79 protein-coding genes and 2 pseudogenes are annotated in these 80,928 nt (G+C 35.4%); 26 read left to right on the top strand and 55 right to left on the bottom strand.

The features are described from left to right. The first annotated feature begins 317 nt into the window (after positions 1-317). The gene (locus ACLBXA_RS24105) at positions 318-674 is read left to right on the top strand and encodes a YgzB family protein (RefSeq protein ID WP_000025067.1); all 357 of its coding nucleotides are present in this window, start codon (positions 318-320) and stop codon (positions 672-674) included. A 106-nt stretch (positions 675-780) separates the two neighbouring features. Here the strand turns inward: ACLBXA_RS24105 and ACLBXA_RS24100 are convergent, their stop codons facing one another. The 7 genes from ACLBXA_RS24100 to ACLBXA_RS24070 form a co-directional block, all read right to left on the bottom strand. Continuing rightward, positions 781-1,200, bottom strand: coding sequence for a GNAT family N-acetyltransferase (locus ACLBXA_RS24100; RefSeq protein WP_000759743.1), 420 nt, complete (start codon positions 1,198-1,200; stop codon positions 781-783). Between the two features lie 170 nt (positions 1,201-1,370). Next, entirely contained in the window at positions 1,371-1,799 is a 429-nt protein-coding gene (perR, locus tag ACLBXA_RS24095; RefSeq protein WP_000237831.1) for a peroxide-responsive transcriptional repressor PerR, read from the bottom strand. Positions 1,800-2,098: 299 nt separating this feature from the next. Next, the gene (bcp, locus tag ACLBXA_RS24090) at positions 2,099-2,554 is read right to left on the bottom strand and encodes a thioredoxin-dependent thiol peroxidase (RefSeq protein WP_000633711.1); all 456 of its coding nucleotides are present in this window, start codon (positions 2,552-2,554) and stop codon (positions 2,099-2,101) included. Between the two features lie 44 nt (positions 2,555-2,598). After that, positions 2,599-3,003: a potassium channel family protein gene (locus ACLBXA_RS24085; protein WP_000964360.1), complete on the bottom strand. Its 405-nt coding sequence runs from the start codon at positions 3,001-3,003 to the stop codon at positions 2,599-2,601. Positions 3,004-3,075: 72 nt separating this feature from the next. Next, entirely contained in the window at positions 3,076-3,861 is a 786-nt protein-coding gene (locus ACLBXA_RS24080; protein ID WP_000639350.1) for an ABC transporter permease, read from the bottom strand. A gap of 4 nt (positions 3,862-3,865) precedes the next feature. Continuing rightward, positions 3,866-4,657: an ABC transporter permease gene (locus ACLBXA_RS24075; RefSeq protein ID WP_000521515.1), complete on the bottom strand. Its 792-nt coding sequence runs from the start codon at positions 4,655-4,657 to the stop codon at positions 3,866-3,868. Next, entirely contained in the window at positions 4,650-5,663 is a 1,014-nt protein-coding gene (locus ACLBXA_RS24070) for an ABC transporter ATP-binding protein (RefSeq protein ID WP_000843649.1), read from the bottom strand. Before ACLBXA_RS24070 ends, ACLBXA_RS24075 begins: the two co-directional genes overlap by 8 nt. A 121-nt stretch (positions 5,664-5,784) precedes the next feature. Here ACLBXA_RS24070 and hemL point away from each other — a divergent pair, with 121 nt between their 5' ends. The 3 genes from hemL to ACLBXA_RS24055 all read left to right on the top strand — a co-directional run bounded on the left by hemL (position 5,785) and on the right by ACLBXA_RS24055 (position 13,169). Further along, a complete protein-coding gene (hemL, locus tag ACLBXA_RS24065; protein WP_086402977.1) occupies positions 5,785-7,089 on the top strand; it encodes a glutamate-1-semialdehyde-2,1-aminomutase in 1,305 nt (434 codons plus the stop codon). A gap of 198 nt (positions 7,090-7,287) precedes the next feature. Beyond that, entirely contained in the window at positions 7,288-11,724 is a 4,437-nt protein-coding gene (locus ACLBXA_RS24060; protein ID WP_447617561.1) for a glutamate synthase-related protein, read from the top strand. Between the two features lie 356 nt (positions 11,725-12,080). After that, complete coding sequence (locus ACLBXA_RS24055) at positions 12,081-13,169, top strand: aromatic acid exporter family protein (RefSeq protein WP_447617560.1); 1,089 nt, start codon at positions 12,081-12,083, stop codon at positions 13,167-13,169. 14 nt (positions 13,170-13,183) lie between these two features. Here ACLBXA_RS24055 and ACLBXA_RS24050 read toward each other — a convergent pair whose 3' ends face one another. From ACLBXA_RS24050 to ACLBXA_RS24035, 4 genes are all read right to left on the bottom strand, one after another. After that, positions 13,184-14,944 (bottom strand): ABC transporter ATP-binding protein, encoded by a 1,761-nt coding sequence (locus ACLBXA_RS24050; RefSeq protein WP_086389644.1) that lies wholly within the window; start codon positions 14,942-14,944, stop codon positions 13,184-13,186. Positions 14,945-14,998: 54 nt separating this feature from the next. Continuing rightward, positions 14,999-15,529 (bottom strand): nucleoside tri-diphosphate phosphatase, encoded by a 531-nt coding sequence (ntdP, locus tag ACLBXA_RS24045; protein ID WP_000506625.1) that lies wholly within the window; start codon positions 15,527-15,529, stop codon positions 14,999-15,001. 385 nt (positions 15,530-15,914) lie between these two features. Beyond that, positions 15,915-16,175, bottom strand: a complete 261-nt coding sequence (locus tag ACLBXA_RS24040; RefSeq protein ID WP_000997574.1) for a YgaB family protein — start codon at positions 16,173-16,175, stop codon at positions 15,915-15,917. Positions 16,176-16,362: 187 nt separating this feature from the next. Beyond that, positions 16,363-16,644 (bottom strand): gamma-type small acid-soluble spore protein, encoded by a 282-nt coding sequence (locus ACLBXA_RS24035; protein ID WP_000039034.1) that lies wholly within the window; start codon positions 16,642-16,644, stop codon positions 16,363-16,365. Positions 16,645-16,769: 125 nt separating this feature from the next. On the opposite strand from ACLBXA_RS24035, the gene ACLBXA_RS24030 reads away from it, so the two are divergent. Beyond that, positions 16,770-16,994 carry a hypothetical protein gene (locus ACLBXA_RS24030; protein WP_000275441.1) on the top strand — a complete coding sequence of 75 codons (225 nt, stop codon included), beginning with the start codon at positions 16,770-16,772 and terminating at the stop codon, positions 16,992-16,994. Between the two features lie 34 nt (positions 16,995-17,028). On the opposite strand, the gene mutY is transcribed toward ACLBXA_RS24030, so the two are convergent. Continuing rightward, positions 17,029-18,126: an A/G-specific adenine glycosylase gene (mutY, locus tag ACLBXA_RS24025; RefSeq protein ID WP_000171380.1), complete on the bottom strand. Its 1,098-nt coding sequence runs from the start codon at positions 18,124-18,126 to the stop codon at positions 17,029-17,031. A gap of 149 nt (positions 18,127-18,275) precedes the next feature. Between mutY and ACLBXA_RS24020 the strand changes: the two genes are divergently transcribed. Further along, positions 18,276-19,256 carry a metal-dependent hydrolase gene (locus tag ACLBXA_RS24020; protein WP_447617559.1) on the top strand — a complete coding sequence of 327 codons (981 nt, stop codon included), beginning with the start codon at positions 18,276-18,278 and terminating at the stop codon, positions 19,254-19,256. Positions 19,257-19,280: 24 nt separating this feature from the next. Here the strand turns inward: ACLBXA_RS24020 and ACLBXA_RS24015 are convergent, their stop codons facing one another. Continuing rightward, entirely contained in the window at positions 19,281-19,547 is a 267-nt protein-coding gene (locus ACLBXA_RS24015) for a YfhJ family protein (protein ID WP_000998159.1), read from the bottom strand. Between the two features lie 122 nt (positions 19,548-19,669). Here ACLBXA_RS24015 and ACLBXA_RS24010 point away from each other — a divergent pair, with 122 nt between their 5' ends. Both ACLBXA_RS24010 and ACLBXA_RS24005 read left to right on the top strand, forming a co-directional pair. After that, positions 19,670-19,828: a small, acid-soluble spore protein K gene (locus ACLBXA_RS24010; protein ID WP_000517891.1), complete on the top strand. Its 159-nt coding sequence runs from the start codon at positions 19,670-19,672 to the stop codon at positions 19,826-19,828. 46 nt (positions 19,829-19,874) lie between these two features. Next, positions 19,875-20,027, top strand: coding sequence for a YpzG family protein (locus tag ACLBXA_RS24005; protein WP_000122093.1), 153 nt, complete (start codon positions 19,875-19,877; stop codon positions 20,025-20,027). A gap of 64 nt (positions 20,028-20,091) precedes the next feature. Here ACLBXA_RS24005 and ACLBXA_RS24000 read toward each other — a convergent pair whose 3' ends face one another. Both ACLBXA_RS24000 and recX read right to left on the bottom strand, forming a co-directional pair. Then, complete coding sequence (locus tag ACLBXA_RS24000; protein ID WP_001057028.1) at positions 20,092-20,409, bottom strand: YfhH family protein; 318 nt, start codon at positions 20,407-20,409, stop codon at positions 20,092-20,094. A 13-nt stretch (positions 20,410-20,422) separates the two neighbouring features. Beyond that, entirely contained in the window at positions 20,423-21,235 is an 813-nt protein-coding gene (gene recX, locus ACLBXA_RS23995; protein ID WP_447617558.1) for a recombination regulator RecX, read from the bottom strand. An 81-nt stretch (positions 21,236-21,316) separates the two neighbouring features. Here recX and ACLBXA_RS23990 point away from each other — a divergent pair, with 81 nt between their 5' ends. The 4 genes from ACLBXA_RS23990 to ACLBXA_RS23975 all read left to right on the top strand — a co-directional run bounded on the left by ACLBXA_RS23990 (position 21,317) and on the right by ACLBXA_RS23975 (position 24,520). Next, a complete protein-coding gene (locus ACLBXA_RS23990; RefSeq protein ID WP_000684387.1) occupies positions 21,317-22,222 on the top strand; it encodes a TIGR01777 family oxidoreductase in 906 nt (301 codons plus the stop codon). Between the two features lie 139 nt (positions 22,223-22,361). Continuing rightward, positions 22,362-23,492 (top strand): amidohydrolase, encoded by a 1,131-nt coding sequence (locus ACLBXA_RS23985; RefSeq protein WP_000698293.1) that lies wholly within the window; start codon positions 22,362-22,364, stop codon positions 23,490-23,492. Positions 23,493-23,733: 241 nt separating this feature from the next. Beyond that, positions 23,734-24,291: a GNAT family N-acetyltransferase gene (locus ACLBXA_RS23980; protein ID WP_000914737.1), complete on the top strand. Its 558-nt coding sequence runs from the start codon at positions 23,734-23,736 to the stop codon at positions 24,289-24,291. A gap of 109 nt (positions 24,292-24,400) precedes the next feature. Continuing rightward, positions 24,401-24,520: a YfhE family protein gene (locus ACLBXA_RS23975; RefSeq protein ID WP_000358482.1), complete on the top strand. Its 120-nt coding sequence runs from the start codon at positions 24,401-24,403 to the stop codon at positions 24,518-24,520. A gap of 368 nt (positions 24,521-24,888) precedes the next feature. Here the strand turns inward: ACLBXA_RS23975 and ACLBXA_RS23970 are convergent, their stop codons facing one another. The 12 genes and pseudogenes from ACLBXA_RS23970 to nagE form a co-directional block, all read right to left on the bottom strand. Further along, positions 24,889-26,055 carry a diglucosyl diacylglycerol synthase gene (locus ACLBXA_RS23970; protein WP_000594686.1) on the bottom strand — a complete coding sequence of 389 codons (1,167 nt, stop codon included), beginning with the start codon at positions 26,053-26,055 and terminating at the stop codon, positions 24,889-24,891. A 413-nt stretch (positions 26,056-26,468) separates the two neighbouring features. Further along, a complete protein-coding gene (gene pflA / locus ACLBXA_RS23965) occupies positions 26,469-27,200 on the bottom strand; it encodes a pyruvate formate-lyase-activating protein (RefSeq protein WP_000238468.1) in 732 nt (243 codons plus the stop codon). 69 nt (positions 27,201-27,269) lie between these two features. After that, complete coding sequence (gene pflB, locus ACLBXA_RS23960) at positions 27,270-29,519, bottom strand: formate C-acetyltransferase (protein WP_000195467.1); 2,250 nt, start codon at positions 29,517-29,519, stop codon at positions 27,270-27,272. A gap of 152 nt (positions 29,520-29,671) precedes the next feature. Beyond that, a pseudogene (locus ACLBXA_RS23955) lies at positions 29,672-29,892 on the bottom strand (hypothetical protein). Then, on the bottom strand, positions 29,861-31,405 hold the full coding sequence (locus ACLBXA_RS23950) for a glycosyltransferase family 2 protein (protein WP_012614731.1): 1,545 nt from the start codon (positions 31,403-31,405) through the stop codon (positions 29,861-29,863). The pseudogene ACLBXA_RS23955 and the gene ACLBXA_RS23950 overlap by 32 nt, the downstream one beginning before the upstream one ends. Next, positions 31,398-32,363 carry an NAD-dependent epimerase/dehydratase family protein gene (locus ACLBXA_RS23945; protein ID WP_000037051.1) on the bottom strand — a complete coding sequence of 322 codons (966 nt, stop codon included), beginning with the start codon at positions 32,361-32,363 and terminating at the stop codon, positions 31,398-31,400. Before ACLBXA_RS23945 ends, ACLBXA_RS23950 begins: the two co-directional genes overlap by 8 nt. Next, complete coding sequence (locus ACLBXA_RS23940) at positions 32,360-33,604, bottom strand: nucleotide sugar dehydrogenase (protein WP_000994265.1); 1,245 nt, start codon at positions 33,602-33,604, stop codon at positions 32,360-32,362. The genes ACLBXA_RS23945 and ACLBXA_RS23940 overlap by 4 nt, the downstream gene beginning before the upstream one ends. Then, positions 33,594-35,141, bottom strand: coding sequence for a glycosyltransferase family 2 protein (locus tag ACLBXA_RS23935; protein WP_003309053.1), 1,548 nt, complete (start codon positions 35,139-35,141; stop codon positions 33,594-33,596). The genes ACLBXA_RS23940 and ACLBXA_RS23935 overlap by 11 nt, the downstream gene beginning before the upstream one ends. 13 nt (positions 35,142-35,154) lie before the next feature. After that, complete coding sequence (locus ACLBXA_RS23930; RefSeq protein ID WP_000899475.1) at positions 35,155-35,349, bottom strand: hypothetical protein; 195 nt, start codon at positions 35,347-35,349, stop codon at positions 35,155-35,157. A 16-nt stretch (positions 35,350-35,365) separates the two neighbouring features. Beyond that, positions 35,366-35,767, bottom strand: coding sequence for a hypothetical protein (locus ACLBXA_RS23925; RefSeq protein ID WP_000335512.1), 402 nt, complete (start codon positions 35,765-35,767; stop codon positions 35,366-35,368). 155 nt (positions 35,768-35,922) lie between these two features. Beyond that, positions 35,923-37,167, bottom strand: a complete 1,245-nt coding sequence (locus tag ACLBXA_RS23920; RefSeq protein WP_000371815.1) for a serine hydrolase domain-containing protein — start codon at positions 37,165-37,167, stop codon at positions 35,923-35,925. A 251-nt stretch (positions 37,168-37,418) separates the two neighbouring features. Continuing rightward, entirely contained in the window at positions 37,419-38,912 is a 1,494-nt protein-coding gene (nagE, locus tag ACLBXA_RS23915; RefSeq protein WP_000938888.1) for an N-acetylglucosamine-specific PTS transporter subunit IIBC, read from the bottom strand. A gap of 325 nt (positions 38,913-39,237) precedes the next feature. Here nagE and glsA point away from each other — a divergent pair, with 325 nt between their 5' ends. After that, positions 39,238-40,167, top strand: coding sequence for a glutaminase A (glsA, locus tag ACLBXA_RS23910; protein ID WP_001149847.1), 930 nt, complete (start codon positions 39,238-39,240; stop codon positions 40,165-40,167). Between the two features lie 158 nt (positions 40,168-40,325). Next, a complete protein-coding gene (locus tag ACLBXA_RS23905) occupies positions 40,326-40,667 on the top strand; it encodes a DUF3969 family protein (RefSeq protein WP_000766603.1) in 342 nt (113 codons plus the stop codon). Between the two features lie 23 nt (positions 40,668-40,690). Here ACLBXA_RS23905 and ACLBXA_RS23900 read toward each other — a convergent pair whose 3' ends face one another. Next, complete coding sequence (locus ACLBXA_RS23900) at positions 40,691-40,849, bottom strand: hypothetical protein (protein ID WP_000532409.1); 159 nt, start codon at positions 40,847-40,849, stop codon at positions 40,691-40,693. Between the two features lie 114 nt (positions 40,850-40,963). Next, positions 40,964-41,575 (bottom strand): sporulation membrane protein YtaF, encoded by a 612-nt coding sequence (ytaF, locus tag ACLBXA_RS23895; RefSeq protein ID WP_000100730.1) that lies wholly within the window; start codon positions 41,573-41,575, stop codon positions 40,964-40,966. Positions 41,576-41,705: 130 nt separating this feature from the next. Between ytaF and ACLBXA_RS23890 the strand changes: the two genes are divergently transcribed. Next, positions 41,706-42,359, top strand: a complete 654-nt coding sequence (locus ACLBXA_RS23890) for a DUF1232 domain-containing protein (protein ID WP_001262777.1) — start codon at positions 41,706-41,708, stop codon at positions 42,357-42,359. Positions 42,360-42,458: 99 nt separating this feature from the next. On the opposite strand, the gene ACLBXA_RS23885 is transcribed toward ACLBXA_RS23890, so the two are convergent. From ACLBXA_RS23885 to ACLBXA_RS23875, 3 genes are all read right to left on the bottom strand, one after another. Further along, the gene (locus ACLBXA_RS23885; protein ID WP_447617557.1) at positions 42,459-43,733 is read right to left on the bottom strand and encodes an acetylornithine deacetylase; all 1,275 of its coding nucleotides are present in this window, start codon (positions 43,731-43,733) and stop codon (positions 42,459-42,461) included. Positions 43,734-43,828: 95 nt separating this feature from the next. Next, positions 43,829-45,250, bottom strand: a complete 1,422-nt coding sequence (locus ACLBXA_RS23880) for an amino acid permease (RefSeq protein WP_000969252.1) — start codon at positions 45,248-45,250, stop codon at positions 43,829-43,831. Positions 45,251-45,355: 105 nt separating this feature from the next. Beyond that, positions 45,356-45,610: a biotin/lipoyl-containing protein gene (locus ACLBXA_RS23875; RefSeq protein WP_000859489.1), complete on the bottom strand. Its 255-nt coding sequence runs from the start codon at positions 45,608-45,610 to the stop codon at positions 45,356-45,358. Positions 45,611-45,902: 292 nt separating this feature from the next. Between ACLBXA_RS23875 and ACLBXA_RS23870 the strand changes: the two genes are divergently transcribed. After that, a complete protein-coding gene (locus ACLBXA_RS23870) occupies positions 45,903-47,306 on the top strand; it encodes a sigma-54 interaction domain-containing protein (RefSeq protein WP_001258425.1) in 1,404 nt (467 codons plus the stop codon). Between the two features lie 84 nt (positions 47,307-47,390). Beyond that, entirely contained in the window at positions 47,391-47,594 is a 204-nt protein-coding gene (locus ACLBXA_RS23865) for a hypothetical protein (protein ID WP_000063865.1), read from the top strand. A gap of 44 nt (positions 47,595-47,638) precedes the next feature. On the opposite strand, the gene truA is transcribed toward ACLBXA_RS23865, so the two are convergent. The 7 genes from truA to ACLBXA_RS23830 form a co-directional block, all read right to left on the bottom strand. Continuing rightward, positions 47,639-48,376 carry a tRNA pseudouridine(38-40) synthase TruA gene (truA, locus tag ACLBXA_RS23860; protein ID WP_001067298.1) on the bottom strand — a complete coding sequence of 246 codons (738 nt, stop codon included), beginning with the start codon at positions 48,374-48,376 and terminating at the stop codon, positions 47,639-47,641. Positions 48,377-48,490: 114 nt separating this feature from the next. Next, complete coding sequence (locus tag ACLBXA_RS23855; RefSeq protein ID WP_000758929.1) at positions 48,491-49,384, bottom strand: hypothetical protein; 894 nt, start codon at positions 49,382-49,384, stop codon at positions 48,491-48,493. Positions 49,385-49,632: 248 nt separating this feature from the next. After that, positions 49,633-51,012, bottom strand: a complete 1,380-nt coding sequence (gene rlmD, locus ACLBXA_RS23850) for a 23S rRNA (uracil(1939)-C(5))-methyltransferase RlmD (RefSeq protein ID WP_000615210.1) — start codon at positions 51,010-51,012, stop codon at positions 49,633-49,635. 10 nt (positions 51,013-51,022) lie between these two features. Continuing rightward, the gene (locus ACLBXA_RS23845; protein WP_000269427.1) at positions 51,023-51,886 is read right to left on the bottom strand and encodes a DNA-3-methyladenine glycosylase family protein; all 864 of its coding nucleotides are present in this window, start codon (positions 51,884-51,886) and stop codon (positions 51,023-51,025) included. 59 nt (positions 51,887-51,945) lie between these two features. Beyond that, complete coding sequence (pdaA, locus tag ACLBXA_RS23840) at positions 51,946-52,728, bottom strand: delta-lactam-biosynthetic de-N-acetylase (protein WP_000875970.1); 783 nt, start codon at positions 52,726-52,728, stop codon at positions 51,946-51,948. Positions 52,729-52,853: 125 nt separating this feature from the next. Further along, complete coding sequence (fumA, locus tag ACLBXA_RS23835; RefSeq protein WP_000413529.1) at positions 52,854-54,374, bottom strand: class I fumarate hydratase; 1,521 nt, start codon at positions 54,372-54,374, stop codon at positions 52,854-52,856. A 206-nt stretch (positions 54,375-54,580) separates the two neighbouring features. Beyond that, on the bottom strand, positions 54,581-54,763 hold the full coding sequence (locus tag ACLBXA_RS23830) for an SE1561 family protein (protein ID WP_000513558.1): 183 nt from the start codon (positions 54,761-54,763) through the stop codon (positions 54,581-54,583). A gap of 213 nt (positions 54,764-54,976) precedes the next feature. Between ACLBXA_RS23830 and yfkAB the strand changes: the two genes are divergently transcribed. Next, entirely contained in the window at positions 54,977-56,104 is a 1,128-nt protein-coding gene (yfkAB, locus tag ACLBXA_RS23825; protein WP_242297809.1) for a radical SAM/CxCxxxxC motif protein YfkAB, read from the top strand. A 35-nt stretch (positions 56,105-56,139) separates the two neighbouring features. Here the strand turns inward: yfkAB and ACLBXA_RS23820 are convergent, their stop codons facing one another. Both ACLBXA_RS23820 and cax read right to left on the bottom strand, forming a co-directional pair. Then, positions 56,140-56,937, bottom strand: coding sequence for a YfkD famly protein (locus ACLBXA_RS23820; RefSeq protein ID WP_002083605.1), 798 nt, complete (start codon positions 56,935-56,937; stop codon positions 56,140-56,142). An 81-nt stretch (positions 56,938-57,018) separates the two neighbouring features. Next, the gene (gene cax / locus ACLBXA_RS23815) at positions 57,019-58,074 is read right to left on the bottom strand and encodes a calcium/proton exchanger (protein WP_000482131.1); all 1,056 of its coding nucleotides are present in this window, start codon (positions 58,072-58,074) and stop codon (positions 57,019-57,021) included. Between the two features lie 178 nt (positions 58,075-58,252). On the opposite strand from cax, the gene ACLBXA_RS23810 reads away from it, so the two are divergent. From ACLBXA_RS23810 to ACLBXA_RS23800, 3 genes are all read left to right on the top strand, one after another. Next, entirely contained in the window at positions 58,253-58,669 is a 417-nt protein-coding gene (locus ACLBXA_RS23810; protein ID WP_000550220.1) for a pyridoxamine 5'-phosphate oxidase family protein, read from the top strand. Between the two features lie 154 nt (positions 58,670-58,823). Continuing rightward, positions 58,824-58,970 (top strand): BH0509 family protein, encoded by a 147-nt coding sequence (locus tag ACLBXA_RS23805; protein WP_000817786.1) that lies wholly within the window; start codon positions 58,824-58,826, stop codon positions 58,968-58,970. A 209-nt stretch (positions 58,971-59,179) separates the two neighbouring features. Beyond that, a complete protein-coding gene (locus tag ACLBXA_RS23800) occupies positions 59,180-59,608 on the top strand; it encodes an EamA family transporter (protein WP_000100295.1) in 429 nt (142 codons plus the stop codon). Between the two features lie 11 nt (positions 59,609-59,619). Here the strand turns inward: ACLBXA_RS23800 and ACLBXA_RS23795 are convergent, their stop codons facing one another. Next, positions 59,620-60,213, bottom strand: coding sequence for a DedA family protein (locus ACLBXA_RS23795; RefSeq protein ID WP_000434870.1), 594 nt, complete (start codon positions 60,211-60,213; stop codon positions 59,620-59,622). Between the two features lie 487 nt (positions 60,214-60,700). Between ACLBXA_RS23795 and ACLBXA_RS23790 the strand changes: the two genes are divergently transcribed. Continuing rightward, a complete protein-coding gene (locus ACLBXA_RS23790; RefSeq protein WP_000151407.1) occupies positions 60,701-63,463 on the top strand; it encodes a tetratricopeptide repeat protein in 2,763 nt (920 codons plus the stop codon). Between the two features lie 37 nt (positions 63,464-63,500). Here the strand turns inward: ACLBXA_RS23790 and lepB are convergent, their stop codons facing one another. From lepB to ACLBXA_RS23775, 3 genes are all read right to left on the bottom strand, one after another. Further along, positions 63,501-64,037 (bottom strand): signal peptidase I, encoded by a 537-nt coding sequence (gene lepB / locus ACLBXA_RS23785; RefSeq protein WP_000983696.1) that lies wholly within the window; start codon positions 64,035-64,037, stop codon positions 63,501-63,503. Positions 64,038-64,215: 178 nt separating this feature from the next. Then, a complete protein-coding gene (locus ACLBXA_RS23780; RefSeq protein ID WP_097825775.1) occupies positions 64,216-64,896 on the bottom strand; it encodes a lysoplasmalogenase in 681 nt (226 codons plus the stop codon). Between the two features lie 117 nt (positions 64,897-65,013). Beyond that, positions 65,014-65,964, bottom strand: a complete 951-nt coding sequence (locus ACLBXA_RS23775) for a DMT family transporter (protein WP_000845710.1) — start codon at positions 65,962-65,964, stop codon at positions 65,014-65,016. 270 nt (positions 65,965-66,234) lie between these two features. Here ACLBXA_RS23775 and ACLBXA_RS23770 point away from each other — a divergent pair, with 270 nt between their 5' ends. Then, the gene (locus ACLBXA_RS23770) at positions 66,235-68,160 is read left to right on the top strand and encodes a heavy metal translocating P-type ATPase (RefSeq protein ID WP_136804581.1); all 1,926 of its coding nucleotides are present in this window, start codon (positions 66,235-66,237) and stop codon (positions 68,158-68,160) included. 188 nt (positions 68,161-68,348) lie between these two features. Here ACLBXA_RS23770 and ACLBXA_RS23765 read toward each other — a convergent pair whose 3' ends face one another. Genes ACLBXA_RS23765 through ACLBXA_RS23755 form a run of 3 tightly spaced genes read right to left on the bottom strand, consistent with a single transcriptional unit; the run spans position 68,349 to position 70,255 of the window. Beyond that, entirely contained in the window at positions 68,349-69,215 is an 867-nt protein-coding gene (locus ACLBXA_RS23765) for a YihY/virulence factor BrkB family protein (protein ID WP_001226536.1), read from the bottom strand. Between the two features lie 6 nt (positions 69,216-69,221). Then, the gene (locus ACLBXA_RS23760; protein WP_001085387.1) at positions 69,222-69,737 is read right to left on the bottom strand and encodes a DUF4075 domain-containing protein; all 516 of its coding nucleotides are present in this window, start codon (positions 69,735-69,737) and stop codon (positions 69,222-69,224) included. A gap of 53 nt (positions 69,738-69,790) precedes the next feature. Continuing rightward, the gene (locus tag ACLBXA_RS23755) at positions 69,791-70,255 is read right to left on the bottom strand and encodes a low molecular weight protein-tyrosine-phosphatase (RefSeq protein WP_000250910.1); all 465 of its coding nucleotides are present in this window, start codon (positions 70,253-70,255) and stop codon (positions 69,791-69,793) included. A gap of 174 nt (positions 70,256-70,429) precedes the next feature. Between ACLBXA_RS23755 and ACLBXA_RS23750 the strand changes: the two genes are divergently transcribed. Together ACLBXA_RS23750 and ACLBXA_RS23745 are read left to right on the top strand one after the other, a co-directional pair. Then, positions 70,430-70,654, top strand: coding sequence for a DUF1128 domain-containing protein (locus tag ACLBXA_RS23750; RefSeq protein ID WP_000366196.1), 225 nt, complete (start codon positions 70,430-70,432; stop codon positions 70,652-70,654). A 192-nt stretch (positions 70,655-70,846) separates the two neighbouring features. Next, positions 70,847-73,513 (top strand): cation-translocating P-type ATPase, encoded by a 2,667-nt coding sequence (locus tag ACLBXA_RS23745; protein ID WP_000073682.1) that lies wholly within the window; start codon positions 70,847-70,849, stop codon positions 73,511-73,513. Between the two features lie 35 nt (positions 73,514-73,548). Here the strand turns inward: ACLBXA_RS23745 and ACLBXA_RS23740 are convergent, their stop codons facing one another. The 7 genes from ACLBXA_RS23740 to ACLBXA_RS23710 all read right to left on the bottom strand — a co-directional run bounded on the left by ACLBXA_RS23740 (position 73,549) and on the right by ACLBXA_RS23710 (position 80,130). Beyond that, positions 73,549-74,631, bottom strand: a complete 1,083-nt coding sequence (locus ACLBXA_RS23740) for a toxic anion resistance protein (protein WP_001064413.1) — start codon at positions 74,629-74,631, stop codon at positions 73,549-73,551. Between the two features lie 18 nt (positions 74,632-74,649). Continuing rightward, on the bottom strand, positions 74,650-76,281 hold the full coding sequence (locus ACLBXA_RS23735; RefSeq protein ID WP_000492853.1) for a YceG family protein: 1,632 nt from the start codon (positions 76,279-76,281) through the stop codon (positions 74,650-74,652). Positions 76,282-76,390: 109 nt separating this feature from the next. Then, on the bottom strand, positions 76,391-77,182 hold the full coding sequence (locus ACLBXA_RS23730) for a TerC family protein (protein WP_000025702.1): 792 nt from the start codon (positions 77,180-77,182) through the stop codon (positions 76,391-76,393). Between the two features lie 72 nt (positions 77,183-77,254). After that, complete coding sequence (locus tag ACLBXA_RS23725) at positions 77,255-77,833, bottom strand: TerD family protein (RefSeq protein WP_000236653.1); 579 nt, start codon at positions 77,831-77,833, stop codon at positions 77,255-77,257. An 85-nt stretch (positions 77,834-77,918) separates the two neighbouring features. Then, positions 77,919-78,503, bottom strand: a complete 585-nt coding sequence (locus ACLBXA_RS23720; protein ID WP_000146729.1) for a TerD family protein — start codon at positions 78,501-78,503, stop codon at positions 77,919-77,921. A gap of 23 nt (positions 78,504-78,526) precedes the next feature. Next, positions 78,527-79,123: a TerD family protein gene (locus ACLBXA_RS23715; RefSeq protein WP_001121586.1), complete on the bottom strand. Its 597-nt coding sequence runs from the start codon at positions 79,121-79,123 to the stop codon at positions 78,527-78,529. A 128-nt stretch (positions 79,124-79,251) separates the two neighbouring features. After that, positions 79,252-80,130, bottom strand: a complete 879-nt coding sequence (locus tag ACLBXA_RS23710) for an ROK family protein (protein WP_017762758.1) — start codon at positions 80,128-80,130, stop codon at positions 79,252-79,254. A gap of 201 nt (positions 80,131-80,331) precedes the next feature. On the opposite strand from ACLBXA_RS23710, the pseudogene ACLBXA_RS23705 reads away from it, so the two are divergent. After that, positions 80,332-80,928 (top strand): annotated as a pseudogene (locus tag ACLBXA_RS23705) (cell wall anchor protein); the annotation flags it as partial.

Genomic DNA, 80,928 nt, shown 5'->3' with positions numbered 1-80,928 from the left:
TTTGCGACTTCCTTATGTTAACATCTTCATTTTTCAATGTCAACTAAGTTTTTCAATTTCTTTTTTGTCGTTTTCTGCGTTTCCGCATCAGCGACGGTTATTAATATATCATGCAGTATATACAGGGTCAATACTTTTTACAAAAAAATTTCACATCCCGTTAAAAACTTAAAAATCGCTGTAAAAATCATTATAGCACCCATTCATTCTTCATGGCTCCCCTCCTATCCATTTCATATCTTATCCCTTTATCAATTTACACGAGAGTGAAAATTCTAAATTTTATGTTATATTATTATTATAGGAGTGTGGTGAGAATGAGCATTAAGTATTCAAACAAAATCAATAAAATCCGGACCTTTGCATTAAGTTTAGTATTTATCGGCCTCTTCATTGCATACTTAGGTGTCTTTTTCCGCGAAAACATTATTGTTATGACAACGTTTATGATGGTTGGCTTTTTAGCTGTTATCGCTAGCACTGTCGTTTACTTTTGGATTGGTATGTTATCTACTAAGACTATCCAAATTATTTGTCCAAGCTGTGATAAGCCAACAAAAATGCTCGGCCGTGTCGATGCATGTATGCACTGCAATCAACCTTTAACACTAGATCGAGATCTAGAAGGAAAAGAATTTGATGAAAAGTATAATAAGAAGAGTTATAAATCATAAGTATCAAGGGAAATACGAGTTTGCAACACTACAAACGTTTCAACTCATTAAAAAGTTGATTTCTTAAGAAATCAACTTTTTAATTGTTTTATTAAATTTATTACACCTATTTTTTCGAAATAACAGTAAACATCCCTGTCATGTTAGGCGAATAATCTTTAAAATCATATTTTTCGTAGAATGACGTTTTACCTTGCGACGCAAACAAACCAATGAATGCTTTATCTGGAGCATTCTGATTTAAGTATTCTACTAAAGTATTCATTATTTTCTTTCCAATACCATTCTTTTGATACTCTGGATGAACCACTATATCTTGAATATAGAAATAGATAGCCCCATCACCAACAATTCTCCCCATGCCGATGATTTGATTATTATCCTTGACTGTTATACAGTAAATCGAATTTTGAAGTGATATTTCCGCCACCTCAAAGTTCATATAATTAGTCCATCCCACAGAATCACATAAATATTTATATTCTTCCAATGTTGGAATGTCACTTTTAATCTCATATTTCTTCAAAATGTCCCCTCCAAGAATTCATTTCCACCAATACAAAGTAAATTCGACAAACTTTTATCTAACCCTTCTTACTAACTTAGCACTGTAAATCCCGATTAACCTCACGCTAATCCTTATATAATAAAGAAAGAGGCTGACGTATAGCCGTCAGCCTCTTTCTTTATTATATATTACGCCTTATGACACTCTGGACAAACGCCATAAATTTCTAAGCGATGACTATTAATAACGAAGCCTGTCGTTTTTGCAGCTTCCTCTTCAAGTTGTTCCAAACCTCCATAAGGAAAATCAACAATCTTACCACATTTTTCACAAATCACATGATAATGTTGACTTGTAACATAATCAAATCTACTTGAAGCGTCTCCATAAGTTAATTCCTTTACAAGTCCAACCTCTTTAAATACACGTAAGTTATTATAGACAGTTGCAACACTCATATTTGGAAACTTACCTTCTAATGCTTTATAAATGTCATCCGCTGTTGGGTGCGTCATTGATTCCACAAGGTACTCTAAAATAGCATGACGCTGTGGAGTAATGCGTACACCCGTATTTTTCAGCATTTCTAGCGCTTCTTTTAATTCTTCTTTGACCACCGTCATGCACCCCGATTCTATACGGATTATTATTTTATAATTCTTATAAAGAGTGTACTCCTTTTCTTATAAATCGTCAATATTTCTACTATAAGTATGTGGTTTATTTTTATATTCAGAGCTTGTTTTTATGTATCTTTCCCTTTTTCTTCATATATTACATAGAAAAAAGTGCGACATAATCGCACTTGGAATACTATCATCTGAGGAGGTATGCCCTACACTTCCACTTTATGTAAGGCAGTAAAATATGTATAGACACTTGCCTTGTTTCTGCATATTTTATCTCCACTATAGATTTATTTTATATAAGAAAGAACATCCTCAATATGTCCTTTCACTTTCACTTTACGCCACTCTTTTACAAGTTCACCGTCTTTATTAATAAGGAATGTAGAACGCTCGATTCCCATATACTCTTTCCCAAAGTTCTTTTTCAGCTTCCAAACATCATATAACTCTGCTACTTTATGATCTTCATCTACTAAAAGTGTAAATGGCAATTCATGTTTCTCAATGAATTTCAAATGTCTATTCGCTGAATCAGGACTTACTCCAAGAATAACCGTATCCTTCTCTTGAAATACTCCATACGCATCACGAAAATCACATGCTTCAGTTGTACATCCTGGCGTCATATCTTTCGGGTAAAAATAGAGAACTACATTTTTACCGCGGAAATCAGCTAGGCTAACTTCTTCTCCGTTACTTCCCTCTAATGTGAATTCTGGTGCCATTTCTCCTACTGTAATCATAGTTATCACTCCTACTCTTTTCCTTTACTATAACAAATGCTTCCTTATTTTTCATTGTCTATTACAGACCTCATCACAAAAGCAAAAGGGAGTGTATATCCAATTAGCGCTTCTGCAATTGCAATCCATCGCCCAATTCCAATCGGAGATATGTCACCATATCCAACAGACAATAAAGTAACTGCGCTAAAATATAAACAAACTTCAACGAGTTGAAAAGAATGAGCGTTCAAACTTTCTCCGTCCTCTTTCAAAACTGCGAAACCCATTTCCTCTAATACAACGTAACTTAATCCAAACGCGATCAGTACTGTTGTATAGATTAAAAATAATGTGGCCAAATTATACAGCGAAAAAAAACGCGTTGAATCTGAATAGGAACTCCATAATAATTGGACACTTTTCAAAATAGCGATTGCTGCAAGTAATAGAATAAATCCCCATAACATGTCCTCCACCTCATTTTATATGTATGAGACGACCATTGGATTTATCCCTTAGAAACAAACAAGCTTCTATAATTAATTCCCAGCACCACGGTACCTTTTTACCCCTTGATTCCAAAGAGTGATTGCAATCGTAAAACAGATAACACCAACAATTGGCGTCGCGAATGCATAACTATTCCATTCTGTTTTTCTTAAAAAGTATGCTGCTGGATATACTCCAACAAACGCAAACGGTAAAACAAACGTTAAAATGAAACGAATTACACGATTATAAATATTAACAGGATAGCGCCCGTAATTACCTATGTTATACATAAGGGGCATAATTGAACTTTTCGCATCTGACCAAAAACCAAGGCTCGCAAGCGTAACAAATATCCCTCCATATACAAGTGCGCCTCCTCCTACCATCAATATAAATAAGAAGAAATCATACCAGTAAAAAGATAATTGTAACTCTACAGCTGCATATCCCATTACAATCATTCCTGTAATGGCCCCAATTAAAGACTCAAGTTCCATTCTTTCTAATATAATTTGAAACAAGCTATGAATCGGTCTCGTTAATATACGATCCATCTCCCCTTTAATAATGTAACGATCATTAAAGTCCCATATGTTAAAGAAAGCTGAGAAAATGGCAAACGGCACTAAAAAGAAACCATAAATAAAGATTACTTCTTCTCTACTCCAGCCTTTTAATGCTTGTGTATGCCCAAACACAACGAGAATAAAGATTAAATTAACAGCCTGTAGTGATAAATCAGAAAGTAATCCAACGATAAAATCGCCCCGATACTCCAATTTTGTTTTTATATATTGGCTTGCATATTGCAAAAATAGTTTTATATATATCATCTCATCATCCCCCTTGTACAATTAGACGTTTTCTCGCCGTTCTCCACATAAGTACAATTGGAATAATAAGGACAATCGCCCAAATTACTTGGAATAATAATGCCTCATACAATTTATTTCCTTGTATACCTTCTGAAAAAATCATACTCGGAATATAACTAATGGCTTGAAACGGTAAAAACATCATTGCCTTTTGGGCCCATAACGGATAAAAACTAATCGGTAATAATAGACCAGAAAATAAATCAATAACAACGCGTTTTGCATACATAATTCCACTATTATTAAATAGGAAGAACGTGAGCATTCCCGTCATTAAATTAATTTGTGTATTAATAATAAAACTAAATATTAGAGACAAGAAGAAATATAACCACGTTTGAAAATTCGTTGTAATTTGCAATGAAAATAATAACGTAACGATAACCATACCTGGAATTGAAAAAAATGCAAAACGAAATATCCCTTCCCCAAGACCTTGCATCACTTTCATCCCTAAATAATTATATGGACGAATTAGTTCTACCGCTACACGTCCTTCTTGAATCTCCATCGCAATTTCCCTATCTATATTATTAAAATAAAAGGCACGTGCCATCCACGCAATTGCGATATACGTAGTCATTTGCGAAATAGATAAACTTTCAATGTTCTCTTTTCCGCTATAAATTGCTTGCCATAAAAAATAATACGCACCGATATTAATCGTATAAATTAAAATCCCGCTATAATAATTTGTGCGATACGCAAGCATCATTAAAAAGCGAATTCGAATCATTTCAATATACTTACCCATGTTTAATACCTTCTTCATAAATGTTACGAATAATTTCCTCTGTAGACACTTCATTAATTTTTAAATCTTTAATTTGAAAGGCTTGTACTACTTTAGAAATAAGCATTGAAATAATAACTTCTTCATTCGGTATTTTTGCAACCCACGCGTTTTCCTCTTTCGCTTTCGACCAAACGACATGACTATCTGGCATAACCATTGATAAAGCCTGATAGGAAACTGGTGCAATAAACTGAAAATGTATTTCCTTCTCTGCTCCCCACTGCGTACGAAGATTATTTAAAGAACCGTCATACATAATATTTCCTTCATCCAGCATGATAACACGCTCACATAATGCTTCAATATCAGTAATATCATGGGTTGTTAATAAAATTGTTGTTTTATAACGTTCATTCATTTCTTTTAAAAATTCACGTATTTTCAATTTCACAAGTACATCTAGCCCAATTGTTGGTTCATCTAAAAATAATAACGGTGGGTTATGAATTAATGCTGCCGCTAATTCACAACGCATTCTTTGACCTAGAGATAACTTTCGAACTGGCTTATCTAATAAAGGACCAATATCTAACGTTTCAATCACGTGTTCCATATGCTCTTTATACTGAGCGTCTGATACACCGTACACTTTTTTTAATAAACGAAAAGATTCTTGTACAGCAATATCCCACCAAAGTTGTGAACGTTGACCGAAAACAACACCAATGGTTCTTACAAATTCTTCTCTCTGCTTATGTGGGTTCATCCCATTTACTAAAATCTCTCCTGATGTCGGAGTCAAAATCCCCGTAAGCATTTTAATTGTTGTTGATTTACCAGCACCGTTCTCACCGATATAACCAACCATCTCACCTTGTTTTACAGTAAAAGATACATCATTTACTGCTGGTACTATTTTATAATTACGATTTAATAAATCGCGAAATGCACCCTTTAAACCCGGACGACTTGAATAGGCTGTAAATTCTTTACGTAACCCTTGTACCTCAATTACCGATTTCATAATCGGACCCCCCTCCTAAATGTCACAACGAATAGTTTACCCAACTGCCTTCTCTATCACAAACAATACGTCTTTTCGAAAAACATGTTAGAATAATACATAGATTTTTGTAAGGAGATGAATGGTAGTGAAATTCACAAAATCAGAAGCATTACATAAAGAAGCTTTAGAACATATCGTTGGCGGCGTTAATAGTCCTTCTCGTTCTTTTAAAGCAGTTGGCGGTGGCGCTCCTGTTGCTATGGAACGTGGAAAAGGTGCTTATTTCTGGGATGTAGACGGAAATAAATATATCGATTATTTAGCAGCATACGGTCCTATTATTACTGGACATGCTCACCCGCACATCACAAAAGCAATTACAACAGCTGCTGAAAATGGTGTACTTTACGGAACACCAACAGCGCTAGAAGTAAAATTTGCAAAAATGTTAAAAGAGGCAATGCCTGCTTTAGATAAAGTACGCTTTGTAAACTCTGGTACTGAAGCAGTAATGACGACAATTCGTGTTGCTCGTGCTTACACAGGCCGCACAAAAATCATGAAATTTGCTGGTTGTTACCACGGTCATTCTGATTTAGTACTTGTAGCAGCTGGATCTGGTCCTTCTACACTAGGAACACCTGACTCAGCCGGCGTACCACAAAGTATCGCTCAAGAAGTTATTACTGTTCCATTTAATAATGTAGAAACTTTAAAAGAAGCGTTAGATAAATGGGGACATGAAGTAGCGGCTATTCTTGTAGAACCGATTGTTGGAAACTTCGGTATTGTAGAGCCAAAACCTGGATTCCTTGAGAAAGTGAATGAACTTGTTCATGAAGCTGGCGCACTAGTAATTTATGATGAAGTTATTACCGCTTTCCGCTTCATGTACGGTGGTGCTCAAGATTTACTTGGCGTAACACCAGACTTAACAGCTCTTGGTAAAGTTATTGGCGGCGGACTTCCAATCGGTGCTTACGGTGGTAAGAAAGAAATTATGGAACAAGTTGCTCCGCTTGGCCCTGCATATCAAGCAGGTACAATGGCAGGAAATCCTGCTTCTATGGCATCCGGTATTGCTTGTCTAGAAGTTCTTCAACAACAAGGACTTTATGAGAAATTAGATGAACTTGGTGCCATGCTTGAAAAAGGAATTTTAGAGCAAGCTGCAAAACATAATATCGATATTACATTAAACCGCCTAAAAGGCGCTTTAACTGTATACTTCACAACAAATACAATTGAAGATTACGATGCAGCACAAGATACAGACGGTGAAATGTTCGGTAAATTCTTCAAGCTAATGCTTCAAGAAGGAGTTAACTTAGCACCTTCAAAATACGAGGCATGGTTCTTAACGACAGAACATACAAAAGAAGATATTGAATATACAATTGAAGCTGTAGGCAGAGCATTTGCTGCTTTAGCAGATAGCAAATAATCTCGTCATTAAAAGGAAAAAAGAAAGCACATCTTTCTTTTTTCCTTTTTTCTATTTCATAAATCCCACATTAATAGTATAATTATTCATAATTATCTGTTTTATATTCTTTTACATCATTACTATCTCTGTGTACAAGGTGATTCACACCTTAAATAGTAAGATTATTCTAACTTTTACAAGAGGGGGGATTGACGGATGCTCAATAAAACAAATACATGGACACCGTCTTTATTTCGAGATTATAGAAATGCAGAACATGATGCGTGTGGAATCGTTTCCGTTATGGAGAAACGAAAAATTCCTACAAAAGAAAACATTGACCTTTGCATACAATCACTCGTCAAAATGAATCATAGAGCTGGTTTCATTAATGGCGAGGGCGATGGCATCGGCATTCACATTGATGTACCAAAAACGCTTTGGAATGAAAAACTAAAAAGTAGTGGATATAATCCAACGATTGTGGATCATCCCCACTTTATCGTTGGACATTTTTTTCTAAATAAAAAAGAAAACATCACTGCCTTAAAAGATTATATTCGTACGCAATTAAACAACAAAAACTTTACTATCATTTTCGAAAGTGATGATGCAACAAACTCAGATGCGCTCGGTCCACTCGGTAAACAAGAAGAACCTTTATTTTGGCAAGTTGCCCTTATCGCAGAAAATGAAATTACAAATATTGAGCAAACATTATTTTCTGTCACAATAAAAATAGAGGAAAACGAAGCAATTCATGTTGCTTCATTAAGTCGTGATCATGTTGTATATAAAGTTCTAGGTGCTGGTGATACACTTGTTGCCTACTATAATGATTTACAACATCCACTTATCGCTTCAACTATGACATTAGGACATAACCGCTACTCTACTAATACATTATCTAATTTTTTTCGTGTACAACCATTTAGTATTCTCGGACATAATGGTGAAATTAACACAATCGCAAAATTACGCGATCAAGCTGAAATGATTGATGTACCACTTACTGCTGGAGGCAGTGACTCTCAAGATTTAAACCGCACCTTAGAAACCCTACTTGTTCAATACGACTACAGTTTATTTGAAGCAATGGAAATACTATTTCCACCAATTATTAATGAAATTAAACTTTATGAAACACCTTTACAAGATTTATATACGTATATACGTGAAGCATGGGGACATTTTGCACAAGGACCAGCTGGCATCATTTCCCGTTTTAAAGATGAAGCTGTTTTCAGCGTTGATTCCCTTGGATTACGCCCAGTATGGAAAGTAGAGACAGAAAGCTCTTATATTTTCTCTTCTGAACCTGGAGTTGTATCACCAACTAAATATGTAGCAGAACCAAAGCCACTCGCCCCTGGAGAAAAGGTCGGATTAAAATGGAATGAACAAGATGAACTTGTTCTTTATGAATATGACAAATATCAAATCCAAGTATATAACCGTTTTAAAAAGCGAATTGATACTACCAATTATCATTTAAATTTATCTATCCCTGAAACGCAAAAAATCCACGGGCTATGTGATTTTGTTCAAGTTGAAACGAAACAATACGTCGCTTTCGGATGGGACCGAGAACATATTCAGCTTCTTGAACAGATGGCAACAAAAGGTGTTGAACCAATACGCTCACTTGGGCATGACTCACCACTTGCCGCACTTGATACTGATAGACGAAATATCGCTGACTTTATTAAAGAAAGTGTAGCTGTTGTTACAAACCCAGCAATTGACCGTGACCGTGAAATTGAACACTTCTCTACACGTACTGTACTTGGAGAGCGTCCAAGTTTATTAAGCGGCGCAAAACGGCCATTTGTAGTTGAAATGCTTTCACCAATTATTTTAGAAGGCAGCGTGGCACAACCTATTGCAGAGGAATTACACACAATTACGTACGAACAACTCACAGCGTTATTTAGGACTCATAACTCTATTGCCACAATCTCTGCTACATTCAGCTCGTCAGAAACCCTGCAATGTGCATTAAGCCGCATTAGTTCTGAAGCGATAGCTGCTGTTAACAATGGTGCTTCCCTACTAGTATTAGATGACGCAAAAGCCCATCTAAATGAACGCTTGTGGATTGATCCACATTTAGTTACCGCGAAAGTACATCAAGAATTAAGTGAAAATAAATTACGCCGCAATTGTTCTCTCGTTATACGTTCTGGTGCCCTTCGCTCCTTACATGACATTGTCACGCTATATGGATTAGGAGCAGATAGTATTAATCCATATTTATTATTCGCGACTGTAAGTGATGGAACAAAAACACCAATTACGAATCTGTATAATGCACTTAATAAAGGATTAGAAAAAGTCATTTCAACAATTGGAATTCATGAGTTACGTGGTTACGGACGTCTCTATTCATCTATTGGGTTACATGAGGAAATTGCAAATATATTACAAATCACAAATTTCTTCGGTTCAAATGATTTAGCTTTTTCACTTGAATCACTTGCTGAAGATGCAAAAATACGAGCAGAGGATTATAACAATCCTAAAATTAGAATGCGAAAATCATTTCATATATTCCCGCGAATTTGGAAAGCAATCGGCGATGTTGCAAAAGGAAATCCTTATGATGACTACCGTGACAAGTTAAGTGAACTAGAAGAGAATAATCCAATCGCAATCAGACACCTTGTTCAAACGAAACAAACAAAACATGTCGTTCCAACTGAAGAAGTATCTATCGGCATTCAAAATCATAATTTACCATTTATTATTAGTTCTATGTCATTTGGTTCTCAAAACGAAATTGCCTTTCGCGCATATGCAGAAGCGGCCGATCAGCTAAATATGATTAGCTTGAACGGTGAAGGCGGCGAAATTAAAGATATGATCGGGAAATACCCACATACACGCGGACAACAAGTGGCATCTGGGCGATTTGGAGTAAATGCCGAACTACTAAACTCATCGAATTTAATTGAAATCAAAATCGGTCAAGGCGCAAAGCCTGGTGAAGGTGGGCATTTACCTGGTTCAAAAGTGACAGCCAAAATCGCTGAAGCACGTAATGCGACAATCGGCTCAGATTTAATTTCACCTTCTAACAACCATGATATTTATTCAATTGAAGATTTAGCTCAAATGATTACGGAAATTAAAACAGCTAATCAACTTGCCAAAGTAGCCGTGAAAGTCCCTGTTGTTCCTAATATCGGAACAATTGCTGTCGGTATCGCCAAAGCTGGTGCTGATTTTATTAACATTAGCGGATTCGATGGTGGAACAGGTGCTGCACGTATTCACGCCTTGCAACATGTAGGTCTTCCTGTAGAAATTGGTGTTAAAGCCGCTCACAACGCTTTATTAGAAGCGAGCATGAGACATAAAGTAGAGATTTGGGCAGATGGTGGTATTCGAAGTGTAAATGATGCCTTGAAAATCATGCTCCTCGGAGCAAACCGTATTGGATTTGGCACACTGTCAATGATTGCAATCGGCTGTACTACTTGCCGTGGGTGCCATCTAGATACTTGCCATGTTGGAATTGCGACACAAATTGAGTCTGAAGCACAGGCAAAAGAACATGGATTACGCCGCTTCGTCCCACGCGAATTAGAAAGCGCAGTTGCTGGCCTGCTAAATTTATTCACCTCTTTCGGTGTAGAACTAAAACGATTAACAGGACAGCTTGGGTATACAAATTTACAAGCAATTGTCGGGCGTTCTGATTTATTAGAGCAAGTTCGGGGCGAAAATTTATTAAACTTATGTAATTTACTACAAATAATAGAACATCCATCTGTTACAACAACAAAAGACGTACCAGAAAAACAATTTAAAACAGTTCATTCCGCTGACTCAAAAGAATTAGTAGGCGTTGGTGTAGAGCAACGCGTTATGGGCGGTCTAGAATCATGTTATCGCGTTCGCAGTAAACTATATGAAGCTACTCAACTTGAACCACTTACATTAAAGTATACGAATGGTTCTATCCCTGGAAATGGGTTAGGTGCTTACAATAGTGAAAATTTATTTATACACGTAAATGGCGGCGCACAAGATGGCATTGGTAAAACTTCCTTTGGTGGTGGTATTTATATAACGAAATCAAAAGGAAAAGACGGAGTATATTATAACGGTTCTGTCGGAAAAGGATTTGGATATGGGGCACAAAAAGGGGCACTATACGTGCAAGGGAACGCTGATGCTCGTGCTGGTATTCGCCTTTCTGGGGCAGACATGATCATTGGAGGTAGAATAACAAAACCACTCCGTGAAAAAGAGCAAGGAAATATAGGTGCATACTCCAATATTAAAGGTTTTGCTTTTGAATATATGACAAATGGGCGAGCGCTTGTTTTAGGTGACCCTGGTCCATGGATTTGCGCTGGCATGACTGGCGGTGTTGTTTATTTGCGTCATGATTCAAACTTAGGCTTAACAGAACAGGCCTTAAAAAGAAGAATTGCAAAAGGGGCAAATGTTACATTACAATCAATTAGTAAAAATGGTTTGAAAGATGTAACTGAATTATTGCTAGACTATATTCGTGTACTAAACGAGCATGAGCAATATGAGGAAGTTGCTTTGTTAACCCCATTATTAGATGATATACAGAACCAGTTTTTTGAAATTATCCCCAAAAAAGAACAGGCAGATCCATCTATCTCAACAGAGTAACATGAGTAATTTTCATTATTAAGAAAAAATTGACGAAGTACACTTCTCATAGTAATCTATAGTAACAATTTGAGACCTGCTGAAATTCAGCAGGTCTTTTTACTAAAAACTGATGTTTAAAAGAAATTAGGAAAAATTATAAAGTGAAACTTTAATTAGCCTACAGCAATTGAGCGTTTACCGGCATCCAGCTACTGAATTTAGAGGCGGGAATCTTACTGTTCACAATTAGCTGGATAAAATGAATACTAATTTCTTTTAACGTCACTAAAATATCACTTGCTAACATATTGTAATGAATGTATAGTATCATGTTGTACATTCATTATGACAAGAGAAAGGATCTTATTAAGGGTATGAAACTTGGTGCTCGCATTTTAAAAACGGGTATTGCCATCACGTTAGCTTTATTTGCTTGTATTTTACTTCAATTACCGAGTCCGGTATTTGCGGGAATTTCAGCTATCTTTGCTGTTCAACCGTCTGTATACCGTTCTTATTTAACCGCACTTGAACAGATTCAAGCAAATGTAATCGGTGCGATATTTGCTATCGCATTTGCTACTGCTTTTGGACATAATCCTTTTATTATTGGATTAACATGTATATTAGTAATTGCTCTTACACTGCAATTACGATTAGAAAACACAATATCAATTGCTTTAGTAACAGTTATCGCCATTATGGAGTATCAAGGCGAAGACTTCTTTAGTTTTGCCTTACTTCGATTTGCGACAATTATGATTGGTATTATTGCGGCTTCACTTGTAAATTTAGTATTTATGCCGCCGAAATATGAAACAAAACTTTATCATCGTATCGTTGATAATACAGAAGAAATTGTAAAATGGATTCGAATGAATAGCAGGCAGGCTTCTGATTTTACAACGCTAAAAACTGATATTGATCGTATGAAAGAAAAAATAATCAAACTAAATCATTACTATTTGCTGTATAAAGAAGAAAGAAGCTACACGAAAAAAGTAAAGTTCGCAAAAATTCGTAAGCTCGTTTTATTCAGACAAATGTTAGCGACAACAAGCCGTGCTTTAAGTACGTTAAAATCATTACACCGTACTGAAAATGAACTACGCTACATGCCGGAAGAATTTCAGGAATCTATCCAAAACGAACTTGATTCATTAACGCATTATCATGAACAAGTTTTATTAAAATTTATTGGTAAAGCAAAAAAACAACAATCAGTTGAAATGCTTGATGAAGTTGAAACAGGTAAACAAGAATTAATTGATATCTTTATGGAATATCAAAACAAGGACGATGAAGAAGCATATAAAACATGGTTACATCTCTTCCCTCTTATTTCTTCCATCATTAACTATAGTGAAGAAGTAGAGCATTTAGATTTACTTGTAGATAGCTTCTACACATACCATAAACCAGAAAAAGAACTCCAAATCGATGATAAAAAAGAAGACGAATAAAAAAGCAGCTCCTTTTATGCTAAAGGAGCTGTTTCTGTTATATGTTGAAGTTGATATAAATTATAATAAAATCCTCTTTTTCGCATTAACTCTTCATGAGAACCGGTTTCTTTAATCTGACCGTCTTCAATGTAAATGATCGTATCAACATGCGTAATTGTCGCTAATCGATGTGCAATTATAATCGTTGTCCGGTCAGCAGCTAACGTCTGAAGCGCCTCTTGAATATACCTTTCATTTTCTAAATCTAAAGCCGAAGTTGCTTCATCCAATATAAGTACCGACGGATTCTTTAGAAATACGCGTGCAATTGCCACGCGTTGCCTTTGCCCACCCGATAGCTTCACACCACGTTCTCCAACGACAGTATTATAACCATCTGGTAAATCTATAATAAAATCATGAATTTGCGCAGCTTTGGCAGCTGCAATCACTTCTTTCTCTGTAGCTTTCGGATTTCCATATAAAATATTAGCTTCAATTGTATCGCTAAACAATAAATTATCTTGCAGTACAATTCCAATATTACTACGTAAATTTCTCATATTATACTTCCTTACATCTATGCCATCTACATAAACCGTGCCTTCAGAAACATCATAGAAACGCGGGATCAAACTAGCAAGAGATGACTTCCCTCCTCCACTCGCTCCTACAAGCGCTACTTTCTCTCCAGACTGCATAGTTAATGACAAGTTGTGTAATATCTCTTTTTCATCTGCATTATAACGAAAAGAAACATTATCAAATACAATTTCTCCATTTAATTTTTTCGTTTGTATCGCATTTGGCACATTAACAATATCGTATTTTTCATCTAACAGTTCAAACACACGATCCATCGATGCAAAAGATTGTGTCAATGTTGTAGATGAATTAACAAGGCGGCGAAGCGGACTATATAAACTATCCATATATCCAACAAAGGCTACCATCGTCCCTAGCGTTAACTGCCCCTGAATTACTTCATATGCTGCAAAACCAATCACAAGTAACGGACCTAAATCGGTTAACGTATTTACTGCCGAAAATGTTCTCGCCGTCCAACTTGTATGGTTTAATGCTTTCGTTAAAAATTCATTATTTCTTTTTTCAAACTGCTTCCCCTCATACTCTTCTAACGCAAAGCTACGTGTCACTTGCATTCCTTGAATACGTTCATGCAAATACCCTTGCATCGTCGCTAACGCTTGTGAACGCTCTTTCGTCAATTTCCGAAGACGTCCGAAAAAATATTTCACTGCTATTACATAAATAGGTAAAATCAATAACGCAACAAATGTTAATTTTATATTCATAGAAAACATAACAATGATAGCGATAGCAATTGTTGCAGTATCTAACCAGACGTTCATCAAACCTGTAATTACAAAATCTTTCGTTTGTTCTACATCATGGATGACCCGTGAAATAATCTCCCCTGTTTTCGTATTCGAATAATAACGTAAGCTTAACTTTTGTAAGTGACCGAAAATATGCTTCCGCAAATCATACAGTATTGTATTTGCGATACGTTGCGCGAAATATTGACGATAATATTCAATCGGTGGTCTTAATACCGCAAAAATAAAAAAAGCAATTCCAATCGCTGTTATTAATTGAGATGTTTTATCTTGAAGTGAACCCGCCCCTTGAATTACATCATCGATAATATACTTTAATAACCACGGCATAATAAGTGGAATACCGAACTTAACTAGTCCAATAATAATTGTAATAGCAATAAGCCATCGATATGGTTTAACAAATTGTAAATATCTTTTTATGCCCTGCACATAATCCCCCCTCTAATAGGACAAACCTGCCGGGAAATTCCCTGCAGGTTTGTTTTAATTTCTGTACATTAAATATCGTTCATACCACATATCTACGAAATCTGGTGCGAATGGACCTTTTCTTTGATGAATCCACTGTGTTAAATGTGCTACATTTCGTTTTAAAATTGTATCTATAACAGGTGGATACTGCATAATTTGACTATGTTTTTCATACTCATCTTCATCTAGAAGCGTATATGTCATATCTGGATACACTTTAATATCTAAATCATAATCAATATACTTTAATGCTTCAGAATCATACGCAAAAGGTGAGCTTAAATTGCAATAATAATATACGCCATCCTCCCTAAGCATCCCAATCACATTAAACCAATAGTTAGCATGAAAATAACAAATTGCTGGTTCGCGCGTAATCCATGTTCGACCATCTGATTCTGTAACTACTGTACGATCATTCGCTCCGATCACAAGACTCTGTGTCCCTTTTAAAATTGTTGTTTCTTCCCACATTCTATGAATGGAGCCATTATGTTTATAACTATGTATTTGTACTTTTTCTCCTTCTTTGGGAAATCCCATATATGCTCCCTTCTTTCAACTGCAAATGCCCTTTGAACGGCATTCACTTTTTTTCTATTATAACTTTTTTGTCAAAATTTTAAAACTAAAGGGATAAGACTCTATTTTCCACACTGAATATGCAGGAGGTTTATAGTTGAATACAATAATCCCCAATCTTCTCAGGAAACAAGGTTTGTATTGTATTATTTATAAAGTGAAACTTTAATCAGCCCTCACCAATCGGGCTTTTACGGGCAGCCCGCCCCCCACCTAACTTCTTTGCTTTCGCTGAATTTTGAGGTGGGGGTCTTACTGCCCGGCAAATAGCGGGATAAACGAGGACATGTAATAAAAAAAGCCCTTCTCTATTTGAAGGACTTTTCACCTGAGACAATGATATATCTTATCCTAAATTTGAAATCATTTTTTCAGTTGCAAAAGATTGGATTACACTATTTGTTTGTTCTTCAAATTTCTCATGTAACATCTTCAACGCTACTTCTGTTCTATATATTTCCTGACGGATAAAATGCAGTTCCTTTTTATCGCACATATCTTTTTCATTCATTTCAATTTGTTGATACTTCTCTAGATGTGCTTGTAACTTTAACAACTCATCCATCGTTTCTAATTGCTCCCCTACCAACTTATCAAAATCGTTCATTACTTACCCCCTTTGGACTTATTCATCAGTTATTATTCCTAATTACATATTTCTAATTGTTAACTTCCTTTTCCTTTGACTACATTTGTTGACTTATTAGAAGTTATGTCGTTCATTTTCTTTTCATTACAAAGATCCACACACAAAGAAAACACTTCTCTCGAATTGGAGAAGTGTTTTTCTTTCATTACTCGTTTGAACTAGAAGATTGTGATTGTTTTGCAGCTGACTTAGCATTTTGTTTTTTCACAGCATGCACGTCTGTTTCAGTTGCAAATTCTGTACCATAGCTAGCGTTTGCACTTTGTGCACCAGAAGCTTGTGCTTTCTTTGCTTCTGATTGTGCGTTTGCTTGTTTTACTGCTTGTACATTTGTTTCAGTCGCAAACTCTGTACCATAACTAGCATTTGTACTTTGAATGCTAGCACCAGAAGTTGCCTTGTTATAACCTTGTTGTTTTTTACTCATCTTTCTCACCTCCACAACCAATAATGTAACCAATTCACTTAGAGGCTATCCGTAATTTTATTTTGAATAATTTCCGCATATATCTTTTGTTACTTATTCAAACTATAAGAAATGGAGGTGGAAATATGTATATAGGACGCGATATGACTGAACTAACAATGGTTTCAAAACATGAATGGAAAGAAGATGAATTAGCTTATTTTCATCACTCACTACAACAGATTCTGCCTTATTTAAATGCAGAAGGTCAAAGTATTTACAAAGAAATTGTAGTAGAAATTGAATCAAGAGGCGGCTTACAAGAAGGTGAAGCTAGTTGGACTCATGGGACAAAAATTTCTTACGACTAAAAAAGTGTTCCCTAGATTGGGAACACTTTTTTATTTATTGTATTGTAATTTTCTCCACGCAATTTTCGTAAATAGTACGATGCGATTTCGAAAAAGGTAATTGCTCAAATGCTTCTTTCGATACAAATTTCAATGTATCTGTATCAACAATATTGCCAGTTACCTTTCCATAAAATACAAATATATCCCAAGTACGATGTGTAAACGTATGTTGTACATTCATTGCATATTCATCAATAGAAACCGCGAGTTCAAATTTTTCTTTCATATAATCTATAAGCTGTTCCTTCTGATTTCGAATACCTTCTCCAAGTTCAGCATTAGGAAACTCCCACATATTAGCTAACAAACCTGTACTTGGACGTTTATTAATAACGTAACGACCGTCTTCAGTTTGAAGTACTCCTGCAACAATAGGTACCATTTTAGGAGCTTTCGCTTTACTTTTTACTGGTAATTCTTTTTGAACACCTTCAGCATATCCTCTGCAATGCTCACGTACAGGACAAAGTAAGCACGATGGATTTTTAGGAATACAAATCAGTGCACCTAATTCCATCAATCCCTGATTAAAATAAGATGGGTTTTCTACTGAAATAATTTCACGCACAATCTCTTCAAAAACTTTTCGAGTCTTCGGTTTTGCAATATCATCCCATACTGATAAAATGCGAGATAATACACGCATAACATTTCCATCAACTGCCGGCTCTGGTATACCATATGCAATACTTAAAATAGCACCTTTTGTATATGGTCCGACTCCTTTTAACTTTTCAATTTTCTTTACATCACTTGGTACAACCCCGCCGTATACTTCTTTTACCTCTTTTACTGCCGCATGTAAATTACGTGCTCTAGAATAATATCCTAAACCTTCCCATGCTTTTAATACTTCTTCATCATCTGCGTTCGCTAACGCTTCAAGTGTAGGAAACTTCCCCATAAAATTTGCGTAATATGGTTTTACGGCTTCTACTCTTGTTTGCTGTAACATAATCTCAGAAACCCAAACGCGGTATGGATCTTTATTTTTTCTCCATGGTAAGTCGCGCTGCTCCTCTTCAAACCAACCAATTAAATCATTTTGAAACTGCTCTATATTAAATTTTTTTAGTATTTCAAGTGTCAAACTTGATCCCCCTCATTTTTTTGCATATAAGTACTATTATAAAGATTTTAGGAAAAAATTTAAGTAAGATGACATAGGAAATTGAAGGCAAAGGACTTGAGGTATCGAATAAAAAGAGTTACATTAATAAAAAACGGAGGTGGATTTTTATGGACACAGCCACTCACCTTGTTATGGGTATCACTTTAGGTAGCTTAGCAACATTAGATCCAGCCATAGCACAAAGTGATATTGGCCCACAAGCTGTTATGCTTGCTACAATTGCTGGTTCCAACATTCCTGACATTGACACAGTTTTAAAATTGCGTAATAACGCTAAATATATAAGAAATCATCGCGGAGTTACTCATTCCATTCCCGCGGTAATTCTTTGGTCATTTCTTATAAGTGGCATCTCTTTCGCCTTCTTTTCAGACGCTCCATATCTTCATCTACTACTTTGGTCATTTATTGCAGTCTTCCTTCACGTCTTTGTCGATATTTTTAACGCCTATGGTACACAAGCATTACGGCCTTTCACAAAAAAATGGGTCGCACTCGGCGTGATTAATACATTTGATACCGTAATTTTCTTTATCCATATACTTGCAATTGCTTGCATGCTCGTCGGTTCTCATAAAGGATACACAGCCTTAGCAGCATATATATTAATGATTATTTACTATATCGGACGGGTTATGATGCACCGAAATATAAGAAGCGTTGTACACAAACGTTTCAAAAATGTCGAAAAGATTATCATTTCTCCTTCTTACCGATTTTATCATTATCATTTAGCAGTCGTTACAGCTGATTATTACTACGTTGCGAGATGGCACCGTGGTAACATCATGATATATGACAAATTCGATCGGGTACCGTTCCCAGAAAATGATATTATGCGAGCAGCTAAACAAGATGAAAACATCTCGGCCTTCCTATCTTTCTCTCCTGTATATCGCTGGGATATTTTTGATCATGATTATTATTATGAAGTACGATTCATTGATTTACGGTATCGCAGTAAAGATTATTATCCATTTGTCGCGATTGTTCAGCTCGACCATAATTTAAATATTATTAGTTCCTATACAGGATGGATTTTTAGTGAAGAAAAACTTCGAAAAAAGCTGGAATTACTTCCACATTAAAAAAAGCGACTTAAGTCGCTTTTTTTAATGTTTCAAATGATCTTCTTGATTAATTAAATGGCTATACTTCGGATTATTTGTACGCATTTCATGAAGGCGTACACCATGATTATTAATCCATGATCGTACCACTTGCTCAGTCATTTCCTCACCTTGATAACGCCCTGATTTTGCATAAGTTGTTTGAAAATCTTCCCAAAGTAATTCAACCCACGCACGTGCTTGTCCGTAAGAAAGCTTGTCATTCTTATCTAATAATTCTTTCGTTAATGCTTCATAAATATCATTCATGTTCTAATCTCCTTTTCCCTATTTATCCCTTCATTTCTAAAGGATAGTTTCTTCTGTTTTGCACATTCTATAAGTGATACTTCTTAAAGAGGTATCAACTGATGATGAGGAGGGCGTTCGCAATGGGTAAACAAGCCGAATTTTGGTCTGAGTCAAAAAACAACAGCAAAATCGACGGTCAGCCGAAAGCGAAATCACGCTTCGCTTCGAAGCGACCTAACGGCACAATTAACACGCACCCACAAGAACGTATGCGTGCTGCAAATCAGCAGGAAGAGTAATACAGTTACAACCTAAAAAATTAACTTCCTACACGAGGTGATAAAGATGAGCTACCGTGATCGTTTAGATAGTCGTTCTGAATTATTTAACCATACGTGGACTCGTCCGAAACATGCGAAAGCGCAAGTTAACGGACAGACGCAGCAAACCCAGTCTCTCATTATATTGGCCAACGAATGTAAAAAACGCCAATTTTAGAATCTCCTATCTCCTTTAACGCCTACCAAAGATGAAAACCAGAGAGATATTTGCTCTCTGGTTTTTATTTTTCTTGCAATAAGGAAATTGGTATTCCAATCTCTTCATTATCATTTTGTTTATAACCCCAAGCGAATACCCCATTGAAGTAAGTAATTTTAAATAATATACCAGGTTCTTCTATTAATTCATATGTTTCACCAATATGGAATTTGTTTATATCAGTCATATAAGCGCGAGCCATTGCCATCTTTCTCATTAATACATCGAACTCATTTACAATTCCAAGCTGTTCAGCCTTTATTGCTTGCTCCTTCAAATCCCCAATTTCTTCTCTAAGCTCATGTGGTGTCATTTCACTGTAGCGTTTTGGCATATTCATCTCATTATTCCCCTCATCCCTCTTCACGTTTCATTTGTAAAAATATCTCTATCTCATCAATAGAGAATCCTTTTCGATATAACGCTTGTTTCATCTTGTTTTCAAATGTCCATCCATCATACTTCTTATATTTCTCATAATACTTATTCCCATGATAGTGTAACGCTTCTTGTTGCTTTTCGTCATCTCTTTCGTCTTTCAATTCTTCCAAACAAATTTGAATTACTTCTCTAGAATACCCTTTTCGAACAAGCATCTCATCCAACTTTAGCTTCATTTGTAAAAAAGAATGCTTTTGATAAGATTTTTTTTTCTTTTCTATGAGAAACAAGGCATTCTCAATTTGCTTTTCCTTCGGATATTCTTGTAAACTATGCATAATAATTAAATCCTGAACACCTTTATTTAACAACTCTCTTTTAATAACAGTTGGACCTTTTCGATTCACATTACTTTGCGTTCGCGTATATAAAACCGCGTACTCTTTATCATTAATATATCGGTCATGTAATAATTTAGAAACGACTTCAGAGATGATGGCCTGTCCCACTTCTTTTTTTCGTAAAAAATCTTCTATTTCTTGTTTTGTTCTCATTTGATAGGATAAATAGGAGATTGCTTGTAAATATGCTTTTTGTACCTCTTCATTGTACAAAATATTTCCTAACTCTATTTCATCAATTTCTAAGCCTTTTTGTAATCCATGTTTCATTAAGATTACTTGATCCACACTAAACCCGTACTCTTCACCTTGGCCTTTATCAATATAAATATTAAATCGTTCTTTCGATCGCTTTTGTACTTCTATTTTTGTAATGATAGCCATACTCTCACCTCCCTATTATTTTAACATAGTCGAGGAACATTTTTTCTTTTCAAGAATATATATAATGAGGAGGAAATGATTATGAAAATCGCAATTTCTGGTGGCACTGGTTTTATTGGTAAATACCTCTCTACTTTTTTTATTCAAAAAGGATATATGGTCTACATTCTTACTCGAAAGAAAACTACTAGAACCTCAAACCATAACCTTCAATACGTACACTGGACACCAGATTTATCTACCTTTCCACTCTCCTCTATCGATGTAGTCATTAATCTAGCTGGAGAATCTATCAATAGTAGATGGACAAAAAAACAAAAAGAAACAATATTAAACAGTAGAATTCAAACAACAAAAGGACTTATTCAACAACTACAAGTAATGGAAACAAAACCACATACATTTATTAATGCAAGTGCTATTGGATACTACGGAACATCTGAAATAGAGTCTTTTACTGAGCAACAAGAAACTCCCGGAAATGATTTTTTAGCAGAAACAGTATTTTTATGGGAGCAAGAAGCAGCTAAAGCATGTTCTCTCGGAATAAGAACAATTTACACAAGATTTGGCGTTGTATTAGGTGCAGATGGCGGAGCCTTGCCAAAGATGTTACTTCCCTATCAATTCTATATCGGCGGCACCATTGGTTCTGGGAAGCAATGGTTATCATGGATTCATATAGACGATGTCGTTCGTATGATGGATTTCATCATACACAAAAAAGAAATTGATGGCCCTCTTAATATGACAGCACCAACACCTATAAGAATGAAGGAATTTGGAAAAACCATCGCTGTCGCAACGAGAAAACCACATTGGCTGCCTGTCCCTTCATTTATGCTTCACGCCTTATTAGGTGAGATGAGCATACTTGTACTAGAAGGGCAACATGTATTACCTATTAAAGCAATTAAACATGGATACCAATACACATTTCCGGCAATAGACCATGCATTACAAAATATACTTTCGCATACAATGTAGTACTTCTAAAACAAAATTTTACATGGGCCCTTTTAAAACTTTCATTTTCTAGGATCCGAAGCATTACCATACAAATAACCTTTCAGTTACTTTCCCTTAACTTCCATTAGCATTATAAAGTAACAGAAATGAGGTACCTATGAAAATATTGCTCAAACAAGCCATTGTATACCCTATTACATCTCCAAAGTTTCAAGGCGATGTACTCGTTACAGAAGAGCGAATTACCGAGGTCAAACCTTTTATTCAACCTACTCAAGATATGACCGTTATAGATGCACGGGCACTCCATCTCTTACCTGGCTTTATTGATGTCCATACTCACCTTGGTCTCTATGATGAAGGTACTGGTTGGGCTGGAAATGATGCCAATGAAACATCTGAAGTTTCAACACCACATATTCGTTCTTTAGATGGTATCCACCCTTTCGATATTGCCTTTCAAGACGCTGTGCAAAATGGAATTACAACCGTTCACGTTATGCCTGGTAGTCAAAATATTATCGGGGGTACTACTTGTGTAATAAAAACAGCTGGAACTTGTATTGATCATATGATTATTCAAGAACCTGCTGGTTTAAAGATTGCCTTTGGAGAAAATCCTAAAAAGGTCCATAGTAATGGAACGAAAGAATCCATAACACGTATGGGGATTATGGGGTTACTACGGGAATCATTCTATGAAGCACAACACTACGGGCACGAAGCTGATTTTCGAATGCTTCCTATTTTAAAAGCATTACGTCGTGAAATACCCGTACGTATCCACGCTCACCGAGCAGATGATATTAGTTCTGCGCTACGCTTTGCAACGGAATTCAACCTCGATCTACGTATTGAACATTGTACAGAAGGACACTTTCTTGTTGAAGAGCTTTCGAAACACAATTTGAAGGTTTCAGTTGGTCCCACTCTGACACGCCGTTCTAAAATCGAACTAAAAAACAAGACATGGGATACTTACCATATATTATCCAAAAATGGTGTGGAAGTTTCTATAACGACAGACCATCCTTATACACCCATTCAATATTTAAATATTTGTGCTGCTGTTGCAGTAAGAGAAGGGTTAGATGAGAAAACAGCACTAGAAGGAATCACCATATTCCCAGCGCGAAATTTGCGTTTAGAGGATAGAATTGGAAGTATCGAGGTTGGAAAAGACGCCGATCTCGTGTTATGGACTCATCATCCTTTTCATTATTTAGCCAAGCCTGTACTAACTATGATTGATGGAAAAATAATTTACAAAAAAAATAAAAAAAACTAGTTTATTTTTTTGACTAGATAAAGTATTATACGATTATAAACTGAATGAAACCATAATCAATTTGTGTCGTGATTATCATTTTCAAATTGATGAATGGGGAAGGCAAATGGTGCGCCACCAGCGTTAGAAACTGGTTCTAGTGGGTTCGATTCCCACCCCGAAATTTTTTAAAGATTGATATAAAAATTTCGAGGGTGGGGTGTTTTTTCGTCATGCTACCCTCGTGTGAGGAGGAGTTAGTATGTTGAAAAAACGCGACTTACACGACAGCCACGTTCTATACGAGTTAATGGTGGATCCAGCTGTCTTCCCTTTTGTGCGTCAAAAGGCTTATTCTTATGAAGAATATTTATTCTTAACGAAACAAACAATTGAAGCTGAAGAGCGTGGTGAATTAATTTCACGCACAATTTTAGATGAATGGGGTAACCCCATCGGAACAATTACTTTATTTGATGTGCAAGAAAAAGCTGGGTTTCTCGGGACATGGCTCGGCAAACCATATCATGGAAAAGGCTATAATAAATTAGCAAAAGATTCATTTTTTAGTGAACTTTTCTATGAATTAGATATTGAAACAATCTTCATGCGTATTCGTAAAATAAATATTCGTTCTATTAAAGCTGCAGAAAAACTGCAATATGTAAATCTAGCAAACGAAACAAGAAAAGCCGTATATGATGAAATTAACGCAAACGAAGAAGTATATAACTTATATGAAATTCCAAAAGATCAATACACACTTGCTACAATGCGAGATACAACCTTCCAAGATGCTCATCAATTAAAAGAAGCATAATCTAAATTTTCTGAAATGATAATCAATCATTAACATTTTCCATATGCGTATATCCCCTCATGTCTTTGGAAACGATAAATAGTAACTTTAAGACACGAGGTGATTTGTAATGGATAAAAAGAAACGTGATAAAGCAAAAAATACATTATCTAGTACACAAGAAGTTCTCTATCAACGAGAATTTCAAAAAGCAGATCGTGCAGCAGGATATCGCTCGAAAAGCATTTAAAGTGAAAATGAATAATTAGAAGTTTCCCCCCTAATTATTCATTTTCATTACATAATTTTCTCGACTGATAGAAGTAAGCAAAAAGGACCCTTATACATAAGGGTCCTTTTTGCTGTGGACAACTTTATCCACAAAACCAACGAAATTGTTAGTAATTTTCAAAAACATTTAATATTTTTCTATATTAAAGTATATATCAGCTGTTTTAATTGTGGATATTTTTCTAAAAATTGTGGACAATGTGGATATAGTTGTTAATATTCCGACTTTACTGTTTAATGAAAGCGCAATCCTTTTGTGGATAACTAGCTGAATTTTCTTTGAAAATAATAAAGAACCCTCTTTACATATACAAAGAGGGTTTCATATTAAGTAAAAGATTGTGCAAGAGCAGGTGATTTAATAGGTATATGCCGCGGTTCTGCATGATTTTCTGCCAAAATTGCATCTACAATATGACCAGCTGGCTCTGGAAGATAGATGCTTTTCATTGCTTCTTTCATTTGAAGAAGCTTCACATCATCTTGTAATAATGCCTCTGTTTTTGCAAAAACCTCACTATCATCGCGAATGACAACTGCTGCTCCTTTTTTTTCAAAGTACATCGCATTTTCATTTTCTTGTCCTGGAACAGGTTTATATAAAATGACAGGTACTTGCAACGCTGCTGCTTCACTTAATGTTATTCCGCCTGGCTTCGTAATCATACACGAAGTAACTCGGAATAATTCATCAATATTTTCAACATACCCAAACACTTTTAATGCATCGGAATTTTGATTCTGTAAACTTAATAAATCCTGTTTTAAAGCTTCATTTTTCCCACAAACGACAACTACTTGTAAATTAGGCACTGACATAAATGATTGGCATAGTTCTTTTACATTTCCTAATACCCCATGAGCACCTGCTACAATTAGTAAAATCTTTTTATTCTTACATAACTGATATTTATTATATATGATGTCTGGATTTACCTTTAACTCAAAACTACTCCGAATTGGAATTCCTGTTTCAACAATTTGTTCCGCAGGTACACCGATATCAACCATCAATTCTTTCACGTGATCCGTTGCAACAAAATAACGATCTACTTCTCGATGAATCCATATTTTGTGCACGCAAAAATCAGTTAATACGTTATAGACAGGAATTGAAATCCCTGTTTGTTTCTTCAATTCTGGTACAGCGATAATTGGAAATGTATTAATTACAATATCTGGTTTCTCCACCTGTAACAGTGTTTTCAAACGTTTTCTTCCAAAGTTCGCATACCAAGATGCTATTTTCTTATCATAAATTTTTTCTACCCCGTAATAAAACAAACGATATAATTCTTTTCCTATTGTATAACTTTTTAAATATAAATATTTTGTAATGTCAGTTATAAATGGATGTGATTCTCCAAACAAGTCGCATACAATAACATCTTCAATTCCTTTTTGGCGAAATGTTTGTTCTAATGTTTTTGCTACTTGCACATGACCATTACCGTAATGTGCAGTTAATATTAAAACCTTGGGGTTTTTTATCAAACAAATCCACTCCTAGCTTTTTGTTTCTCCATATTGCATATACGACAATAGGAAAAACATTTTCCTTAAAAATTACATAAACAGATTCTAATAATTCCCTTTTCAGCTATGTACCTGTCGTGGATATGCAAAGCATATAAGATTGACCCCTTAATCCTATCTGTGCTCATATCTTTACATTATACTTTCCTATAAGAGCTTTCGCAATAACTTACAAATGTTCTCTATTCCATGATACTCACTCTTTTACTTCTTAATTCTTTTTACTATTTTGATTTCCCTTTACAATTATGTAAATTTCTCCACTTATTCCGTACAAAATTATGGATATTCTACTTTCAGTATACTCTTTTATCAATATATACTCTAGATTTTATTGTAAAGAAAGCAAAAAGCCTAATCCAATATTTGGATTAGACCGCTTGTAAAATATGTTTAGCATGTTCTACATTTTTCTCAGTAGGTGGTTCTACATTTGCGAGTGGATACTTATGTCCAAGCGCCTCCCATTTATATACACCAAGCTTGTGATATGGTAACACTTCAACTTTTTGAACATTAGACAGACTTTGAATAAAGCTAGATAGTTTTTGTAGATCCTCTTCATTATCCGTAACACCAGGAACTAATACGTGTCGTACCCAAATCGGTTTATCCTTATTCGATAAATAACGAGCGAATTGTAAAATATGTTCATTTGGTTTCCCTGTTAATTTACGATGCTTTTTGGAATCGATATGTTTCAAATCCAATAAAACTAAATCTGTATAATCCATTAAAATATCTAGCTTACTTTGGAATTCTGGTTCCTCAGAATAACAACCACCAGAAGAGTCGATTGTTGTATGGATACCAGCCTCTTTACACTTTTTAAACAACTCAATTAAAAAGTCTAGCTGTAATAATGGCTCTCCACCGCTAACTGTTATACCGCCTCCGGAGGCTTCAATAAATGGAAGGTAACATGTCACATCCTGCATCACTTCTTCAACTGTTATTTCTTTACCTTTACCGATTTCCCAAGTATCAGCATTATGACAATATTGACAACGTAATAAACACCCTTGTGTAAATATGACATAACGAATCCCTGGGCCATCAACAGTACCACAAGACTCTACAGAATGTATTCTTCCTTTTACCATGTTACTTCCTCCTTTATTGAAACAGCCTCCCTTCGCTATATATTAAGAGCGAAGGGACACTTTTTTCATTTACATGCTTTCATGCATTGTACGGTTAATTACATCAATTTGTTGTTCACGAGTTAATTTAATAAAGTTTACAGCGTAACCAGATACGCGAATTGTTAATTGTGGATATTTCTCAGGATGTTCCATTGCATCCATTAATGTTTCACGATTAAATACGTTAATATTTAAGTGATGGCCTTCTTTTACTGCATAGCCATCAAGCATAGATACTAAGTTACGTACTTGTACATCATCTTCTTTACCAAGTGCTTTTGGAATAATAGAGAATGTATTAGAAATACCATCTTGTGCATCTTCATATGGTAATTTAGCTACAGATAATAATGAAGCTAATGCACCTTTTGTATCACGTCCGTGCATTGGATTTGCACCTGGTGCAAATGGTTCTCCAGTACGGCGTCCATCTGGAGTGTTACCAGTTTTCTTACCGTATACAACGTTAGATGTAATAGTTAAAATTGACATTGTATGAACGGAATTACGATATGTTTTATGTTTACGAAGTTTATTCATAAATGTTTTCACGAGATTTACAGCGATTTCATCTACACGATCATCATTGTTACCGTATTTAGGGAAGTCTCCTTCAATTTCGAAGTCCACTGCAATACCGTTTTCATCACGGATTGGTTTTACTTGTGCGTATTTAATTGCACTTAATGAGTCTGCTACTACAGATAGACCCGCGATACCTGTTGCCATTGTACGAAGAACATTCGTATCATGAAGTGCCATTTCAATACGTTCATAGCTATATTTATCATGCATGTAATGGATAACATTTAGTGTGTTTAAATATAGACCCGCTAACCATTCCATTGTCATATCAAACTTATGCATAACTTCTTCGTAATTTAATACTTCAGAAGTAATTGGTGCGTACTCAGGACCAACTTGTGCTTTTGATTTTTCATCTTTACCACCGTTAATCGCATATAATAATGCTTTCGCTAAGTTTGCACGAGCTCCGAAGAACTGCATTTGCTTACCGATTCTCATTGCAGATACACAACAAGCAATTCCGTAATCATCGCCGTAATCAGCACGCATAATGTCATCATTTTCATATTGAATTGCTGATGTTTTGATGGACATTTTCGCACAGTAGTTTTTAAAGTTCTCTGGTAATTGTTTAGACCAAAGAACTGTTAAATTCGGTTCTGGAGCTGGTCCTAAATTATCTAATGTATGCAAGAAACGGAATGAGTTCTTTGTTACTAATGGACGACCATCTAATGCAATACCACCGATAGATTCAGTTACCCAAGTTGGGTCACCAGAGAATAATTCATTATAATCAGGTGTTCTTGCGAATTTCACAAGACGTAATTTCATAATGAAGTGATCTACAATTTCTTGTACTTCTTCTTCTGTTAAAGTACCATTTGCTAAATCTCTTTCAATGTAAATATCTAAGAATGTAGAAGTACGTCCAAGACTCATTGCAGCTCCGTTTTGCTCTTTAATCGCCGCAAGATATGCGAAGTATAACCATTGGAACGCTTCTTGTGCATTTGTTGCTGGTTTAGAAATATCGAAACCATGAGAAGCAGCCATTTGTTTTAGTTCTTGAAGTGCACGCATTTGCTCAGATAATTCTTCGCGTAAACGCATTGTATCTTCGCTCATTACACCGCCAGTTAAATTTAAATCAGCTTTTTTCGCTTCAATTAAATGATCAATACCATATAATGCTACGCGTCGATAGTCACCGATAATGCGTCCACGACCGTATGCATCTGGAAGACCAGTAATAACGCCTGATTTACGTGCATTTCTCATTTCTGGTGTATAGGCATCAAATACACCTTGGTTATGAGTTTTTCTCCAATCTCTAAAAATACGACTAAGTTCTTTGTCCATTTCGTATCCATAAGATTCACAAGCTTGCTCCGCCATACGAATACCACCATATGGTTGTAAAGAACGTTTAAATGGTTTATCAGTTTGGAAACCGACTACCTTTTCAATATCTTTATTTAAGTATCCTGGGTCATGTGATGTAATAGAAGAAACAATTTTTGTATCCATATCAAGAACGCCACCGTTTTCACGTTCTTTTGTTGTTAAATCCATTACTTGATCCCAAAGTTGTTTCGTTGCTTCAGTTGCTTCTGCTAAGAAAGATTCGTCTCCTTCGAAAACGTTTACATTATTTAAAATGAAATCGCGAACATCAATCTCTGCTTTCCATTTTTCACCTTTAAAGTTTTCCCATGCGTTTTTAACATTTTCTAATACTTGAGTCATCCTAATCTCCTCCATTTTTGATTAGTACAGGACTAAGATTTTTTATATAACAGCTTACACACTTAGAATACTACTTTTTTAAGAAAGTGAACGAAATAGTTGTGACATGTTTGTGAAAAGTTGAGCAAACCACTATATATATAGTGGTAACTTCATTTAAAAGTCTTTAAAATTAACCCTTTCCTTAATTGTATTTTTTTGGTATTCTTATATACGAGTCCTATTTTGTAATATAAGAACAATACCCATTGTAGAGCTGTAATACTCTTATCTCCTAATCTGTTATAGTTTTTATAACAGAACAAAAAAGTGTACACATGTTGTACACTTTTTTGTTACTTCTATAAAACATCTCTTTTTCTATTGCCATCATAGAATCCGCCACGATTGTCTGTTAATGCAATTATTTGCTCTAGTCCCTCTATATGATCACCTATAATTCGAAGTACAGCTGGAGGATGACCTATTTTTGCAAAATGTTCACTGGGACGAATACGGTTCATCTTATCAACCTCAACACGATATACACACGCAATTTCAAATCCAGAAAGAAGAGCCTTCACTTGTGCTACACAAGGTGACAATAAAGATTTATACCCAATTGCTTTCAAACACTTGTGGCTAAATGCATTAGGTACCGCAATAAGTGATCCTACCCCTAAATCCTTTCTATCACAAGCTAAATTTAGTGCATACTTAAACGCAGTTACAAGATGAAGTGGTACTCTTAGATCTAAATAATGATTTAAATCATTTAATGCGACGTCCTTTCCATCTGCAATAGCTTTTGCAAAAGGATATAGCTCCCTAGCTGGAATAACAAAATCACCATCTATAAATAACACAATTTCTCCTTTTGCAAAATAAGTTCCAAGTGAACGCCCTACATCGTTTCCAAGGGCTTCTTTATATACAATTGTCGTTGCGCCCTTGTCTTTTGCAATCGTTGCTGTTTTATCTGACGAACCATTTACGACGACGATGATTTCAAAAGGTTCAATTTTACGAAGCTCTTCTATAACGTTTCCAATTGTTTTCTCTTCATCTTGTACAGGAATAACAACCGATAGTTGCTTTCCTTTATACAAATTGGATGTAACGCCCCATCCTTGATAAAAATCTTCGAAATTTAAAGTATGATAGACGCTATTCCTTTTCCTATTTCCATCATAATATCCCCCGCGTGTATCACTGCTTACTATCCGTTCCGCAACAGCTTCTATATGATCACCTATCATTCTTCTTTCAGATTGAGAAAGGCTCGTGCCATATGCAGCATGTTCAACCGGTCGAAATTTATTCGGCGTAATAACATCAATAGCACAATGACGGCTAATTCTCCATTTACTTTGTGCTATACGTAAATGAGCTACAATAGGATTAACTAAACATTCGTATCCAATACTCTGGACGACTTCTTTCGTCAACGCATGAGGTACAGATAATAAAGAATCTATTTTTAATTCTTCACGCTCTAACATTGCATTTAATATTTGACGCCACACTGTAACAGAATGGGGTTTTTGTTTCTTTAAAAACAATGCGTCCAAATTATTTAAAACGATGTCAGTCTGATCATGTAAAATCGGATTAAGAAACAATTGTAATTTTGAAGTTGGAATAGCAAAGTCCCCATCTATAAATAGTAATACATCACCTATCGCATATTTTGCGCCAACTGCACGTCCAACATCGTTTCCTAATAGTTCTGTATGCCTGATTACTTTACATCCTAACCGATTAGCAACCTCTTCTGTACCATCATTACAACCATTTGCTATTACAATAATCTCTACTGGATTTAACGGTTTTACCGATTGAATAACGTCTGAAATTGTATCCACTTCATTACTTGCAGGAATAATAACTGATAGCGACTTAGCCATTGTTTTCTTCATGAAACCACTTAATAGTTTCTTTCAATCCTTGTTCCCACGTTACTGTCGCTTGAAATTGAACAAGCTCTCTTAACTTCGTTACGTTCGGCCTTCTATTTGGAATTTCTTCAAAGCCATGTGGATATACTTCCTCAAAAGGAACTTGTATAATTTTTGAAGAAGATTTCGTTAGTTTTTTAATTGTTTCTGCTACTTCTTTTATACTCTTTTCGTTCTCGGAACCTATATTAATAATCTCACCATTTACCTTCTCATCCATTGCTCGAATCGTTGCCTCTACCGCATCACTTACATACGTAAAGCAACGTGTCTGCTTTCCATCTCCATATACGAGAATATCTTCTCCTTGCAGGGCCGCACTGATAAATCGCGGGATTACCCCTGCATACGGACCATCTTTCGCTCTTGGACCATAAATATTAAAATAACGAACAATTGTTACCGGTAAACCTTCTAATGCGTAGCCTAAACATAATGTTTCTTCTAATGTTTTACACACTGCATAACTCCAACGTATTTTAGAAGTTGCCCCGTACAATCGGTCCCCTTCTTCTGAGAAAGGCGGTTTGCCCTTGCCATATACTTCGGAAGTAGATGCAAAAACTACTTTCTTCTTTCCTTTTAATGCTGCTTGTAAAATGTTTCTCGTTCCATCAAAATTCGTTTCAATGAGCTCTATACTTTTTTCCATTGTCGTTTTAACACCTAAAATTGCTGCTAAATGAAACACTACATCATGTTGATTTACTAACTCATAAATAGAATTTTTGTCTAAAACACTTATTAGAATAACCCGCATCTCTCTCATTAGCTCATTATGATACTTATTTTTCCCTTTATAGAAGTTATCCACAATCGTGACTTCATAACCCCTTCTCACCAACTCTTCAGCTAAATGAGATCCAATAAATCCGGCCCCACCTGTAATTAAACATTTCTTACTCATACACTCACCTTCTTTATAATTCCCCTTGTATCTATTACTCGGTTCATTCCTTTAAAAAGCTTCCAATCGATATTAGAATGATCAGTTAAAATTAAAATACAACCTGCCTCTTTAACTGTTTGTTCATCCAAGGCAACGGATTGATACACCTTATCTCCAATTTCTGCAGAAGAAATATATGAATCATGGTATTTTATCTTGTATCCTTCTTTTATTAGTAATTGAATAATTGGCAAAGCCGGTGATTCCCTCAAATCATTTACATCTTTCTTATACGCGATTCCTACAATTAAAACTAGTCCGGGTGATTGCACCATGCCCTTTACTTTCCGGACAATTTTCTCTGGCATTTCTTCATTAATTACATGTGCCGCCTCAATTAATTGACTAATTGCCCCATTCTTTTTTATTCTCCATTGAAAATATAAAGGATCTACGGGAATACAGTGCCCCCCTATCCCTGGTCCTGGCCAATACGGAGTAAATCCAAACGGTTTTGTAGATGCCGCTTCAATAACCTCATAAAAATCAATCCCTAAACTTTCACATAGTGTGTTTAACTCATTTACTAAAGAAATGTTAACTAAGCGCTGAATATTTTCAAATAGCTTACACATCTCTGCTACTTTCGGAGAGCTAACAGGTACAACTAAGTCAAAAATGCTACTATATAAATCCTGTACTTTTTGTTTGCACTTTTCTGTTTGTCCACTAATAACTTTTGGAATAGCTTGAACTGAATATTGACTATTTGCTGGATCAATTCTCTCAGGAGAATATCCAATATAGAAATCTTCTCCTACCTTTTTGCCGGCTTGAGAAATAATAGGAATAATAACTTCCTCAAGTGTGCCTGGGTATGTGGAACTTTCAAAAATGAAGGTTTGTCCTTTTTGGAGATTTTGTTGTATATAATGCGAAGCTGAAATGAGGGCACTTAAATCTGGTTCTCTTCGTTCATTAATTGGAGTTGGAACAGTAACAATAACATAATCACTATTTTGGAAATCAGTAATACCTTTATCTGGTGTATTTACTATTAATTTATTTTTAGTCAATAAACTTTGTAACACTTTAGAAGAAACATCTGGAATATAACTTTCTCCTTTTATAATCGATTCTATTTTTCTAGTATCTTTATCTAATCCTAGTACGGTATATCCTCTTTCTGCAAAATGGACTGCTAAAGGAAGACCAACATACCCTAATCCAATAATAGCTACTTTACTACTAGCATTCATCTGTATTCTTTTCTTCCTTTCTCAATTGTTGAATAATGTCTCTATCGCGATCTCCATCCGTAAAACTCCCACGTTCGTCTGTATATTGTAATAGATAAGCAATCGCCTCAAGTTGATCACCGAAAATACGGTCAAATGCCGGAATACGTCCATTTACAAACCCATGTTGCTCCGGGCGTACCCGATTGGTTTTTATAACATCTACAAATTCTACTGCTGTAATAGAAAAAACCTCCAAAATAGCTTTCATTTGGGCTAATGGCGGAATAACAAGCGAGTCATATCCTATTTTCTCTATTACCCTTTTATGCATAGCATGTGGTACTGCCGTTAATGAGTTATTCCATAAATCCGGTCTTTTCGCTACTAAATTCACAAAATATTTCCCCATACTAATTGGATCTGCAGGATGAAACATATCTAATAAGCATTGTAAATCATTTAAAACCACGTCACTTCCATCTTCAACAGCTTGCAAAAATGGAGTGAGTTTTTTTGCTGGAATAACAAAATCACCATCAACGAATAAACAAATATCTGCCGTAGCATGCATGGCACCTATCGCTCGTGCTACATTATGTCCAAGCGCCTTCGTAAATTCAACAACAATAACATTTTCTAGCTTTGCGTGTTTAACAGTCTCAAAATCTGCGCCATTCGCGACAACAATAATTTCATCTACCCCTGCTTTTTTCACTTCTTGTATAACAGATCTTATCGTCATTTTTTCTTCTGACACTGGTATAATCGCACTATATTTCGCTTTTTCCTTCTTTAATACAACGGGTTTATAGTTCCCTATAAACTCTCTATCCCTGTTTCCCTCCGAAAAACCGCCGCGTTTACCATATGTTTCGATTACGTATTGTAAAGCACGTAAATGATCACCCATAATACGGCTAGTCGCTTTCGGATAAGGAGAACCAGGTGATGTTCCCGTATGCACAGGACGAACCTTATTTGTGTGAATTACATCGACCGAAGCCGTATCAACAATATCTACTCCTCTAGACATCGCCATCGCTTGAAATAGTGCTGGATCTGCTAAATTCCACCACCCAAGTTTCTCGATAACTTTCCTGTTCATCGCATGTGGAATTGCGATTAAAGATCCAACAACAAGCTCCTTTTTATTCAAATAACGATTCAACATGAACTTTCCAACTGTCGTATAATGTGGTCTCATCTTTAAATAAACCGACCATGTTAAATTATTCACAACAATTTGATGCCCTTGTTGAATCCCTTTCACGAAACGTTGTAACTCTTTACTATCAATAACAATATCACCATCTAAAAACAAGACAATTTCACCTTTTGCTTCTCTAGCTCCAATAGCCCGTCCAACATCATTGCCAAGAGAATGTTTATAATAAATCATGTGACAATGATGTTGTAACGCTATTTCTTTCGTCCCATCTGTTGACCCATTATCTACCACGATAATTTCGTAAGGCTCGAGCTTCTCCACTTCTACTAAAACTTGCGATAAAGTACTCGCTTCATTGTGCGCTGGAATAACAACTGATACTCTCATACTTGTATCACGCTTACCCTTCCAATCGAACATAAGCAATAATAGGAGTACGCACAATTACATCTTCCGGTGGTCCATAAGAAGGAGAAGTACGCACAATTATCGCCCCATCTGTCACAGATAAAAGAATGCCTGTAACAATTTCTACAGCTGTCACAACTTGCACTAGCTCACCAACATGGTTACGTAATTCATCAGTAAATAACATATATAACTCTCCTTTCTTACACTTCTTTAATTGATATAATGCTTGTAAATGGTAATAAAACTTCAGTTCCTATTCCTTCTTGCAATGTTAAGAAATCATCACCAACTGCTACAATAACGCCTGTTAATTGTCCAACCGTCACCGTAATTTCTACGTTTTTACCTAAATACTGCTTTGCAATTTCTTTAAAAGGTGATGTATTGCATTCTTTTAAAATATTACAAATAATAGATTGAAATTGACTTGATTTTATAAATTCTTCCGTAGCTTGCTTAGAGTTTCTTTGAATAAACCTTGCAAAGTTTTGCGAAAATAAAAGTCGTTCCACAGCAGGCAATAATTTGTCATCTAAAAAATAGCCTAATTGTCTATTAAATAATCTTGATAACTTATGCCAATATTTTCCGAACAGACACATACACTTCTCCTCCTATTATTTTTAGATTACAAAATTTTACATCCATACATCTTAATGTATACAAAACAGATATTTTTGTGATAGGTAAGACATACATTTTCTAAAAGAAATATTTGTTTAAGGGCATAAAAAAAACTATCCAAAAGGATAGTTTCTTACACTTCAATATTCCGCAACATTGTATAAATGTCGTTATTCACTTTACCAAACGATTTAATGTTGTTTTGGATGTTAGATAATAAAACGACATACACACTTCCGCTTTTACTAAATCCATTTAAGCAATTCCATCCTGGCATTACACCGTGATTCGAATAACTTCCTGGGTCTACGTACCATCCAAATCCGTAATCTTTTTTTCCGCCTGTAAACATTTGATCATAGCTCTCTTTTGAAATTAACTTTCCAGAGAAGAGTGCTTCGTTAAATAAATATAAATCATGTGCACTCGTATATATATCACCACAACCATATAGTTGTGACATGCTCGGAATATTAGGTGTTGTCATATTGTTATTTACTATTTTATAACCCGTTGATGGGAATCTTGTTTGTTCTAATTCTGTGCCAAAACCAGAATGTTTCATACCCACAGTAGCAAAAATATGTTGTTTAATATATTCTTCGAGCGGCTGTCCACTTACCTTCTCGGCAATGTATGCAAGTATAGAGTAGTTCGAATCGGAATACTTCCACTTCTCTCCTGGACCACCAATACGCTTTTGATTTCCTATTCGCTTTATCAGTTCTTCATGAGAAATATCTTCTTTTCCCTGCTCATATTCTGGAATCCCTGATGTATGTGTTAATAGATGTTTTAGCTGAATACTATTACCTTGTGGAAAATCTGGAATATACTTCGCAACAGTATCTTCTACTTGTAATTTTTTTTGATCTTTCAACTGCATAATAGCGGTTGCTACAAACGCCTTTGAAATAGAACCAATATAAAAAGTCGTCTCTGAATTATTGGGTACTTGCTGCTCTTTATTTGCCATACCGTACCCTTTATTCAGAAGAACTTTTCCGTTCTTCACAATAACAGCTGTCCCGCTAAATCCTGCGTTTTGTAAATACTGGTCCAATTGAGCGTTTTCATTAATTTCTTGAGGTGGTCCTTCAGTAGGCTGTTCCGCAGCTTGCGCTTGCTTCACTTGTTCTTCCTGCTCTTTTTGTTTTTGTTCTTCTTGCTTCTTTTTTTCTTCTTCTTTCTTTTTTAGCTCTTCTTGTTTCTTCATTTCTGCTGCCGCTTTTAAAGTTTCTTCTTTCTTATTATGCTCAACAATTTTTGTATACATGAAATATACAAGTGATAATAGTAAGACGAGAATGATTGTCCTTTTTATGTATACAATCGGCCGATGTGCTTTCCCATTCGCATTATTTTTTTCCTGATCCATAATTGCTTTTTTCCCCTTACTCACCAATAATTTAATTCCTCTACTAAAGATTTATTTTAGTAGATTATGGATAATCCATTCTATATCATCCCTACTTTATCACGCACTGCAGATATTACCAACCCATATGTACAAAAAAGAAAAAGAAAATTTACAAAAGTAAGATTCCCTTTAAATTATAAAAAAAAAAGAGGATATCCTGTAAAAAATTGATGTTATCAATCTTTTTGGACATCCTCTTATCTCATTATTTATACGTGTTTTTTCATATCATCGGCAACAGATTCAACATTTGTACCTACGATAACTTGTACACTTGTGTCACTTAATTTCATAACGCCTTTTGCACCGGCACGTTTTAATGCTGCTTCGTTTACTTGACTAGCATCTTTTACTTGTAAGCGTAGACGTGTTGCACAGTTATCAATAACTGTTAAGTTTTCTTTTCCACCTAGAGCTGCTACGTAAGTTTCACCAATTGAACCTGCAACTGGTGCATCCACATCTTCAACTAACTCATCGTCATCTTCACGACCTGGAGTTTTTAAGTTGAACTTCTTAATTAAGAAGTAGAATACCGCAAAGTAAATTGCTGCATAAATTAAACCGATACCTGCTAATAATACAGGTTTTGTTGCAATACCAAAGTTAATAACATAATCAATAGCACCTGCGCTAAATGTGAAACCATCACGAATGCCAAGTGATGTTGTTATGAATAAAGAAAGACCTGTTAATACTGCATGCACACCATATAATACTGGTGATAAGAACATGAATGAGAATTCGATTGGCTCTGTAATACCAGTTAAGAATGAAGTTAATGCTAAACCAGCTAACATACCAGTAACTGCTTTGCGTTTTTCTGGTTTAGCAGCCGCAATCATTGCGAAACACGCTGCTGGTAAACCAAACATCATAACTGGGAAGAAACCAGTCATAAACATACCTGCTGATGGATCTTTTGCAAAGAAACGAGCAATATCACCATGAACAAGATCACCAGCTGCATTTGTAAAGTCACCAAGTACAAACCAGAAATAAGTGTTCATTACGTGATGTAAACCGATTGGAATTAATAAACGGTTTAATAATCCGAATAACCCTGCACCGATTGAACCTAGGTTTACAATACCGTGTGACACTGCATCAATACCAGTTTGGATTGTTGGCCAAATTTGACCAAATAATAATCCTAAAAGAAGCATTACAATAGACGTAATGATCGGTACGAAACGTTTTCCAGCGAAGAATCCTAACCATTCTGGTAGTTTAATCTTATGGAATTTGTTGTATAGTAATCCAGCGATAACCCCGGCAATAATACCACCGAGTATAGCCATATTTATTTTTGGTGTCAAAGCTGCTGCTTTAGAAACTTTATTCATCGTATCTGCTAATTTAGTTGGATCTACTGAACCGACTAAATCTTGAACACTTTTTAATTTATCATTTAATTCTGCTGTTGAGTAAGTAACACTTAAAGCATTAGTTGTATTCTTCATAACTAAATAACCAATTGCACCTGCAAGACCAGCTGCACCACTACCGTCAACAGATAAGCCGATTGCAACACCAATTGCAAAAATAAGTGCTAAATTATCAAAAATTGCTGCACCGGCCTGTGCCATAACAGGAATGTTTAATACGTCTTCTTGTCCTAGACGAAGCAATAATCCTGCTGCTGGTAGTACTGCGATCGGAAGCATTAAAGCTTTACCAATACGTTGTAAAAACTGCAACATTTTAATTCCCCCTAATTCAATTTATGAAATCGTTATCATTATAAGTACGCCTTAGAAAACGCTTTCTATTTACATAACCATAATAACATATAGTTGTATAGATGTGTAGTTTTTATTTTTGGATTTTTTATGGATAAATCTCCTATTTCCAAACTGTTATATAAAAGGGAAATTCTCCTTTTTTAATACAGAGGATGCGAAACGAACGACCTGCTATAGAACATGTAACTTTCGTTTTATCATTCCACTTTTTCATGTTATTATTTATTTCCGAGCATATCGGGAAAAGTAAACTTAGTTAATTCGAAATAGGAGCGTTGGTACTATGCAGTGCATTGAAACAAACAACTTACAACAGTTGTTAGAACAAGTAAAACCATATACAAAAAAAGGAAAACTTGCTACTTATATCCCCGAACTAGGAAATGCAAATCCAGACGATTTAGGGATTGCCATTTTCCATAAAGAATCAGAATATATCCATGCAGGCAACTCACAAACACTATTTACTCTTCAAAGTATTTCCAAAGTAATTACACTTGCCCTTGCCCTTTTAGACCGTGGCGAAGAATATGTATTTTCTAAAGTTGGAATGGAACCAACGGGTGACCCATTTAATTCTATTATTAAGTTAGAAACGACAAGTCCGTCCAAACCCCTTAATCCAATGATTAATGCAGGAGCATTAGCTATTACAAGCATGTTAGCAGGAAAAGATAACGAGGAAAAAACGGAGCGTATCCTTCATTTTGTACGTGAAATAACAGATAATCCTACTATTAATTATTCTTCTAAAGTTGCCAATTCAGAATTAGAGACAGCTTACTTAAATCGTTCACTTTGTTACTATATGAAACAAAACGGAATTATCGATTGTGACATCGAAGAACTTATGGATTTATACACTCGTCAATGTGCAGTTGAAGTAAACTGTATTGATTTAGCACGTATTGGCTTAATTTTTGCAATGGATGGATATGATCCATATAAAAAGAAACAGATTATCCCTAAACATATTACAAAAATTTGCAAAACATTTATGGTCACATGTGGTATGTATAACGAATCTGGTGAATTTGCAATCCGTGTTGGTATCCCTGCAAAAAGTGGTGTAGCCGGTGGCATTTTCGGCTGCGTAAAAGGTGAAATGGGAATCGGTATTTTCGGGCCAGCTTTAGATGCAAACGGAAATAGTATCGCTGGTTTTAAAATTCTTGAACTTCTTTCTGCTCAAGAAGGCTGGAGTATTTTTTAATGGAAAGTTATCCTGCTAGTATAGCGGGATTTTTTTATTTGATCTGTTATCAATATCCATACAAAAACGGTATTGAAAGTTTCTCTTTATTATGCATATTTGCTCCCCCCTCCCGAATAATATAGTACAACCTAGCGCTATATGTGGAGGTGTGAAAGATGAAACTAATATTTCAAATGGGAAAACAACCTGTTCTTGAAAAAACAATTCTTCTTTTTATATTGAGTATTGTAGAAAGCTTAAAGCTAAAAGTTGTTTCACTCGACGAAGCTCACCGATACATATTCAATTTAGAAGTACTTGAACTATTAATGGACCGGAACATCGATGATCAAGTACTTGAACTTATTCATTTCGGAATGGGACTTGAAGACATTCACCATGTGCTTCCTGAAGAACTTGAGCATACGATCGAAGAATTAAAGTGGCTTTGCATTCAAGTATTAAGTGAGTACAGTATGCATGAAGAATCCGAACAATTAATTGAAGATATACGGTAAAAAAAGCACCTATGTAGGTGCTTTTAATGTTTTTTTAAACTATTTTTATACGCCTCAATATTTACTGGTAGCTCTTCCTCTTCCAAAGTATGTTCATTTACATCTTTATGAATGAACGCACCTTTAGGTGGTTGATGATCATGCCCTTTTTTCTTATGATCAAATGCTTTCCCGCGTCCCATACAAATCCCCCTTTCTTAAAAGAAATCCGTATTAGTATGGAGAAAAGTACGTCGATATATGCAATCCCTTGCTGTATTTCCAAGGAAATACTCGAACCTTGTTTTCTACTCTCCTTACAACAACTGATCAATCCCAATAAGAATTAATAACACTCCTGCAATAACCGTCGCCCATTTCCCTAAGTATTCTGCTAAATATCGTTTTCCTACATACCCAAAACCACTTATGCAAATAAAACTAAACACCCCAGAAATAGTCGCTGTAAGCCAAAGGTTTAAATTTGTTACTCCAGCATCGAACCCACCTGCGATATTATTAATAGACAATGCAACCCCTAAAACAAGTGCTTCAGAAAAACTAATTGTTTTAGATCCATCGAAATCTGCTTTTTCTGGATCACGTAAAATTCCCATAAGTACATTATCATCTTTAGAACCTGCTGTATTTTTTTGACTCAAGAAAGGCTGGCATAAAATAAACACCCCGATTATCCCTAAAACGATTGCTCCAATCAAGTTTGCTGTAAACTCTGAAATAAATAACGCAATCCAGTTCCCAAAAAATCCCGCTAATAAAGTAAATAAAAATCCAAAGAATGCGATGATAAAATTGTTAAACCACGAAATACGAATTTTACGAATGCCATACGCAATTCCAACACCTGCATTATCTAAATTAGAAGCGATCCCGATTAAAAAAATTGAAAATAAGCCTGCCGTACTCATAAATAGTCACCCCTTTTTCTCACTTTTCAATGCATATTATGAAAATGTTGAGCAACTGTGCCTGTCTGTTTCATATACTTGTAATAAATGCTCAACATTTTTTCAACACTAAAAAAGGAGTGCCTACACTATGGCTAATGAAAACCCGAATGATCGGCTTGGTAAATTAATAAAAAAACTTTTAAAAGAACGCGCCCTATCTATGCGCCAACTAGGAATACTTACAAATATTGATCCTGCAACGGTCTCAAGAATTATTAATGGCAAACAACCGCCGAAACAAAAACATCTACAAAAATTTGCAGAATGTCTTCAAGTTCCACCCCAATTGTTATTTGATGAAATGTACCCTGATTCTCCTCACATAAATAAAGAAAAAACGGATATGTACACATCTCTTGATACCATTCAGCAAACTTTACAATCCTCTAACTTATTCGATTTCGATTACACTACAACTCGCGTAAAACAAGAACTCGAAAATTACGAACGCTATGCCCAGACAACAGAAGGCGAAAATCGTATTCGTGACAGTTTCGCAAGCAAATTAGAGCAAATTGATAGTGCTGGTCCTTTTATTGAACAATTAACAGATATGTATCAACAATTTTGCAATGAAACCATTTCAAAAGAAGAACGTGCAGTTCTTGGGAGCGCATTACTTTATTTCATTTTATCGACAGATATTATTCCCGACTATCTCTTTCCAATTGGCTATTTAGATGATGCGATTGCCGTTGAATTAGCAAAAGAGAAATTACTTGAAATGAAACGAAAGACATAGCAAAATAAAGAACTATTTCAGTTGTTTCTATTTAACTCTGAAATAGTTCACTAAAAAATAGTACAAGTATACATACCTGTACTATTTCAACATACTAATCTATTTTTTCATATGACACCATTCATATATAAATGCTGTTATTACTTTTGTAAATTCAATTAACTGCTCTACTTCTACTTTCTCATTTATTGAATGAGCTTCCTCTAATGTGCCTGGTCCGTAAATAACAGCCGGAATATGAAATTCACTAAACCAACCACCATCCGTTACCGTTGCAGACATATCTAAAATTGCGTTTTTAGAAAGAATTGATTCATGTACTGAGCTAAGCGTTTTTACAGCTGTATGTTCACTATCTATTTCTAAAGAAGGAAAAATTTCACCACGATCTACAATCATTGATTCTCCGCCCCACTTAAATTGTGGCGGATTTTCACTTAACCATGGATCGGCAGCTGCCACCTTTCCAATATACTCTTCAATTTCGTTTATTATTTGTTCATGTGTTTCATTCGGATAGAAGTGCACTGTTATCCACAATCGGCACTCATCCGCAATGAACGCCGCATGCCTTCCTCCCTCAATAACAGCTGGATTAATTGTTGTTGTTCCAGATGGATAGCCTTCATATGTTTTCATGACTGCCCAGTGGCGCTCTAATTCTTGTAAGCTTTGCACAATTTTCATCATTTTTTCAATCGCACTCGCTCCAAATAAACGTCCTCCAGCATGGATCATTTGTCTACGCGTTGCATCATGAAACGTTTGCGGACTTTTCACTGTAATCCATCCAGTAATGACACCGCCTTGCCCTTGCATATGTAAATCACTCGTATCCACTACGACTGCAAAATCAGCATCGTAACCCCTTTTGCAGCATTGAAGTGTACCTGCTTCTCCAACTTCTTCTCCAATTACTGATTGAAAAGTTAAATCTCCAGGTAATTCAATACCAGCTTCTTGTAAAAGTTGAATGGCAAATAGCGCTCCAGCCAACCCACCTTTCATATCTGCTGCGCCACGTCCAACTAACCAGCCATCTTTTATAAATGGATTAAATGGATTTGTTTCCCACGCCTCATCTGCTGAAACTTCAGCTACATCCATATGCCCATTAATAATAAGACTTTTATATGATTCACTTTTTATTCCTTTTTTTACTCCAACAACGTTCGGATCATTCCGATATACATCCCATTTATCAATACTAAAATTTCGTTTTCTTAAAAACTCTGCAATAAATTCTTGCGCTTCATTTGTATTTCTCGCTGGTGGTGCTGGTGTTTCAAAACGAATTAAAGTTTTTGTAAGTTCTAGTAATTCCTCTTTCCTTGAATCTATTTGTTTTAACAACTGCGAAACTTCTGGATTCATCGCTAATTCCCCTTTGCATACATAGTATGTTTCCAGCTTTATTTTCACAAAAAAAGAGACTGTTTACAATTTTACAGTCTCCTAATTAATCACTATTATAAATTCTCTACTTCCGTTGTATTTGTCTTTTCAATATGCTCCACATTACTTCCCTTATTTCTTGTAGCACGATAAAACAGTAAACAAACAATCATAAATGGAATACCACAATACAATGCCATTCTTTGTTCTGGAATAAAGGCCATGCCAACGATTACTGTTAAATTTAATACTAACGCAAGAAGTGGTACAAATGGATACAATGGTGTTTTAAATTTCAAGTCCTTAACATCCCCGCCCCGCTTCATGTATGACCTTCTAGCTAATAAATTTGATAAAGCAATAGATGCCCAAACTAGTATCGCTCCGAACCCAGCGATAGAAAGCAGCCATAAATAAACTGTATCTTCCGCATAAATACCTGATAGTAGTGAGAGACACCCTACAATTGTGCTTACGATTAATGCATAAATAGGAACACCGTTTTTAGATAACTTGCCAAAAATTGGACTAATCATTCCTTGATTAGACATAGACCATAGCATACGCGAAGTTGCATATAATCCTGAATTCGCAACGGATAGTACTGCTGTAATAATAACGAAATTTATAATATCTGCTGCATAAGGAATACCAATTTTATCAAATACAACTACGAATGGACTTTCTATTACTCCTGCTTGCTGCCAAGGGAATAGTCCAGCAAGAATAAAAATAGATAGTACAAAGAAAACAAGTATACGCCAAACTGTATTGTTAATTGCCTTCGGGATCGTTTTCTCTGGATTTTCACTCTCACCTGCTGCAATACCAACTAATTCTGTTCCTTGGAAAGAAAAATTAACTGCAATCATTGTAATTAAAATGGCTGATAATCCATTTGGAAACAATCCACCATAATCAGTAAAGCTAGAGAACATTGGCGCTGGTTCATTTCCTTTCATATCTAGAAAACCAAACATTGCTGCCCCGCCCAAAATAATAAATGCAATAATTGTAATTACTTTAATACTTGCAAACCAAAATTCCACTTCCGCAAAACTTCTTGAAGATAACGCATTAATAGCAAAGAGCAGTACTGCGAACACTACACACCAAATCCATGACGGTACATCGGGAAACCAGCGTTTCATCAAAATACTAACTGCAATTAATTCAATGCCTATCGTAGCAGACCAGTTTAACCACGACATCCATCCCACTACATAACCCGCTGCAGGGGAAATGTGCTTTGTCGCATACGTTTGATAAGACCCTGCGTCAGGCATCGCAACAGCTAATTCTCCTAAACAGAGCATCGTTAAATACATTACAAATCCACCGACAAGATACGCTACAATTGCTCCTCCAGGTCCAGCTTCATGAATCGTATAACCTGACCCTAAAAAAAGTCCTGTACCAATAACTCCACCGAGTGCAATCATAAATATGTGCCTGCTTTTCAATTCTCTTTTTAATCCTTGGTTTTGATCCATCATATAAATCCCCCTTTTCACTTTGCCAACCCATTTAATGTAAGCGTTTTTAAAATTATTCACCGTAAAAATAATGAGTTAAAAGAGCAAAATTACACGTCACTTACATTAATCACTGCCTGTTACTAAAAGGTCATCCCTTACTGTTATTAATAACTTTTGATCAGCAATAGCTTGTCCTTCTACTACTTCTAATGATTCAATATAACCACTGATCCCTATCTTAATTTCTACTTTCTGTTTATCTATTGTTTCAATTAACGCTAATTTCTCCCACTCGTATACGTAAGAACTTTCCGTAACAAATAACTTCTCTACTTTTCCATAACAAGGACTATACACACCTTCTATAACTGTCTTCACTTTATAAATTCCCCCTCTTATTAATTGACACCGCAACGTTGTATATCCTATAAAAATTCATATTCTCCCCTCTAGAGATTTCGAATATTATTTATGCAAAATACGTACCAAGTCTCTGATTCATATATTAAATGAGAGTTTCACACAAAAAAGCGTGCACAACCGCAAAATTTTTCTATCATTTGAGAAGTTTTAAAAGGAAAATAGCAAAAAAATTTTGCGGTTTTATAAGAATTTTAATAAAATTATAAAAAGTCAGTCTTCATAGGGTGAAATGAGGAGAAGATAATCTATGCGTACAGAAGACATTAATTTTAAACAGATCATTGAAATGAATATGCTATATGAAACTTTACTCAATGAACTCGATATCGGGATTCATATTATTAATGAGGAAAGTAAAACGATTGTCTATAACCGCAAAATGATGGAAATTGAATCAATGGATCGCTTAGATGTGCTATATAAAAGTCCTTTAGAGGTATTTGCATTTGAAGAAAATAAAAATAGTACTCTTATAGAGGCATTAAAATTTGGAAAAACAAAGAAAAATATAAAACAAACGTATTTTAACAATAAAGGACAAGAAATTACAACGATTAACGATACTTTCCCTATAATAGAAAATGGAAAAATTAAAGGTGCCATTGAAATATCAAAAGAGATCAGTCACTTAAAGCAAACAATAAGAATAGGCCCTTCTCGAAAACAAAGCACTAAATTTACCTTTGATCACATAATTGGTGATTCTGAAGCAATTCAATCCATCATTACAGAAGGAAAAAGAGTAATTCGTACATCTTCCTCCATACTTCTCGTAGGAGAAACAGGTACTGGTAAGGAACTATTTGCACAAAGCATCCATAATGAAAGTCAGCGTTCAACAAAACCTTTTATTTCACAAAACTGTGCCGCTATACCTGATACCTTAATGGAAAGCCTATTATTTGGTACAAATCGAGGTGCCTTTACAGGAGCAATAGATAAACCAGGTTTATTCGAAGAATCAAACGGAGGAACTTTGTTATTAGATGAAATCAATTCATTAAGCCCAATTCTTCAAGCTAAGTTGCTACGGGCTATACAAGAAAAAACAATAAGAAGAATCGGAGGTACACACGAAAAAGAAATTGATGTTCGTATTATAGCAACTATTAATGAAGATCCCTTCGAAGCCATCGCACATGATCGATTAAGAGAAGACTTATATTACCGATTAAGCGTCGTTACTTTATGTCTTCCGCCTTTACGGGAAAGAAAAGAAGATATTCCAGCTCTTGTTCAGCACTTTATTAAAAAATATAATACTCAATTCGTGCTCAACGTAACCGATGTAGATGTAAATGTAAGTGAATTTTTCTATGCATACGATTGGCCTGGAAACGTACGGGAATTGGAACATATAATTGAAGGTTCCATGAACTTGATAGAAGATGAAACCATCATTACAGCTTTTCATCTTCCTACTCGCTTTCGCGAACAAATAAAAAAAGAATTCAACATGCAGCATACACTAACTAATCACAATACTGATGCACCTAAAACTTTAAAACACACAATAGAAAAAATGGAAAAAAACTACATCAATCAAATTCTTAAAGAGAATCACGGTAACATCTCACAAGCTGCAAAATTTTTAGGATTAAGTAGACAAAATTTACAATATCGAATTAAAAAACTGCATTTACACATATGAAATGAACATTTCTCCAAATGCAAAAAATAATTTGGTAAAACATGTTACAATGAACATATAACATGCTAGAAAGGGGTTATATATATGAGTAATGATAAAAAATTAAAGTTATTACAATACTTATACTTTTTCCCTGCCATGCTCTGTATGATGTTATTCATTAATTCCGATGTAAGCAGCTCTCCTTATGCAAAGCTATTAGGAACAATTTCGGGCTCCTTTGCAGCTATTATGCTTGCTGCTTTTTGGAATTTGAAGCTACATATAAAAAACGAGAAATCTTCGTAATACTAAAAAAATCGAGCTACTTAGCCCGATTTTTTTATTTGCCATTAAAACTCAACATTCTCTAAATACAACCCACTTGCCTCAGCAAGACAATTAATTTGATTGCGCTGCTTTTCTTCTAAAATGTTTGGAATTGCTTCAGCATCTAATTGTCCTAATCCAACTTCAATTAATGCCCCAACAATTTTTCTTACCATGTTATGAAGGAATCCGTTCCCACTTACTCTAATTTGTACAAATCCTGCCTCTTCCATCACATCAAGTGTATATACTTCTCGAACCATAGATTTTTTCTTTGATTTCGCATTTGAAAAAGCAGTAAAGTCATGTGAACCAACTAAATGTTTTGCAGCTGCTTTCATGCTTTTCACATTTAATTTTTTATTCACATGCATGCTGTATTTACGCATAAATGGATTTGTATGCTCTTCATTCCAAATTTTATACAGATATGTTTTTGCTTTAGAATTGTAACGAGCATGGAAACGATCATGTACTTCTTCCACATTCGTAATGCTAATATCATTAGGTAAATATTGATTTAAATATTTTTTCACTTTATGTTCCACTAACTTCTCATCACTTTGAAAGTTAGCAACTTGATTCAAAGCATGTACACCAGCGTCTGTTCTACTACAACCGATAATTTCAATTTCTTTTCCGATCATTTCAGATATGACACTTTCGATTTTTCCTTGAATCGTATTATCGTTATTACCAAGACGTTGCCATCCTTTAAAACGTGCACCATCGTACTGAATCGTTAATTTATAATTATTCATCGTATTCTCCTTGTCTTAATGGGCTAAAAATATAATCCCTCATACAGCTTTTCCATATGAGGGAACTATAACATATTGTTACTTCATTCTAAAAGGAATAAAGTAATCTATTTACTAATTACGATTCGTTCGAATCCAGGAATCTCCTAAGTATGTTCTAATTTTTAACCAACCAAATGATGTTGTAGATTCTTCAACTACAAATACAGTTTGTGGTGCAAAAGTACCGATTGCTCTACCGAAAGGTTGATCAAATGCCGTAAATACATTTGGGACATGGTAATAAGATCCTTGTGGTGCAATCCATTTTTCTCCAACCTCAACCTTAATTTTCTTCCAACCATTTTCTCCTTGTTGAAGTACTCTTACAGATTGGGCTGAGAATTTCACACCGTGATGCATGTACTTAGGTTCATTGTATGCATAAAAATCACGATTAATATGTTCCACGTGTGGATAACGAACAATCCACTTTGGCCCTAAATACGTGTTAATTAAAGACCAACCGTTTTCTTTTGTCTGCAAAATATTAACCGTTTGTGGAGCGAACCAAGCATCTGGATTTTTAGCTTCAGGGCTACTGTATGCTGCAAAATTCTGCTTCATTATTTGTGGCATTCCATTTACACTTGTCCACTTCTGCCCCAAATATGTATCAATCAAAATTTCACCTCTTAGTGTACCATCACGTGCAATAACAGTTTGAGGACCAAATACGTACTTCGCACTGTCCATATTAATCCAATCAAAAGCTTCAAAAGTTCGATTAATTTCTACTTTAGCGCCCTCTGGTGCGATAAATCCACCACTTATCTTCCACCATCCACTAGGATGTTGATTTGTAACATAAACCCTTTCTCCTGGCTGCAGTTCTTTTTTCACAGGCGAATTAAAACTACGACTTTCATATACTTTTAATGTTTTTGTTGTTTCATATGATTCCGCATGTGCAGAAGTTGCAAATAAAGAAACCATCCCAAAAACAAACAATGCCAACCATTTTTTCATAAATCTTCTCCCTTTCAGCTTATTTTCTATAGCAAAATTGCTATGTTACATCCATATTGTAATTTATTAATACAAAGTGGTCTATACAATCTGAATACTGTATATTTTTACAAATTCTTTTCAAATGCAGAAAATAATTTCATATACTTCATACAGAAAGTATGTATATTGATTACGTAACGTGATTTAGCTGCCAGCATAACAAAAAATGTTGATGTAGTTAACTACATCAACATTTTTAATCCTTCTTATTTCAACTTTAATCTAACTACATTTTCTACATGCGCAGTATGCGGGAACATATCAACTGGTTGCACATAATCCACTTCATAACTCTTCATTAATGCTTGTACATCACGTGCTAATGAAGAAGGATTACAAGACACGTACACAACTTGTTTCGGTTTCACCTTTAAAATCGTTTCCAGTAATTTATCATCGCAACCTGTACGTGGTGGATCGACAACAATTACATCTGGACGCCATCCTTCTTTTACCCATTTCGGTAACCATTGTTCAGCTTTACCTGCTTCATATTTCGTATTTGTAAATCCGTGACGCTTCGCATTTTTTCTTGCATCTGCAATCGCTTCTGGAATTACATCCATACCACGTACTTCCGCTGCATCGTTCGCAAGCCAAAGTCCGATTGTACCAACACCACAATACGCATCTACAATTTTCTCATCGCCTGTTAACGCAGCTGCTTTTTTCGCTTCATCATATAAAACAATTGTTTGTTCTGGATTTAACTGGAAGAATGCACGTGCTGATAATTCAAATGATAAATCGCCAAGTGTTTCTTGAATTACTTCTTTTCCAGCTAATTTAAATGTTTTATCTCCAAAAATAACAGATGTTTTACGCCAGTTTACATTTTGCATAATTGATTTAACCGCTGGCATCTGTTTTTGTACTTCTGCAACAAATTGTTCTTTATTTGGTAATTCTTCTTTTGTTGTAATAAGTGTAACTTGTACTTCCCCTGTTTGAACTGCAGTACGTGTTACAATTGTGCGTACTAAACCTTTTTGTTTTTTCTCATTGTAAATAGAAACATTTAATTTTTCTAAAATACGTCTTACAACTTTTGTCGCTTCATTCGTTGCTTTATGTTGAATCATACAGTGAGCAATATCAATTAACTGATGTGAGTTTTGTTTATATAGCCCTGTAATAACCTTTTCGTCTTTACGCCCCACTTGTAATTGACTCTTATTACGGTAATGCCATGGATTTTCCATGCCAAGCGTTGGACGAATTTTCTCTTCCATACTGTTTTTCATGTACTTCTCAAATGCTTGTACAACGATATCACGCTTTTGATTCAATTGTTCTTTATAATCTAAATGTTGCAGCTGACAACCGCCACACTCCTCATATACTGGACACGGTGCTTTCACACGATGCGGTGAAGCTTTACGAACTTTTTTCACTTTCGCTTCAGCGAAGCCACGCTGAATTTTCGTTGTTTCTGCAACAACTTCTTCTCCTGGTAATGCCCCTGGAATGAAAACAACTTGTCTCTTAAAATAACCAACGCCTTCTCCGTTAATCCCAAGACGTTTAATTGTCACAGGAAACGTTTGACCAACTTCCAACTTACTCTCATGTTGCTTTTGTATCATTATTACACCTCTACTCTATACTTTTCCATAAATATAACGCTGCATAACTGCAGTATGGTTCACACTCTTGTTTCACTTTTTCTAAAAATGCATCATCAGGTTTATCATCTAATTGAAATATACCTTGCACTGCACGCTGAATCCCAATGTCCGCTTTCGGAAACATATTTTTCCGTCCAATCCCAAACATTAAAAAGTTTTGCACTGTCCATGCACCAATTCCCCTAATTGGCAACAATTGTGCTGAAACTTCTTCTTCCGTCCCAGTTTCTATACTCGCTAAATTTAATGTACCACTGACAATACTTCGACCTAATCCTACTATATATTCAGCCTTTCGCTGACTAAACTTCTGCTCTCTCAATTCTTCTATTGAAATATTTGCTACTATTTCCGGAGTGGGGAAAAAGAATACACCGTTCTTCTCTGTTCCATACCGTTTCACAAATTGTTCTGTTAACACAGTAGCAAATTTCAAATTTATTTGTTGGTGAATGATACAGCGAAGAAGACAAGCAAAATAATCAAATTCTAAAATAATTGGAGTATAAGCATATGTTTCAAATAGTGGACGTAATGATGTGTTTAAAAAATGATTTTGTATATCTTGAAACGGTTCATTCCAATGAAAAATGGCCCTCATTCGTTTCATGACTTTCTCCGGATCTCCTGTCTGACTAGAAATCCAAAACTGTGGATTTTGAACAGTACCAATCCCTTGTAAGCGAACAACAACCTGTTCCTCTTCTATGCAAAGCGGGATATAAATGACTTTCTCATCTAATTGAATGACGTTAAGAGGATCAAAAGATAAACGTTTTAATACTTCTTCAAAATGATACGGATACTCTAACGTAACATGTTCGCTCCACATACGTTTCCCCATCCTTTTTACACATCATTATAGCATGAGAAAACCGTAAGCATACATGCTTACGGTTGATTGCTTTTTACTAAGTCATCTAGACTTTTAAAATGATACCCTTTCTCGCGCAAATCATCAATGATTTTCGCAAGTGCTTCTGCATTATCTTTTGATATTGCATGAAGTAATAAAATAGATCCTGGGTGAATCATCGTCATAACATTATTATGCGCATATTGCCATCCTCTTTGCTGATCCACTTTCCAATCCAAAAATGCAAGTGACCAAAATACATTATAGTAGCCCATTTCTTTCGTAAGAGCTAACGTTCTTTCACTAAATACGCCGCGCGGAGGACGTACATATTTCACTTCTTTTTGCCCAGTTACTTTTTTAATTTCTTCCGTTACACTCGTTAATTCTTCACGAAGCTTCTCATCATTTACCGCTGTAAAATCAGGATGACTCCAAGAATGATTTCCAATAATGTGTCCTTCATCCTTCATTCTTAACAATAAATCTTTTTGTGTTTTAATGTAATGCCCCGTTACAAAGAAAGTTGCTGGTACTTTTTTCTCTTTTAATACATCTAAGATTTTCCCTGTGTATCCATTCTCATATCCATTATCAAATGTTAAATAAATATCTTTTTTCTTCGTATCTCCTAAATAAAACCCGCCATTTTTTTGCAGTAAATCCGTATATAACTTTCCTGCATCTGGTACTGTTTCATTTTTAGGACGCGGGATTCCCCAGTTATGTGGAGTATTTGTATAAGCCAATGTCGAAACTGGAACAAGTGCCATCATAATTGAAAAAATGAGACCGATATATAACCATTTATATTTCATAAATAGTCTCCTTTCCATATATAATCGTACCTGTAGTTTCTGTTTCCTTACTTACTTTCATGCTGTGCATGTTTTTCTATATATACCAAAAAATGCATCTCGAAAGATTCGAGATGCATTTTTGTTTATTTAAATACCGGCTCTTTAAAGCTCGCTAATTTTTCAAGTGATGTTTTATCAACATCTGCATGTAAACTATTACCATGAGAGTCCATCGTTACAACTGCTTTAAAACCTTCAATGCGTAAATGCCACATTGCTTCTGGAATACCAAATTGTAAGAAATCAACATCTTCCACTTCTTTAATACATTCAGCATAATATTGCGCGGCACCGCCGATTGCGTTTAAGTACACGCCACCGTGTTCTTCTAAAGCCGCTAATGTTTTCGCACCCATACCGCCTTTTCCAATAACAGCGCGAATACCAAATTTCTTCATAATATCGCCTTGGTACGGTTCTTCACGAATACTTGTCGTTGGACCTGCTGCTTTAATTTGCCAATTGTCATTGTCATCTTTCACAACAACTGGACCACAGTGGTAAATAATTTGTCCATTTAAATCTACTGGACAATCATTATCCATTAAATGCTTATGGATTGCGTCACGACCTGTATACATCATGCCATTAATTGTTACAACATCACCAACGCGAAGTCCACGAATTTGCTCTTCTGTAATTGGTGCTTGTAATACAATCTCACGTTGCTCTGTTTTTTCTTGTGCTTCATGCTGAAGTGTATCTTCACCTTCTTGATATAACCAATCCATAATTTCACCTGTTTCAGGATGGATTGTTACACCTAGGCGGCGATATGCCCAGCAATTATACGCCACAGATACGTAGAAGCTAGCTGGCAGGCGGTTATACACGCCAATTTTACAGCCCAGTAAAGTTGTTTCTCCACCAAATCCCATCGTACCAATGCCAAGCTTATTCGCATTTTCTAATACGTACTCTTCAAGTTGTTGTAACTCTGGTACTGGATTGACATCATCTAATGTACGGAATAATTGATTTTTTGCTAATTCATAACCTGATGTGCGGTCTCCCCCGATACCAACACCAATTACACCAGCACTACATCCTTGACCTTGTGCTTGGTATACTGCATGAAGAAGGCATTTACGAATTCCTTCTAAATCACGGCCAGCTCGTCCAAGTCCTTCTAGTTCACACGGTAAGCTATATTGAATATTTTTATTCTCACAGCCACCACCTTTTAGGATTAAACGTGCATCAATATAATCTTTTTCCCATTGTTCAAACTTAATAACCGGTGTACCTGGTCCTAAATTATTTCCACTATTGTCTCCAAAAAGAGAGTCAACAGAATTTGGACGAAGTTTACCATCTTTTGTCGCCCGCTCAAGCGCATTATAGATAGCTTCCTTCAACTTTAATTGATTCACACCAACTGGTGTATAAATTTTAAACGTTGGCATCCCTGTATCTTGGCAAATCGGTGAGATGTTATCATCAGCCATTTTAATATTATTTGTAATTGTGCCAAGTGCCATCGCCGAACGAGTCCCTGCATTTTCTCGCTCTTTCGCTTGTTGAATCGCACGACGAACATCTTTCGGTAAGTTCGTTGACGTTTCAACAATTAGTTGATACATGCTTTCTTGAAGCTTTTCCATTGTTACTTCCCCCTCAATTGTGAACGCTACCAAAACGTTATGAGCTGAAAATTCCATTGTTATGCTCTTTAGCTTTTTATTTGTTTCACGCTATTAAAGCATAAATGAAATTTTTCACAACTTGATTATACCTCTTTTTCTATCGTCCTTCTATTATCCGCACAGAAAAAGGCTACCAAATTGGAATTGGCAGCCTTTTTAATATATTATTCGTCTTTTTTAAATTGCTCACATTTTAATTCTAATTCATCTAACATTGCAAGAAGACGATCTACATCTTCTAATTCTACTTCTTCAGGTTCAATTGTATCAATTACTTCAATGAACATATTTAAACGCTCTTTTAAATATACTAATTGTGTATCTTTATCTTGAATTGCTTTTCCCATGAAGGCACTCTCCTTTTAATTCGAGTTGCTTTTATTATACCGCAAAAATGATTGCTATGGGCATGAAATTTCACCAATTTTGTCACAGTCATCCACTATAATGTAAGCCCTCTCTCTTTTCATGCTAAAAAGTTTCACTTTATAAAAAGCACATATTCTTCTATTATAGAGAATGGACAAATTGTTATTTCAATAGTCAAAGGAGTATTTCATATGACGATATCACAAAAAATGAAGCCGATTACTCCTTCTTACGATCCATGGGAAGCGTATATGGACCTTGAAGAGTACGGCAAACTACTATTAACAAATGTTGAATTTACAACGACGACGTTATGCAATATGCGCTGTGAGCATTGCGCTGTTGGTTACACGTTACAGCCGAAAGACCCAAATCCGCTTCCGATGGATCTTTTATTAAAACGATTAGATGAGATTCCTCATTTACGTTCTTTAAGTATTACTGGCGGAGAACCTATGCTTTCAAAAAAATCCGTCGACAACTATGTAACACCACTCTTAAAATACGCCCATGAACGAGGCGTTCGCACTCAAATCAACTCTAACTTAACTATAGATTTAGCACGTTACGAACAAATTATTCCTTATTTAGACGTGTTGCATATCTCTCATAACTGGGGAACAATTGATGACTTCGTTGAAGGCGGATTTGCAATGATGGAGCGTAAACCTACTTACGAACAACGTGCAAAATTATTCGAAAGAATGATTACAAATAGTAAGGCTCTATCAGATGCAGGTGTACTTGTATCTGCCGAAACAATGTTAAACAAAAGAACTCTACCACATATTGAACATATTCACCGCCAAATCGTCGAAGAGATGGGCTGTAAACGTCATGAAGTTCACCCAATGTATCCAAGTGACTTCGCGAGTAATCTAGAGATTTTAACAAAAGCTGAAATTCGTGATGCGATTGAGCATTTACTAGAAATTCGCGATGAAAATGTATGGATGTTATTTGGAACTTTACCTTTCTATGCTTGTAGCGATGACGAGCGAGACATTGCCACATTAAAAAAATTACAAGAGAGCAAAAATGTAACCGTTCGTAACGATCCAGATGGCCGTTCTCGTTTAAATGTAAATATTTTCGATGGAAATATTATTGTGACGGACTTTGGTGATGTTCCACTTCTAGGAAACATACAAACAAACACATTACAAGAAGCATATGACAAATGGAGTGCTTCAAAAACAGCAAAATCATTAAGCTGTCACTGTCCTGCAGTAAAATGTCTTGGACCAAATGTTCTTGTAAAAAACAGCTACTATCCGACAGAAGATTTCTTATCAAAAACAGCAAACATTACATTATAAAAAAACGTCAGCTTATAAGCTGACGTTTTTTTATGTTATTGCGAGTGGGAAGAAGAAATGAATTTAAAAAATAAATGATCATGAATTGGAATCGCCGCTCCAATTCCTTGAGAAGTAATATTTTTCACAACAAGTCTTTTTTGATTTCCCTTTAATACAAGATACACTTCTCCAAATGTTACTTTTCCCTTTTCATTTACTGCTGGTGTATAAGCGTATAAATATCCGAGTTGACTCGGACTAATATTATACACACGCTCATGTCCAGTACCATAACCAATAGTTGTTTTAAACGAAAGGGGCAATTGTACTTTTTCAAGCGCTTTGAGAAGCATCATTTTTTTCACATCTGCAGCATCTTTCATATCTGCTGTTAAATCGCCTTCAACCGTCTTTTGTGTTTCTTGCTTATAGCGAAGTGGATATAAACGGTCTCCTCCGCGATTATCATACACATTTCGATTCACTTGTTTATATTCCCAATTAATCGATGTGTCTACTGATTCATAATGTAAAGCCCATTGACCTAAATAAATTTTTGCCCGGTACCCTACTGCAAGCGGCGCATTTGAAATTGTCGTTTCATTAAACATCCGAATTAAGTCTGGATTTTCAATTTTAATATTAGCTGTTTTCAATAGTTCTTGAGCAAACTTACTTGGCTGTAAACGTGGCAAATCTTGCGCATCATTTGGAAATGTATTGTCTTTTGAAATATTTAAAACAGATGAAGGCATTTTTGTTCCTACTGTTGTCTTTGCAAAACTCATGTTAGGAAATAATAAAATAAACGAGACCATAGTTGAAAGACATATGCTGTATACTCGTTTCACCTGTCTGGCTCCTTCCTATGTAAAGGTATATATACTACTTTGTTTATTGTTTTCTCTGAGCACAATTGTTATGCCTATTTTTCATAATAAATAAAAACCAATTCCCATAATGACATACGCCGCTAGTAAAGTGCCGCCTTCAAACCAGTTTGTATCTCCATCATTTGAAATCGCAATCGTTAAGAAAACGGCTGTAATCATAGATACAAGTTCTGGTATGGTAAATACTAAAGGCATCCTCTGCGCGAAGAACATAGATAGCAATACTAGTACAGGAGCAACAAACATGGCGATTTGTAATGTAGAACCTATTGCAATTTCGACTGCAATATTTACTTTATTTTTATAAGCCATAATAATTGCAGATGCATGTTCCGCTGCATTTCCAACAATTGCAACGATAATAACCCCTATAAATAATTCTGACCAACCAAATGATTTTGCAACAGTTTCAAAAGTATGCACGAGCGCCTCTGATACATAAGCTACCGCCAGTGTTGCTATCGCTAAAATAAGGAGTGCCTTCCCTTTCGACCACTCTGGCTCTTCTTCATGCGCTACTTCGTCACTTTTATGTTGATATACACCACGGTGCGTAACTAACTTAAATAGTAATGCAGCAATGTACATGATAATCATAATAATAGAAACACCTATACTTAATTGATACGTCTTGCCAGCGTCCATCTTCATTGAAAAGATCTCTGGAATAACAAAGGCCACGACAACAGCAAATATTAATAAAGCTGAATTATGCCTTGCATCGTAAACGTTAAAGCTTTGCCTTTTATATTTAAGTCCACCTACAAAGAAGGATAGTCCTCCTACTAATAATAAATTTCCAAGTACAGAACCCGTTAAAGAAGCTAACACCACTTCAATTAACCCTGCTTGAAGTGCAAAAATTGAAATGATAAGTTCAACAGCATTACCGAAAGTAGCATTTAATAATCCGCCTATTCTAGGACCAGATACAATTGCTAAACTCTCTGTTGCTCTCCCCATAAAACCAGCTAACGCGATAATCGTAATACAATACACAGCGAACATAATTGTTTCTGGCCAATGAAGTGTTTTTCCAAGTACAGATAGTGGTACACCTATAAGTGCTACTATAAGAAATATTTTATTAAACATGCTTTTCACCCTTCCATCGTATGTATTTCTCCTCAATATTATTATTATTCTTCTCCTAACTTGTCCGATTTCATCACAATTACGTTTAAAAAATCGACTTGAAGAAAACAGTATGAAAGATATTTAAATTATATTGTTTAAACAGAGAAAATATAAATTAGGAAAAGAGGTAAAGAATATGCACTTAAAAGAGAAAATTGCAACTATTATCCAAGGACAACGTACCGGTGTATTATCCACAGTACGTAACGAGAAACCGCATAGTGCCTTTATGATGTTTTTCCATGAAGATTTTGTACTATATGTTGCAACAGATCGACAATCAAAAAAGATAACAGATATTGAACAAAATCCTAATGTCCATGTACTACTCGGACGAGAAGGAAAAAAATTAGATGAAGATTATATTGAAGTTGAAGGGTTAGCTTCAATCGAGGAAGACTCAACATTAAAAAACAAGTTTTGGAATAATAGCTTAAAACGTTGGTTACTCGGTCCTGAAGACCCTAATTACGTATTGATAAAAATCAATCCCGACACAATTTATTACATCGATGGTGCCGGTACGACGGAGCCTGAGTTTTTACGACTATAAAATAAAACAAGCCCCCTTTAGGTGGGCTTGTTTTGTCGAAAAGTTCTTTTGAAAAAAACAATAAAATAGGTGGAACTTTCTAAAGATTCTGTTATATAATAGCAGTAACTTAAATAAACTGTATTAAAACAGATTGAGAGGAGAAATAAAATTGATGAAGAGAGAAGAACGCAAAAATATGATTGAGTTTATTGAAAAGAAGAAAGGGATTGAGCGTGACGAATTACTGTTTATGACAGACGATGAAGTAGAGCATATTTATAATGTAACGTACTTTTTATATGAGGAAATTGCAGAGTAGCATAATAATCCCCACCTTATTAAAAATATAAGGTGGGGATTATTTCGTTATTTAGCCCACTATTTGCGGGCAGTAAAACTCCCACCTTAAAATTCAAGTGGAGCAAGAAGTTAAGTTGGAGTCATGCTTCCTATAAACCTTAATTACTTCAACTTTATACATGAGAATCATTTTCATGTATAATACTGTAAGATTGGAGGGATTTTACTATGAGTTCGTGGCTCTTATTTGCACTATTATCAGCAATTGCTGCTGCCCTTGTATCGATTTTTGGAAAGTTTGGTTTAGACGGAATCGATGCAAACGTTGCAACAACAATTCGATCTATTATTATGGCATTATTTATGATAGGCGTTATTATCATACAAGGTAAATTTCAAAATATCGGCGACGTACTGCTAAATAAAAAAGCACTGCTATTTATCACATTAAGTGGGATTGCAGGTGCTTCTTCATGGCTATTTTATTTTCTTGCCCTCAAAACAGGAAAGGTTTCACAAGTAGCTCCTGTCGATAAATTAAGCGTCGTATTTTCTATCATTCTCGCTATGATTATCCTCGGTGAAAAGTTAAACTTTATGACCGGTGTTGGTGTAGTCTTTATTACAGCTGGTGTATTATTTATTGCTTTCAGCTAAAAAAACCGCTATTAGCGGTTTTTCTTTTTCTTTATGTAAAACCATACAACACATGTAACAACTGCTGAAATTAATAAAATCCATATTCCATAATGATGTAAACTATACTCAACGAAGCGCCACTTCTCGCCTAACTTCCAGCCAAGCCCAATAAAAACACTTATCCAAATGAGCGCACCACCGTAAGCGTACAAACAAAAACGCCAAAGTGTCAAATTTGATACCCCAGCAAAATATGCCGTTAAATGACGTACTCCCGGTATAAAATAACCAATCATTAAAAGAAATGGCCCATATTTTTCAAATAAAATATGTGTTTTTTCAATGTGATGTTCTTTAATTCTAATTTTCGGCCCATATTTCTTTAAAACAGGGAGCCCAAGTTTTAAACCTAATATGTAGCTTAACGTAATCCCTAACATCGCACCAGCCATCCCACTTAAAAAAGCAGCAGTTCCTGACATAACTCCTTTTGAAACATTATAACCAATAAAGGTCAATAAAAACTCGTCTGGTATCGGTAATCCGACAATCCCACCAGCCAAAGCTATAACAATTCCAAAATAGCCATAATGCGCGATTAACTCGCCAATATGTTGTTCCATTCGGAAGACACATCCTATGCACGATCGTTATTCCACATTGTACCCTTTCTATCTTTAAGGCAAACATGGTATACATATTCACTATACATTGTTTTTATAATGAACTCTACTTCTATTCTTTCCTTTAACAGAGATAAAGTGAAACTTTAATCAGTGGGGCTTTTCTTCATCCTCTACTAATTATTAATCTACGCCAATCTTGCTTCTACAGACATCCCGACTCCCACATAACTCACTTACATTCACCAATTTTGAGAGTAGATTCTTACTGCCCGCAAATGACCCGATAAAAAATAAAAATTCATATGCGTGTTTTTTTGTTACAATAAAGGAAAGTTACTTTTCGCAACGGTTTAACTCTCAAGAAAAATGATATATCTAGCAAAAACATAGTTTGGTCTATATAATGCAACTTCTACCTATTAAAAGAACATGAACCCTTTTACATACAACATCATTTTTCTAAATTATACAGGGGGGAACGAACATGACCATTGAAAATCAATTTATTCAAAAAGTTTACTATAAAACATTTTTAACAGAAGAAACTTCTACTCCTGCATCGGAAGTACTCGGTGAAGCATATATAAATGAATCTAAAAATGAATTCTCCAACATTTCTAATATTCGATTTGCTCAAGGTGAATTTTATTATCAAAATAAAGATTTTGAAGCAGCTATATTTAAATGGGAAAAAGTAAATAATGCTCTTGCACTTTGGGCAACAAAAAATATTGCAGATGCTTATTTTGAACTAGGATTTTTACCAAAGGCAGAAGAAATTTATCAATCCATTCAAACAGAAGATACAACTCTTACGATGGAGGTTTCCTTACAACTTCTTTCTCTTTATATCGAACAAGATCGTTTAGGACTTGCTTTTAAGACGATTAGTGAAGCTGTTGCATTCCAACCGGATTACCCAAATATTACTGCAATTGCACGTTCTTTCTATGAAAAACAAGAAGATTGGAACAACGCTATCGAACTAGCTGTTCAAGAAGGTATTCGAACACAATCTTTACACTGGTTTGATACGTTAATAAATTACATAAATAAAGGATTTACAAAAAATATTAAGCCTGAATATTTCTATGAGTCTTTAAAAGCTCTATATGCTGTTGATCAAGCTCAATTTAAAGAACTTGTTATTGCTCTTTGGAATAGCTATCAACATGAATCCTTATACCTTCCTTGGATTCAAAGTATTAATCATTTATTCTTGCATATTGAAACAGACAATAATGACGATTGGAATGAAATTTCTACTCGCTATCAAGAAACATACTTTGCATTAATTACCGGAAATCATTTTATGCATGAATTAAACGGACTTGTACCAAATTTATTAACAAATTGGTTCAGTTTAACGAAAGCAAAAGATTCTCTAGTTGTCTCTGCAGCAGTGTTAGCATGGAATGAAGTCTCACCTACAACTTTAGAATCATTACTCGTAAAAAGTGCTGGATCCTTACTTTCTAATACATCTGCTGAAGCAGATGTAAATATGGAAACAGTTTCTCATTTATTCGAAACAATCGCTGTGTGGGCTGAGAAAAATGATGTAGATTTAAGTCATCAATTTACGCTACTCGTCCATGAACTATGCGATTTAAATGTCACGCCACTACTAATAGCTGGAACTAGTGACCATGATAAAACATCATTTGTTAATTCAATATTAGGAGAGAACATCTTAAATGAAACTTTAACAACTCCTATTCTATTTAAAGACGCTAGTCAAACTGAAATAACAGAATTTACCGCGTTAGATATACGAAGTATCCCTAACCTTAATGAATTCCATCAAATAACGGCTACATCTGCTCAGTCGGAACTTGAGAAAAGATGTATAGAAATTAAGCTACCAAGTAGGTTTTTAAGAAAAAATAAGTTTACATTTCTTATTACACCATCCATTCAAGGACAATTGGATAAAAACAATGCATACTTTGAATACTTACAAGCAGCAGATAGTCTTGTTTACGTATTAAATTCTTCTTCACCATTGCATAGTGAAGAAATTGATACGTTAATTTATTTACGTGAACAAGTATCAAACTTACAAATTCACTTCGTATTACACACAAATAATACGACTACTAATGAAAAACTAATTAGTAAACTTAAAGTGCATTTTCCAGATGCACAATTCTTCCCCTACTCTCCTTCGCAAGAGAGTAGCCAGCAACTTGGAGATGTAACAGAATCTATTCTCTCTAATCTTGCAAAACGCGATATAGAAAAAGAACGTATAGAAAAGCTAATATGGTTTACGCAAAAGACGATTGCTTATCTCATAAACGAACGTGTGGAATTAGAAAATACATTAGTAAAATCCGTACGCTGGAATAAACACATCTCAGTGAAACTTACTGGATTTATTAATAACCTTACTGCTCTTGAAAAAGATAAAATTCGCTCTATTACCGAATCCTATCTTTTAACGAAAGAAGAAATTACACGAGATATACATTCTCAAATTCCTGAATTATTACAGAGCTGCTCTGATCTTGTTCAAGAAGATAGTGATTTCAAACTAGTTCATGAAGAATTAAATGCTGCAATGAATGAACGAGTTCAAAAGCATGTACAACAGGTACTTCTTCCTAAATTTACTGGGTCTATTCAAGAATGGATTGAAACAGCACATAATGAATTTATTCAAGCTCAAGCTTATTTAGATGAAATGAGTGAAACATTTAATAAATTATATAAAGAAGAACGTATGAAACTTCCTTGCGATTTCAAATTATTAGATGATTGGAATCGAGATGTTGTACGAATGACAAATCGAATTACAGTAACAAACATCAATATTTTATTACGCTTTACACCGACACAGTTTTTCTTAAAAAGTGCCGGAAAATTATTTGGTAATATGCAAAAAAACCAATCTATGCTCGCCAACAAATATAAACAATATATTGAAACAGAAGACTATACAGAAATTGCTCACACAATTTCAAAACAATTCTTCCTACAATTTGAAGTATTTGAAGGGGCATTAGAACGCGATATCATGATGTTCTTTAAAGATCCACTTAGCATATTGAAACAAAATGTGGATGCAGCTCAACTTGAGATACAGGAAGATGAACAAACATTAGCAACGCTAAGAAGCAATCCAGAAACATATCATGATCCTTTAGCGTTATTTAAACTACAATTGCTACAACATAAATTCGTTTTAAGTACTACAAAGAAACATGAAGATATCTTTGTATCTAACGAATCTCCTACTGTTTAACAGAAAAACCAAGCAAACTAAAATTTGCTTGGTTTTTTTACTTTATTATTTTCATATGTTCAAACGGATAATAAATGCCTGCTAACTTTCCTAACACATCTTCTCTATCAATAAAACCTAAACCATTTCTACTATCTTTACTTATTAGGCGATTATCTCCCATAACAAAAATCTTATTTTTAGGAATTGTAATCGGTCCAAAGTCCTCTGTTAAATTCATAAGTTTTTTTTCTGCTTGTTTTTTATTACTATCCAAATACTCTTCATCTTTCACTTCAGAATTTACATATAATTGATCATTTCTCATCTCAATAATATCTCCTGGCAATCCAATCACTCTTTTGACATAAAAATTATCTGTTTTCACAACAATAATGTCTTCTCTCCCATAGCTTTCAAATTGTTTTGCTAACTTATTAACAATCACCTTATCTCCATCTTGCAACGTCGGCCTCATGGATGCTCCTTTTACAGTCGTAGGGAAAAACACAAAAATTTTCGCCAAAAACACCAATAAACATGCAATTGCAATCGTTCCAAAAAATTCACGCCAACATTTTTTCCTTTGCATCATTTCACCATCTCATCATCTTTTTACTTTTATTATAAATAATACGACTGATATTTTTCTATAAAATTCTGAATTATTAAATTATAATATTAGAAATTTCAAAATAACAATACTGATCAAATTAAACAAGCAAAAAAGATACTCTCAAAATAGTCTATCCACTATTTTTGAGAGTATCTTTTTATAATCCCACATATACAATACACATTTGAGCAGCTACATATGTAAACCAAATCCAAAGTGGCTCATACTTCAATTTGCGCCCTCCGATATCTGTCACGCCAATAATAAAATCAGAAATCACAAACAGTAAACCACCAAACGCTGGTATCCACCATATTCCTGTATTTTCATAATATAAGGCGAATGCAAAGCACGCCATTCCCCCAACCCACAATCCATAAATTAGAGCTCCTATCGTAAACAATTTATCCTGTTTATCATTTCGGATAAAGGAGAACCATCCTACAATTAGAAAGAGCCCATATACAAGTAAGCCAATCCAAAAACCATTCCATGAAATTCCTGTTTGCAAAAATGCTTTTACATAAAAACAATGAGCAAGGGCGAAAGTAACCATCCCACCAATTAATCGATGACCAATTGGAATCAACCCAGCCATAAACAAATCTCCCACAGTCGATAAAGTCATACCAAGTGCAACCCACGTACTATACTCTACAGATGGATCTTGTAACCATATCCAAATTGCACTAGCTGTTAAAGAAAAACTAAGAATAAGACGGATTGCTAAAGGTAACGGCATATTAACTTTCGTTCTTTTTGTCTGCCCTATTGCATAAATTGCACCAATAAAAAAAAGAAGTATTTGCCCAATTAACACCACGTAAAGTAGATTCATAATATGTTCTCCTCAATAAATGCTTTTTGTATCTTTTTTCGTTACACTTAGTCTATTATCCTTTTTCTAAAAAAGAAGAACAGCACTGTTCTTCCATTGTAATCGCTTTTCTGCTCTCTATGCCACTTGTTTTTCTTGCTCTATTTTTTGCTTAGCTGGCGTCCGATTTACCACAATAATTCCCGCGGCTACACATGCTAAACCAAGTAGCACAAATGAATGAATTGCTTCACCTAAAATCATGCTCGATAATAACACACCAAATACGGGTATAAAGAACATATACATAGATACTTTTCCAACCTTGTTGTATTTCATAATTGTATTCCAAATGCAAAAACCAGCTGCAGATAAGAAAGATAAATAAATCAGCATAAGTAGTGCGTGTAGACTAAATGTAAATGGCATTACTCCAACTTGTAAAGCCCCTATACATAATAATCCTATAGAACCAAAAATCATTTGGTATGCTGTCATATAGCCAACATCTAATGTTTTACTACCTTCTTTTGCTAATATGTTTCCATATGAATACAGCATTGCTGCACTAAGAAGTAATAAGCTTCCGATTCCAAAATGAAATGATAAGCTACCATCACTCGGCACATTTACTAAAATGACGCCACAAAAACCAATCGATACCCCAATTAATTTTCTCATATTGAGAGCATCATCTTTATATACAAAATGGGCGAGTAAAATTTGAAAGAATGATGATGTCCCTGAAATGATAGCTCCTTCAATCCCCGAACTATAACTCATTCCAATATAAAAACAGATATATTGAAGAAACGTTTGGAATAAACCAATTTGTATTAACTGTTTCCCCGTTCCTTTTTTGAAGCTCATATTTTTCCCTAACACTTTAAAAAAGAATAAAAGCATTACCCCAGATAACAAGAAACGATAACCAGCAAATAATATTTGCTCTCCAACTTCTTGTGGTTGAATTCCAAGTTCAACATAACTTAATTTAATAAAAGGAAATGCGCTTCCCCATAAAAAAGTTGCTACTATTGCAGCAATAAATACGCCAATCGGATGGGTAAAAAATTTCTCTGTCTTCACTTGTTGTCTTCCTTTCCGATCTTTTATGAACAATATTCATATATACCAGAGGAATTGCGAAAACACAAGTTTTCCGTTTATACTTGAAACAAAACCGTACCATCTCATAAAAACATATGATATACTATAGAATAATTACAATATAATAACGATTAAAAACAGATTCAACAGAAATGCTGCTATCCATTATGGATGGCAGCTTTCGTCGTTTTATAGGGGTTTCGATTTTGATTATTTTTCTCAATAAGAATTCGGAAGGAGCGAGTAGTAATGAACTCAGAAGTAAAAACGTTACAGGCAAAAGAAGCAATTTCCCATCCCTCTTTATGGGACACATTAAAAAAACATTATGAACTTGTATTTGCAGTAGCATCTGGTATTTTTATTTTAGTTGGCTGGTTATTCACAAAGAACGATGCAATGAATGTAGGTATTACTTGCTATATCCTTGCTTATATAGTTGGTGGATATGCAAAAGCGAAAGAAGGCATTGAAGATACGATTGAAGAAAAAGAGCTAAATGTTGAAATGCTAATGCTCTTTGCAGCTATTGGTGCTGCAATTATTGGCTACTGGGCAGAAGGGGCTATCTTAATCTTTATCTTTGCGCTCAGCGGTGCTATGGAATCTTATACGTTAAGTAAAAGCCAAAAAGAAATTTCCGCTCTTCTTGACTTACAACCTGAAGAAGCATTACGTATTTCCAACGGAACTGAAGAACGTGTTCCTGTTGGAGAGTTACAAATTAACGACATTATTTTAATTAAACCTGGTGAACGTGTTCCTGCTGACGGTACGATTCATAACGGTGAAACAAATATCGATGAGGCAGCAATCACAGGAGAACCTATTCCAAATGAGAAAAGACATGGCGATGAAGTATTTGCCGGTACTGTAAATTTACGTGGTGCTATCGAAGTTAAAATTACGAAGCCGAGCGATCAAACATTATTCCAAAAAATTGTCCGTCTCGTCCAAAGTGCACAAAGTGAAAAATCACCATCACAACTATTCATCGAAAAGTTTGAAGGAACATACGTAAAAGGTGTACTACTCGTTGTTGCGCTTATGATGTTCGTTCCTCATTTCTTACTTGACTGGAGCTGGAATGAAACGTTTTATCGCGCTATGATCTTACTTGTAGTCGCATCTCCTTGTGCGCTCGTAGCTGCCATTACACCAGCTACGTTATCAGCCATTTCTAACGGAGCGAGAAACGGTATTCTCTTTAAAGGCGGTATACATTTAGAACGCCTTGCTTCTGTGAAAGCAATCGCGTTTGATAAAACAGGAACATTAACAGAAGGTAAACCTACCGTAACAGATGTATATGTTCGAGAAAATATAACAGAAAAAGAAGTACTTTCTATTACAGCATCAATTGAAAGTCACTCTACACATCCTTTAGCTGAATCCATTGTTAAATATGCACAACATGCGTACGACATTACATTAAAAAAACCAGAAAAGGTTGAAGATGTAACTGGTTTTGGTCTAAAAGGAAGATTGGAAAACATCGCTTATAAAATAGGTAAAGCTGATTTTATCGGTGAAGAAACAAAGACATTTCATAATGGTATTTCTGCCTCACTTGAAAAAGAAGGTAAAACTGTCGTTTATATTAGTGATGAGGGAGGCATTCTTGGACTTATCGCTTTAAAAGATACGCTTCGCCAAGAAACAATAGCTGCTATTCGTGATTTACAAAGCATTGGTGTCGAAGCAATTATGATTACTGGAGATAATGAAGAAACGGCAAAAGCAATTGCCTCTGAAAGTAATATAAAGGAATATTACGCATCATGCTTACCAGAAACAAAAGTTGAAACGATTAAAAAGTTAAAAGAAAAATACGGTACAGTAGCAATGGTCGGAGACGGTATAAATGATGCCCCTGCACTAGCTACTGCTAGCATTGGTGTCGCAATGGGAGAAGGAACAGATGTAGCTTTAGAAACTGCAGATGTTGTACTGATGAAGAACGAACTATCTCGCCTTTCCCAAGCAATTCGTTTATCAAAACGAATGAACCGTATTGTGAAGCAAAACGTAATCTTTTCGCTAGCCGTTATTGCCATGCTAATTTGTTCAAACTTCTTGCAATTTTTAGCTCTTCCATTCGGTGTTATTGGCCATGAAGGAAGTACGATTCTTGTCATTTTGAATGGCTTACGATTACTAAAAGGAAGCAAATAAAACGGGTCCCTCATAGAGGACCCGTTTTTTTTTAATGATAGCTATTATGACCGTTCGCACTGCTACTCGTTTTATGCTTTGGATGCGAACTGCTCTTTTGTTTATTATTACTTTTATTATTATGGTTCTTTTTATTATTACTCATGAAATATCCCCCCTGTTCCTTTTTATTATGGAACAAGAGCTCATTATTCATTACGGGAATTATTGTCACCGGTTCTATAATGGTGGAGTAAACCATTAATTTCACCGCCAAGTAAAATTACCCATCCAGTTAAATAAAACCATAACATTAAAATAATGATACCACCGAGACCACCATATGTATTGGCGTAATTCGCAAACTTATCTACATAATAAGCAAATGAGTAAGACACCACAATCCATCCTACAGTAGCAAATAACGCCCCTGAAATAACTTCTCTTCTTTTTAACTTTCGATCTGGTGCAAATGTATATAAGAAACTAAACAAAGCAAATAGTACGAAGAAACTCGCTACTAATCGTGTAATGCTCCATACGAAAGAAAAACTATCTGATAAACCGAGTGCTTTAAACACTGCTGCTCCAATAACTTGTCCGAATACCGGAACAATTAACGCAAAGACAATCATAAAAATAATAGCTAATGTAAACACAATTGATAACGCTCTTGTTGTAATAAAAGAACGTGTTTCCTTCACGTCATAAGCTCGGTTAAAAGCATTCATAACCGCATTAACACCATTTGAGGCAAACCATAACATGGATAATAAACCAAATGATAATAAACCACCATTTTGCTGGTTTACAACTTTATCTACATTTACCTCAATTAAGTTCATTGCATCATCTGGTACATAAACCTCTAATAAACTAAGCACATCCTCTGTTTGAATGGGAATAAATCCAAGAAGCGTAATTAAGAAAACGAGCCCAGGAAAAATTGCAAGCAAGAAGAAATAAGCGAGCTGTGCTGCCAAGCCCGCTACATCATCGCGCATCGTCCGGTCATATAAATCTTTACCAAACGAATAAGTACGATTTCTTCTCACCTTTTCTAAAATTTTTCTCATATATGTTTAAACGCTTTTCTTCTCTTCTTTATCTTGCTTTAACTCAATGTACGCTTCAGTTTTTTTTTCCACTGCATTTGAGTCTTTTATAAATAATTCACGCGCTTCTTTCATACCACCATCTTCAGCAACTACTGGCTCTTCTTCTGCTTTCAGCTCATCTACCTTTGGAGATACAGCTTGAATTTCAATCGTTTCTGGCTTTTCTTCTGGCTCAACTTTTTTCTTACTAAAAATTTCTTTCGTTTCTTTTAACGTCTCTACAACAGATGGCGTTAATTTTTTAATTTCTGCTACTTTCGCTTTTACCACATTGAAATCAGCAAGTTCGCGTCCTTTATCTGTAACAGTTTGCACTTTTTCTTTGATCTTTGCATTTTCACCAATTTCAATCATCTTTGTTTTTGCTTTTTCTGCTGTATTTTTTACTTTTTCACGGTTTTCTTTCTTTAACATGGATACAGCTACACCTGCCGCTACACCAATCGCAATGTTTCGAGCAATATTATTTTTCTTTGCCATATTCCTTCACCCTTTCATTTCTTATGTTAGAAAGTATTTCTTTCTAAGCTTCCTCATATTCCTTGTTCATTTCGAATGAAAGCTAATAGCTTTGCACACCCTTCTGTTACAAGGTCATATACTTCTTGGAAATTCCCTGTATAGTAAGGGTCAGGAACGTCTGTCCAGCCACCGTCTGGAACAAAGTCGGACAGTCTACCAATATAGCCTCCAGTTTTACCTAAACTTTTTAAATCTGCTATATTCTTGTTGTCCATGGCAATAATATAATCAAACTTTGTTAAGTCTTCTTTTTCTACTTGCCTTGCTTTAATTCCTTCAAAAGTGACTGCATTTTCTTTTAAAATTTTTTGTGTTCCTTTATGTGGCGGATGGCCAACATGCCAATCTCCAGTTCCTGCAGAATCAATGACAATTTTCTCTTCGAGTCCCTCTTTTACGACAAGATCTCGAAAAATCGCTTCTGCCATTGGAGAACGGCAAATGTTCCCAAGACAAACAAACAATACTTGAACCATGTTTTTGTTTCTTCCCTTCTTGGTGCATTTCTTCATATATACTTATAGTATAAACAACCAATTATTAAATATAAAGGAAATCCCTACTAATTTAATAGGATTGAAAAGATTCATTAACGAAAATGATAAAAAATGTTAAGATAGCCTTATGTTATTTTAAAGGGGGACACTTCGGTGGATTTATCCGTAAAGTCAGAAGAAAACGTTGAATATATGGTCGAAGCTATTAAAGAAAAATTACGTATGGTTAATGCTGGAGCGATGAGAGCTGCTAGTTTTAACGAAGAAATGTACGAAGATTTACGTGACATTTATGATCATGTTATGAAACGTGAAACTTTCAGCATTAGTGAAATGCAAGCTATTACAGAAGAATTAGGTACATTAATTAAAAAGTAAAAAAGCCTCTCTTATATGAGGCTCTTTTTTATTTCCAACAAATTCATGACAACTCTTCTCTTTCCCTCAACCAACTGTAAAATATTGTACAATAGAAGTAGAACCTCATCTTAGATTTTTTCTCCATACATACTACTCACAAATAATAGCAACACTACCATTGCTAACTGTTTTTACTGGAGGTGCTTACTTATGAGCAATTGGTACAGTAAGACGAAAGATCAAACATTAATTGACCTAGAAACAAACGAACAACACGGTTTAACAGATGAGATTGTAAGTGACCGTTTAAAGCAATACGGTTCTAATGAATTAGCTACAAAACAAAAACGCACTTTATGGCAGCGTATTTTCGCCCAAATTAATGACGTCCTCGTATATGTCCTTATTATTGCTGCCCTTATTTCTGCCTTTGTAGGTGAATGGGCGGATGCCAGTATTATCGCGCTCGTTGTAGTTTTAAATGCTGTTATCGGTGTTGTCCAAGAATCGAAAGCAGAACAAGCTTTAGAGGCATTGAAAAAGATGGCGACGCCTAAAGCTATCGTCAAGAGAAATGGTGAACTAAAAGAAATTCCATCTGAGCACGTCGTTCCAGGGGATATCGTTATGCTCGACGCCGGACGATATATCCCATGCGATTTACGCCTTATCGAAACCGCAAATTTAAAAGTTGAAGAATCTGCTCTAACTGGTGAATCTGTCCCTGTTGATAAAGATGCAATCTACCACCCTTCCATGCAAAGTGATGAGCAAGTACCACTCGGCGACCAAAAAAACATGGCCTTTATGTCTACTCTTGTAACATACGGAAGAGGCGTCGGTGTTGCTGTTGAAACTGGAATGAACTCACAAATTGGTAAGATTGCTACCCTGTTACATGAAGCAGACGATGATATGACACCACTTCAAAAAAGCTTAGCACAAGTCGGAAAGTATTTAGGCTTTGTTGCTGTAGCTATTTGTATCGTGATGTTTCTCATCGGCTTTTTACAAGGACGAGATACACTAGAAATGTTTATGACTGCTATTAGTTTAGCCGTTGCAGCTATTCCAGAAGGCTTGCCAGCTATCGTTTCCATCGTTCTTGCAATTGGTGTGCAGCGTATGATTAAACAAAACGTCATCATCCGTAAACTTCCTGCTGTTGAAGCTCTCGGGTCTGTCACAATTATTTGTTCAGATAAAACAGGCACATTAACGCAAAACAAAATGACTGTTACTCACTTTTATAGTGATAACACATACGATCACTTAGAACATTTGAATGTAAATAATGATACGCAACGTCTATTGTTAGAGAATATGGTGCTATGTAATGATGCGTCTTACAATAACGAATCACAAACCGGGGACCCGACTGAAATTGCTCTTCTGGTGGCCGGAAGCACTTTTAACATGCAAAAAGATCATTTAGAAAAAATACATGAACGTGTTAACGAGCTACCTTTCGACTCAGATCGTAAAATGATGTCAACCGTGCATACATACGATGAAAACTGCTATAGCATGACGAAAGGTGCTATCGATAAGCTCTTACCTCGATGTAACCATATTTTTAAAAACGGGAAAATCGAGATTTTAACTGATTCTGATAAAAATCAAATATTAGAATCTGCCGGAGCAATGTCTCAAGAAGCTTTAAGAGTACTTTCATTCGCATTTAAAAAATACAATTCAAACGATGTGGATATAAATCATCTTGAAGAAAATCTTATCTTTATCGGTCTTGTCGGTATGATTGATCCACCGCGAACTGAAGTGAAAGATTCAATTACAGAATGTAAAAAAGCCGGTATTCGCACAGTTATGATTACCGGTGACCATAAAGATACCGCCTTTGCAATTGCCAAAGAACTTGGCATTGCTGAAGAAATATCTGAAATTATGATTGGAACTGAATTAGATAACATTTCAGATACAGAACTAGCTAGCAAAATTAATCATTTAAATGTATTCGCTAGAGTCTCTCCAGAGCATAAAGTGAAAATTGTAAAGGCATTACGCGCAAAAGGAAATATCGTTTCTATGACTGGTGATGGTGTCAATGATGCACCATCTTTAAAGCAAGCTGATGTTGGCGTAGCGATGGGCATTACAGGAACAGATGTCGCAAAAGGAGCAGCTGATGTCGTGTTAACAGATGATAATTTCTCATCTATCGTGAAAGCTGTTGAGGAAGGTAGAAATATTTATCGTAACATAAAAAAATCAATTCTCTTCCTACTCTCTTGTAACTTTGGAGAAATTATCGCTTTATTTTTAGCGATTTTACTTGGCTGGGCAACACCCCTACGACCTATTCATATTTTGTGGGTAAATTTAATTACAGATACACTGCCTGCATTATCACTTGGGGTTGATCCTGAAGATCCAGATGTGATGAAGGAAAAACCACGACATGCGAAAGAAAGCCTATTTAGTGGTAGCGTTCCTTTTCTTATTTTCAATGGGGCTGTCATTGGGATTTTAACGTTAATAGCCTTTATCGCCGGAGCAAAATTCTATACTGGAGATACAAATTTATTCCCTCTTTTCCCAGAGCGAATTGATGAGGATGCTCTATTACATGCCCAAACGATGGCATTTGTCGTTCTTAGTTTTTCTCAGCTTGTTCATTCATTTAACTTGCGTTCAAGAACGAAATCGATTTTTTCAATTGGGATCTTTACAAATAAATATTTAGTCTTCTCCCTTCTTATCGGTGTTCTTATGCAAGTTTGTATCATCTCCATCCCGCCCCTTGCAAATATATTCGGTGTACATGCATTAACGATGCGAGATTGGGGATTTGTTCTCTTATTAAGTATCATTCCACTTGTTGTGAATGAAATTATTAAATTAGTGAAGAGAAACTAAAAGGCAATGAGGACTATTCCTCATTGCCTTTTCATTTATCCTTGTAATTCTTTTTTGATATTCTCTGTTAATGTAGCCATACGCTTGCGACTTTCTTCACGCTCACGTTTATTTTGTTCTTCAATTTGTTGTGTTTCTTGCATACCTCTTGAAATAATGTTCCAAGTTTCCTCAAGTGTTTCCATTTTAATACTAGAAGAACCTGATAATCTCGCTACTTCTACACTTTGCGTTGCGATATTTTGTGCATTTTTCTTAAGTAATTCATTTGTACGGCGATCAAGTTCAGCCATAGAATCTGCAACAAGCTTTTGACGTTTCGCATTTACTGCTTGAATGATACCATTTTTAAAGATAGGAATCGTCGTAATAAATGCTGTATTGATTTTACCAATTAATTTATTATTACCACGTTGAATCATGCGAATTTGTGGTGCTGTAAGTAGCGCAACCATACGAGCTTTTTCTAAATCATCAATACGTTGCTCTAAAATTTCAACCGAGTTTTTAAGCGACTCTAATTCAATACCTGCTAATTGATCATTATTACGCACGCGCTCTTCATACATCGGAACTAATTCTGTATTTAAACGCTCTAATAACATTTCTCCTGCTACTACATACTTCTCTAAGTCTAAATAATATTTTAAGTTTTGCTCATACAAGCCATCTAACGTACCAATTGATTTTTTCATCTCATCTTGGTACTTCGTAATTTCCACATAAACTTTATCAATTTCGCGGCCCATCGTTTGATATTTACTAAAGATTTGTTCTATCATTTTATCCGCTTTTTTGAACATGCGCGAGAAGAAACCACTTTTTTCTTCCGCAAAGTCTTTACTATCAAATCTGTCCATAATTTTACCAAGTTGCTTTAACAATTCACCAGAATCTTCTATCTTTGATAGAGACATTGTATGTAAAATTTGATCAGCGAAACGTGAAATTTCCATAGAAGGTTCTTTTCCAAGTTCAATTAATTCCAGTTGATCTTTAATATCTACTGCGTTATAAATACGTTGCACATCTGCATCTTGTCTAAGTTGCAAGCGAACATCTTGTGCGGTTTGCTCATTCAATTCAGTTTTCGAATCTAGTACGACTGGGTTATTCATATGGTATTCTCCCTTTCCTTATAAAAATGGACGAAATAGTCCTTTTATTGTTTGTGATAAATTTTTATAGGCTGATGAGCCATGAAACTCAAGATCGAAATTAACTTCTTCAAGCCAATGGGAATCGAATGCTCCTGCTTCAACATACGGTTCAATATCGTTTCTGCCCGTGGGATTGAAATGGAATACATCTACTCCAATTTGATTCAAAAATAGTAATAAAACAGCGTCAGAACGAGTTAATTCTCCACTCTTCTCATTATTAAATATAACAATTTTCGGTACATCTTGTGAATAATCAAATTTCTCAAGCTGTTCTAAAATATTAGGTGGTATTTGAGAAAGTTGTGCGAAAACATACAGTGCTACATCTTGTTTCGTTTCTTTCGCAATTGGTTTGCATATTTCACTTTCGCACGTATGGATAATCGCCTCTGCAATCCCATGTTGTAAACCTTCCGGTAAACGCTTATGCGGCCACCAATGGCTATTCATAATTAGATCAGGATGTAATTTCCCAGCTCGGTCCAATGCATCTCGATAATGATATTGGAAATTTGCTTTTTGCTCTTTCGTAAATGGGAATGTATTAATTAATAAACTGTTATCAAATGATGTAACAACCTTTAATCGTTGAAAATATTCTTTATCATTCTTTGAAACGCCTGATATTTTCGCAAATAAAGAAGGAATATAAATATGTTTATTTTCAACAAAGAATGTTGGACGTACAAATGCCTTTTCTTTCGTAATTAAAAAGAGTTCATCATATGTCGTTTTTAACGTACGTGCTACAGGTGTATACGAACGAAATTGCCACGGTTTATATAATAGTGAATTATCGTGGTGAAGTACTTGTTCAATTTCTTTCGAAGCTTGATACGCTACTGTTGCAACACGCTCACGTCGACGATCAGGGAATGGTTCAAGCGAAATGCGACCCGGATGAGATACAACAAAAGTTCTTCCCTCTTCATCAATATTTTCAAATCCATCTTTTCCTTCGGGGTGATAATAAAGCACATCACAACCGAGCATAATAAGAAAATATAAGAAATATATACGGCTTTCCTGTGCATCACCATACCAAACGATACGCGGCATTTGTTTCTTATAATTAATCGTAGAGAACCACTTCGCTACGTAATTTTCGCTTAGTTTAATTATGTCGATTAAGAAACGACGGAAACCTTCTGTCTTTAACGACTGATTATGTTGTTTCTCATATAATTTCAATACTGAAATGAACGTCGCATGTATGTAATGCTGTAAATCAGGATTGTCTACTTTCGGTAAAAGTTGTTTCCCAGATAAATGTGCAACTAGCCTATTTACTGTCAGACCATTTGGTGCTTCTTGATGTAATCCGAACACTTCTTGAATATGACGAAGCTTTTCCGAATCAATCACTTTGTTTAAATTTTGTTCGTGTAAAACTTCGATTCCTTTCGCTTCACTATAATCAAACAGTTCATTAAAATATTCATCTACATCATTAGGAACGCCAAGGATTCGACATGCTATATAACTAAATTTCATTTCATTCTCTGTCAGCTCATATTGTGGGCGTTTTTCTAAAAGTGTTTCAAATTGCTTTAAATCTGATTCATCTTTTAATGCATATGGTTGAAGTGTAAAACGTGAAAACACAACAGTTCACCTCCAAAAACATTTACGTTTTTTCTAAATCTTTCTTCTATTATAAACTATTTTTGGTTATAAAAAATGGGCGCTCGTAAAACGAGCAAACCCATTTCAATTATTTATTGTCTTCTTTAGTAGCTGCAACTTCTTCTTTAGCTTGTCCAGAATTCTTCATGTAGTGAATTATAAATGTTGCTCCAAATGCTACAACTAAAATAATGAAGAACAGTGTATGACTAATATGAATATCAATTAGAGACAATAGCATCTTCGATGCGATAATTAAGATTAAAATATATGCTGTCGTTTCAAGCTCTGGAATACGCTCTAACAATTTTAAGAATACACCAGCGATACCACGCATCATTAAAATACCTAGCATTCCGCCTAATAATAAAATCCAAACTTCATTAGATACACCAAATGCAGCAAGTACGCTATCTACAGAGAACGCGATATCCATTAATTCAACCATCGCAACTGTTCCCCAGAAGACACCGAACATTCTAAAGAAAATACTGTTTTGATTCATACCGTGAGCTTCGTCTTCTTCACTTGCACCTTTACGCTTATCAATAAAGTATTTTACTGATAACCAAGCAAGGTAAAGTGCACCAAGAAGTTTTACCCACCATAATTTAATTAAGAACATTCCAATTCCAATCGCAATAAAGCGGAACACATAAGCTCCAATAAGTCCATAGAATAATGCTTTTTTACGTTTTTCTTCCGGAAGGTGTTTTACCATTACTGCTAACACAAGTGCGTTATCGGCAGATAACAAACCTTCAAGTACAACAAGTGTACCTATTAATCCCCAAGATACTGGATCTTGCAACACTTTAATCCACATGTCCAAGTCGAAAAACTGAGCATACGTATCAAGGATTCCTTGCAAAATACTCATCTTACCTTTATCCCCTATTCTTTGCTAGATTTATAGAAAGGTCAAAAAAAGGAAACGAATATCGTTTCCTTTCTATGCATCCAAGCCATACGCTCTTACAAGCGCACCTAAACCACCTTGGAATCCACTTCCTACTGCATTAAACTTCCACTGTCCATTATGACGGTATAATTCACAAAAGACAACTGCTGTTTCAATGGAGAAATCTTCCCCTAAATCAAAACGAAGAACTTCTTCATTCGTCTCTTCATTTGCTAAACGAACAAACGCATTTCCTACTTGTCCAAAGTTTTGACTACGGCCTTCTGCATCATAAATCGTAACTGTAATAGCAATTCTGTGCACATCTGCTGGAACTTTCTTTAAGTCCACAACAAGTTGCTCATCGTCACCTTCACCTTCACCTGTACGGTTATCTCCTGTATGTAAAACAGATCCACAAGGAGACTGTAAATTATTATAGAAGATAAAATCAGTTTCCTTCGTACATTTTCCGTTTGCATCTAATAAAAAGGCAGATGCATCTAAATCGAAATCTGATCCACCGTCATAAGATTTAATATCCCATCCAAGACCAATTACTGCTTTTGTTAAACCAGGGCTTGTCTTACCCAAATCAATTTTCTGTCCTTTTTGTAATTGAATAACCATCTATATTCACCTCTATATTTTTATCTTTAAAAATATATCCATCGGTAAACATACATTTCACCGATGGATATATAAATTAAATCTATTACTCTACGTCTAAACCAAAGTTATTACATAGAGACGCTAATCCACCTTGGAATCCACTTCCGATTGCATTGAATTTCCAGTCACCTGCATGACGGTATAATTCACCTACTACTACGGCTGTTTCAATAGAGAAATCTTCTCCTAAATCGTAACGAATTAATTCTGCATTCTTTTCTTCATCTAAAATACGTACGAAAGAGTTAGAAACTTGTCCGAAGTTTTGGCTACGACCTTCTCCATCATAGATTGTAATTGTGAAACAAATACGTTCGATATGTGCAGGTACATTTTTCAAATCTACTTTGATCGATTCGTCATCGCCTTCACCTTCGCCAGTTCGGTTATCTCCTAAATGCTCGACAGCACCATTCGCACCTTTTGGGTTATTATAGAAGACGAAATCCTCTGCACCTGAAACTTTACCGTTAGCGCCTACTAAGAAAATACTAACATCTAAATCGAAATCGTTTTGTCCGTCATAACGATTCGTATCCCAACCTAGTCCTACAAGAACTTTTGAAAGACCCGGATTCGTTTTTGTTAAGTCTACCTTTTGTCCTTTTTTCAATGAAATTGATGCCATATTCAATTCCTCCTCGGTTTATTTTATTGATAACGTGATACAATCTCACTTAAGTTTTTATCTTGTGTGCCTTCTCCAACAGCTGAAAACTTCCATTCACTTCCGTGACGATACATTTCACCTGCAATTAGAGTCGTTTTGCCAGCATAATTATCCGATAAATTATAGCGTGCTAATTCTTCACCAGTTTGCGGGTTTTGAATACGAATATATGCATTACGAATCATCCCGAAATCTTGACGACGATTTACACAGTCATAAATATTTACAACGAATACTAAACGATTAATACGGCTCGGAACTTTATGTAATTCTACGAAAATTGTTTCGTCATCACCAGCGCCTTCACCTGTTAAATTATCTCCTGAATGAATAATACTACCACAAGTAGAAAGTTTATTTCCGAAGTAAACTAAATCATTTTTGTTTAAAAAACGATCTCCTTCTAACATAACAACAGATGCATCACAATCTACATTTGGTTTACTTCCAAATAATGAAGACAGAAATCCACCTGATTGCCCAATTGGATCCCAGCCTAAGCCAACCTGTAGTTTTGCTACTTTTGGTTGTCCTTTCGTTAAATCGATCTTTTGACCTTTTTCTAAAATAATAGGCATGAAGTTTCTCCCTTTCTACAAAGCATTTTCCAAATCGGAAAATATTGTATTCTTCTCTTATATTGTAGCATTATTTACCTAGCGATAAAAAGGATAAATTCTCAGTTATATGAAAACATTCATATAATTTACTTATGATGATGTAAGAAGTGGTAAATAGCACCAATCATTCCTGCACAATTACCGTTTTGTGCAAGTTCAATCTCACAATTATTATAAATCTCTTGATTTAAGTATTTACTGACCTCTTCTTTTACTTCTTTTAAAAACTCATTTCCTCTATCGGTAATTCCTCCACCAATAATAATCTTTTCTGGATTGAAAATATAAGCAAGATTACTAATTCCGATTGCCAAATGTTTAAAGAAGATCCTAACTGCTTGAGCAACTTCCCGATCTCCTTTATCATACAACTCGAAAATTAATCTCCCATTCCACTCACCTTTGCCTTTATATTTTCTGACAAGACGAATTAATCCTGAAATCGAGGCAACCTCTTCAAACGGTTTTCCTTCTATTAACATATTCCCCCATTCACCAGCACTAAATGAATGCCCTCGGTACAATTCTCCGTCTATAAAAATCGCTCCCCCAATCCCTGTTCCAAGGGTGAGCATAATAAAGTTCTCTTTCTCTCTTCCACTACCATTCCATTTTTCTCCAAACGCTGCACAATTCACATCATTGTCAATCGATACTGGAACTTTTAATATCTCTTGCAATCTATCAATAATAGGAATAGTACGATATCCCGGAATATGATCCGCACCTCCCGTCACAATTCCTTTATTAATATCAACAATCCCCGTGGTGCTAATACCAATTCCTGCAATAGTATGTTCATTCATTATTTTTTTTGATACATATATAAGTTTTTGAATAGTTTGTTCTCCGCCTAAATGAATTTCTGTTGCAACTGTTTTACGCTTTAATACTCTCCCTATTTCTGAAACAATGCCATACTTAATTTGCGTACCGCCAATATCAAACGCTATATACTCTTTCATCTACTGCCACTTCCTCTACCGTTCTGAATGTAAATTCTCCGCCTCTACTATTTGTAGGAAATCTACATTAACTCTTTTCTGCTTTGAGAAATACACCACCTTTTTCTATATATAGTTTTTTTTGCATAAAACTCTTTTTCCTAAGAAATATTACAAAGGGATGTATTTTAGATGGAATATTAATTTCTTAGGAGGAAAACCATGACGAAAATCTTCATTTTAGCATCAACACTCTCTTTATCTTTTTTTAGCGGTTTAAATATTGGTAATGCTGCAACTGAAAACTTCCGCCCATTAACAAACGCTATTGTACAAAATAGTGATCATTTTGCAGAAGGAAACTCAAAGGATAATAATAAACCTCCAGGAAATAACGGTTCTCAGAACGATAGTGGTTCTGGTGACAACGGTTCTGGCGGCAATGGTTCTGGCGGCAGTGGTTCTGGCGGCAGTGGCTCTGGCGACAATGGTTCCGGCGGTAACGGTTCTGGTGGCAGTGGCTCTGGTGGCAATGGTTCCGGCGGTAACGGCTCTGGCGGCAATGGTTCCGGCGGTAACGGTTCTGGTGGCAGTGGCTCTGGTGGCAATGGTTCCGGCGGTAACGGCTCTGGTGGTAACGGTTCTGGCGGCAATGGTTCCGGCGGTAACGGTTCTGGTGGCAGTAGCTCTGGTGACAACGGTTCTGGCGGCAACGGCTCTGGTGGTAACGGTTCTGGTGGCAGTAGCTCTGGTGACAACGGTTCTGGTGGCAGTAGCTCTGGTGACAACGGTTCTGGCGGCAACGGCTCTGGTGGCAAC

The sequence above is a fragment of the Bacillus sp. D48C genome, assembly GCF_053345735.1.
The sequence above is the reverse complement of the archived record's forward strand: the minus strand, read 5'-3'. Positions and strand labels throughout refer to the sequence as shown.

Bases quoted from the DNA above. Each gene is read 5' to 3' on its own strand.
- ACLBXA_RS23715 (WP_001121586.1), bottom strand. From the start codon at position 79,123: ATGCCTATTATTTTAGAAAAAGGTCAAAAGATCGATTTAACGAAAGGA.
- ACLBXA_RS24030 (WP_000275441.1), top strand. From the start codon at position 16,770: ATGTATATAGGACGCGATATGACTGAACTAACAATGGTTTCAAAACAT.
- ACLBXA_RS23900 (WP_000532409.1), bottom strand. From the start codon at position 40,849: ATGGGACGCGGGAAAGCATTTGATCATAAGAAAAAAGGGCATGATCAT.
- ACLBXA_RS24010 (WP_000517891.1), top strand. From the start codon at position 19,670: ATGGGTAAACAAGCCGAATTTTGGTCTGAGTCAAAAAACAACAGCAAA.
- ACLBXA_RS23765 (WP_001226536.1), bottom strand. From the start codon at position 69,215: ATGAGAAAAATTTTAGAAAAGGTGAGAAGAAATCGTACTTATTCGTTT.
- ACLBXA_RS23720 (WP_000146729.1), bottom strand. From the start codon at position 78,503: ATGGCATCAATTTCATTGAAAAAAGGACAAAAGGTAGACTTAACAAAA.
- ACLBXA_RS24070 (WP_000843649.1), bottom strand. From the start codon at position 5,663: ATGAAATCGGTAATTGAGGTACAAGGGTTACGTAAAGAATTTACAGCC.
- ACLBXA_RS23810 (WP_000550220.1), top strand. From the start codon at position 58,253: ATGCACTTAAAAGAGAAAATTGCAACTATTATCCAAGGACAACGTACC.
- yfkAB (WP_242297809.1), top strand. From the start codon at position 54,977: ATGACGATATCACAAAAAATGAAGCCGATTACTCCTTCTTACGATCCA.
- ACLBXA_RS23930 (WP_000899475.1), bottom strand. From the start codon at position 35,349: ATGTTATTTACTGATGAATTACGTAACCATGTTGGTGAGCTAGTGCAA.
- ACLBXA_RS23885 (WP_447617557.1), bottom strand. From the start codon at position 43,733: ATGAATCCAGAAGTTTCGCAGTTGTTAAAACAAATAGATTCAAGGAAA.
- ACLBXA_RS23990 (WP_000684387.1), top strand. From the start codon at position 21,317: ATGAAAATCGCAATTTCTGGTGGCACTGGTTTTATTGGTAAATACCTC.
- rlmD (WP_000615210.1), bottom strand. From the start codon at position 51,012: ATGATACAAAAGCAACATGAGAGTAAGTTGGAAGTTGGTCAAACGTTT.
- ACLBXA_RS23740 (WP_001064413.1), bottom strand. From the start codon at position 74,631: ATGAATAACCCAGTCGTACTAGATTCGAAAACTGAATTGAATGAGCAA.
- ACLBXA_RS24105 (WP_000025067.1), top strand. From the start codon at position 318: ATGAGCATTAAGTATTCAAACAAAATCAATAAAATCCGGACCTTTGCA.
- ACLBXA_RS23880 (WP_000969252.1), bottom strand. From the start codon at position 45,250: ATGATGGATCAAAACCAAGGATTAAAAAGAGAATTGAAAAGCAGGCAC.
- bcp (WP_000633711.1), bottom strand. From the start codon at position 2,554: ATGATTACAGTAGGAGAAATGGCACCAGAATTCACATTAGAGGGAAGT.
- cax (WP_000482131.1), bottom strand. From the start codon at position 58,074: ATGTTTAATAAAATATTTCTTATAGTAGCACTTATAGGTGTACCACTA.
- truA (WP_001067298.1), bottom strand. From the start codon at position 48,376: ATGAATAATTATAAATTAACGATTCAGTACGATGGTGCACGTTTTAAA.
- ACLBXA_RS23905 (WP_000766603.1), top strand. From the start codon at position 40,326: ATGAAACTAATATTTCAAATGGGAAAACAACCTGTTCTTGAAAAAACA.
- ACLBXA_RS23935 (WP_003309053.1), bottom strand. From the start codon at position 35,141: ATGAGAGTATCAGTTGTTATTCCAGCGCACAATGAAGCGAGTACTTTA.
- ACLBXA_RS24020 (WP_447617559.1), top strand. From the start codon at position 18,276: ATGGACACAGCCACTCACCTTGTTATGGGTATCACTTTAGGTAGCTTA.
- glsA (WP_001149847.1), top strand. From the start codon at position 39,238: ATGCAGTGCATTGAAACAAACAACTTACAACAGTTGTTAGAACAAGTA.
- ACLBXA_RS23805 (WP_000817786.1), top strand. From the start codon at position 58,824: ATGAAGAGAGAAGAACGCAAAAATATGATTGAGTTTATTGAAAAGAAG.
- ACLBXA_RS23940 (WP_000994265.1), bottom strand. From the start codon at position 33,604: ATGAATGCTAGTAGTAAAGTAGCTATTATTGGATTAGGGTATGTTGGT.
- ACLBXA_RS24000 (WP_001057028.1), bottom strand. From the start codon at position 20,409: ATGAATATGCCAAAACGCTACAGTGAAATGACACCACATGAGCTTAGA.
- ACLBXA_RS23980 (WP_000914737.1), top strand. From the start codon at position 23,734: ATGTTGAAAAAACGCGACTTACACGACAGCCACGTTCTATACGAGTTA.
- ACLBXA_RS24080 (WP_000639350.1), bottom strand. From the start codon at position 3,861: ATGATATATATAAAACTATTTTTGCAATATGCAAGCCAATATATAAAA.
- ACLBXA_RS23985 (WP_000698293.1), top strand. From the start codon at position 22,362: ATGAAAATATTGCTCAAACAAGCCATTGTATACCCTATTACATCTCCA.
- ACLBXA_RS23800 (WP_000100295.1), top strand. From the start codon at position 59,180: ATGAGTTCGTGGCTCTTATTTGCACTATTATCAGCAATTGCTGCTGCC.
- ACLBXA_RS24085 (WP_000964360.1), bottom strand. From the start codon at position 3,003: ATGTTATGGGGATTTATTCTATTACTTGCAGCAATCGCTATTTTGAAA.
- ACLBXA_RS24035 (WP_000039034.1), bottom strand. From the start codon at position 16,644: ATGAGTAAAAAACAACAAGGTTATAACAAGGCAACTTCTGGTGCTAGC.
- ACLBXA_RS23730 (WP_000025702.1), bottom strand. From the start codon at position 77,182: ATGAGTATTTTGCAAGGAATCCTTGATACGTATGCTCAGTTTTTCGAC.
- ACLBXA_RS23755 (WP_000250910.1), bottom strand. From the start codon at position 70,255: ATGGTTCAAGTATTGTTTGTTTGTCTTGGGAACATTTGCCGTTCTCCA.
- hemL (WP_086402977.1), top strand. From the start codon at position 5,785: ATGGTAGTGAAATTCACAAAATCAGAAGCATTACATAAAGAAGCTTTA.
- ACLBXA_RS23945 (WP_000037051.1), bottom strand. From the start codon at position 32,363: ATGAGTAAGAAATGTTTAATTACAGGTGGGGCCGGATTTATTGGATCT.
- pdaA (WP_000875970.1), bottom strand. From the start codon at position 52,728: ATGAAATATAAATGGTTATATATCGGTCTCATTTTTTCAATTATGATG.
- ACLBXA_RS23845 (WP_000269427.1), bottom strand. From the start codon at position 51,886: ATGTGGAGCGAACATGTTACGTTAGAGTATCCGTATCATTTTGAAGAA.
- ACLBXA_RS23870 (WP_001258425.1), top strand. From the start codon at position 45,903: ATGCGTACAGAAGACATTAATTTTAAACAGATCATTGAAATGAATATG.
- ytaF (WP_000100730.1), bottom strand. From the start codon at position 41,575: ATGAGTACGGCAGGCTTATTTTCAATTTTTTTAATCGGGATCGCTTCT.
- ACLBXA_RS24015 (WP_000998159.1), bottom strand. From the start codon at position 19,547: ATGAATGATATTTATGAAGCATTAACGAAAGAATTATTAGATAAGAAT.
- ACLBXA_RS23790 (WP_000151407.1), top strand. From the start codon at position 60,701: ATGACCATTGAAAATCAATTTATTCAAAAAGTTTACTATAAAACATTT.
- ACLBXA_RS23770 (WP_136804581.1), top strand. From the start codon at position 66,235: ATGAACTCAGAAGTAAAAACGTTACAGGCAAAAGAAGCAATTTCCCAT.
- ACLBXA_RS24005 (WP_000122093.1), top strand. From the start codon at position 19,875: ATGAGCTACCGTGATCGTTTAGATAGTCGTTCTGAATTATTTAACCAT.
- ACLBXA_RS23830 (WP_000513558.1), bottom strand. From the start codon at position 54,763: ATGGGAAAAGCAATTCAAGATAAAGATACACAATTAGTATATTTAAAA.
- ACLBXA_RS23855 (WP_000758929.1), bottom strand. From the start codon at position 49,384: ATGAAAAAATGGTTGGCATTGTTTGTTTTTGGGATGGTTTCTTTATTT.
- nagE (WP_000938888.1), bottom strand. From the start codon at position 38,912: ATGTTGCAGTTTTTACAACGTATTGGTAAAGCTTTAATGCTTCCGATC.
- ACLBXA_RS23925 (WP_000335512.1), bottom strand. From the start codon at position 35,767: ATGTGTCTGTTCGGAAAATATTGGCATAAGTTATCAAGATTATTTAAT.
- ACLBXA_RS23975 (WP_000358482.1), top strand. From the start codon at position 24,401: ATGGATAAAAAGAAACGTGATAAAGCAAAAAATACATTATCTAGTACA.
- ACLBXA_RS23760 (WP_001085387.1), bottom strand. From the start codon at position 69,737: ATGGCAAAGAAAAATAATATTGCTCGAAACATTGCGATTGGTGTAGCG.
- ACLBXA_RS23865 (WP_000063865.1), top strand. From the start codon at position 47,391: ATGAGTAATGATAAAAAATTAAAGTTATTACAATACTTATACTTTTTC.
- pflB (WP_000195467.1), bottom strand. From the start codon at position 29,519: ATGACTCAAGTATTAGAAAATGTTAAAAACGCATGGGAAAACTTTAAA.
- ACLBXA_RS23745 (WP_000073682.1), top strand. From the start codon at position 70,847: ATGAGCAATTGGTACAGTAAGACGAAAGATCAAACATTAATTGACCTA.
- recX (WP_447617558.1), bottom strand. From the start codon at position 21,235: ATGGCTATCATTACAAAAATAGAAGTACAAAAGCGATCGAAAGAACGA.
- lepB (WP_000983696.1), bottom strand. From the start codon at position 64,037: ATGATGCAAAGGAAAAAATGTTGGCGTGAATTTTTTGGAACGATTGCA.
- ACLBXA_RS23710 (WP_017762758.1), bottom strand. From the start codon at position 80,130: ATGAAAGAGTATATAGCGTTTGATATTGGCGGTACGCAAATTAAGTAT.
- ntdP (WP_000506625.1), bottom strand. From the start codon at position 15,529: ATGGGATTTCCCAAAGAAGGAGAAAAAGTACAAATACATAGTTATAAA.
- ACLBXA_RS24055 (WP_447617560.1), top strand. From the start codon at position 12,081: ATGAAACTTGGTGCTCGCATTTTAAAAACGGGTATTGCCATCACGTTA.
- ACLBXA_RS23725 (WP_000236653.1), bottom strand. From the start codon at position 77,833: ATGGTTATTCAATTACAAAAAGGACAGAAAATTGATTTGGGTAAGACA.
- ACLBXA_RS23920 (WP_000371815.1), bottom strand. From the start codon at position 37,167: ATGGATCAGGAAAAAAATAATGCGAATGGGAAAGCACATCGGCCGATT.
- ACLBXA_RS24075 (WP_000521515.1), bottom strand. From the start codon at position 4,657: ATGGGTAAGTATATTGAAATGATTCGAATTCGCTTTTTAATGATGCTT.
- ACLBXA_RS24060 (WP_447617561.1), top strand. From the start codon at position 7,288: ATGCTCAATAAAACAAATACATGGACACCGTCTTTATTTCGAGATTAT.
- ACLBXA_RS23795 (WP_000434870.1), bottom strand. From the start codon at position 60,213: ATGGAACAACATATTGGCGAGTTAATCGCGCATTATGGCTATTTTGGA.
- ACLBXA_RS23950 (WP_012614731.1), bottom strand. From the start codon at position 31,405: ATGGCTAAGTCGCTATCAGTTATTATTCCTGCAAGTAATGAAGTGGAT.
- fumA (WP_000413529.1), bottom strand. From the start codon at position 54,374: ATGGAAAAGCTTCAAGAAAGCATGTATCAACTAATTGTTGAAACGTCA.
- pflA (WP_000238468.1), bottom strand. From the start codon at position 27,200: ATGGTAAAAGGAAGAATACATTCTGTAGAGTCTTGTGGTACTGTTGAT.
- ACLBXA_RS23780 (WP_097825775.1), bottom strand. From the start codon at position 64,896: ATGAATCTACTTTACGTGGTGTTAATTGGGCAAATACTTCTTTTTTTT.
- ACLBXA_RS24040 (WP_000997574.1), bottom strand. From the start codon at position 16,175: ATGAACGATTTTGATAAGTTGGTAGGGGAGCAATTAGAAACGATGGAT.
- ACLBXA_RS23890 (WP_001262777.1), top strand. From the start codon at position 41,706: ATGGCTAATGAAAACCCGAATGATCGGCTTGGTAAATTAATAAAAAAA.